This is a genomic window from Streptomyces sp. NBC_01216 (assembly GCF_035994945.1).
In the GTDB taxonomy this organism is placed as follows: domain Bacteria; phylum Actinomycetota; class Actinomycetes; order Streptomycetales; family Streptomycetaceae; genus Streptomyces.
The window spans coordinates 4,112,269-4,225,292 of sequence record NZ_CP108677.1; the positions used below are offsets into that span (position 1 = coordinate 4,112,269).

The 113,024-nt window shown below is 69.3% G+C and carries 109 protein-coding genes and 4 pseudogenes (1 of these 113 running past the window's edge); 50 read left to right on the forward strand and 63 right to left on the reverse strand.

The window, feature by feature from the left end; all coding sequences use genetic code 11:
* On the reverse strand, positions 1–464 hold the 5' end (the start) of the coding sequence (locus tag OG393_RS18175; protein WP_327375715.1) for a lipid-transfer protein. Its footprint begins 679 nt before the window's first position; 464 of the gene's 1,143 nt are visible here — the first part of the coding sequence; the start codon lies at positions 462–464; its stop codon lies beyond the left edge, outside the window.
* 96 nt (positions 465–560) lie between these two features.
* Here OG393_RS18175 and OG393_RS18180 point away from each other — a divergent pair, with 96 nt between their 5' ends.
* Complete coding sequence (locus OG393_RS18180) at positions 561–2,102, forward strand: FadD3 family acyl-CoA ligase (RefSeq protein WP_327378467.1); 1,542 nt, start codon at positions 561–563, stop codon at positions 2,100–2,102.
* 370 nt (positions 2,103–2,472) lie between these two features.
* A complete protein-coding gene (locus OG393_RS18185) occupies positions 2,473–2,976 on the forward strand; it encodes an RICIN domain-containing protein (protein WP_327375716.1) in 504 nt (167 codons plus the stop codon).
* A 360-nt stretch (positions 2,977–3,336) separates the two neighbouring features.
* Here OG393_RS18185 and OG393_RS18190 read toward each other — a convergent pair whose 3' ends face one another.
* Together OG393_RS18190 and OG393_RS18195 are read right to left on the reverse strand one after the other, a co-directional pair.
* A complete protein-coding gene (locus tag OG393_RS18190; protein WP_327375717.1) occupies positions 3,337–3,537 on the reverse strand; it encodes a hypothetical protein in 201 nt (66 codons plus the stop codon).
* A gap of 219 nt (positions 3,538–3,756) precedes the next feature.
* On the reverse strand, positions 3,757–6,735 hold the full coding sequence (locus OG393_RS18195; RefSeq protein WP_327375718.1) for an AfsR/SARP family transcriptional regulator: 2,979 nt from the start codon (positions 6,733–6,735) through the stop codon (positions 3,757–3,759).
* A 144-nt stretch (positions 6,736–6,879) separates the two neighbouring features.
* Between OG393_RS18195 and OG393_RS18200 the strand changes: the two genes are divergently transcribed.
* The 7 genes and pseudogenes from OG393_RS18200 to OG393_RS18225 all read left to right on the forward strand — a co-directional run bounded on the left by OG393_RS18200 (position 6,880) and on the right by OG393_RS18225 (position 14,360).
* Positions 6,880–8,097 (forward strand): amidohydrolase family protein, encoded by a 1,218-nt coding sequence (locus OG393_RS18200; protein WP_327375719.1) that lies wholly within the window; start codon positions 6,880–6,882, stop codon positions 8,095–8,097.
* A gap of 122 nt (positions 8,098–8,219) precedes the next feature.
* Positions 8,220–9,140, forward strand: a complete 921-nt coding sequence (locus OG393_RS18205; protein WP_327375720.1) for a TIGR03619 family F420-dependent LLM class oxidoreductase — start codon at positions 8,220–8,222, stop codon at positions 9,138–9,140.
* A gap of 14 nt (positions 9,141–9,154) precedes the next feature.
* A pseudogene (locus tag OG393_RS35495) lies at positions 9,155–9,358 on the forward strand (SDR family NAD(P)-dependent oxidoreductase); the annotation flags it as partial.
* A gap of 5 nt (positions 9,359–9,363) precedes the next feature.
* Positions 9,364–9,701: pseudogene (locus OG393_RS35500) on the forward strand (SDR family oxidoreductase); the annotation flags it as partial.
* Between the two features lie 175 nt (positions 9,702–9,876).
* Entirely contained in the window at positions 9,877–11,001 is a 1,125-nt protein-coding gene (locus OG393_RS18215; protein WP_327375721.1) for an LLM class flavin-dependent oxidoreductase, read from the forward strand.
* Between the two features lie 165 nt (positions 11,002–11,166).
* Positions 11,167–12,906, forward strand: coding sequence for an N-acyl-D-amino-acid deacylase family protein (locus OG393_RS18220; RefSeq protein ID WP_327375722.1), 1,740 nt, complete (start codon positions 11,167–11,169; stop codon positions 12,904–12,906).
* Positions 12,903–14,360 carry an aldehyde dehydrogenase family protein gene (locus OG393_RS18225; RefSeq protein ID WP_327375723.1) on the forward strand — a complete coding sequence of 486 codons (1,458 nt, stop codon included), beginning with the start codon at positions 12,903–12,905 and terminating at the stop codon, positions 14,358–14,360. The genes OG393_RS18220 and OG393_RS18225 overlap by 4 nt, the downstream gene beginning before the upstream one ends.
* 126 nt (positions 14,361–14,486) lie before the next feature.
* On the opposite strand, the gene OG393_RS18230 is transcribed toward OG393_RS18225, so the two are convergent.
* Together OG393_RS18230 and OG393_RS18235 are read right to left on the reverse strand one after the other, a co-directional pair.
* On the reverse strand, positions 14,487–14,693 hold the full coding sequence (locus OG393_RS18230) for a hypothetical protein (protein ID WP_327375724.1): 207 nt from the start codon (positions 14,691–14,693) through the stop codon (positions 14,487–14,489).
* Between the two features lie 103 nt (positions 14,694–14,796).
* Entirely contained in the window at positions 14,797–15,576 is a 780-nt protein-coding gene (locus OG393_RS18235) for a GNAT family N-acetyltransferase (RefSeq protein WP_442817322.1), read from the reverse strand.
* A 163-nt stretch (positions 15,577–15,739) separates the two neighbouring features.
* Here OG393_RS18235 and OG393_RS18240 point away from each other — a divergent pair, with 163 nt between their 5' ends.
* The 9 genes from OG393_RS18240 (at position 15,740) to OG393_RS18280 (ending at position 23,717) form a co-directional block, all read left to right on the forward strand.
* Positions 15,740–16,273: a GNAT family N-acetyltransferase gene (locus tag OG393_RS18240; RefSeq protein WP_327375726.1), complete on the forward strand. Its 534-nt coding sequence runs from the start codon at positions 15,740–15,742 to the stop codon at positions 16,271–16,273.
* Between the two features lie 205 nt (positions 16,274–16,478).
* Positions 16,479–18,236 carry a recombinase family protein gene (locus tag OG393_RS18245; protein WP_327375727.1) on the forward strand — a complete coding sequence of 586 codons (1,758 nt, stop codon included), beginning with the start codon at positions 16,479–16,481 and terminating at the stop codon, positions 18,234–18,236.
* A 948-nt stretch (positions 18,237–19,184) separates the two neighbouring features.
* Positions 19,185–19,520, forward strand: a complete 336-nt coding sequence (locus OG393_RS18250; protein WP_327375728.1) for an HNH endonuclease — start codon at positions 19,185–19,187, stop codon at positions 19,518–19,520.
* A 962-nt stretch (positions 19,521–20,482) separates the two neighbouring features.
* Positions 20,483–21,418 (forward strand): major capsid protein, encoded by a 936-nt coding sequence (locus OG393_RS18255; RefSeq protein ID WP_327375729.1) that lies wholly within the window; start codon positions 20,483–20,485, stop codon positions 21,416–21,418.
* Between the two features lie 164 nt (positions 21,419–21,582).
* Entirely contained in the window at positions 21,583–21,825 is a 243-nt protein-coding gene (locus OG393_RS18260; protein ID WP_327375730.1) for a hypothetical protein, read from the forward strand.
* A gap of 14 nt (positions 21,826–21,839) precedes the next feature.
* Positions 21,840–22,355 (forward strand): DUF6879 family protein, encoded by a 516-nt coding sequence (locus OG393_RS18265; protein WP_327375731.1) that lies wholly within the window; start codon positions 21,840–21,842, stop codon positions 22,353–22,355.
* Between the two features lie 3 nt (positions 22,356–22,358).
* Entirely contained in the window at positions 22,359–23,207 is an 849-nt protein-coding gene (locus OG393_RS18270; protein WP_327375732.1) for a helix-turn-helix domain-containing protein, read from the forward strand.
* Positions 23,208–23,295: 88 nt separating this feature from the next.
* A complete protein-coding gene (locus tag OG393_RS18275) occupies positions 23,296–23,490 on the forward strand; it encodes a hypothetical protein (protein ID WP_327375733.1) in 195 nt (64 codons plus the stop codon).
* On the forward strand, positions 23,490–23,717 hold the full coding sequence (locus OG393_RS18280; RefSeq protein ID WP_327375734.1) for a DUF7848 domain-containing protein: 228 nt from the start codon (positions 23,490–23,492) through the stop codon (positions 23,715–23,717). The genes OG393_RS18275 and OG393_RS18280 overlap by 1 nt, the downstream gene beginning before the upstream one ends.
* A 144-nt stretch (positions 23,718–23,861) precedes the next feature.
* Here the strand turns inward: OG393_RS18280 and OG393_RS18285 are convergent, their stop codons facing one another.
* On the reverse strand, positions 23,862–24,113 hold the full coding sequence (locus OG393_RS18285) for a GntR family transcriptional regulator (RefSeq protein ID WP_327375735.1): 252 nt from the start codon (positions 24,111–24,113) through the stop codon (positions 23,862–23,864).
* Positions 24,114–24,275: 162 nt separating this feature from the next.
* Between OG393_RS18285 and OG393_RS18290 the strand changes: the two genes are divergently transcribed.
* The 3 genes from OG393_RS18290 (at position 24,276) to OG393_RS18300 (ending at position 25,313) form a co-directional block, all read left to right on the forward strand.
* Positions 24,276–24,590 (forward strand): hypothetical protein, encoded by a 315-nt coding sequence (locus OG393_RS18290; protein ID WP_327375736.1) that lies wholly within the window; start codon positions 24,276–24,278, stop codon positions 24,588–24,590.
* Complete coding sequence (locus OG393_RS18295; RefSeq protein ID WP_327375737.1) at positions 24,587–24,790, forward strand: hypothetical protein; 204 nt, start codon at positions 24,587–24,589, stop codon at positions 24,788–24,790. Before OG393_RS18290 ends, OG393_RS18295 begins: the two co-directional genes overlap by 4 nt.
* Positions 24,791–24,938: 148 nt before the next feature.
* On the forward strand, positions 24,939–25,313 hold the full coding sequence (locus tag OG393_RS18300) for a DUF6941 family protein (RefSeq protein ID WP_442817424.1): 375 nt from the start codon (positions 24,939–24,941) through the stop codon (positions 25,311–25,313).
* Positions 25,314–25,362: 49 nt separating this feature from the next.
* Here OG393_RS18300 and OG393_RS18305 read toward each other — a convergent pair whose 3' ends face one another.
* Entirely contained in the window at positions 25,363–25,722 is a 360-nt protein-coding gene (locus OG393_RS18305) for a VOC family protein (RefSeq protein ID WP_327375739.1), read from the reverse strand.
* 208 nt (positions 25,723–25,930) lie between these two features.
* On the opposite strand from OG393_RS18305, the gene OG393_RS18310 reads away from it, so the two are divergent.
* The 3 genes from OG393_RS18310 (at position 25,931) to OG393_RS18320 (ending at position 31,093) form a co-directional block, all read left to right on the forward strand.
* Entirely contained in the window at positions 25,931–26,761 is an 831-nt protein-coding gene (locus tag OG393_RS18310) for an LLM class F420-dependent oxidoreductase (RefSeq protein ID WP_327375740.1), read from the forward strand.
* A gap of 139 nt (positions 26,762–26,900) precedes the next feature.
* Positions 26,901–29,492, forward strand: coding sequence for a bifunctional FO biosynthesis protein CofGH (locus OG393_RS18315; protein WP_327375741.1), 2,592 nt, complete (start codon positions 26,901–26,903; stop codon positions 29,490–29,492).
* A 482-nt stretch (positions 29,493–29,974) separates the two neighbouring features.
* The gene (locus OG393_RS18320) at positions 29,975–31,093 is read left to right on the forward strand and encodes an ADP-ribosylglycohydrolase family protein (protein ID WP_327375742.1); all 1,119 of its coding nucleotides are present in this window, start codon (positions 29,975–29,977) and stop codon (positions 31,091–31,093) included.
* Between the two features lie 52 nt (positions 31,094–31,145).
* Here OG393_RS18320 and OG393_RS18325 read toward each other — a convergent pair whose 3' ends face one another.
* On the reverse strand, positions 31,146–31,928 hold the full coding sequence (locus OG393_RS18325; protein ID WP_327375743.1) for an SDR family oxidoreductase: 783 nt from the start codon (positions 31,926–31,928) through the stop codon (positions 31,146–31,148).
* Here OG393_RS18325 and OG393_RS18330 point away from each other — a divergent pair.
* Positions 31,927–32,748, forward strand: coding sequence for a hypothetical protein (locus OG393_RS18330; protein WP_327378468.1), 822 nt, complete (start codon positions 31,927–31,929; stop codon positions 32,746–32,748). The genes OG393_RS18325 and OG393_RS18330 overlap by 2 nt on opposite strands.
* A gap of 97 nt (positions 32,749–32,845) precedes the next feature.
* On the opposite strand, the gene OG393_RS18335 is transcribed toward OG393_RS18330, so the two are convergent.
* From OG393_RS18335 to OG393_RS18345, 3 genes are all read right to left on the reverse strand, one after another.
* Positions 32,846–33,046 (reverse strand): DUF397 domain-containing protein, encoded by a 201-nt coding sequence (locus OG393_RS18335; RefSeq protein ID WP_327375744.1) that lies wholly within the window; start codon positions 33,044–33,046, stop codon positions 32,846–32,848.
* Positions 33,047–33,241: 195 nt separating this feature from the next.
* Entirely contained in the window at positions 33,242–34,111 is an 870-nt protein-coding gene (locus OG393_RS18340; RefSeq protein WP_327375745.1) for a helix-turn-helix domain-containing protein, read from the reverse strand.
* Positions 34,112–34,367: 256 nt separating this feature from the next.
* Positions 34,368–35,090 (reverse strand): GOLPH3/VPS74 family protein, encoded by a 723-nt coding sequence (locus tag OG393_RS18345; protein WP_327375746.1) that lies wholly within the window; start codon positions 35,088–35,090, stop codon positions 34,368–34,370.
* Positions 35,091–35,252: 162 nt separating this feature from the next.
* Here OG393_RS18345 and OG393_RS18350 point away from each other — a divergent pair, with 162 nt between their 5' ends.
* From OG393_RS18350 to OG393_RS18375, 6 genes are all read left to right on the forward strand, one after another.
* Positions 35,253–37,913, forward strand: coding sequence for a D-alanyl-D-alanine carboxypeptidase (locus OG393_RS18350; RefSeq protein WP_327375747.1), 2,661 nt, complete (start codon positions 35,253–35,255; stop codon positions 37,911–37,913).
* Between the two features lie 95 nt (positions 37,914–38,008).
* Positions 38,009–39,856 carry an MFS transporter gene (locus tag OG393_RS18355; protein ID WP_442817323.1) on the forward strand — a complete coding sequence of 616 codons (1,848 nt, stop codon included), beginning with the start codon at positions 38,009–38,011 and terminating at the stop codon, positions 39,854–39,856.
* A gap of 79 nt (positions 39,857–39,935) precedes the next feature.
* Complete coding sequence (locus tag OG393_RS18360) at positions 39,936–42,107, forward strand: hypothetical protein (RefSeq protein WP_327375748.1); 2,172 nt, start codon at positions 39,936–39,938, stop codon at positions 42,105–42,107.
* Positions 42,108–43,072: 965 nt separating this feature from the next.
* Entirely contained in the window at positions 43,073–44,491 is a 1,419-nt protein-coding gene (locus OG393_RS18365) for an ATP-binding protein (RefSeq protein WP_327375749.1), read from the forward strand.
* 713 nt (positions 44,492–45,204) lie between these two features.
* A complete protein-coding gene (locus tag OG393_RS18370; protein WP_327375750.1) occupies positions 45,205–45,345 on the forward strand; it encodes a hypothetical protein in 141 nt (46 codons plus the stop codon).
* Between the two features lie 46 nt (positions 45,346–45,391).
* Positions 45,392–45,616 (forward strand): hypothetical protein, encoded by a 225-nt coding sequence (locus OG393_RS18375; protein ID WP_327375751.1) that lies wholly within the window; start codon positions 45,392–45,394, stop codon positions 45,614–45,616.
* Positions 45,617–45,809: 193 nt separating this feature from the next.
* Here the strand turns inward: OG393_RS18375 and OG393_RS18380 are convergent, their stop codons facing one another.
* The 16 genes from OG393_RS18380 to OG393_RS18455 form a co-directional block, all read right to left on the reverse strand.
* Positions 45,810–46,154: a hypothetical protein gene (locus OG393_RS18380; RefSeq protein ID WP_327375752.1), complete on the reverse strand. Its 345-nt coding sequence runs from the start codon at positions 46,152–46,154 to the stop codon at positions 45,810–45,812.
* Positions 46,141–46,641, reverse strand: a complete 501-nt coding sequence (locus OG393_RS18385) for a hypothetical protein (protein ID WP_327375753.1) — start codon at positions 46,639–46,641, stop codon at positions 46,141–46,143. Before OG393_RS18385 ends, OG393_RS18380 begins: the two co-directional genes overlap by 14 nt.
* 72 nt (positions 46,642–46,713) lie before the next feature.
* Entirely contained in the window at positions 46,714–47,178 is a 465-nt protein-coding gene (locus tag OG393_RS18390) for a hypothetical protein (RefSeq protein WP_327375754.1), read from the reverse strand.
* A gap of 264 nt (positions 47,179–47,442) precedes the next feature.
* Positions 47,443–47,886, reverse strand: coding sequence for a hypothetical protein (locus tag OG393_RS18395; RefSeq protein WP_327375755.1), 444 nt, complete (start codon positions 47,884–47,886; stop codon positions 47,443–47,445).
* Between the two features lie 29 nt (positions 47,887–47,915).
* Positions 47,916–48,713, reverse strand: a complete 798-nt coding sequence (locus OG393_RS18400; protein ID WP_327375756.1) for a phosphoadenosine phosphosulfate reductase — start codon at positions 48,711–48,713, stop codon at positions 47,916–47,918.
* On the reverse strand, positions 48,710–49,711 hold the full coding sequence (locus OG393_RS18405; protein WP_327375757.1) for an N-6 DNA methylase: 1,002 nt from the start codon (positions 49,709–49,711) through the stop codon (positions 48,710–48,712). The genes OG393_RS18400 and OG393_RS18405 overlap by 4 nt, the downstream gene beginning before the upstream one ends.
* Complete coding sequence (locus OG393_RS18410) at positions 49,708–50,355, reverse strand: hypothetical protein (RefSeq protein ID WP_327375758.1); 648 nt, start codon at positions 50,353–50,355, stop codon at positions 49,708–49,710. The genes OG393_RS18405 and OG393_RS18410 overlap by 4 nt, the downstream gene beginning before the upstream one ends.
* 95 nt (positions 50,356–50,450) lie before the next feature.
* Positions 50,451–50,846, reverse strand: coding sequence for a hypothetical protein (locus OG393_RS18415; RefSeq protein ID WP_327375759.1), 396 nt, complete (start codon positions 50,844–50,846; stop codon positions 50,451–50,453).
* Complete coding sequence (locus OG393_RS18420; RefSeq protein ID WP_327375760.1) at positions 50,846–50,983, reverse strand: hypothetical protein; 138 nt, start codon at positions 50,981–50,983, stop codon at positions 50,846–50,848. Before OG393_RS18420 ends, OG393_RS18415 begins: the two co-directional genes overlap by 1 nt.
* Before the next feature lie 127 nt (positions 50,984–51,110).
* Complete coding sequence (locus tag OG393_RS18425; RefSeq protein ID WP_327375761.1) at positions 51,111–51,380, reverse strand: hypothetical protein; 270 nt, start codon at positions 51,378–51,380, stop codon at positions 51,111–51,113.
* An 82-nt stretch (positions 51,381–51,462) separates the two neighbouring features.
* Entirely contained in the window at positions 51,463–52,245 is a 783-nt protein-coding gene (locus tag OG393_RS18430; protein ID WP_327375762.1) for a helix-turn-helix domain-containing protein, read from the reverse strand.
* A complete protein-coding gene (locus OG393_RS18435; RefSeq protein WP_327375763.1) occupies positions 52,242–52,568 on the reverse strand; it encodes a helix-turn-helix domain-containing protein in 327 nt (108 codons plus the stop codon). The genes OG393_RS18430 and OG393_RS18435 overlap by 4 nt, the downstream gene beginning before the upstream one ends.
* Positions 52,569–52,570: 2 nt before the next feature.
* Positions 52,571–53,059: a hypothetical protein gene (locus tag OG393_RS18440; RefSeq protein ID WP_327375764.1), complete on the reverse strand. Its 489-nt coding sequence runs from the start codon at positions 53,057–53,059 to the stop codon at positions 52,571–52,573.
* 94 nt (positions 53,060–53,153) lie between these two features.
* Positions 53,154–54,248 carry a PD-(D/E)XK nuclease family protein gene (locus OG393_RS18445; protein WP_327375765.1) on the reverse strand — a complete coding sequence of 365 codons (1,095 nt, stop codon included), beginning with the start codon at positions 54,246–54,248 and terminating at the stop codon, positions 53,154–53,156.
* A 55-nt stretch (positions 54,249–54,303) separates the two neighbouring features.
* Positions 54,304–55,476 (reverse strand): recombinase RecT, encoded by a 1,173-nt coding sequence (locus OG393_RS18450; protein WP_327375766.1) that lies wholly within the window; start codon positions 55,474–55,476, stop codon positions 54,304–54,306.
* Positions 55,477–55,556: 80 nt separating this feature from the next.
* Positions 55,557–55,952 (reverse strand): hypothetical protein, encoded by a 396-nt coding sequence (locus OG393_RS18455; RefSeq protein ID WP_327375767.1) that lies wholly within the window; start codon positions 55,950–55,952, stop codon positions 55,557–55,559.
* Between the two features lie 248 nt (positions 55,953–56,200).
* Between OG393_RS18455 and OG393_RS18460 the strand changes: the two genes are divergently transcribed.
* Positions 56,201–57,025, forward strand: a complete 825-nt coding sequence (locus OG393_RS18460) for a M23 family metallopeptidase (RefSeq protein WP_327375768.1) — start codon at positions 56,201–56,203, stop codon at positions 57,023–57,025.
* Positions 57,026–57,195: 170 nt separating this feature from the next.
* Here the strand turns inward: OG393_RS18460 and OG393_RS18465 are convergent, their stop codons facing one another.
* Entirely contained in the window at positions 57,196–57,846 is a 651-nt protein-coding gene (locus tag OG393_RS18465) for a hypothetical protein (RefSeq protein ID WP_327375769.1), read from the reverse strand.
* Positions 57,847–58,144: 298 nt separating this feature from the next.
* Here OG393_RS18465 and OG393_RS18470 point away from each other — a divergent pair, with 298 nt between their 5' ends.
* A complete protein-coding gene (locus OG393_RS18470) occupies positions 58,145–58,663 on the forward strand; it encodes a hypothetical protein (RefSeq protein WP_327375770.1) in 519 nt (172 codons plus the stop codon).
* A gap of 243 nt (positions 58,664–58,906) precedes the next feature.
* Complete coding sequence (locus tag OG393_RS18475; protein ID WP_327375771.1) at positions 58,907–59,479, forward strand: DUF4240 domain-containing protein; 573 nt, start codon at positions 58,907–58,909, stop codon at positions 59,477–59,479.
* 29 nt (positions 59,480–59,508) lie between these two features.
* Here OG393_RS18475 and OG393_RS18480 read toward each other — a convergent pair whose 3' ends face one another.
* The 8 genes from OG393_RS18480 to OG393_RS18515 form a co-directional block, all read right to left on the reverse strand.
* Entirely contained in the window at positions 59,509–59,718 is a 210-nt protein-coding gene (locus OG393_RS18480) for a hypothetical protein (protein ID WP_327375772.1), read from the reverse strand.
* A 43-nt stretch (positions 59,719–59,761) separates the two neighbouring features.
* The gene (locus OG393_RS18485) at positions 59,762–60,007 is read right to left on the reverse strand and encodes a hypothetical protein (RefSeq protein WP_327375773.1); all 246 of its coding nucleotides are present in this window, start codon (positions 60,005–60,007) and stop codon (positions 59,762–59,764) included.
* 17 nt (positions 60,008–60,024) lie between these two features.
* A complete protein-coding gene (locus OG393_RS18490; protein WP_327375774.1) occupies positions 60,025–60,291 on the reverse strand; it encodes a hypothetical protein in 267 nt (88 codons plus the stop codon).
* Between the two features lie 28 nt (positions 60,292–60,319).
* Complete coding sequence (locus OG393_RS18495) at positions 60,320–61,195, reverse strand: peptidoglycan-binding protein (protein WP_327375775.1); 876 nt, start codon at positions 61,193–61,195, stop codon at positions 60,320–60,322.
* A gap of 224 nt (positions 61,196–61,419) precedes the next feature.
* Positions 61,420–61,884, reverse strand: a complete 465-nt coding sequence (locus tag OG393_RS18500) for a hypothetical protein (protein ID WP_327378470.1) — start codon at positions 61,882–61,884, stop codon at positions 61,420–61,422.
* 35 nt (positions 61,885–61,919) lie between these two features.
* Positions 61,920–64,862, reverse strand: a complete 2,943-nt coding sequence (locus OG393_RS18505) for a hypothetical protein (protein ID WP_327375776.1) — start codon at positions 64,860–64,862, stop codon at positions 61,920–61,922.
* A gap of 5 nt (positions 64,863–64,867) precedes the next feature.
* Positions 64,868–65,956, reverse strand: a complete 1,089-nt coding sequence (locus OG393_RS18510) for a hypothetical protein (protein ID WP_327375777.1) — start codon at positions 65,954–65,956, stop codon at positions 64,868–64,870.
* 6 nt (positions 65,957–65,962) lie between these two features.
* Positions 65,963–66,124: a hypothetical protein gene (locus tag OG393_RS18515; protein WP_327375778.1), complete on the reverse strand. Its 162-nt coding sequence runs from the start codon at positions 66,122–66,124 to the stop codon at positions 65,963–65,965.
* A 133-nt stretch (positions 66,125–66,257) separates the two neighbouring features.
* On the opposite strand from OG393_RS18515, the pseudogene OG393_RS18520 reads away from it, so the two are divergent.
* A pseudogene (locus OG393_RS18520) lies at positions 66,258–67,243 on the forward strand (IS5 family transposase).
* A gap of 8 nt (positions 67,244–67,251) precedes the next feature.
* On the opposite strand, the gene OG393_RS18525 reads toward OG393_RS18520, so the two are convergent.
* The 13 genes and pseudogenes from OG393_RS18525 to OG393_RS18590 form a co-directional block, all read right to left on the reverse strand.
* The gene (locus OG393_RS18525) at positions 67,252–67,977 is read right to left on the reverse strand and encodes a hypothetical protein (RefSeq protein ID WP_327375779.1); all 726 of its coding nucleotides are present in this window, start codon (positions 67,975–67,977) and stop codon (positions 67,252–67,254) included.
* 16 nt (positions 67,978–67,993) lie between these two features.
* On the reverse strand, positions 67,994–68,887 hold the full coding sequence (locus OG393_RS18530) for a phage distal tail protein (protein ID WP_327375780.1): 894 nt from the start codon (positions 68,885–68,887) through the stop codon (positions 67,994–67,996).
* Entirely contained in the window at positions 68,887–73,950 is a 5,064-nt protein-coding gene (locus tag OG393_RS18535; protein ID WP_327375781.1) for a phage tail tape measure protein, read from the reverse strand. The genes OG393_RS18530 and OG393_RS18535 overlap by 1 nt, the downstream gene beginning before the upstream one ends.
* Before the next feature lie 9 nt (positions 73,951–73,959).
* Complete coding sequence (locus OG393_RS18540) at positions 73,960–74,391, reverse strand: hypothetical protein (protein ID WP_327375782.1); 432 nt, start codon at positions 74,389–74,391, stop codon at positions 73,960–73,962.
* Entirely contained in the window at positions 74,322–74,858 is a 537-nt protein-coding gene (locus tag OG393_RS18545; protein WP_327375783.1) for a hypothetical protein, read from the reverse strand. Before OG393_RS18545 ends, OG393_RS18540 begins: the two co-directional genes overlap by 70 nt.
* A pseudogene (locus tag OG393_RS35505) lies at positions 74,858–75,336 on the reverse strand (phage tail tube protein). Before OG393_RS35505 ends, OG393_RS18545 begins: the two are co-directional and overlap by 1 nt.
* Before the next feature lie 91 nt (positions 75,337–75,427).
* On the reverse strand, positions 75,428–75,760 hold the full coding sequence (locus tag OG393_RS18560; RefSeq protein ID WP_327375786.1) for a hypothetical protein: 333 nt from the start codon (positions 75,758–75,760) through the stop codon (positions 75,428–75,430).
* A gap of 89 nt (positions 75,761–75,849) precedes the next feature.
* Positions 75,850–76,281: an HK97 gp10 family phage protein gene (locus tag OG393_RS18565; protein ID WP_327375787.1), complete on the reverse strand. Its 432-nt coding sequence runs from the start codon at positions 76,279–76,281 to the stop codon at positions 75,850–75,852.
* A gap of 29 nt (positions 76,282–76,310) precedes the next feature.
* The gene (locus tag OG393_RS18570; RefSeq protein ID WP_327375788.1) at positions 76,311–76,553 is read right to left on the reverse strand and encodes a hypothetical protein; all 243 of its coding nucleotides are present in this window, start codon (positions 76,551–76,553) and stop codon (positions 76,311–76,313) included.
* Between the two features lie 8 nt (positions 76,554–76,561).
* Positions 76,562–77,020, reverse strand: coding sequence for a hypothetical protein (locus OG393_RS18575; RefSeq protein ID WP_327375789.1), 459 nt, complete (start codon positions 77,018–77,020; stop codon positions 76,562–76,564).
* Positions 77,021–77,175: 155 nt separating this feature from the next.
* Positions 77,176–77,592 carry a DUF6093 family protein gene (locus tag OG393_RS18580; protein ID WP_327375790.1) on the reverse strand — a complete coding sequence of 139 codons (417 nt, stop codon included), beginning with the start codon at positions 77,590–77,592 and terminating at the stop codon, positions 77,176–77,178.
* The gene (locus OG393_RS18585) at positions 77,582–77,944 is read right to left on the reverse strand and encodes a hypothetical protein (RefSeq protein ID WP_327375791.1); all 363 of its coding nucleotides are present in this window, start codon (positions 77,942–77,944) and stop codon (positions 77,582–77,584) included. The genes OG393_RS18580 and OG393_RS18585 overlap by 11 nt, the downstream gene beginning before the upstream one ends.
* A gap of 384 nt (positions 77,945–78,328) precedes the next feature.
* Complete coding sequence (locus OG393_RS18590; RefSeq protein WP_327375792.1) at positions 78,329–79,468, reverse strand: DUF6183 family protein; 1,140 nt, start codon at positions 79,466–79,468, stop codon at positions 78,329–78,331.
* Positions 79,469–79,584: 116 nt separating this feature from the next.
* Between OG393_RS18590 and OG393_RS18595 the strand changes: the two genes are divergently transcribed.
* Positions 79,585–80,379 (forward strand): fumarylacetoacetate hydrolase family protein, encoded by a 795-nt coding sequence (locus OG393_RS18595; protein WP_327375793.1) that lies wholly within the window; start codon positions 79,585–79,587, stop codon positions 80,377–80,379.
* 48 nt (positions 80,380–80,427) lie between these two features.
* Here the strand turns inward: OG393_RS18595 and OG393_RS18600 are convergent, their stop codons facing one another.
* Complete coding sequence (locus OG393_RS18600) at positions 80,428–81,744, reverse strand: hypothetical protein (RefSeq protein WP_327375794.1); 1,317 nt, start codon at positions 81,742–81,744, stop codon at positions 80,428–80,430.
* 254 nt (positions 81,745–81,998) lie between these two features.
* Between OG393_RS18600 and OG393_RS18605 the strand changes: the two genes are divergently transcribed.
* From OG393_RS18605 to murG, 6 genes are read left to right on the forward strand one after another with little or no spacing between them, the layout of a single operon-like run.
* Positions 81,999–82,508 (forward strand): ATP-binding protein, encoded by a 510-nt coding sequence (locus OG393_RS18605; RefSeq protein WP_327375795.1) that lies wholly within the window; start codon positions 81,999–82,001, stop codon positions 82,506–82,508.
* Entirely contained in the window at positions 82,505–82,966 is a 462-nt protein-coding gene (locus OG393_RS18610) for a hypothetical protein (RefSeq protein WP_327375796.1), read from the forward strand. Before OG393_RS18605 ends, OG393_RS18610 begins: the two co-directional genes overlap by 4 nt.
* Positions 82,963–83,151 carry a hypothetical protein gene (locus OG393_RS18615; protein WP_327375797.1) on the forward strand — a complete coding sequence of 63 codons (189 nt, stop codon included), beginning with the start codon at positions 82,963–82,965 and terminating at the stop codon, positions 83,149–83,151. Before OG393_RS18610 ends, OG393_RS18615 begins: the two co-directional genes overlap by 4 nt.
* Before the next feature lie 45 nt (positions 83,152–83,196).
* Entirely contained in the window at positions 83,197–84,144 is a 948-nt protein-coding gene (locus tag OG393_RS18620; protein WP_327375798.1) for a TauD/TfdA family dioxygenase, read from the forward strand.
* Positions 84,141–86,309: a B12-binding domain-containing radical SAM protein gene (locus OG393_RS18625; protein ID WP_327375799.1), complete on the forward strand. Its 2,169-nt coding sequence runs from the start codon at positions 84,141–84,143 to the stop codon at positions 86,307–86,309. The genes OG393_RS18620 and OG393_RS18625 overlap by 4 nt, the downstream gene beginning before the upstream one ends.
* Positions 86,306–87,499, forward strand: coding sequence for an undecaprenyldiphospho-muramoylpentapeptide beta-N-acetylglucosaminyltransferase (gene murG, locus OG393_RS18630; protein WP_327375800.1), 1,194 nt, complete (start codon positions 86,306–86,308; stop codon positions 87,497–87,499). The genes OG393_RS18625 and murG overlap by 4 nt, the downstream gene beginning before the upstream one ends.
* 384 nt (positions 87,500–87,883) lie before the next feature.
* Here murG and haaN read toward each other — a convergent pair whose 3' ends face one another.
* The 4 genes from haaN to haaT form a co-directional block, all read right to left on the reverse strand.
* Positions 87,884–88,357: a cyclophane-containing RiPP N-acetyltransferase HaaN gene (haaN, locus tag OG393_RS18635; RefSeq protein WP_327375801.1), complete on the reverse strand. Its 474-nt coding sequence runs from the start codon at positions 88,355–88,357 to the stop codon at positions 87,884–87,886.
* Positions 88,358–88,450: 93 nt separating this feature from the next.
* Complete coding sequence (locus OG393_RS18640; RefSeq protein ID WP_327375802.1) at positions 88,451–89,617, reverse strand: FxsB family cyclophane-forming radical SAM/SPASM peptide maturase; 1,167 nt, start codon at positions 89,615–89,617, stop codon at positions 88,451–88,453.
* 13 nt (positions 89,618–89,630) lie between these two features.
* Positions 89,631–89,822, reverse strand: coding sequence for a HaaA family cyclophane-containing RiPP peptide (haaA, locus tag OG393_RS18645; protein ID WP_327375803.1), 192 nt, complete (start codon positions 89,820–89,822; stop codon positions 89,631–89,633).
* A 141-nt stretch (positions 89,823–89,963) separates the two neighbouring features.
* Positions 89,964–92,744, reverse strand: a complete 2,781-nt coding sequence (haaT, locus tag OG393_RS18650) for a cyclophane-containing RiPP biosynthesis TPR protein HaaT (RefSeq protein ID WP_327375804.1) — start codon at positions 92,742–92,744, stop codon at positions 89,964–89,966.
* A gap of 274 nt (positions 92,745–93,018) precedes the next feature.
* On the opposite strand from haaT, the gene OG393_RS18655 reads away from it, so the two are divergent.
* Positions 93,019–94,191, forward strand: a complete 1,173-nt coding sequence (locus OG393_RS18655) for an ISAs1 family transposase (RefSeq protein ID WP_327375805.1) — start codon at positions 93,019–93,021, stop codon at positions 94,189–94,191.
* Between the two features lie 292 nt (positions 94,192–94,483).
* Here the strand turns inward: OG393_RS18655 and OG393_RS18660 are convergent, their stop codons facing one another.
* The 3 genes from OG393_RS18660 to OG393_RS18670 form a co-directional block, all read right to left on the reverse strand.
* Entirely contained in the window at positions 94,484–94,903 is a 420-nt protein-coding gene (locus OG393_RS18660; protein WP_327375806.1) for a hypothetical protein, read from the reverse strand.
* Positions 94,900–97,017, reverse strand: coding sequence for an AAA family ATPase (locus OG393_RS18665; RefSeq protein WP_327375807.1), 2,118 nt, complete (start codon positions 97,015–97,017; stop codon positions 94,900–94,902). The genes OG393_RS18660 and OG393_RS18665 overlap by 4 nt, the downstream gene beginning before the upstream one ends.
* A gap of 251 nt (positions 97,018–97,268) precedes the next feature.
* Complete coding sequence (locus tag OG393_RS18670) at positions 97,269–99,428, reverse strand: DEAD/DEAH box helicase family protein (RefSeq protein WP_327375808.1); 2,160 nt, start codon at positions 99,426–99,428, stop codon at positions 97,269–97,271.
* Between the two features lie 314 nt (positions 99,429–99,742).
* On the opposite strand from OG393_RS18670, the gene OG393_RS18675 reads away from it, so the two are divergent.
* From OG393_RS18675 to OG393_RS18690, 4 genes are read left to right on the forward strand one after another with little or no spacing between them, the layout of a single operon-like run.
* Positions 99,743–100,918: a cysteine desulfurase family protein gene (locus OG393_RS18675; RefSeq protein ID WP_327375809.1), complete on the forward strand. Its 1,176-nt coding sequence runs from the start codon at positions 99,743–99,745 to the stop codon at positions 100,916–100,918.
* Positions 100,915–102,081 carry a DUF4007 family protein gene (locus OG393_RS18680; RefSeq protein WP_327375810.1) on the forward strand — a complete coding sequence of 389 codons (1,167 nt, stop codon included), beginning with the start codon at positions 100,915–100,917 and terminating at the stop codon, positions 102,079–102,081. Before OG393_RS18675 ends, OG393_RS18680 begins: the two co-directional genes overlap by 4 nt.
* Positions 102,078–105,716, forward strand: coding sequence for an ATP-binding protein (locus tag OG393_RS18685; RefSeq protein WP_327375811.1), 3,639 nt, complete (start codon positions 102,078–102,080; stop codon positions 105,714–105,716). Before OG393_RS18680 ends, OG393_RS18685 begins: the two co-directional genes overlap by 4 nt.
* Complete coding sequence (locus tag OG393_RS18690) at positions 105,713–106,549, forward strand: phosphoadenosine phosphosulfate reductase family protein (protein WP_327375812.1); 837 nt, start codon at positions 105,713–105,715, stop codon at positions 106,547–106,549. Before OG393_RS18685 ends, OG393_RS18690 begins: the two co-directional genes overlap by 4 nt.
* A gap of 248 nt (positions 106,550–106,797) precedes the next feature.
* Here OG393_RS18690 and OG393_RS18695 read toward each other — a convergent pair whose 3' ends face one another.
* A complete protein-coding gene (locus OG393_RS18695; protein WP_327375813.1) occupies positions 106,798–108,225 on the reverse strand; it encodes an IS1380 family transposase in 1,428 nt (475 codons plus the stop codon).
* A gap of 205 nt (positions 108,226–108,430) precedes the next feature.
* Between OG393_RS18695 and OG393_RS18700 the strand changes: the two genes are divergently transcribed.
* Positions 108,431–109,084 (forward strand): class I SAM-dependent methyltransferase, encoded by a 654-nt coding sequence (locus tag OG393_RS18700; protein WP_327375814.1) that lies wholly within the window; start codon positions 108,431–108,433, stop codon positions 109,082–109,084.
* A gap of 30 nt (positions 109,085–109,114) precedes the next feature.
* On the opposite strand, the gene OG393_RS18705 is transcribed toward OG393_RS18700, so the two are convergent.
* Positions 109,115–109,243 (reverse strand): hypothetical protein, encoded by a 129-nt coding sequence (locus OG393_RS18705; protein ID WP_327375815.1) that lies wholly within the window; start codon positions 109,241–109,243, stop codon positions 109,115–109,117.
* Positions 109,244–109,246: 3 nt separating this feature from the next.
* On the opposite strand from OG393_RS18705, the gene OG393_RS18710 reads away from it, so the two are divergent.
* A complete protein-coding gene (locus OG393_RS18710; protein ID WP_327375816.1) occupies positions 109,247–109,447 on the forward strand; it encodes a hypothetical protein in 201 nt (66 codons plus the stop codon).
* 85 nt (positions 109,448–109,532) lie between these two features.
* Positions 109,533–110,099, forward strand: coding sequence for a hypothetical protein (locus OG393_RS18715; protein WP_327373031.1), 567 nt, complete (start codon positions 109,533–109,535; stop codon positions 110,097–110,099).
* Here the strand turns inward: OG393_RS18715 and OG393_RS18720 are convergent.
* From OG393_RS18720 to OG393_RS18735, 4 genes are all read right to left on the reverse strand, one after another.
* The gene (locus OG393_RS18720; protein WP_327372459.1) at positions 110,017–110,847 is read right to left on the reverse strand and encodes an IS5 family transposase; all 831 of its coding nucleotides are present in this window, start codon (positions 110,845–110,847) and stop codon (positions 110,017–110,019) included. The two genes, OG393_RS18715 and OG393_RS18720, sit on opposite strands and share 83 nt — an antisense overlap.
* Before the next feature lie 336 nt (positions 110,848–111,183).
* On the reverse strand, positions 111,184–111,468 hold the full coding sequence (locus OG393_RS18725) for a hypothetical protein (RefSeq protein WP_327375817.1): 285 nt from the start codon (positions 111,466–111,468) through the stop codon (positions 111,184–111,186).
* 1 nt (position 111,469) lies between these two features.
* Positions 111,470–112,516: a major capsid protein gene (locus OG393_RS18730; RefSeq protein ID WP_327375818.1), complete on the reverse strand. Its 1,047-nt coding sequence runs from the start codon at positions 112,514–112,516 to the stop codon at positions 111,470–111,472.
* A gap of 32 nt (positions 112,517–112,548) precedes the next feature.
* The gene (locus OG393_RS18735) at positions 112,549–112,959 is read right to left on the reverse strand and encodes a head decoration protein (RefSeq protein ID WP_327375819.1); all 411 of its coding nucleotides are present in this window, start codon (positions 112,957–112,959) and stop codon (positions 112,549–112,551) included.
* Positions 112,960–113,024 lie beyond the last annotated feature (65 nt).

The window sequence follows — 113,024 nt, forward strand, 5'->3', positions numbered from 1 at the left end:
TACTCGTGCAGGTAACGGCGGGCGAGGAGTCCTATCTCGTCGGAGGGCCGCAGCAGTCCGAAGGGCCGGGTCCACTGTCCGGGGGTGGGGAGCTGGGTCCGGGTGTTCTTCCAGGGGCGTGGGCCCGAACCGCGCTTGCGTGAGCGCCAGGCGACGCCGACGCCGGCCTGTCCGGTGGCGACGGCGGCGGCGAGGTGGCCGACGGTGGCGCACGAACCCCCGCCGCCGAAACCGACCTTGGAGAAGAAGGTCACGTCCCCGGCGCCGATCGCCTTGGCGACCTCGACCTCGTCGGTCTCCTCCATGGTGTACGAGGCGAGGGCGTCGACCTCGGACGGGGCGATCCCGGCGTCGTCGAGGGCGGCGAGGATCGCCCGGCAGGCGAGGGTCTTCTCCGGCTCGGGGAGCCGTCTGGCGAAGGGCGTCTGCCCGATCCCGACGATGGCCGTGGCGTCCTTGAGCACGGTGTCCTCCCCGTTCGGCCATTACTGACAGCGCGTCAGGCTACCGCTAATCTGACGGATAGTCAGCAAGTGGGTTCCGGCGGGAAGTGGTGGGAGATGCGCGGCGACCTGGAATGGGGATCGATACCGAGGCTGGTGCGCGCGGCGGCCGAGCGCTACGGAGACGACGAGGCGGTCGTCGAGGGCCGCACCCGCGTCTCGTACGCCGGACTCGGCGAGCGTGTCGAACGCGCCGCGGCGGCCTGCATCGCCTCCGGGGTCCGGCCGGGCGACCGGGTGGCCGTCTGGGCGCCCAACAGCCTGGACTGGATCGTCGCGGCTCTGGGCGCGGTCACCGCGGGAGCCGTCCTGGTCCCGCTGAACACCCGCTTCAAGGGGACCGAGGCGGCCTCCGTACTGGAGCGCTCACGCGCCCGGCTGCTGTTCGTCACCGGCACCTTCCTGGGCACCTCGTACGTGGCCTCACTGCGTCGCGCCCGCGTCCGGCTGCCCCACCTGGAGAAGGTGGTCGTCCTGGCGGACAGCGCGCCGGACGACTATCTGACCTGGAAGGCGTTCCTGGCCGAAGGCGACCGGGTCCCCTCCTCGCGGGTCCGCGCGCGGGCCGACGCGGTGGGCCCCGACGACCCCTCGGACCTCGTCTACACCTCGGGGACCACGGGCCGCCCCAAGGGCGTGGTCATCACCCACGCACAGACCCTGCGCTGCTACGCGATCTGGTCCGACCTCGCCGGCCTGCGCCGTGGCGACCGCTACCTCATCGTGAACCCCTTCTTCCACACCTTCGGCTACAAGGCCGGGATCATCGCCTGCCTGATGCGCGGCGCGGTGATGATCCCGCAGCCCGTGTTCAACGTGGACACCGTCCTCGCGAACATCGCCGCCGAACGCGTCTCGGTGCTCCCCGGACCGCCCACCCTCCACCAGTCGTTGCTGGACCATCCCGCCCGCGCCTCCCACGACCTCTCACCGCTGCGGCTGGTCGTCACCGGTGCCGCGGTGGTGCCGCTCCGGCTGGTGGAGCGGCTGCGCGGCGAACTGGGCGTGGACACGGTCCTCACCGCGTACGGCCTGTCCGAGGCGAGCGGCATCGTGACCATGTGCCGCCGGGGAGACCCCTCCGACGTCGTGGCGACGACCTCCGGCCGCCCGATCCCCGGCACGGAGGTCCGGGTGTCGGAGACCGGTGAGATCCTGGTGCGCGGCCACCACGTCATGCGCGGCTACTTCGAGGACGAGGAGGAGACGGCCCGCACGGTCGACGCGGACGGCTGGCTGCACACGGGTGACGTGGGCGTCCTGGACGAGGCGGGCAACCTGCGGATCACCGACAGGGTCAAGGACATGTTCATCGTCGGCGGCTTCAACGCCTACCCGGCCGAGATCGAGCAACTCCTCGGCCTTCATCCGGACATCGCCGATGTCGCGGTCGTCGGCATCCCGGACGCGCGGCTCGGCGAGGTGGGCAAGGCGTTCGCGGTCCGGCGGTCCGGCGCACGGGTGACGGCCGACGACCTGATCGCCTGGGCGCGCCGGGAGATGGCGAACTTCAAGGTGCCGCGCGAGGTCGAGTTCGTGGCGGAACTGCCGCGCAACGCGAGCGGCAAGGTGGTGAAGGGGGAGCTGCGGGGGCGCTGACGGAGTCCGCCCTCAGGACCGGGCGCGGGCGTCGGCACCCCGGCCCCTCGTCCCGCGTCGGCGCCGGACGTCTCCGCGCGGGCCGGACGTCGGTGGCCGCCTCTGCATACATCACTCGCGCGCGAGTGCCTCGTGCCTCACGGGGCGTGTACGTTCCGCCGTCGTATATCGGACAGGGGAAAGGCATATGCTTGCCCCGCCCGCCCCCAATGGTGCTCCATCCCCTCCGGCGCCATGTGCGGCGAGAGGCGAGTGGTCGTGCCGTACGTGTCGGGTCCTCATGCGGGGAGAGGGTGAGGCGGCTTGGCCTCATTGGTTCCCGGCCCAGTGAACTTCCGGATTGGATATGATGAATCGTAGAATCGGTGCGTTGATATCGGCACTGCTCACGTTGTTCGTGCTCGGTGGAATCAACGCGGCCAGTGCCAGCGCCGCCAACCAGGTCACTCTCGGTGTCTCCCATGACGCCTTCAATCACAGCTGTGCCACCCCGGAGGGCAACAGGACCTCCAACGGAACCGTGGTCACGGTCTGGCCCTGTACCGGAAGCAGTCTTCAGACCTGGTATATGACCGCGGACGGATATGTCACCCACCCGGCGAGCGGCAAGTGCCTGACTCCCTCGGGCAACGCCAGTGGCACCAACGGAGCTGTTCTCACCCTTTGGACCTGTGACTACGGAAATCCGAATTCCCCCCAGCGCTTCACGGGTGATGGTGCGGGTTTCCGTACCGTAAACGGTGGAAAGTGCGTTACCAACAAGGGGAATTCATGGGCCAATGGGACCTGGTTGACGCTTTGGACCTGCCCTTCCAGCCCTCCTACCCCCTCCGTCCAGCGCTGGGAAATGATCTACAGCGGATGGATCGTCTGACCGTCTGATCGCCTCGGCCGATGCGGGATTCGCCCGCCCGGCTCGCCGGGCGCGGGCGTCGGCGCCCCGGCCCCTCGTCCCGCGTCGGCGCCGGACGTCTCCGCGCGGGCCGGACGTCGGTGGCCCCGGCCCCGCACAGGACGAGGGGCCGGGTGTTCACCCGGCCCCTCGTCCTGTGCCCGGTCGCGCGGCGCGCCGGTTCGGTCCGCCCGGTCCCCCCGGACCTCGCGGACGCCCCCCTGATCCCGACGCTCCGGTCTCCCGGGCGACCACGGCCCCGGCGGCTCCCCCGATGGCGCCGCCGCGACCGTCCCCCCGTTCGGAGCCGGCCCCGAATCCCCCGTGGGCCGGCTCGGCCCGTTACGTCAGGGGCTCGCCGGTGGCGTGCGAGTCGAGCGGCTTCATCGGCGTGCCGGTGGCGTGGGAGTCCAGCGTCGTGAACTCCTCGCCGGTGGCGTGCGAGTCGAGCGGCTTCATCGGCGTGCCGGTGGCGTGGGAGTCCAGCGTCGTGAACTCCTCGCCGGTGGCGTGCGAGTCCGTGGGCTTGAGGTTGTCGGCCATGGAGCAGCTCCTGAAGTCGTACAGCGTGATGGGGCTGGAACGTCCGACCGGCGTCCCCTGTGGATCACCGGGCGGACATCCAGGGCCGATCACCTTAGTGGTGAGGCCTCATGGCGATCCGTCTGCCCCCCGACGCGGCGGATCGACGAACACCACTGTGCCGTGCGCCGATAAACGATTGATGAACGCCCAGGCCGGGTCGGAACCGCCTGGTGGCTGTCAGGCGACCGCCGCCGGGTGGAGCAGGACGCGGACGGACCGCGCCTCCGGGGACCCGAGATCCTCGAAGACCGTGAGCGCCTCGGTCCAGCACACGCGGGCCCGGTCCGTCTGCCCCAGGGCGGCGAGCCCCTGGCCGAGAACGGTCAGGACGTTGGCACGGCGCCACTCCCCGCCGATGCCGTGCAGCACGGACAGGGCCTGCTCGGCGTTGGCCGCCGCCGCCGCGTGCCGGCGGTCGGCGAGGTGCACCTCCGCGAGCCGGAACAGCGTCATCCCGTGCCACAGCCGCTGGCGGCTCTCCTGGAAGACGCCGAGGGCCTCGGTCAGCACGGCACGGGCCTGGGCGGTCCGGCCCGAGGCGGTCAGCGCGAGTCCGAGGGCGTACTTGCCGTTGGCGAGCCGCAGGGCGAGCCCGGTCTCGGCCCGCTCGTAGATCGCGATGCCCTGCTCGGCGAGTTCGACGGCGCTGTCGACGCGGCCGGTGGCCAGGTGTACCCGGGACAGGTTGCACAGGGCGCTGGCCTCGCCCGGCCTGTTCGCGTCGGCGCGGAAGGCGGCCAGGGCCCGGGACAGGTGGGCCTCGGCGTCCGGGTGGCGGTTCTCGTACAGGGCGAGGATGCCGCGCTCGTTGGGCGCGTTGCCCTCCGTCCAGGGGTCGCCGGACGCGCGGCCGAGATCCATGGCGAGGTGGGCCTCGCCGTCGGCGTCCTCGAAGCGTCCGGCCGTGCTGTGGACCTGGGTGAGCGTGGTGCGGGCGCGGCCCTCGGAGCGGGCGTCGCCGGCCGTGCGGGCGGCGTCCCGTGCGGCCATGGCCGCCAGTTCGTAGTGGCGGGCGTTGACGCCTGATTCGGCCAGGTCCTTCGTCGCCATCAGGAGGTCGACGGCCCGGCGCAGAGAGCCGGGGGCGAGGGACTGCTGCACACAGGCCAGCACGCAGTCCGCCTCGGCGTGCAGCCAGTCGAGGGCGTCGGCGTGGTCGGTGAACTGGAGCCCCGCGTGCCGGGTGGCCTCCAGATGGGCGACCGTCCGGTCGCCCGGCCGCTCGATGGCGTACACCCTCGCCGCCGTCGACAGGTAGAAGTCCAGCAGTCGCGACAGTGCCAGTTCCCTCTCCACCGGAGGGTGTTCGTCGCGTTCCGCGCAGGCACGCGCGTAGAGCCGGACCAGGTCGTGGTAGCGGTACCTGCCGGGGGCCGCCGATTCGAGCAGGGAGGTGTCGACCAGGGCCTCCAGGAGATCCTCGGTGTCGTGCGGCGGGAGGTCCAGGACCGCCGCGGCGGCCGCCAGCGAGATGTCCGGGCCGTCCGCGAGGCCCAGCAGTCGGAAGGCACGCGCCTGGGCCGGTTCCAGCTGGCCGTATCCGAGCTCGAAGGTGGCCTTCACCGCGAGGTCGCCCGCCTGGAGCTCGTCCAGCCGGCGCCGCTCGTCGGCGAGCTTGGCCGCCAGGACCGAGACCGTCCAGGTGCGGCGGGCCGCCAGCCGGGAGGCGGCGATACGGATCGCGAGGGGGAGGAAGCCACAGGCCGCCACGACGTCGAGCGCCGCCTCCCGCTCCGCCCGCACCCGCTCCGCGCCGACGATGCGGGTGAAGAGCTGGAGCGCCTCCTCCGGGGACATGACGTCCAGGTCCACCAGGTGCGCGCCCGCCAGGTCCACCATCCTGATCCGGCTGGTCACCAGGGCGGCGCAGCCGGCCGTGCCCGGGAGCAGAGGCCGGATCTGCGCCGCGTCGCGGGCGTTGTCGAGCAGGACCAGGACCCGCCGGCCGTCGAGCGTGGAGCGGTACAGCGCGGCCCGCTCGTCCGGTGAGTCGGGGATGGCGGAGTCGGCGACGCCGAGGGCCCGCAGGAAGCCGCCCAGCACGGTCTCCGCCGTCGCCGCCCGGGAACCCGCGCCCTGGAGGTCGACGTAGAGCTGGCCGTCCGGGAAGTGCGGCCGGGCCTCGTGCGCCACGTGTACGGCGAGCGTGGTCTTGCCGACGCCGCCGATGCCCGCGAGGGCCGAGACGGCCATGACGGAGCCCTCCGCGGCGGCGAGCAGGTCGCCGAGCTCCCGGACGAAGGAGGCGCGGCCGGTGAAGTCGGGAACGGTCGCCGGAAGCTGTGCCGGGCGCGCGGACGGTGCCGCGGACGGGGCGGCTTCCTCGGCCGGGCGGTCCAGTTCGGCGTCGGCCCGGAGAATCCGCTGCTGGAGCCGGGACAGCTCGGCGCAGGGGTCGACGCCGAGTTCGTCGGCGAGCAGCCGGCGCGTGTCCGCGTAGACGGCGAGCGCCTCCGCCTGCCGGCCGCTGCGGTACAGGGCCAGCATCAGCAGTTCGCGCAGCCGCTCGCGCAGCGGATGAGCGGCCGTCAGCGCGGTCAGCTCGGACACGGCCTCCGCGTGCGCGCCGACCTCCAGGTCCATGTCGAGCCGGTTCTCCACCAGCTGGAGCCGCCACTCCTCCAGGCGCGTCCGCTGGGTCTCGGCGTACGGCCCGGGGACGGAGGCCAGCGCCTCGCCGTCCCACAGTCCGAGGGAGGTGTTGATCCGGGTCCGGGCCCCGCCGAGGTCGCCGGCCGACCGCAGTTTCTCGGCCTCGGCTGCGAGGTCCCGGGCGATGCCGAGGTCCAGGGCCTCGGCATGCGTCCTGATGGCGTAGCCCCCGGACTCGCTGACGAGCACACCGGGGTCGAGGATCTTGCGCAGCCGTGAGGCGTACGTCCGGACGGCGGCCAGGGCCTGCGAGGGCGGTTCGTCGCCCCAGATCGCGTCGATCAGCTCGGCGGCGGTCGCCGTGCGCCCGTCGCGCAGCAGCAGTGCGGCGAGCAGGGCCCGCTGCTGCGGCGAGCCCGAGGGAAGTGCCTCGTCGTTCCGCCAGGCCCGTACGGGCCCGAGCACGCCGAAGCGCAGTTCGTCGGCCGGCCGCCGGTCGGCGTCCCCGGAACCCGCTACCGGAGTCCGTGGCTCCGGCACTTGCGGCCCGTTCTCACGGTCCATCGCTCCCCCTGCCCGTACCGCTGGTTTCGCCCGGCACAGTCTGCCTTGTCCGCGGGGCGCGCGTCAGCATCGGGTGACCGTCTGCACAGGATCCGCCCCGCCCGATAGCTGACGGGTCGTCAGATCGGCGCTACCGTGGCCACCATGGAGACCTTCCCGAAGATCATCTCGGTGGACGACCACACCGTGGAACCTCCGCACGTCTGGCAGGACCGACTCCCCTCCCGGTACCGGGAGACCGGACCGCGCGTCGTCCGCGCCCCCTTGAGGGAAATGAGCTTCCTCGGCGGCAGGTTCGCCCCCGTCATGGGCTCCCCGGGGGACGACGGTCCGATCGGCGACTGGTGGGTGTACGAGGACCTGCACCGGCCGCTCACCCGTCTCGACACCGCCGTCGGCTACGACCGGGACGAGATCCGGCTGGAGGTGATCACGTACGAGCAGATGCGCCCCGGCTCCTACCGCGTCCCCGACCGGCTCGCCGACATGGACGTGAACCACGTCCAGTCCGCCCTCTGTTTCCCCACCTTCCCGCGGTTCTGCGGGCAGACCTTCACCGAGGCGGCCGACCGCGAGCTGGGGCTGCTCGGTGTCCGTGCCTACAACGACTGGATGGTGGAGGAGTGGTGCGGGTCCGAGGCGCGGGGCCGTCTCATCCCGCTCACCCTGATACCGCTCTGGGACGCGGAACTGGCCGCCGCCGAGGTCCGGCGCAACGCCGCCCGCGGGGTGCGGGCCGTCGCCTTCTCGGAGATCCCGCCCCACCTCGGGCTGCCCTCGGTGCACACCGACCACTGGGACCCCTTCCTGAGGGCCTGCGACGAGACCGGCACCGTCGTCGCCATGCACATCGGGTCCTCCAGCCGGATGCCGAGCACCTCGACGGACGCGCCGCCCGCCGTCGGGTCCACCATCACCTTCGCCAACTGCTGCTTCTCGATGGTCGACTGGCTGATGAGCGGCAAGTTCGAGCGCTTCCCGAACCTGCGCGTCATGTACGCGGAGGGTCAGATCGGATGGATCCCGTACATCCTGGAGCGCGCCGACGTGGTCTGGGAGGAGAACCGGGGCTGGGGCGGGGTCGCCGAAAAGGTGCTGCGCCCGCCGTCGGAACTCTTCGCCGAGCACGTGTACGGCTGCTTCTTCGACGACGCCTTCGGGCTGCGGAACCTGGACGCCGTCGGCGTCGGCAACGTCCTCTACGAGACCGACTACCCGCACTCCGACTCCACCTGGCCCGAGTCCCGCGAGGTCGGCGAGGCGCAGATGGGGCACCTGGCGCCCGACGTGGTCGAACGGATCGTGCGCGGCAACGCGATCGACCTGCTCGGGTTGACGCCTGACGGCCTCTGGCGGCCGTAGGCCCGTCCGCGCGGGGAGTGGACGATCCGCGGTCGGCTCACACCCCTTGCCTGATGGGGCGTCAGCGATGACGATGGGCCCCGTCATCGAAGCTGACGAGGCGTCAGACAAGGGGTGGGTCCATGGTGTCGTACGGGATGCAGCTCCCGGTCCAGTCGCAGAGCACCCTCTACGCCGAGCCCTGGGAGGCCGCGGCGGGGCCCGGCGATCTCGTCGAGATCGCCCGCGCCGCCGACCGCGGCGGTTTCGACTACCTCGCGAGCTGCGACCACGTCGCCATCCCCCGGCGTCTCGCCGGGCCGATGGGCACCGTCTGGTACGACCCGGTCGCCACGCTCTCCTTCCTCGCCGCCGTCACCGAGCGGGTCCGGCTGCTCTCGCACGTCGCGATCGTGGGGCTGCGGCACCCGCTGGTGTCGGCCAAGGCGTACGCGACCGTCGACCACCTGTCCGGCGGACGGCTCGTCCTCGGGGTCGGGGCCGGTCACGTGCCCGAGGAGTTCGACGCCGTCGGCGCGGACTTCGCGGGGCGCGGGCGCGTGCTCGACGAGACGATCGACGCGCTGCGGGCGGCCCTCGGGCCGGCGGAGTTCCCGGAGTTCGCCGGCGAGCGCTTCGCCTTCAAGGACCTCGGGCAGCGGCCCCGGCCGGCGCAGCGGCGGGTGCCGGTCTGGGTCGGCGGCTCCTCGCCCGCCGCCCTGCGCCGGGCGGCGCTGAAGGGGGACGGCTGGCTGCCGCAGGGCGACTCCCGCGAGGAGCTGCCGGGCCGGATCGCGCGGCTGCTGCGGCTCCGGGCCGAGGCGGGGATCGAGGCCCCGGTCACGGTGGGGGCCATCACCGAGCCGCTGTACGTCGGCGTCGCCGGCTGGGAGGTCGGACGGCGGACGCTGACCGGAGAGGCGGAGGCCGTCGCCGCGTCGCTCCGCGCGTACGGGGAGATGGGCGTGCAGCAGATCCAGGTCCGCTTCCGCTCCCGGAGCCGGACCGAACTGACCGACCAGATGGCGGCGTTCGCCGCGGAGGTCGCACCGCGTCTGAACTGAGGAGCGTGGCGGGCATGGGCAGGCTGGACGGACGCGTCGTGGTGATCACGGGGGCGGCGCGCGGGCAGGGTGAGCAGGAGGCGCGGCTCTTCGCCGCCGAGGGGGCGAGGGTCCTCCTGGGTGACGTCCTCGACGACTCCGGGGAGGCGCCGACCGAGGAGCTGGGGGAGGAGCGGGCCGCGTACGTCCGTCTCGACGTCACCCGGGAGGAGGACTGGTCCGCGGCACGATCGTGCACACCTCCTCGTTCACGGGTCTGACGGGTATGGCGGGCGTCGGCGCCTGCGCCGCCTCCAAGCACGCCGTGGTCGGGCCCACCCGGGTCGCGGCGCTGGAGCTGGCGGGGCGGGGTATCCGGGTCGACGCGATCTGTCCCGGGCGATCGACACCCCGATGGGCAGTCCGGAGGGAGCGGACCCGCAGGCCACCGCGGCGCTGTACCGCAAGCTCGTCCCGCTCGGCCGGATCGGACGGCCGGAGGAGGTCGCGGCCCTGGCGCTGTTCCTGAGCGGTGACGAATCGGCCTACATCACGGGGCAGCCGTTCGTGATCGACGGCGGCCGGCCGGGGCCGGCCTCCGCTGACCGCGGAGCCCCGGACGCGGCGTCCCGGCGGACCGTCCCGGACAGTATCCCTGACGCGTCGTCAGCTATTGACGGGCCCGTGCGGTGATGCGAAAGTCGGGCACATCAAGTATCTGACGGTACGTCAGAAGTAATGAGGACGGTGAACCCCCTTGGAATTCGGGATCTTCGTACAGGGATACGTCGGCAAGCGCGCCGAGACCGATCCCGAGGCCGAGCACAAGGCGCTGATGGAGGAGACCGAGTACGTCATCCAGGCGGACACGTCCGGGTTCAAGTACGCCTGGGCCTCCGAGCACCACTTCCTGGAGGAGTACTCCCACCTCTCGGCGAACGACGTCTACCTCGGATACCTCGCCCACGCCACGGACCGGATCCACCTCGGCTCGGGCATCTTCAACCCGCTCGCCCCCGTGAACCACCCGGTCAAGGTCGCCGAGAAGGTCGCCATGCTCGACCACCTGAGCGCCGGACGCTTCGAGTTCGGCTCCGGACGCGGAGCCGGCTCCCACGAGATCCTCGGGTTCATGCCGGGCATCACCGACATGAACCACACCAAGGAGATCTGGGAGGAGACGATCGCCGAGTTCCCCAAGATGTGGCTCCAGGAGGAGTACCCCGGATTCCAGGGCAAGCACTGGTCGCTGCCGCCGCGCAAGGTCCTGCCCAAGCCGTACGGGAAGTCCCATCCGGCCATGTGGTACGCCGCCGGATCACCCTCCTCGTACGCGATGGCCGCCAGCAAGGGCCTGGGCGTGCTGGGCTTCAGCGTGCAGAAGGTCTCCGACATGGAGTGGGTCGTCGACTCGTACAAGACGGCCGTCAAGGAGGCCAGGGCGGTCGGCGACTTCGTCAACGACAACGTCATGGTCACCTCCACCGCGATCTGTGCCGAGACCCACGACAAGGCCGTCGAGATCGCGGTGAGCGGCGGGCTCAACTACCTCCAGTCGCTGCTCTTCCGCTACCACGACACCTTCCCCCGCCCCGAGGGCGTCCCGGAGTGGCCCGAGCTCCTCCCCGAGTACAGCGCCGAGATCATCGAACTCCTCATCGCCGAGGAGCTGATGATCTGCGGCGACCCGGACGAGGTCCTGCGCCAGTGCAAACGCTGGGAGCAGGCCGGGGCGGACCAGCTGTCGTTCGGGCTGCCGATCGGTGTCCCGTACGAGGACACGATGAACACGATCAGGCTGATCGGCGCGCACGTGATCCCCGAGATCGACACGGATCCGATCCACCGCACCACCCGCTTCCGGCAGGCCGCGGGTTCCTGACGCGGCGGCGCGGGACCCTCCCGCCGTCCGCCCGCGAGCGCGGGGCGGTGTCTTCCCGGGCCACCGGCCCCGTACCTGCCCCGGCCGGGGGTGTCGTAGCCGCGGCCGGCTACCGCGTCCGCGGCCGGGGCGTGTCCACGCGGTCCACCTGAGGAAAGGGACGTCATGCTCGATCACCTGATCAGGGGGGCCACCGTCGTGGACGGCACCGGCGCCCCCGCCCGCGTCGCCGACGTCGGGATACGGGGCGGGCGGATCGCCGTCCTCGCCGAGCCGGGCACCACCACCGAGGAGACCGCCGGCCAGGAGGACGCCACGGGCCTCGTCCTCGCCCCCGGCTTCGTCGACCCGCACACCCACTACGACGCCCAGCTCTTCTGGGACCCCTTCGCCACCCCCTCCATGAACCACGGCGTCACCACCGTCGCCGGCGGCAACTGCGGCTTCACCCTGGCACCGCTCCACCCCGGCCGGCCCGAGGACGCCGACTACACCCGGCGCATGATGTCCAAGGTCGAGGGCATGTCCCTCAAGGCCCTCGAGGAAGGCGTCGACTGGACCTGGTCCTCCTTCGCCGAGTACCTCGACGCCCTCGAAGGCCGGATCGCCGTCAACGCCGGCTTCATGGTCGGGCACTGCGCCCTGCGCCGGTACGCGATGGGCACCGACGCCGTCGGCGGCCGGGCCACCGAGAGCGGGCTGCGGGAGATGGAGAGCCTCCTCCACGAGGCCCTGGACGCCGGCGCCTGGGGGCTGTCCACCACCCAGTCCGCTACCCACTCCGACGGGGACGGCGCCCCCGTCGCCTCCCGGCACGCCACCCCCGCGGAGCTCGTCACGCTCTCCCGGGTGGTCGGCGCGCACGAGGGCACCCAGCTGGAGGCCATCCTCGCCGGCTGTCTCGACCGGTTCTCCGACGCCGAGATCGACCTCTTCGTCGAGATGACGGCGGCGGCCGGCCGACCACTGAACTGGAACGTCCTCACCATCGACGCCGCCGTCCCCGAACGGGTCCCGCGCCAGCTTCTTGCCTCCGCACGCGCCCGCGAGGCCGGCGGCCGGATCGTCGCCCTCACCATGCCCATCCTGACCCCGATGAACATGTCCCTCGGCACCTTCTGCGCCCTCAACCTCATCCCCGGCTGGGGGGAGATCCTCTCCCTCCCCGTGCCCGAGCGGATCAGCCGGCTGCGCGACCCGCGGGTGCGGGCGGAGATGCTGCGCCGCGCCGGCTCACGCGAGGCCGGGGTCTTCCGGCGCCTCGCCCACTTCGGCCGGTACGTCATCGGCGACACCTACAGCCCCGCGAACCACGGCCTCACCGGACGGGTCGTCGGGGACATCGCCGCCGAACGCGGCCAGGACGCCTTCCAGTGCCTGGTCGAGATCTGCGCCCACGACGACCTGCGCACCGTGCTCTGGCCGATGCCCTCCGACAACGACCCGGCCTCCTGGGAGCTGCGCCGTGAGACATGGGAGCACGAGGACGTGATGCTGGGAGGCTCCGACGCCGGCGCCCACCTGGACCGGATGTGCGGGGCGCCGTACACCACCCGTTTCCTCGGCGACTGCCTGCGCGGCCGGAAGCTGCTGCCGCTGGAGCGCGCGGTGAGGATGCTCAGCGACGACCCCGCCCGGCTCTTCGGGCTGCGCGAGCGGGGCCGGATCGCGGAGGGCTACCACGCGGACCTGGTCCTCTTCGACCCCGAGCGGATCGACGCGGGCCCGGCCACCCTGGTGCACGACCTGCCCGCTGACAGTCCCCGGCTCGACTCCCGGGCCGTCGGCATCGTCTCCGTCCGCGTCAACGGTGCCGAGACCGTCCGCGACGACCGGGTGACCGGGGCGGTCCCCGGCCGGGTGCTGCGCTCCGGCCGGGACACGAGGACGGTGCCGACGCGATGACCCGTACCGAGCGGCTCCTCATCGGCGGCGCGTGGACCGAGCCCGACGCGGGCTACTACGAGGTGGTCGACCCGGCCACCGAGGAGGTCGTCGGGCTCGCCCCCGAGGCGTCCCGGGCCCAGGTGCACGAGGCCGCGGCGGCGGCCCGCGGCGCCTTCGACGCATGGTCCCGCAGCAAGCCGGAGGAGCGGGCCGCGATCCTCGACCGCGCCGCGGACGTGATGGCCCGCGACGCCGAGCGCCACACCGTCCTCGCCCAGGCCGAGACCGGGGCGACCACCGCGACCGCCCGCGGGATGCAGGTCGCCGTCGGCGTCTCCCGCTTCCGGCGGTACGCCCGCGGCGCCCTGGAGCCGGTCGAGCGGGCGCTGCCCCCGCAGATCAACGAGGCGGGTCCGATGGGACGGGCCGGGGTCTTCGGCGCGGTGGCGGCGCGCCGCGCGGTCGGTGTGGTCAGCTGCGTCACCTCGTACAACAACCCCTGGGCCAACCCGGCGGGCAAGATCGCCCCGGCGCTCGCCATGGGCAACACCGTCGTGGTGAAGCCCGCCCCGCAGGACCCGCTGTCCGTGTACGCGATGGCGCGGGCCCTGGAGGAGGCCGGCGTCCCGCCCGGTGTGGTCAACGTCGTCACCGGTTCCGCGGCGGCGGTGGGCGAGGCGGCGGTCGACTCCCCCGACGTCGACATGGTGTCCTTCACCGGCTCCACGGCCGTCGGGCAGCGCATCGGCGAGGTCTGCGGCCGGGAGCTGAAGCGACAGCTCATGGAGCTGGGCGGAAAGGGCGCGGCGATCGTCCTCGACGACGCCGACCTGGACTCCGCGGTGCGGGGCATCGGGACCACCTTCGCCTTCTACAGCGGACAGATATGCACGGCCCCGACGCGGGTGCTGGCCCAGCGCGGGATCTACGAACGGCTGGTCGAGCGGCTGGCCGGCGCCGTGTCGTTCATGAGGGTCGGCGACCCGCGCGCGCGAGGTACGGTCGTCGGTCCGGTGATCTCGGCGGCCCATCGCGACCGGGTGGAGTCGTACGTCGCACTCGGCCGTGAGGAGGGCGCCCGGGTGGTCGCCGGCGGTGAGCGTCCCGACCTCGCGCGCGGGTTCTACGTGGCGCCCACCCTGCTGGCCGACTGCACGAACCGGATGCGGGTGGTCCGGGAGGAGGTCTTCGGTCCGGTCGTGGTGGTCGTGCCCGTCGACGACGAGGAGGAGGCCGTCGCGCTGGCGAACGACAGCGACTACGGGCTGATCGACTACGTCTGGTCCGGCGACGTGGCCCGCGCGTTCCGCGTCGCGGCGCGGCTGCGGGCCGGCGGGGTCGGCGTGAACACCGTCGGCCGGAACATGGAGGCGCCGTTCGGAGGGTTCAAGAAGAGCGGTGTGGGCCGGGACGTGGGCTCGTACGCCCTGCACGCCTACAGCGAGCTCCAGGCGGTGGTCTGGCCCGGCTGACCACCGTCGGACGGCGGCCGGGAAAGCCCCCCGGGAAAATTCGGAGACGGGTGGATGCACGGCCCCAGGCCGGAGGCACGGCAGGGGGCGTCCCCGCCTCGGGCGCCGGCCGGGGGGCCGGCGGGCTCAGCGGCCGGGCAGGAGGCTCTGGACCATCGCGTTGGCGGGCGGCAGGTCGGCCGGGGCCGGCTGCTTCTTCCCGGGGTCGAGGACACCGCTCAGCGGGACGACCGTGGACAGGCCGAGGTCGCTCTCGGCGACTGCGGTCCCGGCGGAACCGAGGGTGCCGGCCAGGCTGAGACCGGCCAGGGCCAGGGGGAGGATCTTCTTCATGCCCGGACCAACGGCCTCGGGAGCCGACCGGTTACGGCCGTACCGGAAGACCGGCTTCCGTCCGGAGGGCGGCGCCGGTCCGCGACAGGCGGCTCCGCACCGGTCAGGCCACCGGCCCGTCCGGTGCGACGGGCTCCCCGATCAGGGCCGTGCCGACCGTGCGGAACCCGAGCCGGCCGTAGAGCCGGGCCACGTCCGCGTCCGAGGCCGTCAGGAAGACCGTCTCCACCCCGAGGGCGCGGGCGTCCGCGACCAGCGCGGCGGTGACCGCGAGCCCCAGACCCCGGCGGCGGGCGGACGGCAGGGTGCCGACGCCGACGATCTCCGAGACGGCCCCGACGGGCTGGTGCTGCCCCGCCGAGAGCGCGCCGCCCTCCGCGTCCAGGGCGGCGGCGAGCCGGGTCGCCCCCTCCGCCAGCCGTACCGCGACGCCGGCGACGGCCGAGGGCGAGGCCGCCGCGCCGAAGGCCGCGTACGGCGCGGCGACCGCGCTCGGCAAGGCCGGATCGCCGGCACCCACCATGCGCACGGTCACCCCCTCGGGCAGGGCGGACGCCCCGTCCTCGGGCGAGCCCGCCAGGACCATCAGCGGATGCTCGTGCACCGCCAGCCCACTCTCCTCGACGGCGGCCCGCAGCCCCGGCGTCGTCTCGGCCACCCACTCGAACGCCTCGGGCGCCCCCAGCTCCCGCTGTCGTGCCCGCACCCGGTCCACCTCGGCCGCCGTCACCTCCCCGGACCACCCGAGCGCGGGCCGGGCGTAGTAAGGCCAGCCGTCTCCCTCCCGGACGAACAGGGTCAGCGGCCCGAAGTCCTCGGCGCGGGCGGCGGACCGGGGGGCGGCGTCGTAGTAGGTCTCGAGTCGGTGCAGCATGGGGCTCATCCAAGCACCGGACCCGGCAGGCCCGTCGGGACGTGGCGCGATCCGGTGGGGATTCCCGGGCGCCCACCGCACCGGCCGCCCGGGACACCGCACCGGCCGCCCGGGACAGCGCACCGGCCGCCCGGGGAGCCGGCGGCCGTCCGGGTGCGGGACGATGGGGGACATGACCGAGATCCGCACCCCCCGCCTCCTCCTCCGACGCTGGACCGACGACGACCTCGTCCCCATGGCCGAGATCAACGCCGACCCCGAGGTCATGCGCTGGATCGGCGACGGCTCCGTCCGCGATCTGGAGCAGACCGCCGAGGACATCGAGCGGTGGGAGGAGGAGTGGGACGACGAGGGCTTCGGTCTCTTCGCCGTCGAACTGCTCGGGTCCGGCGAGCTCATCGGTTTCACCGGACTGTCCGTCCCCGACTTCCTGCCCGAGGTACTGCCCGCCGTGGAGATCGGCTGGCGTCTCGGCCGGCCCTTCTGGGGGCAGGGATACGCCTCCGAAGCGGCGCACGCCGCGCTCGAGTTCGCTCTCCAGGACCGCGGACTGGACCACGTGATCAGCATCGCGCACATCAGCGACACGGCCTCCGAGAACGTCATGCGCAAGCTCGGCATGACCTCCGTGCGCGAGACCGAGCACCCCGTGTTCGGCGTGCCGCTGCGGGTACACACCATCGACCTCACCGAGTACGCGGGCTGACTCCCCGGGGCACCGCGCGGGTGTGTCCTGGCGGGACCGCCGGGACACACCCGGTCACAGCGGCCGCAGCCGGGTGCGCAGGAGGCAGAACTCGTTGCCCTCCGGGTCTCCCAACACTCCGTTCTAGCGGTTCTGGAGTGTCGGCATGGTGGCATCGGTCCTGGTCAAGCCCGGTAGCGGGAACCCGTCCGTCCCTACACAGGGGATGACGACCAGCACCCCAAGGAACCCGCTCGGGGGCACGGTCTACACCGAGACCCTTCGGGGTGTGCGGTGCGTCCGGCTCTCCGTACTCACTGACGAGACCACCAGTCCCGAGCGGCAGCGCGAGGCAGACGACATAGCCGCGGCAGCGCTCAACATCGACTTTGGCGAGGGTGACGGGCTCCGCGAAGCCGTGGACCTTGACGTGTCCGCGAGCAAGGTTTCCCCGTTCGACCGTCCCGCCCTCGGGTCGTGGCTCGCCCGTCCGGACGAGTTCGACGTGTTGGTGTGGTGGCGCTTTGACCGTGCCATCCGGTCCATGGGCGACATGCACGACCTAGCCAAGTGGGCAAAGGCTCATCGAAAGATGCTCGTCTTTGCCGAGGGCATCGGCGGGGGTCGTCTTACGTTCGACTTCCGCAACCCCATGGACCCCACGTCTGAACTCATGATGATGATGCTTGCCTTTGCCGCGCAGGTGGAGGCACAGAGCATCAAGGACCGGGTAACCGGTGCCATGGCGGCAATCCGCAAGATGCCGCTTCGATGGCGCGGTGGTGGTCGTCCCCCGTACGGCTACATGCCCGCCCCCATGCCCAAGGAACACGGCGGTATCGGCTGGACGCTGGTGCCCGACCCGGACGCCATGACGATCATTGAGCGCATCGTTCGTGAGCTGTTGGACGGCCAGACCGTTTCGGCTATCGCCGTTGGGCTCAATGCCGATGGCAAGCCGAGCCCGCGCGATCACTGGGCAGTGAAGAACGGGCGCGAGACCGGCGGCAAGACTGGCGGAGTCAAGGGCAACACCAAAGACGCGTTTCTTTGGAACCCGACCGTTCTTACGCGGATGCTCCGCAACGAAACGTTGCTCGGCTGGAAGATGCACCGGGGCAAGCCCGTCCGGGATGCCGAGGGCAGCCCCCTCATGCAGACGGAACAGCCGATCATGACCCGCGAGGAGTTCGACCGGATCGGCAAGGTTCTCGACTCGCGGAGCATTGATAACCGGGACCGTAAGGACACGGACGCACTGCTGTTGCGCGTGATCCACTGCGCGCACTGCGGGGGCCGTATGTACCTGAACAAGCAAGAGAACAAGCAACGCCCGGTGTACAAGTGCAACCCGTACGCACGCGGGTTCAAGTGCGACCGCTCCGCGAACATCCGGGGCGATTGGGCGGACGAGTACGTGAGCGCCGAGTTCCTGCGGCTGGTCGGCTCCGTCCAGACGACACACGTAGTCGAGATCCCCGGCTATGACCCCGAGCCCGAGCTACGCGCCACCCTCGCCGAGTTCAACGAGCACCAGGCGCAAGGGGGGCGGCAGAAGTCGAACCACGCGCGCCAAGCCTGGCAGGACCGCGCGGATGCCCTGGACGCACGCATTGCCGACCTTGAGACCCGAGAGAAGCGCGAGGCACAGCGCATCGTGACCCCCACGGGCCGCACGTTCGCCGACGAGTGGGCGGAGAAGGACACTGCGGGCCGGCGAGCCATGCTCATTGAAGCCGGGGTTCGGCTGGACGTACGGCGCGGCACCCGTGGCGGGTGGCGGAAGCTGGACACGTCCCGCGTGGACTTCCACATGCACGGAGAGCTGGACCCCGCCGCGGAAGCCGCTACCGATACAGCCGGGGACCAGGACGCCGAAGCCCGCAACGATGCACCCCCGGCACCGGGCAGCACCGCCCGGCTCGTCCCCGAGACCGCCCCGGTTGCCGATTCCGTCCCCGAGCTGGTGCCGCTCGCTGCATAGCCCTCGGTAGGCTCGGACTGCCCCCGGCCAGAATGGAGCGTCGGGGGTAGGGGCGGTGCCTTACAGGGGTAACCCTGGGATGCAGTACGACCGCCCCGACCAAGCCCCGGTAGTCCATGGACCGCCGGGGCTTTCCCATGCCCGCAGACGGCCGTATGGGGCTCGCCGAGCGGCAGCCGGACCGGCGGGCGGAGCCATGGCGATATGACGGTTAGAGGGGTTCTTTTGATTACGTCTAAAAAATAGAGAGAAAACCAAACAGCACGTCCAACCGTCATCCCGCCATGGTCGGCCCCCCTCGGGAATCTGCTGGACCCCACACCACAGTGAGGGACCGAGCGACCGAGCCGAGCCACCGTGCAGCACGGGGCCGGGAATTCGCTGGACCCCACACCACAGTGAGGGACCGAACGGACTCCCCGAGCACTCCGCACGGCGGGGGCCGGGAATCCACTGGTCCCCACAACACAGTGAGAGCGGGATTACCGCGCACCCCACCAGCCCGGAAACGGCGGTCTGAGTGCCCGACTCTCACGAACAGCTCTGCCCGTGCAGCACGCACCCCGAGGGGTGGCCGCAGTGGTCGTGAGGCAGAGCGCGGGGAGATCACACCGCCCACTAGTAACCGCCCCTTGATCGGGGGTGCCGAACGGGGTTGCAAGCACGTGTGATCTCCCCACAGTGTCCGGACCGGCCGAGCCGGCGAGGACGACCACCAGCCCACATGACCCAATGGAAGAGGTGCGCGGTACCGGCCCCCTTGGGGAGACCCGTACACAATCCGCAGAGTTCCCGGTTCGACTCCGGGTGTGGGCACTGTGCCATTGACCAGCACGTATGCCGTTCGCACCGAGGGTGACGACGAGCACCAGGACGACGAGCACAACGAGCACCAGGACGACGAGCACAACGAGCACCAGGACGACGAGCTAGAGGGGGTGCGGAACCGTGCGCTGTATCGACTGCACCGAGCCGGCGACGCACCGCGGACGCTGCGAGCAACACCACCAGGACTACGGCAAGCGGGCTTCGGTCCGTGCTCGGCGTGCTCGCCGCGCGGTACTGGTCCGGGTGTTCTCGGGGGCCGCTCGTCTCCGTGCCCTGGTCGGTGTCCGTGGCGGTGCCCGCTGTGCCCGGTGCGGTTCGCTCGTCCTCGCGGACGGGGTGGACGTGGACCATGTGCAGCCGCTCGCCCTCGGTGGCGAGGACACGGACGGGAACGTTCAGCCGTTGTGCCGTGACTGCCACCGAGGGAAGACGGGCGAGGACTTCACCGGGCCGTGAGCCACGCGGCGAGACCGCTTCCCGCGACTGTGGCGAGAGCTGCCACCAGCCATCCGGGGACGCGCTGAATCGTTAAGTGCAGCCCGCCGCAGCGGAGTTCGAACGCAGGGTGTTGTTCACGGTCGCTCGGCATGACTACCTCTCGTCGGTTGGCTGCCAGGGGAGCACGGGGATAGGCGAGAAGGTTCACCGCTGTGAACCCTTGCGCGCGGAGCCCCCAGGACTCTCCAGTTTACCTGCGGTGATTACAGAGAGTCACATCAATCAACCTTGATAGATGTGCGTTCTCGCTGATGGGGCTCTCTGGAGTCCCGAGTCATCCCATCGCGGCGTACAGGCACGGCGGCAGGGGGCACGGCCGTGAAACCTGTGAAACCTGCGGCCGGAACGTGAGAGCCCGTGAAACCACAACAGTCACGTTGACACCCCCCCACTCGGAGGTGACCCCCTATGCCGCGCAGACCCCGCCCCCCGTGTTCGGTACCCGGCTGCCCCGAACTGACTGCCCGTGGGGGCCGCTGTGCCGCTCACGAGCGTGAGGCGACCGCACTACGGGAGACACCGGGGACGAGCGCGTACGGGCGACGGTGGCCGAACATCCGCCGCCGCTACCTGTACGCCCATCCGTGGTGCGTGCTGTGCAGCAAGCCGGCGACGGTGGCTGACCACTTCCCCGAGTCGCGCCGTTCGCTGGTCGCTCGGGGCGTGTCCGATCCGGACGCATGGTCTCGTCTACGTCCGCTGTGCACGTCGTGTCACAACCGCGAGACCGCGAAGCACCAGCCGGGCGGTTGGGCTGCCGAGCGGGTCCGTCCTCGCTTGCCCGAGCCCCCGACCAGGGGGTGACCCCCTCCCCGAGCCCTGGAAGCACGGCAGGGAGGGAAGAAACTCGCATGGCTCATTAGAGCGTTTCTGTGGAGAGCTGTGCGCTGACCACTTAGCCAACTACGGATGGAATATTCTTGTCTCTCACTCTTTCTGAATCCGCCAAGCTCACCCATGACCAGCTACAGCGCGGCGTAATCGAGACGTTCGTTCAGGAGTCGCCGATTCTCGACCGGCTTCCCCTTGTGCAGGTGGAAGGGAGTGCGTTCAAGTACAACGAGGAGTCCAGTCTTCCTGGCGTGGCATTCCGTGCGGTCAACGAGGCGTACCCGGAGAGTACCGGCGCGCTGAATCAGCGTGTCGAAACCCTGGCGATCCTGGGAAGTGACGCCGACGTCGACAAGTTCATTGTCCAGACGCGGGGTAACCTCAACGATCAGCGCGCGATTCAGACTCACATGAAGGTCAAGGCTGCTTCGATTCACTTCGCTGACCAGTTCTTCAACGGTGATGTCGAAGTGAACCCGAAGGGGTTCGACGGTCTTCGCAAGCGGCTGGTCGGGCGCCAGGTCGTGGACGCCGGGGGGAAGGGCGCCGTTGCTCACGGGCACGACTTCTTCGATCTGCTCGACACCCTGACCAACCAGGTGCGTGGCATCGACGGAAGGAACGGCGCGCTCTACATGAACGCCGCGCTGCGCGCCAAGATCGCATCCGGTTTCCGACGGCTCGGAGGCAGTGAGCTGCTGAGCGCGGACATAGCCGGGAAGCCCACGGTCATGTGGAACGGTCTCCCTCTGCTGGACGCCGGCCAGCGTCTCGACGGCACGGACGTGCTGCCGCTGACGACCGGGACCAGCGGTGCGGAGACCGGTGACATCTACGCCGTCCGCTTCGGGGCGACCGAGGCGGACGGCGGTGTCTCCGGACTCACCAACGGTGGTGTTCAGGTCACTGACCTGGGCGAGTCGCACGACAAGCCCGTCTACCGCACTCGTATCGACTTCTACTGCGGCATCGCGCTCTTCGGAGGCAAGGCAGCCGCGCGCCTCACCGGCGTACTGAACGGCTGACCCGATCAGAGCCCCGCGCTCGCCACCCACACCAGGGCGGCGGGCGCGGGGCTTGTTGCGTTTGCGCCAACGAGCGCCCGTACAGCTATGGCCTCTTGACCGTGTGAGCTGGGTGAGTAACGCTCAAGCAATCCGATGCAATCGGATCGACACAGGGAGAGGTCATGCGCTTGCGTTTCCTGGGCATCATCCCGAACACTCCAGACACCGACTCTCCGACCATCTGGCTTGACGAGGAGTCAGGGGATCTGCTGATCCAGTCCTACAAAGCCTCGGAGGAAGAGGTGAAGGCTTGCCAGGAGATTGGGTCGATTCCCGGCCACTCCACGGACGTGCCGGATCACGAGACGATCATTCGTCTTCCGAAGGTCATGCGGCAGTACCTGCCGCCCCACGACAGCGAGTAGGACCGAGCAGGACGATGACGAACCCCGTGCTTGAGGGACTGGCGAAGGCTCGCCGCTCCGCTGTGCATCTGGAGATGCGCGATGCCTACCAGCCCAGTGACCCTGAGTTCATCGCGTGGCAGAACGGCAAGCGTCTCGATCCCGCCGACCGGTCGTCGTGGTGGCGTCCGTTCCTCGACGTGGTCGTTGAAGCGACGGGGCGCGGAGTCGAGATGCGGCGGGCGCGGATCGTTTCGGAGCCTGTGACGGACTACATCCGATACGAGTACGACGTGACGTTCCCGAACGTGGCGGCGGGCGAGCTTGTTCGCTGGTTGCCCCGGCGTCGGGCCGCTGACATCGCGCTACCGGGCACTGACCTGTGGATGTTCGACGGCGAGGCGGTGCTGTTCACGTACTTCTCTGGCATTGGGGAAGTTGTTGATCGTGAGTGGCGGACGGAACCGGAAGTCGTGCAACTGGTCTCGTCCGCCTTTGAGTTGGTGTGGGAACGGGCCACGCCTCACGAGGAGTACAAGCCGGTCCAGTGAGTCATGGCCCAGTCAGCATCATCTAGCGTCCAGCAAGCCCGGCAGCTCCTTGCCGACCGCCTACGCGAGTTGTTCAAGGACGCCGGACTAGAGGGCAAAGACCTTGCCGCGCGGTGCGGCTGGCATCCGTCCAAGGTGTCTCGGATCTCGACAGCGAAGACGCAGCCGAGCGAGGACGACATTCGTGCGTGGTGCGCGGCCTGCGGCGCGGAAGAACAGGCAGAGGACCTGATCGCCTCTCTGCGGGCCGTTGAGGGCATGTGGGTGTCCTGGCGTCGGATGGAGCGCGCGGGGCTGCGACAGGCACAGAAGGCCCGACTGCCGCTGTATGAGCGCACCCGCTGGTTCCGGGCCTACTCACCGGGCCTGTTCCCCGGGCTGCTTCAGACGTTCGGCTACACCGAGGACGTGTTGCGTGCTGTTCAGCAAAGGCGGGTAGCTGTCGACGACGTGGCGGACGCTGTGGCCGCCCGCATGGAGCGTCAGCAAGTGCTCTATGAAGGGCAACGGCGCTTCGCGTTCCTCGTGGAGGAAGGCGTGTTGGGCAACGGGTTGGGTGACGCCGACACCCAAGCGGAACAGCTTGACCACCTGCTGACGGTCGGCGCGCTGCTCAATGTCAGCGTCGGTGTGATCCCGGTTCGCCTCGGGCGGACGCGTATGCCAGTCGAAGGGTTCTGGATCTTCGACAAGGCGCAAGTGAACGTTGAGCTTGTGTCCGGCTACCTCACGATCGCGCAGCCCAGCGAGGTAAAGGCGTACGCCGACACATTCGCCGCACTGGCCGACATGGCGGTCTACGGAGACAAGGCCCGCGCACTGATCACAAAGGCGCGTGACGCGCTTCTGTAATCCGTGCGCAATCGCGTGCAATCGGTTGGGAGATGATCCCCACCCGTTCTTAGCGTGGTCGTCATCCAGACGACGCGAAGGGGTCGGCATGAGCAAGCCGAGAACGTATCCCAGTGCCCCAGTGACTTTGCCGCTGAGGCTGGACCCGGACCCCACGCCCGTACCGGGCTGCGCGGGTTGCACCGAGCTGGCCAATGTGCGCGACCGTGCCCGTGCGGGCGGTGACATGACCACCGTGTCTGACTGCAACGTCTACTTGCGTCGGCACCCGGAGGGGCACTGATGCCCCGCACAGTCATGCGCTACGTGAACCACACCATCAGCCACCTGCCGGACGGCGGGATCACCGCCCAGCTCTTCTGTATGACTGCGGAATGCGGGGAGGACTCCGGGCCCCAGGGCGTTCCGGACGACGCCCAGGATTGGGCCCTACGGCACACCGGCCGGACCGGACACGATCTGTTCCGCCGCGAGTACACCGACCACGCCCGCGTGGTCCGCCACGAGTAGACCCCAGCCCACTACATACCCCCCTTGTTCCGTCCGTGACCGTGGCGGCGCGGCGCAGCAGGAACGGGGACACTCGCCGGCTCAACTCTGGCGGGCTCTACAGGCCCCGTCCGTGTGCTCCCCCTGTGGTGCGCGGGCGGGGCTCTACCCGTCCTCGCGCTCGGTGCCGCTGCGGCCCCTGACGAATGAGCCCATGCCAGGCGTGGTGACGATCAACCCTTCTTCGCGTAGCGCGGCAGTCGCTTTGCGGACCGTGGTCCGTGTCACGCCGAACTCACTCTCAAGCTGCACTTCCGACACCAGGTGTCTCGCGGGGTACTCGCCGCTGTCGATACGGCGACGAACCACGTCAGCAATCTGCTGCCACTTCGGGCGGGTGGGGTCGAACTCAATCACGGGCGGACCCTATACATGGCCATCCATAGAGTCATAGACATACATAGGTGTGGACAGGGGTATACAGGTCTCGCTACCGTCGACTGTGAAGACGCCCCGACAAACCGCGTAGGACCGGCCTGTCGGGGCTAGCCGAAACAGCTTGTAGGGAGCTGCACGACCATGCGCGATGCTATCGCCCGCGCCCTTTCCTGGGTGCTCTCCGTCCTCGCCCCTCGCCGGCCCGGACGCCACAGCGCGGAATTCCTCGCCGCACAGACCCCCGAGCCCGCCCCCGTGTCGCCCTGGTCCCGACCGTGGACCGCCCCGAGCGCGCGGGAAGTGCGAGCCATCTTCCGCAACGACCACACGCGAGAGCTGCCCGACCTACAACGCGAACGGCTCTGGGCTGCCGAGTTCGCTGCGCTCGGCGTGGACTACGACTATCCGACGTTGCCGCTCGGCAGTCTCGTAAAGCGAGAGCGGGTGGCAGCATGACCGCCGAGGAACTGTTCCCGACCGTCCTCGCCGGACACGTGGCGCTGTGCGTCAAGTGCCACACCCTCACGAACGCCCCCGTGGCAGTCCGCTGGATTCAAAGCAACAGCGGCCCCGGAACAACCCTCTACGCGTGCCCGGACCACGCCGCGGAACTTGCCCCCGGTCCCCTCCCCGGAGAGCTGGAGCGGGGCATGTAGCCCCTCGCAGACAGCAAAACGCCCCGTTCGGCCAAGTGCCGGGCGGGGCGTCGTGCTGCCCGCCGACTTCCTTAAGGTGCGGCTACCGCCGGGCCATCAGACGATGGCGTTACTACCCTCCGGGAGGTGGTGTCACGTGCGAGTGGCCATGATGCTGTGCGACTCCGCGGAGACGGACCAGGCAGGCAAGCTCAACATTCGTGGGGCAGGGTGGAGCGTGGTTTCGTCTCCGACGCTCCCGAGCGCCGTCGCCATGAAGATTGAAGTTCCGTGGAGCCTTCGGGGCAAACCCATGCACCTGGATCTGGAACTGGTCGACGCAGACGGGCGCAAGGTGGGCAGTGCGACCGCTGAACACGACGGTGTGACGTCGTCGCTTGCCCAGCCGGGCGTGCCCTTGGACTCAACGCTTGTCGTCCCTGTCCCCGCTCTTAACCTGAGGCCGGGGCGCTATGTGTGGCAGCTCAGGATCAATGAGGAAGATCCCGAAGGGGGGCACCTGGGGTTCACGGTCCGTCAGTAGTCGCAACGGGTTCTAGCGAACTGGGGTGTTGGGCTGACTGTCCACTACCTTAGAACTGGTAGTTAGACGTGTTGGGGTCGGCCAGGACGTGCCAGCTCTCCTTGCCGGTCTGGCCGATGTCGACAGGTCTGGCGCCGATGGCGAGCAGCCGCTCCAGTTCGGCGTCCTGGTCGCGGTCGGTGGCGCTGACGTCGATGTGCAGACGGAGCTTCCCCGGGCTCGGGTCGCTGTGGGGGCTGAGGATGAGGGTGGGCTGCGGGCCTCCGAAGCCGGCTTCGGGCGGACCGATCTCGATGCCTCCCTCGTCGTCCCGGCCGAGTTCGACGTAGCCGAGGACCTCACTCCAGAAGACGGCGAGCCCTTCGGGATCGGTGCAGTCGATGACGAGTTCACTGATGCGGCAGGCCATGCCCGTCATCGTAGGGAAGGGGGGACGGACTTCGGGAGTGCCTCTCCGGCCCTGTGTGCCGCGGGCGTGTCCCGCCCGTCCACAGCCCCCGCCCGGCGCCCGCCCCGCCCGGCCCCTCCGCCGCGGCCGGCCCCGGACTCCCGGGCGCCGACGACGCCCGGGAGTCGCACCTCTCGGAATTCCGGGCCCCTCGCCCTACCGTGCCCTTATGCGGATCTCGACCACGATCTTCCTGACCGACGAGACCATCACGCCCGTGCGGATCGCACGCGAACTGGAACAGCGCGGCTTCGGCGGGCTCTACCTGCCCGAGCACACGCACATCCCCGCCGAACGGATCACCCCGTACCCGGCGGGCGGCGCGCTTCCCCCCGAGTACGCCCGCACCCTCGACCCGTTCGTCGCCCTGGGCCAGGCCGCGGCCGTGACCGAACGGCTCGCGCTCGGCACCGGCGTGACGCTGGTCGCCCAGCACGACCCCATCGGGCTGGCCAAGCAGATCGCGACGCTCGACCACCTCTCGGGCGGACGCTTCACCCTCGGCGTCGGCTTCGGCTGGAACAAGGAGGAGGCCGCCGACCACGGCGTGACATGGGCGACCCGTCGCGAACTCGGCCGCGAGCGCATGTCCCTGATGCGAGCCTTGTGGGCTCCCGAACCCACCGCCTACCAAGGCGAGTTCGGGGTGTCGGTCCGCGCCTCGCACGTCCACCCCAAGCCGGCCGGCGGGGCGCCGCGCATCCTGCTGGGCGGGGCGGCGGGGCCGAGGCTCTTCGCGCAGATCGCCGAGTACGCCGACGGCTGGCTGCCCATCGGCGGCCGTGGCCTGACCGAAGCCGTGCCCGTGCTGCGTGAGGCGTTCGAGAAGGCCGGCCGGGACCCGGCCACCCTCCAGGTGGTCCCCTACGCCGTCCTGCCGAACCCGGGCAAGCTCGCCCACTACGCGGAACTCGGCTGCGAGGAGGTCGTGCTGCAACTGCCACCGTCGGGCGACGACGAGGTCCTTGCGGTGCTCGACGCCTACGCGCGGTACCTCTGACCGCCACGCCGGCCGGAGGGGAGCGCGCCCCCGCGCCCCATGCCCCGGGGGCGCGCGAGGCGGCAGCCCCGGCCCGGTGGCCCCCGCCCACCTCGGTACACGCCGTCCCCCCGTCGGCCCCGGCTCGTATGCTCGGTGCATGACCGATCAGCAGCCCGGACGGCCCACCGAGAACTCCATGCGCCGAGCCCTCAAGCGGGCCAGGGACGGGGTGGCGCTCGACGCCGGTGAGGCCGCCGTGCTGCTCCAGGCGCGCGGGGACGATCTGGCCGATCTCACGGCGTCCGCCGCCCGCGTAAGGGACGCGGGGCTCGCGGCGGCCGGACGGCCCGGCGTCATCACGTACTCGAAGAGCGTGTTCATCCCGCTCACCCGGCTGTGCCGGGACACGTGCCACTACTGCACCTTCGTGACCGTGCCGGGCAAACTGCGCCGGGCCGGGCACGGCATGTTCATGTCTCCGGACGAGGTCCTCGACATCGCGCGCCGCGGCGCCGAACTGGGCTGCAAGGAAGCGCTGATCACACTCGGTGACAAGCCGGAGGACCGCTGGCCCGAGGCGCGTGAGTGGCTCGACGCGCACGGCTACGACGACACCCTCGCGTACGTCCGGGCCATGGCGGTCCGCGTCCTGGAGGAGACGGGCCTGCTGCCCCACCTCAACCCGGGTGTGCTCTCCTGGACGGACTTCCAGCGGCTCAAGCCGGTCGCCCCCTCCATGGGGATGATGCTGGAGACGACGGCGACCCGGCTGTGGTCCGAACCCGGCGGCCCCCACTACGGTTCCCCGGACAAGGAACCGGCCGTACGGCTTCGCGTCCTGGAGGACGCCGGCCGCTCCTCGGTGCCCTTCACCAGTGGACTGCTCATCGGCATCGGCGAGACGTACCAGGAGCGCGCCGAGTCGCTGTTCGCGCTCCGCAGGGTCTCCCGCGCCTACCACTCCATCCAGGAGCTGATCATCCAGAACTTCCGCGCCAAGCCGGACACGGCCATGCGCGGGATGCCCGACGCCGAACTGGACGACCTGGTCGCGACCATCGCGGTCGCCCGCCACATCATGGGCCCCTCGGCCTGTCTGCAGGCCCCGCCGAACCTCGTCGACGAGGAGTACGGGCGGCTCGTCGACGCCGGCATCGACGACTGGGGCGGCGTCTCGCCGCTCACCATCGACCATGTGAACCCCGAGCGGCCCTGGCCGCACATCGACACCCTCGCGGAGAAGTCCCGCGCGGCCGGTTTCGAGCTGCGTGAACGTCTCTGCGTCTACCCCGAGTTCGTCGGCCGCGGCGAACCCTGGCTCGACCCCCGGCTGCTGCCGCACGTGCGGGCCCTGGCCGACCCCGAGACCGGCCTCGCCGACCCGGACGCCCCGGTACGCGGACGGCCCTGGCAGGAGCCTGACGAAGCCTTCACCGCCACCGGGCGCACCGACCTGCACCGCACCATCGACACCACCGGCCGCACGCACGACCGCCGGGACGACTTCGACGAGGTGTACGGCGACTGGGAGTCGCTGCGCGAGGCCGCGGCGCCGGGCATGGTCCCGCAGCGCATCGACACCGACGTGCGCGCCGCGCTGGCGACCGCGGCGGACGACCCGACCCGGCTCAGCGACGATGAGGCGCTGGCCCTGCTGCACGCCGACGGGCCCGCCCTCGACGCGCTGACCCGGATCGCCGACGACGTCCGCCGGGCGGCCGTCGGTGACGACGTCACCTACGTCGTCACCCGGAACATCAACTTCACGAACGTCTGCTACACCGGCTGCCGTTTCTGCGCCTTCGCCCAGCGCCGCACCGACGCCGACGCCTACACCCTCTCCCTCGACCAGGTCGCCGACCGCGCCCAGCAGGCGTGGGAGGTCGGCGCCGTCGAGGTCTGCATGCAGGGCGGCATCCACCCCGACCTGCCGGGCACCGCCTACTTCGACATCGCGCGCGCCGTCAAGGAACGCGTCCCGGGCATGCACGTGCACGCCTTCTCCCCGATGGAGGTCGTCAACGGCGCCACCCGGACCGGCCTCTCCATACGGGAGTGGCTGACGGCCGCCAAGGAGGCGGGCCTCGACTCGATCCCCGGCACGGCGGCCGAGATCCTGGACGACGAGGTCCGCTGGGTCCTCACCAAGGGCAAGCTGCCCACCGCCACCTGGATCGAGGTCGTCACCACCGCGCACGAACTGGGCATCCGTTCCTCGTCCACGATGATGTACGGGCACGTGGACCAGCCCCGCCACTGGCTCGGCCACTTCCGTACCCTCGCCCGCATCCAGCAGGAGACCGGCGGCTTCACCGAGTTCGTGACGCTGCCCTTCATCCACACCAACGCCCCGGTCTACCTCGCGGGCATCGCCCGCCCCGGACCGACAGTCCGCGACAACCGGGCGGTCACCGCCATGGCCCGGCTGCTGCTCCACCCGCACATCCCGCACATCCAGACCAGCTGGGTGAAGCTGGGAGCGGACGGCGCCGCCGAGATGCTTCGCTCGGGCGCCGACGACCTGGGCGGCACCCTCATGGAGGAGACCATCTCCCGCATGGCCGGCTCCGGTTACGGCTCGTACCGGTCGATCCAGGACCTGGAGTCCATCGCGGAGGCGGCGGGGAGGCCCTCCCGGCCGCGGACGACGCTGTACGGCGAGGTGCCCGAGGAACGGACGCGCACGGCGCGCGCCTCGGACGGGCACCTGCCCGAGCTGCTGCCGGTGCTGGGCGACGGGCCGGCCTGAGAGCCTGTCGGGTGGCCTCTGACCGGTCCAAGGCCACCCGACAGGCTCCGAGCCGCGGCGCCCCGCGTCGCGGTATCCCCTGTCGCGGCCTCCCTGTCACCGAGCCCGTGGCGCGGGCCCACCGTCACCGGGCCGTGGTGCCGACCGGGGGCGAGGACGGCCGCCCCGGCCCGTGCCGCCCGTCAGCCGACGAGGAGTGCGCGCCGGAGGCCGTTCGGCTCCCGCGCGTCGACGCCGAGCCTCGCGCCGGGAGGAGCGGAACGAGCGGTGACGCCCGGGACGAGCCCGGCGGCGACGGTCCCGTAGGCGATGCTCGTGGAGTGCCACGCCGCGGGTGGGCCACACCGCGGCGAAACCTCGGGTGAACCGCGGTCGAATCCGGCCCGAAGGGCGTCGGATCTCCTCACCTTCCGGCTCGCGAACGTCCCTACCGCGTCGATTACAGTGCTGCGGCAGACCTGCGTCACCGGGGAGGGCACGTTGTGACCACGACCGTCGCGGCCGTGTGGGGCCGTGCCGAGCAGCAGGACTTCCGGGCCCGCGTGCGGGGCTGCCTCCTCGGTGGGGCGGTCGGGGACGCCTTCGGCGCGGGTGTCGCCGGGCTGTCCCTGGCGGAGATCCGGGCCGCCCACGGGGACGAGGGCCTGACCGAGCCCGTACCCGCCTACGGGCGGCGGGGCGCCGTCAGCGCCGCCACGCAGATGACGCTCTTCACCGTCGACGGACTCGTGCGCGCCCAGGTGCGCCGCGACACCGGCGTCTGGCATCCGCCCACCGACGTGCACCGGGCCCATCTGCGCTGGGCGGCCACCCAGCGCTCATGGGGCCCCGACGAGCGTCGCAAGGACAACGGCTGGCTCGCCCGTGAGGAATGGCTCTACACCCGGCGGGACCCCGCCCGCGCCTGTCTGACCGGCCTGGGCGACGAGGTCCTGGGCACCCTCGACCGGCCCAAGAACCCGGACGCCACCGACAGCGGCGCGCTGGTCCGCTCCGCGCCCTTCGGGCTGCTCGTCGGCTGGGAACCGCAGCTGGTCTGCCAACTCGCGGTGGAGTGCGCCGCCCAGACGCACGGAGCCCCCGCCGCGTACCTCTCGGCCGGTGCTCTCGCCGTCGTCGTGCACGGGCTCGCGCGCGGCGAGAGCGTGGACGCCTCCGTCCAGCGGGCCCTCGGGCAGCTCGCCCCGCGCCCCGGCCACGAGCCCGTCACCGAGGCCCTCCGGCGGGCCCTGGGGGCCGTACGGCAGGGGATGCCCGACGCCGCCCGGGTCGTCGCGCTCGGTGCCGAGATCGACCGGGCCGAGAACCAGCTCGCCGCCGCCGTCTACTGCGCGTTGGTCGGCGAGGACATCCGGCACGGGCTGCGGCTCGCGGTCAACCACGACGGGCCCTCGGCGGCGACCGGGTCCCTCACGGGTTCCCTGCTGGGGGCCCTGCACGGAGAGACGGCGCTCCCGCCGGCCTGGCTGGCGGAACTGGAGGGCCGCGGCACGGTCCTGGAGATAGCCGACGACTTCGCGATGGAGATGACACAGGGGGCCGCCCTGCACGGCCCCACCACGTCCTCGCCGGGCTGGCTGGCCCGCTACCCGCGAGGCTGAGAACCTGTCGGGCGCCCGTCGGCCGACGGTGTCCGGCGGGGCGGTCCCGGTCCTACCGCATCACCTCGCCCGCGTTGACCAGCAGCGACTGACCGGTGATGGCCCGCGCCCGCTCCGAGGCGAGGAAGACAGCCGCCTGGGCCACGTCACCGTCGGTCGCCAGCTCGGGAAGCGCCATCCGCTCGGCGAGGCGCGCCAGCACCGCGTCCTCCGAGACGCCCTCGGCGTCCGCGGTGAACCGCACGTACGCCCGCACCGGCGGGCCCCACATCCAGCCGGGCAGCACGGTGTTGACCCGGATCCGGTACGGGCCGAGCTCGCGGGCCATCGAGTACATCGCCGAGGTCAGCGCCCCCTTCGACGCGGCGTACGCCGCCTGCCGGACCTGGGAGGGCGCCGCCACCGCCGACTGGGTGCCGATGAGGACGACCGACCCGCCGCCCGCCTTGAGCGCCGGCAGGCACGCCCGGGTCATCCGCAGCGTGCCCAGCAGGTTCACGTCCAGGACTCCCCGCCAGGTGGCGAAGTCGGCGTCCTCCAGGCCACCGAAGCAGGAGTCCCAGGCCGCGACGTGGACGACCGCGTCCACGGCGCCGAAACGTTCGACCGCGAGCGCGGCGAGGGCCTCGCACCGTGCCTCGTCGGTGATGTCGGTGGGGAGGAACGCGGTCCGCCGCCCCTCCGGGTCGATCTCGGCCGCCGATTTCGCGAGGCGGGCCGCGGTACGGGCGCCGAGCACCGCGTTCCCCCCGTCCGCGACGACGGCGGCGGCGATCCGGTGGCCCAGTCCGGCGCCGACACCCGACACGACCACGGTCTTTCCCTGGAGCAGCATCCGGGCGCCTCCCGACTCGCGTGCCGCGCCGGCGGGGCCGGCAAGGGCCCGCCCCGGACACGCCCTGATCACCCTGGTCGAACCGCACCCGGGCCACGAGTACGCCTACAACCGCTGGTACGAGGACGACCACTTCTACGCGGGCGCGATGGCGATGCCCTGGATCTTCGCGGGCCGCCGCTGGGTCGCCACCCGGGACCTCCAGGAGCTCCGCAGGCCCGAGAAGTCAGCGGTCGCCCAGCCCGTCACCGCGGGCTGCTACCTCTCCACGTACTGGATCACCGAGGGCCGCTACGACGAGCACATGAAATGGACCGTCGCGATCAACACGCGCCTCAACCGAGACAGCCGCGTCTACCGCGACCGTACGCACGTCCTCACCGCCTTCCAGGACCACGCGGCCACGGTGTACCGGGACGGGGCGGCCGGCCCGCGGGACCGGCACGCCCTGGACCACCCCTACGCGGGCCTGGTGCTCCAGGTGATCGACACCGACGGACCGGGGGAGCGGGCGGAACTCCTGGAGCGGCTGCGCTCACGGGAACTGCCGAAGCGGCTCGCCGGCTCACCGGCGGCGATGGTCACGGTCTTCCGGCCGACGCCGCTGCCCGGGGACCGGATGACGTATGTGCGGCAGGTCGAGGGGGTCTCCACCCGGCTGACGCTGCTGTGGTTCCTGGAGCGGGACCCACGCGACTGCTGGCAGGAGCACTTCGCCGGACTGGAGCGGCTCGCGGGGGAGTCCGGGCGGGTCGAGCTGGTGGCGCCGTTCGTCCCGACCGTGCCGGGAACCGACCGCTACGTGGACGCACTCAGGTGAGTCCCGCAAGCGAAGCCGAGCCCCCTCGGCCAGGACGGCGGACCAGTCGAGAGGGCTCTTCTCGCAACGTCGTGCGCACCAGGGCGGTCACCCCGGCTCAGAGCGTCCCGGTGCTCACCTCGCCGACGAAGGCGTTCCACGAATCCGGTCCGAAGGCGAGGGACGGGCCCTCGGGAGCCTTCGAGTCCCGCACCGCGATCGCGGCCACGACCGGGGACTTGACTTCGACACAGGCCCCGTTCCCTCCGGAATACGAGGACTTCGTCCAGATATCCGTAGCGCCCTGGGTAATCGCCATGTTCTTGACTCCGGTTCTGCCAGTAGGTGTCGCGCCAACGTTCTTGCTGGCGTGATCGACGCTACTGGTCACCCCTGCCATGTGGGGCGTACGTTCACTCGACCGGATGGCATATTCCAAACGAGCTTCCTTGGAGGCCCCACAAGGGTGTAGCGTGCCCGCTTTCCGTGCGAGGACGGGCACGAGGGGCGGTATTCACCCCGGGTTTCCCGCCGCGTACGCCTTGGCGATGTCCGAGATGAACTCCCGGGTCTGCTCGGCGTTCAGCGCCTGTGCCCGCAGATGCTCGTACATCACGCTGTACTTCGCGACGTCCTGCGCCTTCTCCAGATACAGGTCGCTGGTCACGCCTTCGATGTAGACGACGCTGGAATCGGAGGTGTCCGGGAACTCCAGGATCGCGTAGTGACCGCTGATACCCGGATGCGCACCCATGTCGAACGGCAGCACCTGCACGGTGACGTGCGGCAGCAGCGACTGCTCGACCAGGTGCTCCAGCTGCTCGATCATCAGCCGCTTGTTGCCCACGATCCGGCGCAGCGCGCCCTCGTCGATGACCGCCCACAGCCGCAGATGACGCTCGTCGTCCCGGATCCGCTCCTGGCGTCGGGTACGGACCGTGACGCGCTTGTCGATGTCGGCCGGAGCGGACTCGGGCAGCGCGCCCCTGATCACCGCCTCCGCGTATCCGTGGGTCTGCAGCAGGCCGGGGATGATCTGCGGTTCGTACACCCGCAGGCTCTCCGCGTCCGTCTCCAGCCCGATGTAGACGCTGTAGGGGATGTCGCCGAAGGCGTGCCACCAGCCCTGCTGGCGCGAGTCCTTCGCCATCTGCATCAGGGACTCGACGACCCGCTCGTCCTCGACCTCGTACACCCCGCAGAGATCACGGACATCGCGCTGGCTGATCGAGCGACGGCCGTTCTCGAGGCGGCTGATCTTCGACTGGGAGACCAGAAGGCGCTCGGCGACCTGTTCGGCCGTCATGTTCTTCTGCTCCCGGAGTCGGCGGAGCTCCTGTCCCAAACGGCGTCGCCTGACAGTGGGGTTGACGTTGGACGCCACGGAAACTGCACCTCCGGCGGTCGGCTGCGTAGCTGTGAGTATCTACTGCTTGGCAGACTGCCACCAAAGGTGTGGTGTGCGCTGGGAAATGACGACAACGCGGTTGCCGTGCCCATGGCGAAGGGCAGGGCCCGCGGCGGGTGCGCGCTCGGGCATGGCTCGGGCCGCGAGGTCTTCGCGTGGCGGGTGCGGGGGTGGTCGTGGCGAGACGGCCACTCCCCGCACGCCTGCGGCTCCCGGAGCGGTTGCGTGGTGCTCAGTGCACGGCGGCGCGGGCCATGCTGCCGCGGTGGGGCTGCTCCGGGACGCCCGTGGGACGTCCGCCACCCGCGGCGGAACCACGGCGCGGCTGCGCGGCCACACCGTTCTGGACGTCCATCACGGCATGCGCCACGAGTCCGCCCATGGGGTCGTGCCGGATCAGGTCGCGCAGCCGGGACCGCGACGACCGTCCTTCGTTCCCCGGGTACAGGTGCTTGCCGAGGCCGACCGCGTGGGCCAGCGCGGCGAGCGCCGCGGTCCGCGGGTCCGGCGGTACGCCGGTGCGGATCGCACTGTCCAGCCGGGCCCTGATGTCCCGGCTGATCGCCGTGTCCGTCGCCTGGTAGCGAGTCGTCGGCAACACCCCGCACATCTGGCCTTCGACGGCATGCACCATGCCGCACCGCTCCAGATGAGCGAGGTACATCTGGCGCAGCCCCAGTCGGGGCCCGCCGATCCAGTGGACGGCCCGTACCGGACTGCCACGCCTGCGCAGCAGTTCCAGTGCGGAGTCCAGTGTCGGATCTCCGGTCGGCCGTGGCATCACCACGGCGATACGATCCCCGTCAGGGGCTATCCGTCCTGCCAGAGCCAGCTCCACTAGCTGAGCTCCGGCGAGGCCGAGGTCGAGCGACTGCGGCTGCGCTGTGGTACCCGTGGCCGGGTCCAGAGCGAGCAGCAGAAGCTCCTCCGGAATTGTTCTGCGGCTCCTGCCCATCCATGCCTCCCCGCGTGGATGAGTCACAGGGTGACCCCTCTCACATTCATCTGTCGAGAGCGCCTGGGTGGTTCGTATGGGAACCAGTAGGTATGTCGTTCTCGTCTAGCACGGGAGCCAAGGGGTCCACACGGGACACTGGTGCACGGTTCGGACGTACGCATGACGCACGGAGGAGGCATGGTGGCGGGCGAGTCCCCCGACAAGGCGGAGCAGCAGGAGTCCCCGAGGGGGGCGGCTCCGGGTGGCGGCGCCCGGGATCCGAGGCTTTCCGTCCTCCGTGAGACCGAGGGCGCGTCGGCGGCTCCGGAGACCGCCCCGGCGGTCCGGGTGGACCAGCCGACCGCCGTCTTCGCGAACCTGGCGCCGCGTACGCCCGAGGACGACGTCCGCTCCGTGCCGGAGCAGGAGACCGCGATCGACGGCGCCGCCGCGGAGGCTGCCGGTGACGCGCAGGCCGGGACCGGTGACCGGCTGCGGGCGGCGGTGGCGGCCTGGGTCGCCTCCGGCGACGAGGAGCGGGCCAGGGGCCCGGAGAAGACGACGGAGGAGTCGGCGGAGGAGTCGGCGGAGCGGCCCGCGGGGAAGCCCGACGGGGGGCGGACCGCCGGCGACGGGTCGGTGGCCGCGGCCGGAGACACCGCCGACACCGAGGCCGATGCCGAGGCCGACACGGAGGCCGATGCCGAGGCCGACGACGCCGTGGAGGACGTGGATCGCGCGGACCACGGGGACGAGCCGGCCGTCGAGGACGGTCCGGCCGAGGGAGGCCCGGCCGCCGTCGCCAGGACCTCGGGCGACGACCGGGACGCGGGCGACGCGTCCGAGGAGTCCGCGTCCGAGGAGTCCGCGTCCGAGCCGTCCGCGTCCGAGGAGTCCGCGTCCGAGCCGTCCGCGTCCGAGGAGTCCGCGTCCGAGCCGTCCGCGTCCGAGCCGTCCGCGTCCGCCGGGGCCGGTTCCGAGGAGCCCGCTCCCGCCGCGTCCGCGTCCGAGGAGCCCGTGAGGGCGGTGGTCGCACCGGTCGCCTCGGCGGATTCCTGGTTCTCCGCGCGCAAGCCCGCCGCAGCCGCCGAGCCCGCAGCCGCCGAGCCCACCGCCGCTACCGCCCCGGAGCACGCAGAGCCCGCCGTGGCGTCGTCCGCCGACGACCCCGCGGACGGCGCGCCCGCCGTCGACCAGCCCACGGCCGTCTTCAAGGCCGTCCGCCCGGCCGCCGTGGACCAGCCGACGACCGCGCTGAAGCTCCCCCCGACACCGCCCCCGAGCCGGGAACCGGACGCGGGCGGGAAGGCCGGTCCGAGCCGGGATTCGGCCCCGGCCCCGGCCCCGCCGTCTGACGGGCCGACGCCGTCCGCCGAGCGCCCGAGCACGTTCGTACCCCTGCGCAAGGACGTGCGCCACACGCCGGCCGCCACCCCCGCGCCGGAGACGGACACCGGTACGCCCGTCGCCCCGCGAATCCAGGTCCCGGCGCCCGCTCCGGACGCCCCGGCGTCCCTCACCGAGCCCGAGCGGACCAAGCAGCAGCCCATGCCGCCGCTGCCCCCTCTCGATCTCCTGGCCGAGCTGACGAACACCCCGCCCCCGGCGCCGACCCCGCTGCGCACCACTGTCCGGCGCGTACGGATCTGGACGCCGCTGGTCATCCTGCTCCTGATCGTCTTTGCGATCGTGCAGTTCGTCCGGCCGCTTCCCGAGCCCGTCCTCGGCCTCACCGCGGACCCCGCCTACACCTTCGAAGGCGGTGACCTGAACATGCCGTGGCCCAGTGAGGGCCAGGGCGCGGCCGAGGTGGAGGGCGTCGGCTCGCTGGGTACGTACGGCGCGCAGCGGCCCGCCCCGATCGCCAGCGTCGCCAAGACGATGACGGCCTACGTGATCCTTCGCGACCACCCCATCAAGGGGAAGGAGTCCGGCCCGGAGATCGAGGTCGACCAGAAGGCCGGCGAGCAGGCCAAGGCGAAGGACGAGTCGACCGCGCCGATCAAGAAGGGCCAGTTCTACTCCGAGAAGGAACTGCTCCAGCTCCTCATGATCCCGTCGGGGAACAACGTGGCCCGGCTGCTCGCCCGCTGGGACGCCGGTTCCGAGGCCGCCTTCGTCGAGAAGATGAACGCCGCCGCCAAGGACCTCGGCATGACCGACTCGGTGTACACCGACCCCTCGGGTCTCGAGTCGACCACCGTCTCGACCCCGCTGGACCAGCTGAAACTGGCGAAGGCGGTCATGCAGAACGATGTGTTCCGCGAGATCGTGAACATGCCGAACCTCACCGTCGACGGCATTCCGGGCCGGATCGAGAACAACAACAACATCCTGCTCAAGCCGGGAGTCGGCGGCATCAAGACCGGCTCCTCCACCCCCGCCGGCGGCAACCTGCTCTGGTCCGCGAACACCGTCGTCGACGGCAAGAACCGCCGCATTCTCGGCGTTGTGATGGGCGCGAAGAACGCCGACCAGCTCTACAAGAAGCTCCAGCTGGCGATCGACTACAGCCTCGAACTCATCCGGAAGGCACAGGCGGACGTGACCTCCGCCACCGTCGTCCGCAAGGGCCAGGTCGTCGGCCGGATCGACGACGGCCTCGGCGGCTCGACCCCGGTCGTCGCCACCGAGGAACTCAAGGCCATCGGCTGGCCGGGCCTCGAGGTCCGGCTGCGGCTGACCGACGGCGGCACGACCGTGCCGCACTCCGGCAAGGCGGGCGACGTCGTCGGCGAGATCTCCATCGGCACCGGGGCCGGCCGGGTCACCGCGCCCGTCGCGCTGCAGAAGGACCTCGTCGAGCCCGGCTTCGACAGGAAGCTGACCCGCCTGGGCTGACCGGCGGCCGACAGGCCGGGCGCCCCGGACTCCCGGGGCGCCGCGGTCGGCACCTGTTAGCGTTCCGGGGACGAGGAACACGGGAGAGGGCCGCAGTGACCACCGCCGAGCCGACGAGCGCCGACGAGGCCGCCGCGCAGCCGGGTGCAGGCGTGCCCCGGCGAATAGAGCTCCCTTCCCCCCGGACCCCCGCGGAGAAGCCCCCGGCCGCGCCGCCGGCACGCCCCGCCCGGCGACGGCGCCGCTACCCCGTGATGATCGCTACGGGCGTCGCCGCGCTCACCCACGTCCTCTGGTTCTTCCTGTTCGCGAACAGCGGCGGCGACCTCGCCGCCCAGGACGCGTGGGCCGAGTTCGTCGGCCGGCACCCCGACTCCGCCTACAACCTCGCCTGGTACGGCGGGATGCACCCGGTCTCGTACAGCGTCGTCTCGCCGTACCTGATGTCCCTGCTCGGGGTACGGACCACGATGATGATCGCCGGGACCGTCTCGGCCGGTCTGACCGCGCTGATCCTCGTCAGGCTGCGGGCCGTCCGCAATCCGCTCGCCTGCGCGCTCGCCGGGGTCTTCGCCTTCCTGTGCAACGCCCTGTCGGGACGGGTGACCTTCGGGCTCGGCCTGATGTTCGCGCTCGGCGCGGTCGCCGCCGTCTTCTGCTGGCCGCACCGCTGGCGCCACAGACGCTGGGCGAAGGCGGCGGTCGCGGCCCCGCTCGCCGGGATCGCCACCGCGTGCAGCCCGGTGGCCGGCCTCTTCCTCGGCGTCGCCGCGGCGGCGCTCTTCCTCAACAAGCGGCGCCCGGGAGCGTACGCGCTCGGACTCGCCCCGGTGCTGGTCGTCGCCGTCTCCGCCTGGCTGTTCCCGTTCTCCGGTACACAGCCGATGTCACTGGGCTCGACCTCGCTGCCGTTCCTCTTCGGGGTGCTGGTCCTCCTGCTCGTGCCCCGGGCATGGCGGACGGTCCGCACCGGCGCGGCCGTCTACTCGGTGGGCACGCTGCTGACCTGGCTGATCGACTCGCAGATCGGCTCGAACGTCTCACGACTCGTCATGCTCTTCGCCGGTGTGGTGCTGCTGGCCGCCCTGCCCTACACGGTGCCGCGCTCGCGCAGGTGGTACGCGGTCCTGCTGGCCTTCGCGGGACTGAACGCCTGGATCGGCTTCAAGGGCGTCGACGACGTCGTGCGGACCGCGCCCGACGCCTCCTGGACACGTGAGGTCGCTCCGCTGATCAACCAGCTCCAGGTACGGGGGGCGGAGAAGGCACGCGTCGAGGTCGTGCCGGCCTCCAGCCACCGCGAGTCCTCCGCGCTCACCCCGTACATCAACCTCGCCCGCGGCTGGAACCGCCAGGCCGACATGGAGCGCAACCCGCTCTTCTACGACGACACGCTCAACTCCGACAACTACCAGGACTGGCTCGACCGCTGGGCCGTGCACTACGTCGTGCTGCCCACCGGGGTACCCGACTCGGGCGCCGAGCGGGAGGCCGAACTGGTCGCGCGGGGGCTGCCCTACCTGCGGCAGGTCTGGTCCGACGCCAACTGGCGGCTCTACGAGGTCGCCGACCCCACACCGCTCGCCGACCCGCCCGCCCGGGTGGAGCGGGCCGCCGCGGACGAGGTACTGATCCGCCTCGACGCGCCGGGCCGGGTGCTGATCCGCGTGCCGTTCTCGCCGTGGCTGGCGCTGCTCGACGAGGACGGCGGCAAGATCGAGCCGCCGCAGGAGACGGAGGCGTCCCAGGCGGCCCGGGAGGCGTCGGAGACCGAACTGCCGAAGGTCTTCCGCAACGAGGAAGGGTGCCTGGTCAAGGGCGAGCCCGACCGGGAGGGCGACGAATGGACGGAGCTGGTGGCGCCGAAGGCGGGTGTCTACCGGCTCGGGGCGCCGTACAAGATCTTCCCGCGCGGGACGGCGTGCCCGGAGGAACTCCGCTGACCCCCGGCCCCCACGGTCGGGGGCGGACGGGGACGAAACTCCCGTGCTTCGGTTCGCACACCTCTGCGATCATCCCCGCATGGCGCACCGTCTCGAATCGCTGGTCATCCGTCACACCCACCGCATCTCCTCGCCCCAGGGCTCCGCCGGCGAAGGAGCCACCGTCGCGCGGCAGTTCGACGCGGCGCTGGCCTCCGTGGGCTTCAAGCTCTCGGCCGAGTTGCTGGAGCGGCTGTCGGGACTGTCCGAGGACGCCGTCGCGTACACCGCCCAGCGGACCCTGCGCGTCGTGAGCGAGATGCTGGGTGACCACGTCCGCCACAACACGTACTTCATCGACTTCCCGGCCAACGTGCCGGACACCGAAGAGTTCTGGATGCGGTGCGTGACACAGGCGCTCGGCGACGCCGCGTCGCGCGAGAACGTGCTGACGCAACTGAAGCACGGGGTGCTGGACCTCCTCAGCCTCCCCACGTACGGGAGCTACCAGCACACCTACGAGGAGATGCTCGCGGCGCAAGGCGAGCTGATCGCCTCGGCGGGCGACCGGGTGACCGTCCTGCACCTCGGACGGGACCTGGACGACGAACTCACCGACCTGTACCTGGCCTTGGCGGGCAGCACGACGCCACTGGGCGAGGACCACCTGCGCGACCTCAAGACCCTCGCCGCGCACCGCGCGCTCGGCCCCCAGCCCGAGACGATCCCCGTCCGGGAGAACCGGGCCCTCGTCAACGAGGCCCGCCTCGGCGTCGGCGCCGGACTCCTGCTGGACACCGTCACCGATGTGCTGCGGCTGGCCTGCGCGCTGTCGGGCGGTGACGTGACGCTCCAGGAGCCGACCCGGTTCCGCGCGCTGTCCCGTCCGGTGCGCCGGGGACTGCTCGCGGGCCTCGACGCGGTGGTCGCGGCGAATCCGGCGAAGCTCGCCGACGTGCACGCGCACCGGGAGGCATTCAAGCGGCTCGGCGAGCGTCTTCACCCGCACGAGTACCCGCGCTGGCCCCACGCCGCCGACGTGTTCGCCGTCGCGCGGGGCGAGAAGGAGGCACGGTCCTTCGACAGCCGCGTCGGAAAACTGCTCGACGCGTCCGACGTCATCGGCGCGGTCACGCTGCTGAAGTCCGCTCCCGGCAAACTGTTCCGCACCCTGGACCTCCTGCTGCGCACCGCCGCGGACCAGGAGGAGCGGGACGCGGTGACGGCCGCCGCGGTCGAGGTCGCTCCCGAGGTCTCCGGCCGGGTCGTCCTCTCGGTCCGCGAGCACTTCCACAACCGGGAGCGGGAGAGCGACGAACTCCGCATCTTCGTCAACCGTCGCGGACGCGCCTGGGTGACCCCCGACACCCGCTCCCCGGTACCGGCCGCGGACCGCGACCGTCTCATAGCCGCCCTCGACGCCGAGACGCGCCGCCGGCTCCCGGCGCCGGGCCGCCTCCTGCTCGACCCCGAGGTCCTCGAGGTAGCGCTCCCGCTCAGCGGCCGGGCGACGGCGTCCGGGTTCGGCGTGCTTCCGCGGGGTTCGGTCTCGGAGGTCGACGGCGAACTGCTGCGCTTCTTCGTGTACTGGAAGGAGACCGCGACCCGGACCGATTACGACCTGTCGGCCCTGCTCCTCAACAGCGACTACAGCACCGACTCATGGCTCTCCTACACGGTCCTCGAGGCCGCCGGAGGCGAGCACTCGGGCGATGTCACCGAGGCGCCCGACGGGGCCTCGGAGTTCATCAACCTGTCCCTGGACCAGCTGCGCGCCACCTTCGTCGTTCCGCAGGTCAACATCTTCACCGGCGAGGGCTTCGAGGAGACCGAGGAGTCGTTCTTCGGGTTCATGCTGCGCGACGCCGAGCAGAAGGGCCGCCCGTTCGAGCCGCGCACGGTGCGGATGAAGTCGGAGCTGCGCGGGGTGGGCCGGGTGGCGCTGCCCCTGGTCTTCCAGCGCGGAGAGGACGGCCGCTGGCGTGCGAAGTGGCTGCACCTGTACCTGAAGGGCATCTCGGAGGCCAACCGGGTCGAGGAGAACCAGGTCTCGGTGTCCAAGGCGGTGCGTGCCCTCGTGGAGCGCCGGCAACTGACCGTGGGATACCTGATCGACCTGATGTCCCGCGACACCACGGTCACGGACCTGTGGGACGGCGAACGGGTCCCCGGCGAGCCCGTGACGTACATCGGTCTCGAGCGCCCCGAGGGGCTGCACCCGGACTCCCGGGTCATCACCCTCGAAAATCTCAGCGACTTGATTCCGGCCTGAGTGTTAGTGTCGGTCACGGCAAGGCCATGAAGGGGCTTCCTTCTCAAACACTCCAAATGAAATCGAGCTTCTTCGCTCTCCTTGCCCTCGACTTCACCGGGAGGCGCCCCCGCGGCGCCTCCCGGTTCTCGTGTGGGCCGGCCCCGGCCACCGCGAAATCGGCGCGACGCGGCCCCGAACCGCCTGGTACTTCGCCCGTGGCGAGGCCATGAAAGGGCTTCCTTCTCCTCCGCCGCGCGAGCGGCCTACATGCGATGAGTCTGTCGCTTTCCTCGCCCTTCGACGCCACTCCGGGCGGTCCCGCGCCCACCGCGCGAGCACCGCCCGGAGCGGCGTCGAGTGCTGCCGCCGGACGTTGCGGCGTGACGTCGGCTGCCCGGATCAGACGGTCACCGCTTGCGATGAGGGCCCACTCGTAGGTTCCCGGCGCCGTCTCGACGACCGCGCGAGGCCGGGTCTGCCGCACCTGTTCCCGGGTCCCCGTGGCCGTCCGCCGCGGCGGAGCGACTTCGCGCCTTCTGGCAGGTGGGTGGCACGGCCTCGATCACGAGAAAGGGCCGGCTCCGGGGAGATGCCCCTGTGAGCCGGCCCTTCTCCTTGTGCCCCCGGCAGGATTCGAACCTGCGACACCCGCTTCAGGAGCTTTAGGAGTGGTATCGAATCTCTGGCGGGTGGTGCTCGGCTCTGCCCCGTGGTGCTCTTCTGCCTGATCAGCGCCGCGCGGCATGACCGGCCATCCGGCTCAGGGCGGCTTCTGCCACGCCGTCCGCTCGCGCGTCGCTCACGCATTCGGCGGGCCGTGGGGCGTCCAGTGGCAGACCAGGCTGTGGCGCCGAAGGCTGATTTTCCCTGTGGGCGTACCCGGATGAGGAGCGGCATCCTTCTAGCCATGCATGTCACTGACATTAATGTTACTAACCATGATGTTAGTATCTTTGTTGCTGGGTGCTCTGAGAGGTGGCGACATGGCGGATTTCGTGGGCAGGCGGCACGAGCTCGAGACGTTGGATCGCGAGCTGGGCAAGGTGACGGCCGGGGTCGGTGGGGAGCGGCCCGGGCGGTGCGTGATGCTCCGAGGGCGCCGCCGGGTCGGTAAGTCGCGATTGGTGGAGCGGTTCGCCGAGAGGTCCGGTGCGCCGTTCCTCTTCTATGCCGCCACAGGGGCGTCGCCGGGGGCGGACCTGGAGCGGCTCAGCCAGGATGCGCGGTCATCCAGCCTTCCGCTGGCGAATCTGCTGTCCGCGGCCCGCCCGGCGAGTTGGGATGCCGCCTTCGATGTACTGGCGGCAGCACTGCCGCACGACCGGGCGAGCGTGGTGGTCATGGACGAGGTGCCCTATTTGATGGATGCGGGGGGCGCCTTCGAGGGCATGCTTCAGCGGGCCTGGGACCGAGTGCTGGAGACGAAGCCGGTTCTGCTGGTTCTGATCGGCTCCGACCTGTCGATGATGGAGGCGCTGAACAGTTATGGACGCCCGTTCCACCAGCGCGGACGGGAGATGGTGCTGGGCCCGCTCAACCCGGCGGAGGTGGGCGAGATGCTCGGCCTCGATCCCGCCTCGGCCCTCGATGCGGCCTTGATCACCGGTGGACTGCCTCTGATCTGTGCGGAGTGGACGCACGGCGCCGGGATGTGGGAGTTCCTGCAGGCGGCACTCAGCGATCCGGTCTCGGCCTTGCTGGTGTCGGCGGAGCGGTCGCTGGCCGCAGAGTTCCCCCAGCGGGTGCAGGCCCGTACCGTCCTCTCGGCGATCGGTAGTGGTGAGCGGACGTTCTCCAATATCGCCCGCGCCGCCGGCGGGATCGGGGCGACCCCGCTACAGCGGTCGCTGGGGATCCTCGCGGACAAGCGGGTGATCGCAGCGGAGCTTCCCGTGTCCACGCGTCCTTCGAAAGATCGTCGCTACCGGGTCGCGGATCCCTACCTCCGCTTCTGGCTGAAGCTGCTGGGCCCCGCGATGGAGGAGATCGAGCGGGGCCGGGGCGACCTGACGCTGCGGCGCATCCGCGAGAACTGGACCAGCTGGCGCGGCAGGGCCGTTGAGCCTCTGGTTCGCGAGGCGCTGGCACGGCTGCTGCCCGACGCGAACCTCCCCGCCGCCCCCGCCATCGGCGGTTACTGGACCCGTACCAACGATGTGGAGATCGACATCGTGGGAGCGGACCGCGCGCCGATCGCCAAGGAGCTGTTGTTCGTCGGCTCGGTGAAGTGGCTGGAGAACTCCCCCTTCGACCGGCACGATCTCGCGGCGCTGCACCGGCACCGCGCCGCGCTCACGCCTGCTCCCGTGCCGGTGATCGCTGTCTCGCGCAGCGGGACCGACTGCGTGGGGCTCGACGCCGCGTACGGCCCGGCGGAACTCCTCGCGGCGTGGTCCTCCTGAGCGCCCCGGATGCATGTTGGTGCCAGGGTGTACGGCCTGCCGACCCCGGGCCGAGCCGCCCTCGATCAGGTCCACCGCGACCTCGGCACCGTGCCGACACCCTCGACGAGGACGTCCTTCCGCTCACGCAAACGGCCCCGGACGGGTCGTCCGAGGCCGAGTAGGACTCTTCCCTGGGGGATAAAACCCAGGTCAGAGCGGTAATGCAAAGTGCCCCCGGCAGGATTCGAACCTGCGACACCCGCTTTAGGAGAGGCCCAAGATCACTTCTGGGCGGCTCCGGTGGTGAGTGGCGCTGACCAGGAAAGAAGCCGAGAGCGCGGCCAGTGGCCCGTACTCACGCTACCTGAACTGCGGGGATCCCGCTCCTGTCGCGTCCTGGACAGTCCCGATCGCTCCCGCGCCGTCCCACGCACTACGTCCCCGCTGTGTCCCCGACGGTCCCGCATGTCCCCGCTCTGTCCCCGTGGCGTCCCCGCCGAAGCCGTTCGGGGACGGACGCTGACCTTCGCGACTTTGATGCCCTGCTCGGGCGCCTGCTTCGGTTCCGTGAGCACCGCTTGCCCTTCGCGGCACGGGTTCACTTCCTCAGTCGCCTCGAAGAGCGGTGATCCTCAGCGCGATGAGGAGGGTTGCGCGGCTAACCCCGCGGTCCTCGAAGGTCGACCTCGGCCCCGCTGACGGGAGCCGTGTCGATGTGATGGAGGAAGTACATGAAGGCCGAACGCACCGCGATCACCGCACTGGGCGCTGTGGTTGCCGGAATCATCGCCGTGTCGCATCCCGCGCTCATTCCGGCGATGACGCTGGCCGTCGCCGTGTGGGTGGCGCTCGCTCTGTACCTCAAGGTTTGAACCGGCCCTGCCAGATGTACTGCCACGACAGTTGGAGGAGAGAGAAGTGAACCCTGACCGCCCCGCCTCGCCTGGCCAGGCAGAGACGCCCACGACGACGTGGGAAGACGTCGACGTGCCTTCGGCCCTCGGTGACCCGCTGCCGATCTGGGAGGACGTTGACGTGCCTTCTGCCCTCAACGACCCTCCAGCCCCCGTCGGCTGGCGGGACTGCGACGACGTGCCGCGCGCGCTCGAGATTCTGGATGCCGACGAGGCAGAGGGTTCGTGAGCGACGGCCGAAGGGCGGCCCGGACTTGAGTCCGGGCCGCCCTCGCGGTCACGTGTCTTCTTGGATGAGGCGCGCCACCAGCTGCCTGATGTGCCCAGTTTGGGGTGACTTCACGGTCGTTCGAATCCGGCCATTCTTGTCTGCGCCTTCATGGTCCCGCGCGGACGGTGAGAACCGGGCGCCGTGGCGGACATCAGGTGTCCGCTCGGTTCCTGCGGCGAAGCCGGTCGCCCCAGACGCGGCGCCGGGGAGTCGGTGTACGGGCGAGCTGATCGCGGAGCTCGGTCACCTCGTCCAGGAGGAGGTCGACGACGGCGCGGGCTTCGGCGACGAAGTGCGCGTCCGCCTCGGCGCCGGCCAGAGCTTCGGGGTCTCCCTCGTGCGCGACGTCGACGGAGGCGACGCGGTCGTCGTTGCTGTCGGCGATGAGGAAGCTGGTCACGCCTTCCTCGATGTCGATCCTGATGACGCCCCAGGGGCTCGGGACGGTCTTGTCTCGCAGGGCGGCGATGGCGGCGAGCTGTTCAGGGGTGAGCACTGCCGGCCTCCTCGCGGGTCTCGGCGGGGACGGGTGCGAGGTAGCCCTGGCAGCCGCAGTACTCGTAGCAGCTGGAGTCCTCGGGCGCGGTGCGCGGAACGTTCTGGTGGACGCCGCGTGCGTGGCCGCAGCCAGGGCGGGCGCAGTGGGGGTAGTGCTGGTTGTCGTGCCGGTAGGCGGAGAGGCCGACGTCGTGAGTCGTCTTGCCGGTGCCGCGGGTGGGTTCGGTGTCGGCGTAGCAGCCGGCCCACCCGCAGTCGTGGTTGAAGGCGAACGTGCCGGCGAAGGCCAGGGCGCCGCAGCGTCCGCAGCGGTACTGCGGGCAGCCGCGCTCGTCGAGCGGGATGGGCTTGCCCGTACAGCAGTCGATCTTCAGGGATTCGCGATAGGCGGCGTGGCGGGCAGCTCGGGCGTCGCGTTCAGCCTCGCGCGCGGACCTGCGGTCCGTAGCGGCCTGCTTCTCTCCGAAGAGGTCGAGTTGTGTCATGACAGTTCTCGGATTCTCCAATGTGATGCGGGTGCGGGGCGGCCACTGGACCGCCCCGCACCCGGGGGCTGATCAGTTACTGGTGGCGGCTTCGGTCGGCTTTGACTTCTGCGCCTTGGTGTCCTGCGCCTTCGTCGTCTTCGCCGTCGTCGTGGCGCGGCGTGACCGGGGCGCTGGTGTCCGCTTCTTCGGCTCGGTGGCCTTCGCGGGCGTCTGCGTCTTCTTGGCCGTGCCGCGTGGGGTCTTCGCCGGGGCCTTGGTTGCGGTCGCTTGCTCTGACTTGGGGTTGTCGCCGCTCGTCGGCGTGTTCGCGGCCGCCGGGTTCTTCTCGGCGTCTGGAGCACGGCGGGGAGGCTTCTTGGGGAAGGCGCGCAGCGGTGGGCGCTCGCCATCGAATGCCGGCAGCAGTCGGGTGCGGATGTTCCGTGCCGCGGTCGCGGCGGGCGGGTTGTTGGTGAAGTGAACGCCGACGTTGTAACGGATGCCAGGGGGAGAGGTGCTTGAGGCTGTCGGCGTACGACTCGGCGTCGCGGTCACCCTCCTCGAACTCGCGGGGCGGTACGTTGAGCGCCCAGGTCTGGACGGCCTCGCCTCGCCAGAGGTGCTTGATTCCGATGCGGCGGCCGTTGGGGTGGGCGAGGTACGCGGACGGCCCGGGGTGGGGCTTGTCGTCGGCGTCGACGGCCCAGCCGTCGCCGAGTGCCGCAGCGGTCGCGGCGACGAACTCGGCGAAGTCCGCGGGGAACACGCGCTGCCTTTTCGGGGCGTCGGAGTCTTTCGGCGTTGCCGGCTTCGTCGGGCTCACGAGTCGTTCTCCTCGGACGTGCGGTGGAGTGTGGTGAAGGTGGTTGCTCTGCCTTCCGGGCACCGGGCCGTTGCGGGCAGCTCTCCCTGCGGCCTGGCGCAGATCTGCCGAGCCTCGATCAGGGCCGAGTCGGGCAGGGAGACGAGGCGGTCGGAGGAGGTAACCCCCGCGAAGACCACCGGCCCGCGGAGGTCTTCTACGGGTCCGCCCAACGCGTGGGCGAGCGCACTGGCGCCGACGTTCAGCTGGTGCTGCTCGCGGTTCCTGCCTCCGATGACCACGATGGAGCCGTCTGGGTGGTCGATCCTGCGGATGACCGTGGGCGCGTCGAGGAGGGCTCGGCTGACGCTGGGGGCTTGGTCACGAGGGGTGTCACCAAGCGGGATCTCTCGAAGTGCTTCCGTGGTGTCGATGCGGATTGCATGTGGTTGATGAGTCACGGTGTCCTGTCCGTTCGGTAGCGGGAGGTTCAGGTCATGCACCAGCCGGAGTCGCACTCCGCGTCATCGGAGTCGACCAGGGGCAGCGGTGCGGCTTCGGGGATGGCTTCGGGAAGAGGCTTGCCTCGTCGCGTCAGGTAGGCCGGGTCTCTCCCCAGCGCGATGCGCTGAGCGATCAGAGTGGCTTCGAGGGCGGTCGCTTTCTCGAAGAGTTCCGGCTCGCTGCGGCGCATCTCTTGCCACTGCTGAAGCGTCTTGAACGGGCAGAAGAAGCAGGCGCTCTTCGACGGGATGGCCAGCCCCGCCCGTTCGATGATGTCGAGGCAGTCGGTGCGACGGAGCCCGAGGTCGAGAAGCGGGTAGACGATCTCCTCGTGAGGTTCGGAGCGGCGCCGGTTGGCGCGGTGGATCTCGTCGACCGAGATACCGATGGCTACCTGGGCTGGCACCGCCTTCGTTGCGCCATGCTCACGAAGCCAGCGACCCACGACCTTGATCTTGAAGTCTGCCGTGCAGGAGCGTCGCCCTGGAGCCCCATTGCTCATACGCACCGGAATGGGGACCGAGCGAGAGCCAGGGCGTACGAGCCGTTCCCAGAGAGTCTCGGTGGTTCCGTCACGCCTGCGACGATCGAGGACGTGGAGGGCAACTCCGTGCTCTTCCGCGTAGGGCGCAGCAACTTCCCGTACGTACTGGAGAGTCGCTGGGTGCTCGCTGTCGTCGCCGACATTGGCGAAGAGGAAGGTGCCGAAGTCGATGCGGCGCTGCGCGGCGAGGACAAGGAGCGCCGTGGACTGAACTCCTCCGCCGTAGGAGACGACGTTCACGCTGCGGCTCCTTCGAAGAGCTGGTCGAGGGCGCCGAGCAGCCGTCGGGCCTTCCGTTCGAACAGGGCCTGTTCCACGACGGCGTTGCGGTGCTTGATGACCGCGGTGCGCTCGGCCAGGGCCTCGGTGAGGCCGGCGTCCTCCGAGGCGAGGGTGTTGGCGCACCAGATGGCGGTCTTGGGGCCGAGGTCCCAGGTGATCGCGTTGACGGCGGCGCAGGCGGTGGCGAGGCGGTCGATGTCGTTGCCGAGCCACGTGTAGTCGTGCGGGTTGAGGCCGTGATGGCGCAGGGTCTGGACGACGGAGCGGAACATGCCGCCGCTGCCGAGGGCCGGTTCGCGGATGGTGCGGCCGTGGTCTGTGCCGTTGACGAGGATCTCGGCCATCAGGTCGGAGACCGACGGTGGCGTGTGGTACTCGCCGCGCCACTTCTTGTCGCTCTTGTGGCGCAGCCCCGTCAGCAGGGGGCTGAGGACGTCGGCCTCCGACCGCTCGTAAGGGTCCTCGCTGGCGGTGAGGTCGAACAGCCCGTTGTAGATCGCGGTGTGGATGACGGCCTGGACGGCACGCAGCTGGTACTCGTCGGGGTCCTCCTCGACCCAGTCGTGCAGGGGGCGCGCGACCTCGATGAGGTCGGGGCGGGCCATCCACTGGACGCCCCAGATCTCCCGCAGCAGCGGCGGGAGCTGGGCCGGTTCGAGGGTGAGGAGCCAGTCGCTGACGAGCGGCTCCCGGAAGAAGGACAGCGCGGCGATGGTGCCGAGGGGAACGTCCATGCGGTTGCCGCCGTAGTGGCTGAACCAGGCGGCGATGACGTTCTCGGCGACCTCCATGGCGTGCCGGTGCGGGTCGCCCGGGAAGGCGCGGTGCTTACGGCGCGAGGCGGGGGCGGAGCGTGGCTTGGGCGGCTTGGCGGCTTCCTCCTCGCGCTGCTTGGCGCGCGCTTCGAGCTTCTGCTCCACCTCGCCGAACAGGTCGAACTGGGCCACTGTGCTCACCGCCCCGCTGAGTCGGTCGTCGTGTCCGGCGACGTGAACGGGTGCGGTGGGGCGCCCGCGGCGACAGGCACGGGGCCCGCTTGCAGGATCGCCGTGGCCCGGTCGGCGCGCTGGATGTAGTAGGCGCGGTCCTCGCGGAGGCGTCGCATACGTTCCTCGTGTTGCGCGATGAGTCCGCCGTAACGGTGAAGGGATCGGGGCGCGCAGTGGTGTTCGTGTGCGCGGCGCAGTTCCGGGGCCCAGGGCTGGGCCAGCCAGTGTCGAGCCAGAGCGGACACGATGGCGGTGGCCCGGCGCGCTGTGCCATGGGGGACGCGTACGGGGGCGCTGATGATGAGGCGGTACGGGCGCAGCCGCAGATCGCCCGAGGCGAGGGCGGCGCGGGTGAAGGACTCGGAGCTGGCCAGGGTGAGGCCGAACAGCACCGGTGCCTCGTCCATCTGGAAGCCGGCCGGTCCGGTGCCGTACGCGACCTGGAGGATCTCCTCCTTCGGGTCCTGGTCGGCTTCGGGGTGGTGGTCGGGGTCCCAGCCGAGGGTGAAGGCGCCGATGCCGGTGACGCGGTAGACGGCCTGACCGGTGTCGAAGTCGGTGTACTCGGCGACCTCGAGGGCCGGGCCGCTGCCGACGGTGAAGGTGAGCACGAGGGTGCCCTTTCTCGTGATTCAGGCATGAGTGGGGTAGGGGGCCGGCCGTTGCCGCGGGCTCGGCCCCCTGGTGTGGTGCGGGTGGGCTGGGGCTATCCGTGCTCGGCGCGCCATCCGCCGACGTACGCCCCGACCTCCTCGGCGAGGGGCTCCAGGGACATGTCGCCGGGCGGCTCGTCCTCGTCGGTCGTGGTGTCGTAGATGACCCTGGCCGTGCCGAAGGTGTTGTCGATGTGCACGGCCTTCCAGCCGCCGATCTCGCTGCGGTCGTCGTGCCAGGGGAGCGAGTAGCGGCCGGCGATCGCGATGTACTGCTCGCCGTCTGTGGTGAGCTGGACGGTGATGTTCAGCTCGTTGCCGCACCAGTCCACGCCGACGTCCGTGCAGCGCTGTTCGAGGGCCTCGATGACGTCGGCGTAGAGGGCCCGGGCCTTCTCCTCGTCGGCGCGGCGCAGGAGTTGAACGGCGCTGAGGTAGTGGAGCGCCATCACTCGGCCTCCCGGTCCGGGGCGGGGGCGTGGTCCGCGCAGACGAACGAGAGGGGTTCGCCGTCGTGGGGGAGGTCGAGTTCGACCTCCTGGCTCTTGCGACACAGCAGGCAGGTCAGGGAGACGCGGCGGACCATGCGGAGGGCCCAGGGGGATGCTGCTCATCGGGTTCCTCGCACTCTGGTCAGGACGGCCAACCTGGATGGATTGGCGTCAGTTGTCTGTCACAACACATGTCATGGGTGCACGAAGAGGCGCATCCGGTCAGGCGTCCCGGTACAGGTCCGGGCGACCGGTGATCTCACGCAGGGCGCAGACGAGGAGCCGGCCAGCGCCCTCGACTCCGAGGGCCTCGGCGACGAACTCCACCGGGGTCACGCGGCGCCCGATCGCCTCGCCGTAGGCGTGGGCCAGGGCCTTGCTCATCGCGCGTGCCAGCTCCTGGGCCTGCGTGAACTGCTGAGGCGCGACACCGCGGGCGGCGAGCTTGTCGGTGAGTGCTCGCCGTTCGTCGGCGGTGAGTTGGCGAAACACTGGCTGACTCCTTTGAGGGTGGGGCTGATTGGTGACATTGATAACATTTTATCAATTTTGATCGCCTTGCGTCAAGTGTGATTTATCGACGCTTGGTTCCTCTGGGGCGATCGCGCCTGATGGCCTCACGTGCGGCCTGACGCGGCCTGTCCACGGTGCCTTGAGCTTCGAGTTCCGCGGCGCGGGTGCGACGCTCCCGCTGCTCCTCGAACCAACGGCGGTCCCGGTCGCGGGCGCGCTGGTCCTTCTCGCGCTTCTCCCGAGTGGCGGCAGCGGCGCGCCGGGCGCGCGGGCTGGTGCCGCAGGAGCGGCAGTTGGCGGCAGGGGAGTCCGGGTGTGCCGCGCAGCCGCCTGCCCCATGGCGGTCGTCACCGTCCGCCGGGGGTAGGGGGTTGTTTCTCTGGTGGTTCTCTGACGGTTCCCCGGCCATTCTGGCCGGTTCCCCCGTCGAATCTGGCCGCTGGTCAGTTTGGCCGGTGGCCGTTTTGGCCGCCTGCTTCGTCCGCTTTCCGCCGCCCTGCTTCCCGCCCCTCGCCGCCTTCGGCGCCGGGGAGCCGGAACCGGGCGTCGGTGAGGATGACGGCGGTGGAATCTGGGCACGAGGAGCGTGGATCGTGTAGCGGTTGCTGGTACGGCGCCCGTCCGAGAATCGGGCGTGCGAGACGATGAACCCCTCCTCCTCCAGCCACTCCAGATGCCGGCGAACCGTGCGCTCCCCCTGACTGGTCTTGGCCGCCAGGGTGGCCTGCCCGGGGAAGCAGGACCATGCCTCGTCGGCGAAGTCGCACAGCGCGAGCAGCACCAGCTTCGCGCCCGGCTTGGGGATGTCCTGCCGGAAGGCCCAGGCCATGGCCTCGATGCTCAACTGCCTTCCCCTTCCCTCTTCCAGGCCGCACGCCAGCGGCTGACGGTGCGAGGTTTCACCTGGAGGCGCTCGGCGATCTCGTCCGCCGTCAGCTCCGCACGGGTCATGAGCCGCGCCGCGAGTTCCTGCTCGGCCTCGTTGAGACTGGGGAGCGGAAGGTCTCCGTTGACGACCCGCTCGACCGCCAGGAAGTCGACGCCGGGTACGCCCGTGGCTGTGGTGCTGACGTAGACGCGCCGGGTGGGCTCGCGAGCGGGGTCGGTGCCGCTGATGACGTACGTGGACGCCACGGCGCGTGGCCGGGGTACGTAGGTGGTGGGCACGCTCACTCCTCGTCCGGGTCGTGGTGAGCGCCCCCGTGGCCGGCAGGCCGGGCGCGCGGTGTGTCGTCGATGAAGGACGAGACACCGCACGGGCCGAGGGGTCGGCCGTCGCTCTCCAGAACGGCGAGGGCCTGTCCCGGCAGGCCGGCACGCAGGAGGCGGGCGGCCTCTGCAGTGATCTGCTCCAGGGCGACCGCGGCCGCACGTGCGCGGTCGCGGTCGGCGAGGGCCTGGGCGGCCTCGGACTGCCAGCCGGACGCCTCGTCCCCCAGCTGGGCGGTGAGCGGCAGGACGACGTCCATGACGGAGTCGGTGACATCCGCGACATGGTCCGCGTACGCCATGCGCGGCCAGGCGGCGGTGAGCGAGTCGGTCAGGCGCCGCCGAATGAGGTCCGCGTTCAGCGGGTGGGGCGGTTCGGCCGGGGCGGCGGTCGGCACCGGGCCGTCCGGGATGCCCGCGAGGCGCTCGCGGGGCATGGGTGTGGACATGGTTCCCCCTCCAAGGGTGTGTCCGATGAGCAGGTGAGACCGGGGCCACCACGGCCGGTACTCAAGTGCGGGTGGCCCCGGGGTACGCGGTGCGTCAGCCGGCCTCAGGGAGGCGGGAGACGCCGATGGTGCGCGAGGTCCGCCCGCCAGGGCGCAGCGGGATGTCGATGCCGAGGCCCTCGAGGACGCGGATCATCGCCTCGGGATCGGGCGCGGGCGGTCGCGGGCTGCCGCCGGACCAGGACAACTTGAAGCCGCCGTACTCCCCGGGGTCGGCGGCGTCCAGCATCTTGCGGGCCTTGGCCTTGCGTTTCTTCGCGGCGCTCTCCACCTCGGCGGCGTCGGCGTAGGCGCGCAGGGCCTCGGTGATGGCCGCGGTGTCCTCGGCGAGAATCGTCTGCGGGGCGCGGTCGTCGGCGAGCTGGTCGAGGTTCCAGCACGCCGTCTTGAACGGGCAGTTGTCGCAGATGATCGACAGACCGGGCCCGTCCAGGTCGCGCGGCATGGCCTCCGGCTCGGTGCTCGCCAGGACGTCCTCGGCCCATGCCAGGGCCTGCTTCGTGACGTCCTCGTCGTACGGGCGTTGGTGGACGACGACCTGTCCGTACTCGCGGCCGACGTACCGCAGCCGTACGACGTCGACCGGCAGCGGTTCGCTGGTTGGGAGGTTGGGATGGTCCTTGAGGCCGCCGCTGCGCAGCAGATGCGCGTACAGGTGGACCTGGAACCACTCGGCCTGACTGGGCCCTTGGCGGACGACGACGTCGAGCGCCCGGGTGCTCTTGGTCTTCACGTCCTCCACGACGCCCACGTCGCCGGGGGCCGTGGGGGTGTCGTGCCGCTCGGCCCGGCGGTACACGTGCCCCGGCGCCCAGTAGGCGTCGGCGTGGCCAAGGATCACGCCGTCGGTCAGCTCCAGCTCGGTCCAGGCACCGTACTGCTCCCGCAGGACGCGGAGGATGCCCTCGTGCAGCCAGGTGCCCAGGATCGCGGCGTGCATGTTGTCGGCGAGGTCCGTCGGCCAGGTGCCGTGGACCTCGTAGGCGGCCCGGCGTCTGCACAGGCCGATCGAGGAAGGGCCGAGGAGGCGCTGCCGCGACCGGGGCCGGGCGCGGTCGTCGCGATGCGCGCCCTTCCACAGGTCGGGTACCGGGACGCCGACGCTTTTGGTGGCGCTGTCGGTGGTCATGATGATCTCGCACTCTGTTGGGTGGTCTGATCGCCCGCCATGGCGGGCAGGAGGGCTACTGAGCCGAGTCGGCGGCGGCCTTGCTCCGGGAGGACCTGCCGGCCGTGGTCTTCTTGGCGGTGCTCTTCCGCGCTGTCGCCTTCTTCGCGGCGACCTTTCTCGGCGCCGCCTTCTTGGCCGGGGCGCGGCGGCGCGTGGCAGGGGCCTCGGCCTCCGGACCGTCCTGAGAGGAGGCGTTGCTGTCGGAGCCACCCTCCGGCCGCAGCACGTCGAGGAGGGCACGCAGCTGCTCGGCGTTGACGTCCTGGTAGGAGACGCCGAAGTCGTCGAAGCCCCGCTCGTTGACGGCGTCGAAGCCCATGCCGAGTCGGCTGGCCAGCTGCTGAACTTCGCCGCGCGCCTTGTCCAGGTCGGCACGCGGATCGACTGGTCGCGACGTCTCGCGCACCGGTGTCGACGCGGTGTCCGATGCCGCTTCGCCGTTGTCGTCGTCGATGACGACCTCACCCTCGACCACATCGCTGGGCGAAGACTCCTTGCCTGCCCGCTGAGACTGCTCCGGTTGTTCAGTGCTTCCGTTCCTCAACCGTGTGGCGGCGGCCTGGACCCGCTCGCGGGACTCCGCCGCGTCCGCCGCGTGCATCTCCTCGTCCACATGGAGGCCGGACAGGTCCGCGGGGCAGGCCCGGCGCAGGGCGAGCGCCTCCGCGACTTTGCCGAGCTGGCTGGCCGGCATCTGCGGCCACAGCCCGCCAAGCTTGTACTCCTGGGCCTCGTAGTCCCACACCTTCGGCGCGTACTCCCGCCAGTGCGCTACGGCGGGGAAGCGGGCGTCGCCTCGCCAGATGACGGCCTTGCACGCGGCCGGGGGCTCGTCGCGCAACCACACCGTGTGCTCGCCGCCGTCGGCGTCGTACCAGACGAAGTCCTCGTACGCGATGGGGTGCCCGGCGCGGTCGGCGGCCCGGCGTGCGATCAGCCGGTAGCCGTCGATACCGGTCTGGATGGTCCAGCGGATCTCGCCGCGTGACTTGCGCTTGATCATGTAGATCTGCCGGCCGAACGGGTCGAGCCCGGACGCCCTGCAGTAGTGGAAGAAGATCCCCAGCTGCGCCGGACTGGCCTCCACCAGATCCGGGAACGCCGCGCGCAGCGCGCGCAACTGCTGGTCCTCGAACGCCTTCTGGTCTTCGCGAATCGCAAGCCAGGTGACCGGAGTGTCGGCCACATCCCCTCCAAGCACATCGTCCCCTTAGAAGACTTCAACTGTCGCAACACATGTTGCGGTCAGTTGAAGTTAATCAAAATCTATTTCACTTGATCCCGATCGTCAAGTGTGAGATATCGGCTGTCGTCGCTCGTGCGCAGGCTGCGCAGCTGGAACACGCTGGCCCATTCCGGGTGTCGCGCACACAGGAGGCGCGCGTAGCGCGATGTGAAGTTGTTGTTCAGCCGGAACGGCTCGCCGCTCGCGATGTGCGGCGACGACCAGCGAAGCTGCTCGAACAGGGCCTTGACGCCGATGCGTCCGCCGTCGGCGTCGACCCACTGGGTCGTGAGCTCCTCCAGCGCCTCGAGGATCCATGGATGTGAGGCGTGGAAGTCGTCGAACCGCTCGTCGAGTGTCGGGCGGCCTTGTGGCTGGATCTTCGGCTGCCGCTCGCGCTCGGTTATGTCTAGCGGTAGCTCTGGCTGTCGGTACACACGTCTCACCCCCATGTATGTCTGTGCACCGTCTGGACACATGTTGTCCAACCCTAGAGGTGGTGACTGTGGAATGCGCGCTCGGGGGTGTCTCTATCTCTCTCGTCGACCCCGTCGTGTCGGGTTTGGAGTTGGTTCCGCCCGGCCGTGCGGACGTGTGCGCGGCCCGCTACGTGTGGCCTCTTCCCCGCCGGGAAAGAACTTCTCTATACGGACGCCGCCGACGTCCCGCCGCAGAGGGGGCCGCCTTGACGGTCAACGCCACAGTCCACGACCCGCTGCTGCTCGCTCCGCCGCTCCAGCGCTTCCTGATCCGCCGCCTGCCCACTGGCCGCTTCGGCGCCCCGCGCACTGACGGCTCGCGCACCGGCACTGTCGCAGGGATCTCGACCACCTACAGTCCTCGCCGCGCCCACGAAGGTGTTGACCTGAATGTCAACCAGGGCGACCCCGTTTTCGCCGTCACCGACGGCACGATCGTCGTCTCCGGCTCCAGTCCCACCGACAGCCGGGGCCCGGCCTGGGTGATCCTCGACCATCACCCCTCCGTCACTCCTCCGCCTACCGCTCCTCCCCCTCCCACCGCACTCGGCCACCTCAGTGTGTACTACCACCTCAGCGTCGGCCTGCCGGTGGGCACCACCGTCCGCGAAGGCCAGTTGATCGGCTTCGTCGGCTCCCACCCCTCCGGCCCGCACCTGCACTTCGAGCTGCGCCACGTCACCAACCCCGCCGGCAACCCGGCCGCCGACACAACCTCGGTCCCCCTCAACCCCGGACCCTCGCTGGAGCCCTGGGCGTTCACCGACACCGGTGCGGTGGAGACGGACGAGGTCCATATCCGGGAGCTGCGCCTGCTCCAGCACAAGAATCTGGCAGTGCCGTATCTGCGGGTACGCCTGGACCACGACGACAACAACTACTTCCTGCCCATGGAGCACCCCACGCCCGACCAGCTCCAGGCGGCCGAACTGCTGCGGTCCTCCGGCAGCCACGGCGTGCGGCTGCGCTACGCGGTCTCGTCCTGGCACGCGGGCCGGAAGATCATCCGGGGCGTGCAGTCGGCATTCTGACCGGCGACCCTACGCCGCAAGCCCCTCCGGGGCACGGGTTCGGTCTACGGATGGGGCGGCTGGTGGTGTGGTGGGGCGAACCCGCCGTCGGATCTTCCGCTTCTGGACCGAGGTGCAGCCTGTTGCGCTGGGCTCACAGTCGCATCAGGGGTGGAACGGCCAGTGGCGGCCTACCGCTTGGGTCGCACGGTCATGGAGAAGCCGGTCTTCAGGAGCTCGGCCGCGAACGCGGCCACGTCGTCCGCTGTGTGCTCACCTGGTGTGAAGGTGCGCGCCGCCGGCAGCGGCGGAGGCGCCGCCTTCGGCTCCGCCGAGGGCTTCCGACCGCGGGGCTTGATCTGCTCGCGTTCCCCCGCCCGAATCCGGTCGATCCCCTCCTGGACCGTGGCGCGCCCGCGCTGCTGGGCGTCCGCGAGGACGGTGTCCAGCAGCCACAGCGGCGATCCGGAGATCATGGCGTCCTCGTGGACGAAGCTCTTGCGCACGCGCCACTGGTAGACGTCCATGTACTTCTTGCCGAAGATCCAGGGGATCTCCTTGAGGCCGACGATCTCCGGAAGGTCGGCGGGGTCGTCGACCTGGTACCCGCCGGCGATGCCCGCCTTGTACTCCTTCAGCCGCTGAGCGTCGACCTCCCGGCTGCCGTCCACGGACAGTCCGAGGACTGTGGGCAGCAGCCAGTACGGGTTGCCGGAGACGACGGTGTCCGGCTCTCCCAGCACGCCGCGCGTCTTCCAGAGCTGCGAGGTCTGCCGCTCCACTCCGTAGAGGAACGCGATCTCCGCGTGCCCCAGGAGATACGGGAACCGCTTCTTCGCCACGACGCCTCCGTGCCTACGCAGATATAACGAACTTGATCCGTCAAGCATAGTTGCTCAGCCGGACAAGCTTGATCGGGGCGGCAAGGGCTACGACAGGACCGGCTGACCGCCGACGAGCATCTCCAGGGCCTGGGCCGACTGCGGAGCGAGACGATAGATGCCGTGCACGCTGACGGCGCGCAGCAGCTCTCCGTCGACAACATGCTTGATCCACCGCTCACCCCGTTGCGACGTACGCCTTGCCCTGACGTACGTTCGGGCCTATGACGCACGCCCTGAAATCCCGGCCGGTGGCCCAGTGAGCGGCTGGTGGGCCTATCTGGAGGAACGGACCCGCCGAGAGGTCGATGCTGACGTGCTGCGTGATCGTCGCCTGTCGGCGGTCAGGTCCGTCTGGGAGGCACTGCGTCCGCTGGAGGTGGGCCTGCACGAGGCCGAGCGGGTGGTCCACGCACGATATGAGGCCCTCGGCGACCGAGTGCAGCGCACACCGCCAGATCCGCTCGACCTCCCCTCACTTGCAGCTCGCGCCGCGGCTCTCCCTGGACGTGTGGCGGCGGTGGAGGCGCTGTGGGACGGCGATACCGTGCACGACTGGTTCGTGCTCCTGGTCGCGGTCTTGGACGCCCCAGACGGGGAGGGCCACCTGGCGACCGTCTACCACGGCCCGGACGGTGGTCCCCCTAGCGGTGCCGCCGCCAAGGCCGGCCGGGCGCTGGCCAGCCACCTTGGTGTGCCGTTCCACTTCGCTTCCCCGGACATTCCTGATGACGACGCCCCGCGCTGGCGGGCCGTCCAGCGGCCGGCGGAAGCGTGACCGGGGACCATAGGTGGATCGTGGCGACCTCAAGAAGGCCGGACCATCCAGTTCTCCGGTTTTCGTGTACAGAGCCAGTGCTGGCGCAGGCGTTGTTGTCGGGATGCGGCGCCACACTCTAGGCTTGCGTCCTCTTTCCTTTGTGGAACAGCGCCCCGGGATCTGACTCGCACTCTGCCCGGGGCGCTGTCGCGTTCACCAACGCGCGGATGGCTGTCAGACCTGGCTGACACAGTGCGGTCCATGGACGTTGACGAGTTCTGGCAGACGATCGCTGCCGCCCAGGGAGACGCCAGGAGTGGAAGGCCGTTTCACGGAGCACTGGTGGACCGACTCGCGGTTCGCTCCCGAGAAGAGATCGTGAGATACGCCCTTCGGTTCGAGCAGTTGCACGACGATCTTGAGCGCTGGGACGTATGGGCCGCCGCCTACCTCATCGGCGGTGGCTGCTCCGACGACGGCTTCACCGACTTCCGTGCTGGCGTCATCGGGCTCGGTAGGGAGTGGTACGAACGCGTTGTGGCTCATCCCGATGATCTCGCGGAACATCCCGACGTGAAGGCGGATGCCGTCGGCTCCGCTGATGTCGACCTGTTCTACGAGGAGATCAACTACGTAGCGGATCGGGCGTTTGCCCGGACTGCTGGTGATGACGAGGACTTCTACAGCGCCTTGGAGAGCCACCAGATCTCGCAGGACGAGGGCGAGACGGGTTCCGTGGACATGGGGGAGGACTTCGACTTCGACGACGACGAGGAGATGCGGCAGCGCCTGCCGCGCCTGGCAGCGCTGTACCTTCGCAATGACTCGAAGTGAGCTCTGCGCCCTGGTCGGACGGGCGGCGGTCAGCCCAAGGCGATGTGGACGAGGAACCAGACAGCGAAGCCGGTCCAAGTGATCGCGAAGATCGCGCGGCCCGGGCGGGTGTGGACGCGGAACCACGCGCGGACGCGCTCGGAGAGGGTGTTGCCGTCCTTGGTGTCGGCCAGGGCGAGCAGTTCGTAGGCGGTGCCGAGTGCGAGCAGGGCGGCCCAGATCAGGTCGGGTGTGGTCAATCGGTTCTCCTTCTTCTCCGCGCTGCTCTGTGACCCGGAGTCGTCAGCGGCCTGCCGCCGACCAGAGGGCGACGCCCAGAGCGGCGAGGCCCGTGAGGGTGCTGATGGCGGGGAGCGGCCAGCGGGTTCGTTCGAGGGCGGTGACGCGGGCGTCGAGCTCCTCGACGTCCTTGTCGATCTGGTCGGAGCGCTGGACCAGGAGGGCGAGTTGGCCGTCGATGCGCGCCAGCCCGACTTCGAGGGCGCGGCGGAGTTCGGCGAGCTCCAGGGCGATCTCTCCGTCGGGCATGGTGGCTGCTCCTGTGATCAGTTGATGGTGGGGGAGGCGGGGTCGGTCTTGGCGGGGAGCCACGAGGCCGTGCCGGGGCGGCCGAGGAGGGAGCCGACGGCGCCCTTGAGTACGGCGAGGCCCGCGGGGATCGCGGCGATGGCCGCTGACTCGAGCGCCGACAGGGTGACGACGTTGGTCGTGCCGGACGCGAGGAGGAGGCCGAGGAACGCCTCGATGTACGTGAGGACGGCGCGCTCGCCGATGTCGGCGAGGAGCTTGGGGGCGCGGCTGGAAGTGGTCATGGGGTGGAAGAACCTCTCGACGTGGGGATCAGGGCTTGGGGACGCGGAGCTTGGCCCAGCTGGTCGGGCCCGGGATGCCGTCGGCGTCGTCGCCGGAGAAGCCGAGCTTGCGCTGCCACGCGGCGTACGAACGGCGGTCGGCGTCGGTCCAGCGCGGGCTGGGGCCCTTGGCGTACCTGCTGCACCCCTCGGCCACGAGCCGCTTGCCCATCGCCGTGATCAGGGCGGAGCGCCGGCCGGTGCGGAAGTAGGTGGGGCCGGGGAACGGGGCGTACGTCGGCTTGTCGTCCGCGGGCTTCGGGCTCGTCGGCTTGCCGTCGAGGAGGTCGGCGACGGCGTCGCGGAACTCGTCCATCGCGATGCCGGCGGGGTCCGGCTTGCCGGGCTGCCACTCCTTGTGGGCGATGACCGAGGGCGCGGTCCAGCCGTGCGCCCTGCATAGGGCGGCGCTGACCTTGTGCATGGCGTCGAGCTGGGCCGGCGGCCACGCCTGGCCGCCGCCGGTGTTGGTGCACTCGAAGCCGTAGAAGCGCGCGTTGCCGTCCGTGTTGGTCTCATTGTTCGGCGGCAGGGGCTTCTCGGCGATGACGGCCCTCAGGACGTCGTCGTCGCCGGCCCCGGCGTGGTTGGTGCGGCCGTAGCCGATGAGATGGACGGTGCCAGAGCGGTCGATCACCCCGTGGCACAGCGGACCGGGGAGCGAGGAGTACCCGGTGCGGCAGAGCTCCACCATGCCGGCCTCGGTGGAGTACGGGCCGGTGTGGTGAATCATGACGCCGTGGACCGGGCCCCAGGCGCCCTTGTGGTTGCGGTTGTGGGTGCGCCAGCTGCCGTGCTCGACGACGCGGACGCCGGACTTCTTCAGGACGGCGAGGAACTGGTCTGCGGACAGTGGCTGGGCCACGTCGGTGCGCTTTCTCCCCCGCGCCTCCGCGGTACGTGCCGACCAGGAGCCACCTGGCGGTCCCTCGGGGTGTGATCACGTCGCGGACGTGCGGGCGGAGGGTCGTCCGCAGCCGCCGGAGTCTACAGCTACGCAATCATTCGAGGCAGGCGAGTGGATTCGCTGTCTGCGGGCGTTCGCGGCACACGAGGCGGCACGAAGCCGAGCGTTCTCATCCTCGCGACTCAGAGTGCAATCGGTCGGTAGTTCAGGGCTGCGTTGACGATCTTCTCGGCAGACGCGTGCTGGATGCCGCCCGAGGGGTGGAAGACGAGGTCGCTGACCCCGGGATGCGGCACATTCGCTTCGAGGAGCCGCAGGTAGTAGTCGCCCTCGGGGTCTGCCGCAAGGAGTCTGCGGACGATCTCGACGAGCTCGTCCCTCGTGATGTCCGCGACCCGAGGGCGAGCTGGCCGGGCCGCCTCCCTGGCAAACTCGTCCAAGCTCCTGCTTCCGTAGTACTCAGCGAAGTCGTAGGCCACGTAAGCGTGGCCGGTCCTCGCATTGAAGCGCCGGATCGCCTCGTCGGCTTCCTCAGAATGGTCGGCCAGCAGGTCAGCGATTCGGTCGATCTCGCGGCTCAACTCGTCCAGCCGTTGCTGGCTCACAGGAGGGGGCAGCAGCTCCGGTCTCAGGTTCACAGTTCGCATTATGTCCACCGGCGCCGACATTCCGATCCGATCCGCTACTTCGTGTAGGTGACTCGGAGCTTGGGCGGGTAGGTCTGCCCGACGCCCTGGGCGCGGCCGTAGTAGGTCTTGTCCGAGTTGTTCGGGTCCAGGGCGATGCCGCGCCAGCTCGTCGAGTCGAAGACCGTGGTGATGTCGACCCACTTGCCGACGTTCTTGCCCCAGCTGATCGTCTTCGCCTCGCTGTCGGAGCTGAACGTCGAGGGGCGGGAGGTGTGCTTGTGGGCCTTGATGACCGCCTTGCCGCCGCTGTTGTAGTACCAGTGGTCGAAGTAGAGGTAGACCTCGGCCTTCTGGATCGTCGCGCCGGACAGGTCCGTGGCGAGTGCGGAGGGGAAGCCGATCAGGCTCGCCTGCATGCCGTTGGTCGAGCTGTAGTAGCCCTGCAGGCACTTGTTGCCGTAGTACGAGTTGTACGAGCCGCGGTTGGCGTAGGAGCCGGACCAGCTCGCGCTGTAGGTCTTGGTGTATGTCTTCTTCGGTGGGGTCGTCGTGCCGCCGCCCGTGTTGTACTGGCCGGTCTCCGGGATGTACGGACCCAGGTCCTCGACGTACATGACGCCCGGGTGGTTGGAGCCGCCGAAGAGGCGCACGGTCTGGCCGCTGGGGCCGTTCTGGCAGCGGAAGGTGACCAGCAGGCGATGAAGACCGGCGCCGAAGGCCGCGCCGGAGCGGATGGTCTCCAGGTGGATGCGCCGGTAGCCGGCCGTGGGCAGGGGGTAGATCGCGGACTGGATCTGGGGCGACGAGATCGACGGGGTGTTCGATCCGCCGTCCTTCAGGGCGAGGATGAGCTCGCCGCCGGACGCGGAGGGGTCGGCGTAGCAGTCCAGGACGACGCGGTACATGCGGCTGGTGTCGGCGTCGAAGGACAGCTCGACGAAGCCGTAGTCCGTGGTGCCCGCGGTGATGGAGGTCGCCTGGTAGTCGATGGCGACCAGGCCGCGGGCGAAGCCGGACAGGTAGGTCTCGATCGGGTCGCCGGCGATGATGAGCCGGCCCGCGACGGAGAGGTCGCCGACGCCGGTGTTGCCGTCCTGGTCGATGGTGGCGACGGCAGTGCCGTTGTTCGTCAGGGTGAGGTAGTTCGGGGTGCCGGTGGTCAGGGAGACGGCCTCGTCGCCCGACGCGTCGTACAGGCGCAGCCCCTGCGGGGACAGCTCTGCGCGGGCTCCGCCGCCGGGGGTTGAGAGCACGGCGCGGCATTCGAGGTTGTCGAAGTAGGCGCTGCCGGTGGTGGTCTCGTTGCCGTTGCCGTCGACCCCGATGCGTACGTTGCCCTGGGTGGCGTTGGCCGGGATGGTGATGATCTTGGAGAGGCGCTGCCAGGTGCCGTCGGTGACGGGGGCGGACACGCTGATGCCGTCCGAGCCGAGACGTGTTCCGGTCGCGTCGTAGAAGCCGAGGAAGAACTTCACGCTGGCACCGGTGAAGTCGGTGGTGGTCTTGTAGTCGGCGGCGATCCAGTAGCGGTCTCCGGGCAGCATCGGGGAGGTGGCGTGCTGCAGCCACCGGTACGTGCCGGCGGCCGGGGTGATGCGCAGGCACTTCGCGGAGTTGTTGCCGCCGTCCTCGACCGCGTACTCCTCCTTGCCCTCGATGGCGGCTGCGATGACGCCGGTCTCGTACGAAGGGTCCCCGACCAGGTTGCCGGTGGTGCCGATCGCCAGTCGGGACGCGGACAGCGAGCCTGCGGCGATGTGGCGCGCGGTGAGGGTGTTGGTGGCGATCTCGTCGCCGGTCAGGGACAGCGCCTTGACCTCCCGGGCCGTGATGGTGTCAGCCACGATCTTCTCGCCGGTCACGGACTCCGCGGCCAGCTCCAGGGTGCCGATGGACTCGGCCAGCACCATGCCCGCGCCGATGACGGTGCGGACCTGGGCGTTGTCGAAGTCCGCCGTGCCGACGGTGGCCTGGAAGTTCTGCAGCCATACGGTGGCGGCCACGGTCCCGGCCGGGGCCTGGACCTGCTGGCTTGTACGGGCCCAGTCGGCGCCCGGGATGGGGGTGGCGATCGCCGTGCCGTAGCCGAGCACCGTGCCGGCCGCGTCCTGCCAGCGCAGGTAGAGGCGGAGGGAGTCCCCGGCCCAGTCGGCTGAGGCGCGGTAGTCGAAGGCGAGGAAGAACCGGTCTCCCGGGGAGACTGCCAGCTCGGTGATCAGCAGGCTCCGGGATGTCGGCTCACTGCTGGTGCCGTCGACCCGCAGGCCGCGGGGGGAGCCGTTGCCCTCGGTCAGCCGCCATTCGGCGGAGGCGGCGACGAGCTGTTCGGTGAAGGCGCCTTCGAAGGAGGGGTCGGGCATGAGGTTGCCGGTGCCGATGGCGAGCTGGTTGTGGCCTACCGCGCCGATCCGCAGCTTGGCCTGGGAGACGGCGTTATCGGCGAGCGCGGTTTCGTCGACGATGCCGTCGAGGACCTCCTGGGCGACGACCGGTGCCGGGCTGACCGGCCCGCTCTGGGCGGACGGGGCGGAGGCGGTGCCGGAGGTGTTGCGGGCCAGCAGGCGGACGTACAGCGGCTGGTCTGTGGGGATGGTCAGGGTGCTGCCGAGCGGGGACTCGAACGTGCCGCGCAGGGTGGTCGGCGTGGGGATGAAGTTGTCGAGCGTCGCGGCGTGGACCTCGATACGGGCGAAGTCCAGTGGTGGTGCGGGTGCGTCAGTGAAGACGCCTTCCCACGTCGCTGACACGCCTCCAAGGACGGGAGTGACGGTGGGCTGGCTCGGGGTGGGCGGCGGTGGGGCGTTGACGATATTGACCGCGGTGGTGCCGTCCGGCTGCTGGCCGATGACGGCGCGCAGGGAGCCGTCCTCGTCGTACACGTCGAGCGCGCCGTTCTCGATCGAGGAGTAGGCGAGCTGGGAGGTTCGGGTCTGCTGGGCGAAGCGGCGCTCGAGGTCGGCGATGCGGGCCGCGAGGCGGGTGAGGTCGTTGGCCACGTGGGTCAGCTCCCGTAGGAGAAGCGGTCGGCGCGGGCGAGGGCGAGAGTGATGCGCTCGGGGTCGTCTCCCTGCGGCGGGCGCAGGGTCCAGCCGGTGACGCGGCACCAGCCGTCGTAGTCGGTCCATTGGTCGTGGAGGGTGACGCGGACGTCGTCGCCGATCTGCCAGGAGCCGACCGGGGCCGCGGGGTGGTCGATCACCTCGATCTCCGTGATCTCGCCGAGGATCTGGCGGGCGGTGCGTTCGGTGCGGGCGCGGGCGGCGAGCCGGTCGTTGCCCTTTTCCGCGGGGACCTCCAGGACGTGTTCCAGCCGGAGGCGTCCGTTGCGGATGGCGTCGATGGCGCGGCGTCGGCCGCGGCCTTCTCCGGCGCCGAGGGCGATGACGACCTGGGCGTAGGAGTCGGCGTCGTAGGTCACCGGGACGGTGGCGGCCACGTTGACGCCGCTGGCGAAGCTGATGTCGGTGCGGCGGGCGCCCAGGCGGGGCCAGCCGAGCCGGATCCGTCCGATGGGTCGGCCGGTGGACCAGTCGGTGGCCTCGGTCCATTCCGGGCCGCCCTCGATCTGTGTCATGTCGTCGATGACGGAGCCGAGGACCGGCGCCTCCCACCAGTCTGTGCTGTACGGCTCAGCTGGGGTGCCGGCCTTCGCCCGGCTGGCGACCGGGTCCACGGTGACGCCGAGGTTTCCGTCGGGCTGGGACTGGGCGTATGCCCAGGTGTCCCGGATGACCCGGCACGGGTCGGCGTTGACGTACGGGCCGCGCCCGTTCAGGTTGCCGTGCACGTCGTGGCGGCGGTGCGGGTAGCTGCCCCAGCCCGCGGCCTCGATCGGGTACGCGGGGCCTTGGGGTTCCGCGCGCCAGACGAGCCCGCCCCACAGCAGCGCGTCGTCCCGCTCGACGGTGAGCAGCGTGTTGCCGGGATCCAGCTGCGTCGGCAGCAGATGGGCAAGACGGGGAGAGAGCTGGCCGGAGAAGTCACCCGCCGCGTTGAGGGACAGGCCGAACTCGACCTCGGAGAGCGGTAGATCGGCGGCCAGCGGCTTGCCGGTCAGGGCGTGCCAGGTGCGGTACCGGTACGTGGGCACGTCGGCTCACACCACACCCTCGGTGAACTCCACGTCCGCGATCAGGCTTGTGCCGCCGTCGACGTGGATGTCGCCCGTCTCGCCGCTGTACATGTACGTCTGCAGGTACAGCGGCTGGTTGGTGCCGCGCATCGCCGGTGAGACGCTGATGTTGTCCGCGACGATCACATTGGTGCGCCGGATCCCTTTGCCCTGGTTGTCGTCGACGACGGTGCCCTGGCCTAGGTCCTGTCTGAAGTCCAGATCACGAATGTGTGGGATCGCCTGCGCGCGACGGGGTGTCCTTGGTAGTCAAGTGGCCATGGCGCGAGGCGATCTCACCGACGAGCAGTGGTCCCTGATTGAGCCCCATCTCCCGATCGCCGCGGTCGGGCCTATCCCCGACCTGCGGAAATACTTCAACGCGGCGATGTGGCGCTTTCGGACCGGCAGCCCGTGGCGCGACCTGCCGGAGGAGTTCGGCCCCTGGCAGAGTTCCTACGACCGCTTCCAGGTCTGGGCGAAGCAGGGCATCTTCCAGAATCTGATGGAGATGGTGATCGCGGAAGCTGCCGCCCGCGACCAGGTCGACCTGGGGCTGGTCAGCGTGGACTCGGCGACAGCACGGGCACACCACCATGCCGCCGGGATGATCCTGGATCCGGAGCAGCTGGCAGCCCTGGAGGCGGCTGTCGAGGCCGAAAAGGGGGTTTGGTGGAAGGACAACAGCCGCAAGACCGGCAGGAAGAGGACCCCGCCCGCGAGGAGCGACGCCGGGTTCGCCGACGGTACCGGATCCGCTTGACCGCCGCTGACCTGGGGCGTTCGAGGGGTGGGCTGACCAGCAAGATTCATCTGGCGGCTGACCGGCGCTGCCGTCCGCTGGCGTTCGTGCTCACGCCCGGGCAGTGCGGTGACAGTCCGCAGTTCGTCCCGGTGCTGGAGAAGGTGAAGGTCCGCGGGCCGGTCGGGCGCCCGAGGACCCGGCCGGACGCCATAGCCGGCGACAAGGCGTACTCGTCCCGCAGCAACCGTGCTCACCTGCGCAAACGCAACATCAAGGCCGTCATCCCGGAGAAGAAGGACCAGGCCGCCAACCGGAAGAAGAAAGGCCGCAAGGGAGGCCGCCCCGTCAGCCACGACTCCGCGCTCTACAAGGAGAGAAACACCGTCGAGCGGTGCATCAACCGTCTCCGAAACTGGCGGGGCATCGCCACCCGCTACGACAAGACCCCAACCAGCTACGAAGCCGGACTGCACCTGTGCGGTGCGATGCTCTGGCTCCGCAGCATCACACCGCCCTCATGATCCGAACTTCAGACAGGACCTAGGTCGACGCCGAGGACACCTCGCATCTGGGCGAAGACGTTGGAGGCGCTCTCCCGCAGCCCGGCCACCGTCACGACGACCTTGGCGTTGGTGGCCCACGACGGTACGCGGACGCTCCAGCGGGCCGCGCTCGGCCAGGTGTGCCACTTGTTGTCGGAGTACCCGAGTGTGCTCAGCGCGGTGGGGAAGGAGGTGTACAGCGTCCGCTCCCGGCGCGGGTTCGCGATCCGGCGCACGTCCTTGATCATCGAGTCTGTGATGACCGTGGTGTTGGCGGGGATGTCCAGGCGGGCGAGCGGGATCGCGGTCATTCCGGACGGCACGCCCGTGGTGGTGGCCGACACGTTGCTGACGACGTGGAAGTAGCCGATCTCGTCGGTCTCCGGGTCCCGGGTCCCCTCGTACTCAGGGTCCTCCACGCGCAGGCAGACCAGGTCGGACCGCGGGCTGGCCGCGGTCGGCGCGACGGGTACGACGGCGTAGCCGACGTTGTACTGCGTGTAGGAGCCCTGGCCCCAGGCGGCGCCGCGGATGACGGCGGAGCCGTCCGCGACGCGCACGCCGGCCGCCGGCGTGGACAGCTGCCGGACCTTGAGGTCGTCGCCCTCGGTGATGCCCTGAGAGCCGCGGGCGAGGTCGCGGACCATCATGCGGAAGGCTCTGGCCTCGTGGGTGCCGCCGTGGGTGAGCAGGGGCGGGTTGATCAGCGTCATGGGGATTCCTCTGGTTTCACAGGGCGGCGTAGGCGGCACGCCAGGTCACGGTCAGGCGGGTGGCGCCGGTGTAGTCGCGGGCGGTCCACCACAGCTCACTGCTGCCGGGCGGGATGGTGAACGTGTCGAGGCGGGATGCCGCCGACAGGGCGGGGGCGAGGTTGCCGGTGCCGTTCTTCAGCGCCCAGCGGGTGCCGGGGCGGGTCTCGATGTCGATGTGCTCGCCGGTCTTGAGTGAAACGGCCAGCTCCAGCACCCGGCCGGACTGCACGTGCCGGATACGGGGGTTGCTGCACGGGCCGGTGATCCGCAGGGACGGCCAGGCCGACAGGTCGCCGTCGTTGTGGACCCGGCCGCGCCGCTCGTCGGGGATCGCCACGCCGGTCGTCAGCGGGGCGACCAGTGGCGCGCGGAGCCCGCCCAGCCCGTCGGCGGACAGGGCCAGCGTCAGCGCGGCGGGGTCGTCGGCGTGGAAGCGCGGGTCGAGCGCGGCGAACTCGATGTCCAGGGGGATCCAGCCGTGCAGCGTGCTCCCCGTGCTGGCGGCCTCGACGCGGCGCAGCCGCCCGTACAGGCGGCGCGTCGTACGGCCCGGCCAGCGCAGCCGCATTACCGTCTGCGCTCCGGGGCCCGTACGCACCGCCGGGTCGTCGGCCGCCCGGTGGAGGCGGGCGAGGAGGTCGAGAGCGCGCGCCGGATCGCCCGGCGTACGGATGCTCGCCTCGATGCGGACCGTTCGCGCCCCGTACAGGTCGACGCCGGGGAAGGCGCCATCCCCGGCAGGGTTGTCCACATCCTGTGTACGAAGTTCGGGGACACCCAGCCCCTCGACATCTCCGACCGGGATCTCGGTTCCAGGACCGAGGACGACACCGGCGACCTCGATCTGCCACTCGGCGAGTTCGGGCATCAAAGTCGGCCTCCTCTTTGGGCGTTGCGGAGGCGGCGCATGACCTCGGCGCCGATCTGCTGCGGGGTGGCCTGCGCCGAGGTGACGGAGACGGGCATTGTGCCGATCAGGGGCTGCCGCTCGCGTACGACGACGACCTGGACGGTTCCTGCCGGGCGGGCGTCCACCGTGCGTACGGGCGCGGGGGCTGCTTCGGCCGGGGCGAGTTGGAGTCCGAAGCGCTGGGCCACGTCGGTGAGGACGGTCGTGGCCGCCGCGCGCTTGGCCGGTGCGAGCGGGATGAACGCCTCGCCGCCCGTGCTCGCTTCCGCGAACTTGATCAGGGCAGTGGGCGAGGAGTAGATGCCGGGTTCCCAGACGCCTCCGTTCGCGTACGCCAGGCCCTTGTTGGCCTTCGCGAGGTCGGAGAGAAACCTGGTCGCGCGGGCACCGAGCGCGGACTTGATGCGTGACTGGCCGAGGTTGCCGACCTCGATGATCCGGTCCTCCTCCAGGCCGGTGGTGTCGGCCACCTTGTGGATGCCGGTGGTGCTCGTCCTGATCGCGCTGATGATGGTCAGCAGATCCGTGAGCTCCTCGGCCGCGAGCGTCCTTGCGGCCGCTCTCGCCACGTCGTTGGCCTGCCGCGCCCTCTTCGGGTTCTTCACGGCCTCGGCGGCCAGCTTCTCCGCTGCCTCGTCGCCCTGTTCGGCGAGCCGCGCCGCGAGGTCGCCGTAGCCGAGGGCGGCGAGCTTGGCCAGGTTCTGCTCGAAGGCACTCTGGTCCTTCACGGCCTGCCGGAGCTGGGCGGTGAAGTCGCCGAGGGTCGCCTTCGCGACCAGGCCCAGCCGCTGAAGGTCGGAGGCCATCTCCTTGAGGTACTTCGAGGAGCCGGTGGCCATCTTGTGGGTCAGCTCGATGCCGTCCTCACCCATGGCTTCGAGCGCGTCGGCCACGTCCTGACCCGCGCGCCGGGCGACGGTCCGAAGGTCCTTGCGCCACCGCTCGGTCCGCCGCACCGCCTTGTCGAGGTTCTTCTCGAACCTCGCCAGGTCGAAGACCTCGACCTCCTTGCCCTTCCGCTTCACGGTGCGCATGGAGTCCGACCGGATCGACGACACCGACACGAGCTCGCTTCCGCCGCCGGAGGGGGCGTAGGACCAGCCGGACAGGCCGCCGGCCGCGTACCAGGTGACGTCGCCGCCGAAGCGCCGGACGACCTCCTCGACGATCGCCTTGCTGCGGGGGCGCTTGCTCGCGGCGAGCGGTACGTACGCCTCGCCCTGCGTCTCCGGCTCGGCCCACACGCGCCAGGAGCCGGCCGGGGCGATCTGCGCGACGTGGTTCTCCCGTCGTACGCCCCGGAGGCCGCCGTCGGCGAAGTAGTCGACGACGGCACCGTCTGCGCGGGCCTGGATGGAGTCGGGGATGCCGTTGGCGTCCTGGTCCCACGAGGTGGCCTTGAGGAAGACGCCGACGCCGACGTTCCGTCCGTAGATGCTGTTGATCGCACCCTGAATCGTGCCGACCGAGGTGAGGGGCGGCTGCGTCGGCACCGTGACCTCGGCCTTGCCGTCCGGCAGGGTGCGGATCTTGAAGCCGAGGTCCTCCAGCTCCTGGCGGGCGGCGGCGGTGGGCGCGCTGATCGTGACCGTCTTCGCGTTGGGCGTGGTGCGCAGCTTGTCCTGCATCGCCTGCAGGGAGGCGAGCGCCTCCTGCGTGGCGGCGCTGACCTTGACGTTCTTGCTGCCGGGGACCGTAGCGAGCTGGTCGATGAGCGCCTTCAGGGTGCCGCGGGCGCCCTTCGTGGGAGCCGTGATCTTGATTTCCCGGGTGCCGGGGACGGTCTTCACGGTGAAGCCGAGGTCCTTCAGCTTCTTCTGCGCGTCCTCGCTGAGCGAGTCCACGCGGATCGTGGTCGCCTTCGGCAGCCGGTCGAACTCGGCCTGCACGGCGAGGAGATCCGCGAGCGTGGAGTCCATGCCCTCGGTCTCCAGCAGCAGCGACACCTTCGACGGCAGCAGGCCGAGGCTGTCCGCGACCGCCTCCGCCTGCTCGGGCAGCAGCCCGTAGCCCTGGGCGGCCTTGACCGCGGCCGTGCGCGCCTTGTCCATCTGCTCGCGGGCGGCGGCCAGGGACTCGGGCAGCGACTTGCCGTTCTGCTGGGCGAGGGCGTACGCCGAGACCGCGGCGTCGGCGGCGGCGTCGCTCAGGGACGTGAGGGACTGGTAGAGCTGCTGGCCGTTGCGGGTCGTGGTGTTCAGCGTGCCGTTGTTGTTCAGCAGGGCCTTGCCGAATCCGTCGGCCTTGTCGATCCCGTCGTCCAGGGCCTCGTTCACGTTGAGGATGGCGCTGTTGACGCGCGCCTCGGCTGCCTGGAGGGAGATGCTGCCGCCGGAGAGCAGATCGAGGGCGTCCTTGAGCGCGCGGGTGCGCTGGTCGGCGTCGGCCGTCCGGTCGGCCAGGGCGCCGACGGCGGCCTTGAGCTTGCCGTAGGCGGTGACGCCCTGACCGGTGCCCCGCTGAGCTGCGGCGAGGTCCTTGGCGCGCTGGACGGACTCGTGCATCTCGCCCTTGACGCCGTCCAGGGCGTCGGCGGCGTCCTGCGCTCTGCGGCCCAGGACGTCGTAGCCCTGCCAGGTGTCGCCGAACTCGTTGGTCTGCCACACGTCGTCGTGCGCGTCGGCGACCGCCTGCAGCCGACCCTGGAGGCCATCCAGGGTCTGGCCCTGCCCGAGGTAGGCGTCGGTGAGCTCGGACAGCGAGACGCCCGCGTTCTTCATGACGTCGACCAGGCGCTGGCCTCCGTCGGCCGTCTTCGTGTCCATCAGGAACTTCGCGGCCTGGGCCCGGACGTTGGCGTCGATGGCACCGTTGGAGGCGAGCAGTGCCTCGGTCAGGTCGCTGATCCGCTGTTCGTGCGCGGCCGCCCTCTCGGCGGCCTTCTGCTGCCGGTCGGCGAGAAGGCCGAGCCCGACGGTGACACCGGTCAGCGCCAGTCCCCACGGTCCGCCCATGACTCCGACCAGACCGCGCATCGCGCTGGTCAGACCGGTGCCGGCGGCCCGGGTGATGCCGCTGAGGGTGCCCCGGAAGCCGGATCCGGCCGTGGAGGCGGACCGGAACGAGGCCGTCATCGCGCCGATCACCGGAACCCGGGTCTGCAGGACCGCGAAGGCCGCCCCGTAACGGGTCACCGACTGTCCCGAGGCCGTGGCCAGAGCACGCTGTACGACCATCTGCTGGTTGAGGGACTGGAACGCCCCGCCCACCCGGCCACGGACGGTCGTGGCCAGGTTGGACATCACCGGACTGACGCGGCGGGCCAGCAGCATGGCGAGGATCGCCGTCTGGACGGGGCCGGGCAGGGAGCCGAACCCGGAGACCAGACTGCCGACGATCGTCCCGATCGGCACCAGGGCGCCGGAGAGGTACGCGACCGCGGAAGCCGCGGCGTCCAGCACCATCACGACGATGTCGAGGGAGTTGGCGGCACCGTCCGACTCGTCACTTACGTCGGTAAGGGCTCTGGCGATGGGGCTCAACCCGTCCGCCAGGTTGTCCAGCACGGTCATCAGGGCCTTACCAGCGTTGATGAGGACGTGCAGCCCGTCGGCGAGGGCTTCTTCGCCCAGGTCCTCCAGCGGGCCGAGGAGCTGCTCCGCCTCGTCGATCAGACCGCCCAGACCCTCCCGGGCCCGCTGCTTGAGCTCCGGCCCGTAGAGGGCCGCCAGATCGCGCCCGTACTCGATCGCCGCGACGAGGTACGGCGTTGCGCCGGACAGGCCGCTCGTCATGAGCCGGGTCACGTACTCCAGTCCCGGCGCCATCGCGTCGTACAGCGCGAGGCCGGTCTGCCGCGTCTGCTTCTTGAGCAGCGTCATCGCGCCGGCCAGTCCCTGGCCGCGGGCGGCGGTGATCTGCGCGGCCGCGCCCGTCTGGCGTACGGCGAGGTTGAGCGCGTCGAACGACTCGGTCCCCTGGTGGGCGAGCGCGATGGCGCCGGACATGGCGGGCTTGCCCATCGCACTCTTCACCGCGGCGGTGAAGTCCTGCTGCGACATCTCGTGCTGGGCGCGGCTCAGCTCCTCGATGACGTACCGCAGGCCCTTGAACCGGCCCTGCGTGTCCCACGCCTCGATACCGAGGGCCTTCAGCCCGTTGCGCATGTCCTTGGTGGGCGCGGCGAGGTTGGCCATCATGCCGCGCAGCGCGGTGCCGGCGGTCTGGCCGAGGATGCCGGCCTTGCCGAGCATGCCGACCGCGCTGGCCGCGTCCTCCATGCTCACGCCCAGGCCGGCGGCGACCGGCCCGGCGTACCGCATCGCGTAGTAGATGTCGATGATGCCGCCGGAGGCGTTGTTCGCGGTGGCGGCGAGGATGTCGGAGGCGCGGGCGGCCTGGTCGGCGCCGAGGCCGAACTGGTCCATGATGTCGCCGAGATAGCGGGCCGAGTCGGCCGCGTTGACCCCGGCGGCGGAGGCGAGCTGGAGCGAGGCCCGAGTGGCGCTGATGGCCTGGTCGGTACGGAAGCCCGCCTTCGCCAGCTCCACCATCGCCTCGGCGGCGTCGGCCGCGGTGGTGGTCGGCAGGGTGAGGTCGTTGCCGAGTTGGTTGGCCATCCAGGCGGCGCGCTGCATCTGCCCGGCGGTGGCGCTGGTCACCGCCTGGAAGACGTTCATCTGCCGCTGGTAGCGGTTGCCCTCCTCGATGAGCTGGCCGGTGCCCAGGACGAGGGCGCCTCCGGCGAGGAGGCGCGTGAGGGCGCTGGCCTGCCGACCGGCGCCCTTGAGGGAGCGCTCCAGTACGCCAGCGTCGCTGCCCGCACGGCGCAGGCGGTCGCCGGTCTGACCGCCACGGGTGCCGAGGGCGCCGAGGCGGGCGGCGGTGGCCTGGGCGCGTGCGCCGAGAAGGTCGATCTGCCGGGCGGTACGTCGGCTGGAGGCGTCGAGAGCGGTGAGGCGGCGGTCGAGCTCGCGGGTGCGGCGGCCCAGGTCGCGGGCGGCGTCGGCGGCCGAACGCAGCCCGGAGATCAGGCTGTTGGCCTGCGCCGTCAGCTGGACGGTGAGGTTGTACGTCGCCATCCGGCCGGCTCACCCCGCCTCGGCGTCGTCGCGGTGCAGTGCCTCGTACGCCAGCCTGGGCAGCAGCGTGACCTTGATGCCGTAGCCGGCCCGCCCCTCGGGCACCTGGTCGCGCTCCTGGGCGATCAACTCGCAGCCCGCGCAGCGCACGGTGTCCGTGACGTACGCGTGCCGGTGACCACCCTTGGCCGGGTCCCACTCCTCCGCCCGCGTACGGCAGTCCGGGCACAGCGTGCGCTGCCACCGCTGCCAGGCCAGGGCCTTGGCCCGGTCCAGATCGCTCCAGCGGCCGTCCCCGCCGAGGAACTGCGAGTGCGGGATGCCGTACCGCTCGCACAGCTCCAGCTCGGCCCGCAGCCGCGGGTCGGCCGTCAGTCTTTTCCCAGGTCGGCGGCCTTGTCGGCCCGGCCCTCCTGCTGCACCTCCCAGGCCGCCTCCCACAGGGCGTTCGCGTCCGGCGCCGACCAGGAGTCGAGGAGCTCGCGGGCCTCGGCCTCGCTCATGCCGTCCGTGCTGGAGGCGGCGATCAGCGCGACCGGGAAGGTGTCGGGGTTGAACGCGGCTCCGTCGGCGGCCTGCTCGTCGGTCGGCGGATGCGCGTGCAGGAGCTCCTCAAGGACGGGGCGCGGCAGCGCGCGGAAGGTGAGGTAGACCGACGTCCTGTCGAGCGCCTCGCGCGCCGATTCGCAGCGCTCGGCGGCGAGCCGGGCCCGCTCGGCGAAGACCCCGTTGTCCGTGTCGCTCTCGGCCAGCAGCCGGGCCCGGTCGGCGGCCCGTCTGGCCTCGTCATACTCTGTGCGCCGCGCTGCGTCGTCGCAGATCCGAAGAACGCGCTCTGGAAGCGAGCGGCGGCGCAGCCGCTCCATCTTTTGCTCCCACGACACCGCGTCCTTGCCCTTGGCGGCCATCAGGCGGTACCCGTCGAGGCGGCCGGGACGGCGGCGTCCAGTGCCGGCGGAGACGTGATCGAGAAGATCGCCTGGAACTTCGCGGCCTCGTTGCCCGCGTTGTACTGCGCGGCGCGCGAGGCCACCTGGACCGGGAAGGTGTCCATCGACTTCGAGCCGGGGACGTCGCCCTGCGCAGGAAGACGACGAAGCCGCCCGCACCCTTGGGCAGCAGGGTCTCGATGGTGTCGCTGAGCTGGTCCTCGTAGAAGGTGATCGAGGAGTTGTCGGCCTTGTCGTTTCCCGGGATTGAGGACGAGAAGGTGGACGCCATGTCCGGCGTCTCGATCGCCTCGTTCGTCAGCGACCAGCCGTCGACATCGCTGATCGCCTCGGTCAGATCGCTCGAGTTCGGCGCGGACAGCTCCGGACGGGTGGGGATCATGGTCTCGGCGGCGACATCCTTCAACCAGAGGATCTTGGTGATGCCGCGCCGCATGAAGCGCTGCTGAGCCACGGGGCACTCCCAGAAGGGTGCTGCGCCGGGCTCGTCGGCCAGGCGTCCGCGTGGCTCCGCGGTGAGGAGAGGATCAGGAAGCGGGGGTCACGGTGATCGTGAACCGCTGCACGTAGGTAACGATACTGCCCTGCGAGCCGTCAACCGGTTCTCCGTCGGCGTCGTAGGTCAACTCCCCGTCGATCACGCGCATCCCGGGGACGTCGAGGTTCCTCAGCCGGTCAGCGACCACCACCCGCACCCGGTCACCGAGCCACTGCGCTTGATCGGCCCGTTCGCCCACGCTCGTTGCCTGGTACGTCCATGCCGCGTCGGCCTGCCAGTCGCCGAACGACGGACCGGAGAACTCACCGGGCAGGCTGTCGAGGATCAGATACGGGAAGGCCGCGGCCTGGCCGTCCGCCATCCGCGGCAGCACACCAAGCCCACACGGCCGACCGGTGCCGACGGTGAGGACGTCAACGAGCGCCCTCGTCAGCGGCAGCCGAGGCGGGCTCACCGCGGCAGCACCCCCTTGCGCAGGGCGTCCAGAAACCCGGGCTCGGTCTGCCGGAACGCGGGCTCGATGTGCGGATAGGGCGGCTGCCGATACCGGCGCCCCAGCCGGTCGACGCCGACGAACCCGTACTCCAGCCTCCGCGACTGCGGCGCGTCCGTGAACACCACCGCGCTCACGCCCCCTCCGCCCGCGGTCACCTTCACGTCCCAGGAGGCCCGGTACTGGGCGGTGATCACGTTCGGCCCCGGCCGCCCGGAGGCGTTCTTCTGGATCCGGACCCGCAGCAGCATCGCGTGGTGCCGGGTGATGGCCCTCGTACGGGACCGGACAGCCGGCCCGAGGCGCGTGAGGGCGGCAGCCAGCTCGATCGGGTCGCGGAACGCCGCAGCGTCCGGGTGGGCGTTGGGGTGTTGGTTCGAGGAGCGCACGGTGGAGCCTACGGGCTCCACCGCCGAAGTCACATACGCTCGGCCTTTTTCGCCGACCTGGTCATCCAGGACTGGCAGGCCCATCGGGCCAGCCCGCCCACGACGAGGGACACGAGAATGGCGCCCCAGTCGATGACATGCGGTAGCCCCGGAAAGAAGCCGAAGAAGGCGAGGGTCGCGACCAGCCCTACGAGGAACGCGGCGATCCCGGCCCGCCGACGTCGTGTTTCCCCGGCTTGGTCCGGCCCCGGCTCTTGCTGCTGCTCGGTCATGAGCGAACTCACTTCGTGATGTGGTGGCACTGGCTCACGCGCCGCACCCCGTTGACGTGGAGGTGGGCGCACGCCTTGCCATAACGAGGCAGCGTCTGCGGATGGTTGTTCCGCATCGGGTCGATCTTGCACTCGCTGTGCGTCTTGCCGCGCGACGTGCGGTAGGTCTTGTTGTTCGTGTCGGCGTACGTGAAGTCGATGCGCCAGTTGCAGAAGCCGCTCCCGAGCGCGGCGACGAAACCGCAGTCGACGCCGGCGTTCTGGTACGTGATCTTTCTGCCGTCTCCCCGGACGATGTGCGTGAACATGCAGCCGGTCGGGACCTTCATCGTCGCACCGCCCACGCTGTACTCGAAGGTCTGGACCGGAGTCGAGCCGACAGCACTGGCGTGGGCGGCTGTGGGGGAGGTTAAGAGGAGGGCTCCTACCGCGGCGAAGGCGGCGGTGAGGCGTGTGACGTGTCGCATGGCCAAGGCGGCTCCCCTTCGGGTGAACTCCTGATGATCACCAGGGACAACTGCGCCTTCAGCAGGCTGGTTGCAGGCGGCCAGCCGATCTCATCAGCATGAGCGATCGAGGTGCTCAGGGGGCTGACCAGCAGAAACGTTCACGGTCGCCAGGATCACGTGACGGCCTTCAACTGGACGACTCGGACCACGGCGTAGGTCCCGACACCGATGTCGGCGACGCGAAACCTGCGGCCGGTCAACTGCCCGTCCCGCACCGAGCGCGATACCCGTACCACGTCATCGACCTGCACCGCTGGCAGGGACAGAGGAAGGAGCGCCTGGTACGCGGTCGGGGCAGGAAGGGCCGCGACCGCTCCGCCGAAGGGCGGCACGCCTACGAGTTGCCCTGGCCGCACGATCGCGCCCAGGCCCTCCCAGACCAGGACGGGAGCCGCTCCGTCCGGCCGCAGCTCGCCCGTCGTCTCGTCGAGGTCGTCGCCGGCGGCCCCGTCCGCGTCCCGCCACAGCTGGAGCTCATCGTCGAGCAGCCCCTCCACGACGCGCCGCACCCCCGACAGGTCAAGCGCCATGGGCCCACTCCACCAACTGCCGCATCACCGCCGCCGTACCGCCGCCCGGCACGTTCTCCAGGTCCATCCGCGCCAGGGCCGCGCGCTCCACCTCCAACGGGTCCAGTGCCTCCAGGAACGCGGCGGCGGCCGGGCCGGGGTCCGGGGGTGTGCCGATCTCAACTCGAGCGAGGAGATCCAGTTCGGCGGGCCATGTCCCGGTCGGGCGCAGATGCAGCACGACGCGTGGCAGATCGTGAGCATCAGCGTGCAGGTCCACGGCAGCGACGTGCTTGCTCACGTCCCTGCCGTCCACAGCGAGGGCGTACGAACGTCCGTCGAAGGTCATCTGGAAGCGATTCGGCGTCGTCACCGGCGGAGCCTAAACCCTTGGGCCGACACCGCGTTCGCCCGATAGCGTCCGGCAGACGAGGAGGGGGAACGTGGCTCTGCCGAAGAAGCGCTCACGCACCATGGGACGGGATGCCGTACCGCTGGTACGTACGTGGTCGACCCACGTACTGCCAGGGGATGGCGTGGTTGCCCATGACATATGCCGTCGAGCACGTAGAGCGTCCGGGAGCGGTCCTCATGGTCGAGACGAACCGTGCTTACACTCGCAACTGGATGGGGGCCGAAACGGCCCCCATCCTGCCCGCCGAGGTCGCTGAGAGCATCCGGTGCGCGCGTCTTCTGGGCTGGGAGCCGACGAGCCCCGGGAAGCCCTTCAGGCTCACGCCGAAGACGGGCGGCGGCATCAGTCGGTGTCCGTAGCGGCCAGCAACGTGATCCGGGTCCGGTCCCGGTTCAGGGCGGCCAGCCCGATGTCCCAGGCGACGTGGTGGTACCAGGGGGTCGCAGCGCCGAAGCGGTACCAGCCGCACACGGCAGCGCGCTCCTGGACCTCCGGGGCCGTCGCGTCCCTCCCCGCCCCGGCGAGCCCGCCAAGGGAGCTCCAGGCGGCGAGACGTCCGTAGGCGCCGTACAGGCCATGGTTGTACGCCCCGCCCGATGAGGCCGCCGCGAAGAGGACGCTCCACACGGCTCCAGCGGTGGACCGGGCCACCGAGAAGTCCGTACGGTGGCTGTGGCCGGCGAGGCAGTCGAGGCCGAGGCCGAGTAGGGCCCGCGGTACGTCCGGCTCGTCCAGGGGATGTTCCAGGCCGAATGCGCGGGCCTCGATCCGGCCGTTGGACTCGTCCGCCCAGTTGGCCACAGCGGCGGGTACCGAACTCAGGTCGGCCTCTGCCGACTCGTGCGCGGCGAACTGCCCAGAGCGCAATGGAAGGGGCTGGACGACCTCGTTGACGGGACCGAAAGGGAGCGAGGACGTGCTTCCCTGAACTGAGTAGCTGGGCAGATCAGCACCAGACTCCAGCTCCGAGCGTCGCAATGGCAGCCAGGCAAGCGGATGCCGGCCGATCCCCGGACCGGAAGCCCAGTTCAGCGCCTCCGGCATATCGGCGAGTTCGACTCCCCTCACCACCAGCTCGTGAACCGTGCAGGCCCGTAGTTCGTTGGAGGCTCCCGCACCCGAGCGCGCACCACGGAACAGCGGACGAAGACCGTTGGCGTCCTGCGCCGACGCGATCAGGGACGCCACATAGCGCGCCCGCTTCCGCGCCGACCGGTCCTCACCAGCGACCACGCGCAGGAGCTGCACGACCCCACTGCCTCCCGGAGCCAGGGCGAACAGCCGAATCGCGCGGTCCAGGACGCTCTCGTACTGCCACACCCGAGCGGAAGCGGAGAGCGACCGCCGGACCAGCTCCACCCCCAGGTCTCCGAGGAACGAGACATCTCCGTCAGCCATGCGGCGGTCCAGCTCCGCCCACACGCTGTTGACGTCCCGGGTCTCAGGCAGCTTGCTCACGATCTTCTCTACGCGGTGATCCACGCTGCTGACCCTACGCATGGCTGGAGCTGACCAGGCGGCGAGGGAGGTGTGCCGTGATCGCGTCCATTGCGTGACAAGGAACCCAGAGCCGTCCGGCGCGAAGGTACGGTTCAGTCATGAGGCTGACGGGTGAATCGCAGCGGCTGGCAAGGTTCGAGTGGCAGGGTGACGTCCTTCACGGGCGCCTCATAACCACCGACGGCGACGACCTCCTAGAGGTGCTGACTGGCGATCCGCTGAGGGGCTCGGCGGAGCCCACCGGCCGCCGCCTCCCGCTCGAGGACGTACGTCTACTCGCCCCCGTCACGCCCGGGAAGATCGTCGCGGTCGGCAGGAACTACGCCGACCACATCGCCGAGTTGAGCCTCGACACGCCAGCCGCGCCCCGGCTCTTCTTCAAGCCGCCGTCCGCCGTGATCGGCCCCGGAGAGCCGATTCGCTACCCGGCCCAGTCACGGGAGGTGCACTACGAGGCCGAGCTCGCCGTGGTCATCGGCCGTACGGCCCGCGACGTCACCGCCGACGAGGCGCTGGACCACGTCTTCGGCTACGCCTGCGCCAACGACGTGACCGCCCGGGACATCCAACGGGAGGACGGGCAGCCGTCCTGGGCGAAGGCGTTCGACACGTTCTGCCCGCTCGGCCCGTGGATCGTCACCAACCTCGACCCGACGAAGCTCGACGTGCGCTGTGAGGTCAATGGCACCCAGCGGCAGTCGGCCGGGACGGACACGATGCTGCATCCGGTCGCCTCCCTGCTGGCGTACATCACGGCGGCGGTCACCCTGGAGCCGGGCGATGTGCTGCTGACCGGCACGCCCGCGGGGGTGGGGCCGGTCGTTCCGGGCGATGAGGTGGCGGTACACATCTCCGGCATCGGTTCCCTGGTCAATCCCGTGGTCGGTCGGTAGCTCCACTCAGGCCCGCAGCAGCTCGGCGAACTCCCGGCCAGCGGGGAGCTAGGCGTGTCCGGCGGTACGGCTGAAGTCGGTGGCGTACTTCATGACCATGCCGGTGCGATGTTCGTCCGGCAGCGACGTCAGGGCCTGTGCGGCGGTGCGGTACGCCTCCTCCGGTTCGCCGTCGCGCGCGAGGCACATCGCGCGGTCCAGGCGGGTCAGGGTCGGGTCGAGGTACTCGGTGGGCGGATACAGGTCGAGTGCTCGCCGCTGGACCTGCCAGGCGTCCTCGGTACGTCCCAGGTGCGTCCACGCGTTACCAAGGTGCCAGAGGAACTGCCGCTCGGTGTGGCCGAAGGAAGGGTCCTCGCGGTCCTCGGCGGTGAGCCGGCCGAACGCGTCCTCGGCCTGGCGTAGCAGCGCCAGGGCCTCGTCTCCCCGCCCGAGGCGTGCGAGTGCGCGGGCCTCGACGAGCAGGCCCCTGGTGGTGGCCGGGCCGACGGTGTCGCCCAGGATGTGGCGTGCCCTGGCAGCCTGCTCGTGGGCGGAGGCCGGAGTCCCGTAGTAGAGGGAGACGATGGCCGAGCGTACGGTGAGCGCTCCTTCGAGCTGGTTGTCGCCGGCCTCCGAGGCGGCGAGTCGACCGGTGTGGAACCATCCGCGGGCCTCGCGGTGAGCACCGAGAGCGGAGGCGAAGATCCCAGCCAGCGCGGCGAGTTGGGCGGCAACCCGGCAGAGGCGTCGGCGGTAGCGGATGGGCTGCCGCTGCTCCAGCAACCGCTGCACCTCGGTGAAGTCGGCGAGGACGTCGGCGAGGAGCCGGTGTGGCGGCACGGTCTGGTAAGCATGTGCGTACTCGAAGGCCGTGGTCTCCCAGCGCTCCAGGGTCGCCAGCCCGATGGCCGACGATTCCAGTGCCAGGTCCATGCGTTGCCGGGCGGCGGCCATGACCTCCAGGGCGGCCTCGGTGATGCCAAGACTCGTTCCGACGACAAGCCCCCTGATCAGGGTTCGCCGTTTCATCTCGTCCTCCTCCAAGAGCACGTCCACCGCCGCTTCAGGCGCGTGCTCCTGTTCTTGCTCGGTGCGTGCCGGTGTGACGTCGTCGGTCACAGGAAGCGGTGAGGACTCCGCCAAGGCAAGCAGCTTCTCGGCCGTCCAGCCCGGGAACATGCGCTCGAGGACCTCGCACGCCTCAGCGCGTGGCACGCCCTTGATCTGCCCCAGGCGCCATCGGTCGAACTGCTTACGCTGCGGAGTCACGTCGTCCAGGCGCAGGTCGGCGCAGACCTTCCGGAACTCGCGGCTGAACCGCGCGTAACCCCAGCCTCTTTCCCGTACCAACATGCCGAACACCGTCAGCTGTCTGTCGCCCACCGTGCCCCCTTCGCATGGACACCGCCGGGCCCTGCGCCCGTATGCGGCGATTGTCGATCACCTACCCACCTCGTGGCCCCGCAGGACGCACTCAAGTCCCAGAAGACCACGGCAAGGTTCATCGGGGTCCAGAACGACCAGTTCGGGGCCGTAGGAAAGTCCGTCGGCCCACCGTCATCGTTCGGTGACCGCGAACGCGTGGCCTCACAGCCCGCCTTGTGGTCCCAAGTCCCGACGTCCGGAAGGGCTGGACGATGGTGTCCTCGGTTCCCGCCTCGTTCCTCACCACGAGCCTCTCGGGCTCCCGTGCCGTTTCCGCGGATGGGGCACACAGAGCGCCGTCGTCCGTCGACGTCGCCTTCGTACGTGAAGCCTCGCGGGTCGCTCAGGCCCGGCGGATCGGGGCGGCGTGGCTGCGCAACGTGTGCCGTGTGCCCCAGGGCCGTGTCGACTCCGCCGAGGTGGTGATCTCGGAGCTGGTCAGCAACGCGGTCGTCCACGGGCGAGGCAGCACCGTGGGCTTACGGATGAGGCGCACGGCCGGTCAGGTCCGTCTGGAGGTCGACGACCGCTCCCCGTCCGCGGTACCCGGTCCCCGGCAGGTCGGGGGCGGCGCGGAGCGGGGGCGCGGCCTGTGGCTGGTGAAAGCGCTCGTCGACGAGCTCGACGGGAGCTGGGGCTTCACCGCTGACGGCACGGTCGCCTGGTGCGTCCTTCCCATCGGGCCCGGGTCCTCGCGTGAGAACGGGAGGCGGACGGCGTGAGCGATGTGGTTGAAGTCCCACCGCAGCGTGTCCCGCCCGGCACTCGGGTCGTCGTGTACGCGTGCCTCTCACCCGAGGCCGTTCCGACGGCAGCGCCGGAGCGGGAACTGCGCGGCGTGCTCCGGTACGTGAACGAGCGCGGCTGGATCCCCGTGGCGACGTTCGTCGACCGGGCGTCGGTGCTCTCCAGTCGGGCCGACCGCACCGAGTGGCCGAAGGCGCTTGCCGCAGTCGAGGAGGGGCGGGCCGATGGGATCGTGGCGCCTTCGATGGTGATGATCTGGTTCCACCAGGAAGATCGGGACTCGTTCGCGAACTGGCTGGACGCGAGCAGGGCGTTCGTCTCGACTCCCGGAACGCACACGGATCCACGGCGGCGCCGCGCGGTCGGCTCCCTTCGCGCGCAGACGGTAGCCGCCCCTCCGCTCGCGACCGGATCGAAGCGCAGGCGCCGATGACCTCGACGCCCACAGACACGATCCTCCGCCGGCGACGGCTCGCCCGATTGCGCTGGGTGCTCCGCCACCCGTTCCAGCTGCTCCAGCGCTACGGCTTCGGCTGGTTCCAGTTCGCGGTCCTGGTCGTACCCGTCGTGCTGACCGTCTGGGCCGCCATCGACCCGACCAACCTGCTGCGCTCGTAGCCCCACTCCTGATTCCAACCCTCCCTACAGCACGAGGAGTGCTTCATGACGCCCCTTTCCGTGCCCGAGTACCGCGTGGCCCTGCCCAAGGAGCTCGTCGCCGAGCTCGCCCAGCGGGCCGCCGACCTGCCCGAGTGGCGGCTCGGCGACGACGGGCTGCTCTCGCCCGGGACCGCAGCGCGGTACCACGTGGTGCTGGCCGGGATCCCCCACATCGGCGAGTTCACCGCGACCTGCCACCGGCTGCTCGACGCCCCGGAGGGCGAGGGCTTCGCGGTCCTGGAGCTGGCCGAGCTGTTCGACGCGGCCGACTCCGAGGAGGCCGGCCTGCGGGCGGTAACCGCGCTGGTCTCCCTGATCGCGACGCCGCTGCGGGCCTTCGACCGCTGGCCGCTGTGGAAGCCGCTGGGCACCAACCTCACCATCGACCCGATGCGGGCCACGGGCTCCGGCTACAACCCGATGCACATCGACGTCGTGAACTCCACCTTCCCGCCGGACTACAGCGCCCTGTTGTGCGTCCGCCCCGACCCGAGAGGACGGGGCCACAGCCTGGTCTCGCAGGTCCGCCGCGCCGTGGACCGGCTCAGCTACGCCGACGCGGAGCTGTTGACCCACCCGAAGTACGTCGATGGGGCGTTCTTCGAGCTCACAGGCGTCGGGGAGGAGTGGAAGCCGTTCCCCATCCTCGATGGCCTGCCGCAGTCGGAGGGCTTCGTCCGGTTCACGGCCAAGATGCTCGCCGACGCCGACCCCGCCGACCCGTACATCAAGGCGGCCCGGGCCCTGGAGCGGGAACTGGTCGTCGGACAGCGGAGGTTCCTGCTCGGCCGGGGCGACATGCTCATCGTCAACCAGCACCTGAGCTGCCACGGCCGCGAGGCCCTCGGAACCGGCCAGGAGGACGTGCCGGAGGACGAGCGCCGGCTCCTGCTGCAGATCTTCCTGCGCGGTCAGGAGCGGCACACGGCGGAGCGGGAGGTCGTGGCATGACGGCGGCGTCCGTTCTGGTACCGCTCCCCATCGTGGCACAGGACGCGCGGCCGCGGGTCACGCTCACGGTGTGGCTGGCGGACCTCACGTACACCCAGCAGGCGATCTCGGCGGAGACGATGCCGCAGGCGGTGGCCGGGATCGCCACCTACGCGGCGACGCGGGTGGCACTGGACCATCCGGTACGGATCTTCAAATACCCCGAGGTCCTGGCGGCCGCCCTGGAGCAGGACGGGCCGCCGGACGTGATCGGGTTCTCGCACTACATCTGGAACAGCCAGCTGTCGCTCGCCTTCGCCGATCTGATCAAGGAGCGGTTCCCTCTTACGACAGTCGTCTTCGGCGGCCCTCACTATCCGCTCCGCCTCCCGGAGCAGACGGTGTTCTGGCGCGAGCGGCTGGCCGGCCGGGTGGACTTCTACGTCGATGGGGAGGGGGAGGCCGCCCTCGCCGACCTTCTCATCGCCCTCAGCCGCACGAGCCGCGATGACGTGCGCGGCAGCCTCCCGGGCGTGCACCACCTGGACAGCGACGGAACCTTGTACGCCCCGCCACCGCGTCCCCGGATCCACGACCTGTCCGACGTGCCCTCCCCGTACACGCTCGGCCTGATGGACGAGTTCTTCGACGGCAAGCTCGTCCCCACCGTGCAGACCAACCGGGGCTGTCCGTTCAAGTGCACGTTCTGCCAGGAAGGCACGGCCTACTTCCAGAAGGTCGCCAAGAAGAACACCGAGCACATCCGCAGCGAGCTGCACTACATCGGCCGCCGCATCAAGCCGCTCGTGGAGGCCGGGACCGCGCGCAACGAACTGCTCATCACCGACAGCAACTTCGGCATGTACCCGGAGGACCATGAGACCTGCCGGGTGATCGCCGAGTGCCAGCAGCTCTACGGCTGGCCCCGCGTCGTCAACGTCACCACCGGCAAGAACCAGCGCGACCGAGTCCTGTCCGCCGTCGCCCAGGTCCCAGGCGCGATCAGCCTGTCCGGCGCCGTCCAGTCCCTCGACCCAGGCGTGCTGCGCGACATCGCCCGTACGAACATCGACGCCGCCAAGCTCATGGAGATCGCCCTCGCGGCGGCCGACGCCGGCACGGGCACGTACAGCGAGGTCATCCTCGCCCTGCCCGGCGACTCCAAAACCAGGCACCTCGGCACTCTGCGGCAGCTCGTGGACGCCGGTTTCAACCGGCTCAACATGTTCCAGCTCACCCTGCTGCCAGGCAGTGAGATGTGCACCGACGCCTACCGCCGCGAGCACGGCCTGGTCACCAAGTGGCGCGTCATGCCGCGCTGCTACGGCTCGTACACCGTGCTCGGCGAGGAACTGCGCGCCGCTGAGGTGGACGAGGTGTGCGTGACCGTGCCCGACATGGCGTACGAGGACTACCGCGAGTGCCGGGTGATGAACCTGCTCCTGGCCTCCCTCTACAACGACGGGCTGTTCGCCGTCCTCCTGGCCGTCCTGCGCGCCCACCAGATCTCGCCCATGACCTGGCTGGAGCGGGCCCGGACCATGGCCCACGGCCCGGCCCTGGCCGCTGTCCTGAAGGAGTTCTCGGCGGAGACCGACGAGCAGCTGTGGGAAGAGCGAGCCGACCTCCTGTCGTACGCCACCGGCAACATCGACCAGTACATTGAGGGCCACCTGGGCAACAACCTGCTCTACACCTACCGGACCCGCATCCTCTCCGAGGCGCTGGACGACACCGCCGACCTCGCCGCCCGCGCTTGCCTCGCCGTACTCCGCGAAGCTGGCGTAGGAGTGGGCGGCGGCAGTCTGATCGAGGCGCTCGTACGCGAGGCCGCCGAGTACCACCGACTCACCCTCGCTGACGTCTTTCGCACTGAACCGCCCGAGGTACTCCGGCAGCCGGCGCGGTTCGACCTCGACGCGCTCCTGGCCGCCGGGCGGCACCGGGACGGAATCCGCGATCCCCGCCACTTCCGCCTTACGGAGGGAAAGGTTCGGGAGTTCGTCCTCACCGCGGAACAGCGGCGCACCCTCAGCACGTACGTGGGTCAGTTCGGTACGACCCCGTGGGGCGTCGGACGTCTCCTCACCAAGGTGCGGCTGGCTGATATCGTCCGGCACGTCCGAATGACCCCCGGCCCGGGCACCGCCCCGGCGCCCGCCGGAACGGAAGCGCCCAGCACGTGACCAGCGCAGACCTCGACCGTCGTCTCGCCGCCCTGGGCCGGCCCTTCCGGCTGGTCGTCACGGGCGGCGGGACCGGCGGCCACACCTACCCCGCGCTCACCGCCATCCGCACCACTGCCGCCCGGCTCGAACGGCTCGGCATCGACCTGGACGTGCTGTGGGTCGGCACCGCGACCGGCCTGGAGGCGCGCGTCACTGAACGCGAAGGCATCCCCTTCAAGACGGTGGCCACGGGCAAGATCCGCCGCTCCAGTAATTCGCTCAAGCTGGCCTCCCCAGCGAACATCAAGGATATGGGCCGCGTCCCGCTCGGCGCCGCCCAGGCCCGCTCCATCGTCTCCAAGTTCAAGCCGGACGTGGTGCTGTCCACCGGCGGCTACGTCGCTGTCCCCGTCGGGCTCGCCGCCAAGTTCTGCCGCCGCCCGCTCGTCATCCACGAGCAGACGGTGCGCCTGGGCCTGGCCAACCGCGCCCTGGCCCGGGCCGCGACCCGCGTCGCTGTGTCCTCCGAGTCGACCCTGCCCCTGCTGCCCGACTCGGTACGCGCCTCCGCGGTGGTCACCGGCAACCCCGTACGCCCCGAGGTCCTGACCGGCGAACCTGACAAGGCCATCGCCGCCCTGGGCCTCACGGGCTTCGACCGCGCCCGGCCCACCGTCTACATCACCGGCGGCGCCCAGGGCTCGGTCCAGATCAACACCACGGTCCGGGCCGTCCTGCCCTGGCTGCTCACGCAGGCGAACGTCATCCACCAGTGCGGTGCCACGTCGATCGAGGAGTCCCGCCAGTACGCCACCCAGCTTCCGGACGACCTCCAGCGTCGTTACCTGGTCACCGACTTCGTCGGCCCGGAGCTTCCCGACGTCCTGGCCCTCGCCGACGTCGTCATCTCGCGCAGCGGCGCCGGCACGATCGCCGAACTCACCGCCTTGGGCAAGCCGTCCGTGCTCATCCCGCTCGCCACCTCGGCCGGCAACGAGCAGGAGCACAACGCCCTCCACCTTCAGCAGGCGGGCGCCGCCGTGGCCCTGCTGAAGGACGTGGTCACTCCCGAGGGCCTCCGGAACGCCGTCGCCCCGATCCTGGCCGCACCGGAGCGCCGCGAGCAGATGGCAGTGCAGGCCCGCGCCCTGGGCCGCCCCGACGCAGCGGACCGTCTGACCGACGTGCTGCTGAGCGTCGCCGTATGAGACACCGGGCTCAGCCGGTCACGAAAGCGTCGCGTGGCACTCCTCACACCGCCGAACCGCCGTCCGCGCGGTGTTGCCCGCTGTCGCGGCCGCCGGGGAGCTGCTGCTGAGCCGGTCCCAGAGCCCAGGTGCCGGATCGGGGATCCAGCCCCACCGAGGAGCCATGACGTACTCCTCCTCCACGTGCGTGCAGGCGCCCGGCAGGTGTGCGTACCGCGTGGGCGAGATCAGGATGGTGTCCGCGGGGAAGCGTCGCCACTCCGCCCTTGCCGGGGACGAGGCACGCGACCGCGGCACCGCTCCGTCACGCGGACAGGAACACCCCAACCCGACGATGCAGTCGCATCGCTCGCACCGTTCCTCTTTCACAGCCCGTGTGTCCCCTCACGTCGTCCCAGTGTCGATGCGGTAGACGACTTTGCCATTGAACTCGGCGAATCCGAGGGCCTTGTAGAAGGCCCGGGCTCCCGGATTATCGCGCTCTGTCATCCACTCCAGGCGACTGCATCCAGGTCGCGCGGTGGCCAGGCTACGGAGTTCCTCCATGAGCCTGGCCCCGACGCCTTGCCGGCGCAGAGCGTCGCGGACGTAGAGCTCCTTGAGGAAGAGGGAGTGCGAGGAGCCCGCGGCCGGCCAGAGGAAGGAGTAGGCGGCGAGCCCGACGATGTCGCCAGCTTCGTCCTCCACCAGGAGCGCGGATGCCAGCGGTGGCGAGCCGAACAGAGCCTCTTCCACCTGCGTCCGGCGTTCCTCAAGCGGCTGGAATTCAGTCGCGCCGTAGTGCCGCTCGATCTCCTCGATCAGTTCGGCCACCGCCAGGACGTCGCGCTTCTCTGCGGGGCGGATGGTCACGGTCATCGGTGTCTGTCTCCCGTCGTTCCTCGGTCGCTTCGGTCGCTCGGCTCTCTCACTCCAACGTGTGAACCCCCTACGGCGGTACGGCACGTGCTCCTATGCGGGCGAGGGCGGAGTAGCCGACGCGTACGCGGTCCAGCCGTTCTGCCGCAGAGAGTCCTGAACATGCCGGATGAGGTACTCCAGGTCCGCGCAGTAGACGGAGGGGTTTCGGTAGCCGCGGGCGGCGCTGAAGCGGTGCGGTAGATAGCCGCCGCCGCAGACCTCCACCAGCGGGCAGCTCTGGCACTTCTCGGCGAGGGCGGCCCTGCCGTACTGCCGGTGCAAGAGCTTCGGATGGCGCAGCGCCTCGTCGAAGGTGTGGGCGAAGACGTCGAGCCCGAGCCGGGAGGCGCCCTCCTCGACGGACCGCAGTGTGTCCACGCCCTCGATCGTTCCGTCGGACTCGATGACGACGCTCGTCGGCGGGGTCAGACCGAGCGTCTCCACCGCGCCGCGCACGGCGGAGCTGAGCGCCACGATGTCCTCCAGCATCCGGACACTGTGCCGGTACTCGGGCCGGGCGAGCCAGGCGTCGTACACGCGGGTCATCCAGAGCCCATACTCCGGCACGTCGGGGTCGTCACGGTGCGGTGGGTCCTCGTGGGTGGCGTGTGGCAGGCCGAAGTCGATGACCGGCGGCTCGAAGGACGCCAGGTAGTCGTGGACCTCCACGGGGTCGTTGGCCAGATCCACGACGGCGAGCAGGCCAGCGAACAGGTGCGGCCGGGACCGCAGCAGTTCCATGCCGCGGACGGCGGAGGCAGCGCTGGACCGCCCAGCCTGTGTCAGCCGGTGCAGGTCGTTCGCGACCGGCGGCCCGTCGAGGCTCACGCCCACGGCGACCCCGTACCGTTCGAAGAGGTCGAGCCACACCTTCGTGAGAAGTGTCCCGTTGGTCTGCAGCTCGAAGCGGACGTCCGTACCCGGCGGGACGGCCCTGCGGACGGTCCCGAGCAGGTCGTCCATGTGCCGGGGACCGGCGAGCAGCGGCTCACCGCCGTGCAGCACGACGTGTACGGACGGCAGCCCGTGTGCCGCTGCGTGCTCGCCGATGCGTCGGCCGGCCGCCCGGGCCACGTCCACGCTCATGCGGACCGGCAGGTGCCGCCACGCCTGGTCCTTGGAATTGAAGACGTAGCAGTAGTCGCAATCGATGTTGCAGCGGTTCGCGACCTTGAGGATGAATGTCCGGAAGGGTGCGCTGTCTTCGAGTGGCGTCATCAAGCAGGAGCGCTCAGAACCACCACGGCAGGACGAGCGACGCCGCGTGAGGCCCCTCTGCGTGGTGTCCCTCTCTGGACGTCTCGGCTGCGAGCCGTTGCTGAACGCGTGCCGCGACTCGTTCCAGGACAGCGTTCTCCTGCGCGTTCGCGGGGCGGACCATGCCCGTTGCGGGCGGCGCGAGCACGGGCGTACGTGACGACATTCAACGCTCCTCGTGATGGGAGGCGCCGGCGTCGGACCGGCACCGTGCGACGGCGGGTTGAAGCGACAGACGGCTCGAAAACGTAGCAGCCCGCCGCCCGCGCCGGGATACGGAAACCGGCCAGTTGCAGGATCACCAGAACTACCGGGACCGTGAGGCCAGCAGCTGTTCGAGGTCGTCGGCTGCCGAGGTCACCCCCAGCCGCCGGTACACCGTGACCGCGTCACGAAGCGAGGACCTGGCCTGGGCGTCCGGCCTGGGCGTGATCCAGTCGCAGCATCCGATCCCTTCCAGGGCCCGCGCCTCCTCCAGCGGGCAGCGAATGTCCCGTGCCAGCACCAGGGCCCGTTCGAAGTGCTCCCGCGCCGCGTCCGGGTCACCGGAGGTGCGCAGCAGCGTGCCCCAGTGGTTCAGCACCTCCGCCTCGCCGCACCGGTCACCCAGCTCACGCAGGATCTCCAGGCTCCTCCGGAACGCCTCGATGGCGCCCTCCCTCTCCCCGACCATCCCACGCGCCGCGCCCAGCTCGCCCAGCGAGGCGGCTTCGCCACTGCGGCTGCCGAGATCGCGGTACGCACTCAGAGCCTCCTCCAGCAGCCGGACCGCCTCCGCGGAGTTCCCGGACGCGCGCTCCAGCGTACCCAGGTAGCGGACGCAGTTGGCGCGGCCGAACCGCTCGCCGAGCTCGGTGAAGTACTCCAGCGCCTGGACGTGTGCCTCTCGCGCCCCGACGAGGTCACCTGTCAGCCTGCGCACCACACCCAGCTCGTTGAGGGCGTACGCCTGGTGCGCCCGGTCATCGAGCTCCGCGTAGATGTCGAACGCCTCACGGTGGCGTCGCGCCGCGGCCTCGTACTCGCCCATGAGGCAGTGCACGACGCCCAGGTCCCGTAGGGAGTTCGCCTCTCCGTACCGGTCACCGAGCTCCCGGTAGATGGACAGCGCCTCGCTCTGCGCCTCCACGGCGGCGTCGAACCGGCTGGTCTGCCGACGCACCATGCCGAGATCAGCGAGCGCGTTAGCCTGCCCCAGCCGATCACCCACCTCCCGATAGAGGGTGAGGGCTTCCGTCTGGGCCCGGGCGGAGGCGTCATTATCGGCGGTGAGGTACCAGACGATGCCCGCCTGGTTGAGCGCGTCGGCCTTGCCACGCCGCTCGCCAACAGCGTCGTACTGCGCGACTGCCTCGTTCAGCGCCTCGATCGCCTCGGGGTAGGCCGCCATGAAGCGCCGTACGACTCCGAGCTCGGCGAGCGCGTCCGCCAGCGCCCGCCGGTCGCCGGTGTGCCGGGCCGCCTCGGCGGCGGTCCGGTGGAGGCCGACGGCCTGGTCCCAGGGCCCGGCCTGCCGCAGGAACGGGGCCATGGCGGCGGCGAGTCGGATCACCGGTTCGTACAGGGCGAGGCTGTTCGCCCGCCGAATACAGGCAAGGACATTGGCCCGCTCGTTCTCCAGCCAGCCCAGAGCGTCGGTACGGGACTCCACCGGCGGCGTTTCCACGGCCGAGGCACTGTCCGGCGTCGCCGGCACGACTGCACCACGGCGGAGGATGTGTCTGTTCGCGACGGCGAGCGCGGCCAGGTAGTAGGCGCACACACGTTGAACGGCCTGGGCGTGTTCCATATGGCTGCCTCCCTCGTCGGCGAGCCCGTGGGCGTAGTCGCGTAAGAGATCGTGAAGCCGGTAACGGCTTCCCGGGTGTTCGTCGATCATGTGGGCGTCGTAGAGCGCGTCGAGCTGACGGCGGGCCTCGGCCACGGAAACCGAGGCGAGCGCGGCACCGACGTACGCATCGAGGTCAGTCCCAGGGTAGAAGCCAAGCCCCCGGAAGAAACGCTGCCGCTCCGGTTCGAGATCCAGGTAGGAGAGCTCGAACGTGGCAGCGACGGCGCGTTCTCCGGCGCGCAGCTCTCCCAACCGGTCACGGGCCGCCACCAACCGGTCCCGCAGATCTTCCGCACTCCACGACGGGTGGTGCCGCAGCCGGGCCGCGAGCAGCGACACCCCCAACGGCAGGTGCCCGCACAGCCCGACGATCTCCTCGACCACCTCCTGGCCGAGCGCCTCCGCCGGCCGTCCGCTGAGCCGTACGAACAGGTCGACAGCGTGATCCCGCGGCAGCGCGTCCACGGGAAGCAGCACCTCCTCGTGCGCCGCCAGCCGCTTCCGGCTGGTCACCAGCACCAGACAGCCGGACCCTCCCGGGAGCAGGGGCTCCAACTGCCGGTAGCTGGCCGCGTTGTCGAGGATGAGCAGCGCCTTCTTCCCCGCGAGCCGTGTCCGCCACAAGGCGGCCCGCGCCTCCGTGACCGCGCCGACGTCGTCCCCCACGGGTATCTGCCCCGTGGGCACCCCTGTGGCGGCCAGCAACGAGGCCAACGCCTCACCGGCCTGTACGGGACTGCGTCCCGCCGTATGCCCATTGAGATTGACGAAGAGCTGCCCGTCGGGAAACTGGTCCGCCATCACGTGCCCGGCGCGCACCGCGAAGGCCGTCTTGCCGACCCCCGGCATCCCGTCGATCACGTGTACGGGCAGAGTCTCACCACTCTCCTGAGCCACGCGCACCGACCGCACGAGCGAAGCCAGCTCCGCGGCCCGATTCGTGAACGCCGCGGTGTCCCGCGGCAGCGCCCTCAACACGAGCGCGGCCCCTGGCGGCTCGGCCTCGTTCTGAGGCGTCGACTCGGGCGGTCGCGGGGGCCTCCGCGTCTCCGACAGCGCGGAGAGCAGCACCGTCATCACGACCAACACCCCACCGAGCAGAATGAAGGAGAGCCAGGCGTTCTGCTGCACCCACCCCAGCACGCCAGGCCACCGCGACTCCTCGGACACGGCATTCGTGACGAGCCCCACGAGCATCGTCGTCACGGCGCCCGCGGCCGCCACAACAGCGATCGCGATCCCGCGGCGGAGTCTCATGCGAGAGCGGCCTGTCCATCAAGGGTGTGCGTCTGACCCTCTGGCTTGATGTCACCACAAGACGGTGCCTCAGTAACAACGCTGGTCACGCAACCAGGGTCATTGCGTGAAGGCGGTCGGTCCGGTTCGCCGGTCTCGGGTGTGACGTGACGTCATGTCCCGGCTTGGGACGAGAAGGGCCCGGGAAGCAGAGCAGGCACGGCGCCGGTGATCATGTGGTTGTCGAGACCCATGAGAACCGAGCGAGACCGTGCCTGCCCGAACATCATCGCCCATGCCCGCGGGGCTGGGACAACTGGCCCTTCCGAATGCCCGGACCACCGAGGAGGACGCCGCTGGCCTGCGGCGCTTCCTGGATTTGGTGCCCGATCCCCGCGGACGGAAGGGGCGGCGGTATCCGGCGCACGCGCTGCTCTGTGCGGCCGCGGCGGCGGTCCTGACCGGTGCCCGCTCGCTCATCGCGATCAGTGAATGGATCACAGATGCGCCGCAGCACGTCCTGGGACTCCTCGGCTTTCCGGCCGACCCGCTCACCGGCCTCCGGACGGTGCCACACGCCGCCACCGTCCGCCGCCTGCTCCAGCATGTCGACGGCGACGCGCTGGACGCGGCCATCGGCGCATACCTGCAGGCCAGAACCCCACCACCGGCACCACCCGAACGGCCGGCCCTGCGGGCCATCGCCGTCGACGGCAAAACCGTACGGGGCTCGCGCACCCAAACCACGACCGCGATCCAGCTGCTGGCCGCGATGGACCACCACGGCATAGTCCTGGCCCAGCGGCAGATCGCCTCCAAGAGCAACGAAATACCCGCCTTCCAGCCCCTGTTGGACACCATCAAGCTGGCCAGCGCGGTGCTGACCGGCGACGCCCTGCACACCCAGCACGGCCACGGCGCCTACCTCATCGAGCGCGGAGCCCACTACCTGGCCATCGTCAAGAAGAACCACCCCGGCCTGTATGCGCAGGTCAACAAGCTGCCCTGGGCCGAGATCCCACTGGACCACCACACCCGCGACCGGGCTCACCACCGCGATGAGATCCGCCGGCTCAAGGTCGCCGCGTTCCGCCACATCGACTACCCCGGCGCCCGCCAGGCGATCCAAGTTGTGCGATGGCGCCGCGACCTCGCCACCGGGAAGCTGACGATCGAGCGCGTCTACCTGATCACCAGCCTGGATGTCTTCGACGCCACCCCGGCCGAGCTCGCCGCCTGGATCAGGGGCCACTGGGGCATCGAGAACCTCCTGCACCACGTACGTGACCGGACCTTCCGCGAGGACGACTCCAAGGTCCGCACCGGGAGCCTGCCCCGCACCATGGCCAGCCTGCGCAACCTCGCCATCAGCCTCTTCCGCCAGAACGGCGAGACCAACATCGCCGCCGCCCTCCGCCACACCAGCCGCGACTACCGCCGACCGCTGTCGGCTCTCGGCCTCACGTGATCAACCAGGACAGATCCCGATCATGCAACGACCCTGGTCACGCAACCCCCCGAGTCCGATGCTCAACTGCCAAGAGCACCAGCGGTGATCGCCGTGGTCAAGGGCGCCAATGCGCCACACAGCGTCTGGACTCAGTGCGTGAAGTAACCGCCCCGCCATGTCGGCGTCCTACTGCGACGGCTGCACGGCGAGGGTGATCTCGACGCCAAGGCCATGCAGCGCGTCTTCGGCCAGATCCGCAACCTCGCCCGTCCTACTGTCCGGCCTCAAGTCGATATCGGGGTCTCCAACGTCAGCCCGCGCTGAGCGCGCTCAGGTCGAGGCGATTAAGAACGGACAACGTCGGCTCAGTCTTGAGCAGGCACTCATTTCCCAGCCACTCGAGGCCAAAGTTTGCATATTCTGTGGCGATCCCAACGACCTTACGTGGATCCGCCAAGACATCGGCACCTTCTTTTGAAAGAGCAAGCAACTCCAGGTGAGTTACCCGCCACGGGTCACTGTTGAAGATTGACCCGTCCATGAACTTGACGCGCTGAGAGTTCGATGGAAACGGTAGGCGTTCACCTTTCCTGACGCCGATGCACAGACCAAGCCACCATCCATCGATCTGGCGGCTGAAGATCTTCCCTTGCCCGGTGTAGTTGCGAATGATGCGATGAGTATCTTCCGGCATGTAGAGGTCAATGCCGGCGTACCTTGCTACTGTCACTGCGAAACCCCCTGTTCGCGGTACTGAAGGTACTCGCCGTCACTGTGTCGGGCACACACCTCGCACATCTCTCGATGCGTGCATGCGCAGGTCCGTGATACCGGAGAGTCAGTAAGCCAATTATTCGCCAAATCTTGCGGGTAGTGATGGCTGCATGAGAGCGTCGCGAATCGCCCGGCGCGCTTGTCGAGAATGTCCTCAACGCCGGCGATTTCTGACCTTGTGAGCAAGAGGACAACCTGGAAAGGTGTCTCCGACGGGCCTGGCGGTCGGGTGATTGCCTCGACCATGCGACGTTTCGTGTCGCCAGACACCATTCCAAGAGGGGTATCGATAAATCTTGGAGCGACGACGCCCGCAACCTCCATGAGAGACCACACGAATGAGAGAGTCAATGCACGCTGTGAGGCCCCGTTGACCTCAAAGTCGGGGTCGAGGCTGGTGTTCCCTTGGCTCATCACCTTAATGTCAAATGACTTGGTGATCGTTACACCTGTGTAGACACCCTGCGTAGCAGAGTTGTCAGTGCCGATGATCTCATGGAACATTGCCTCCAGCCTGGCGGAGACCCGGTCGACGTATTCACCTTCCAGGCGATGGCGCACGGCAGTTACAAGAGTCTTCAGATCGCTAGCAACATCTCGTTTCGTGGCAATATCTGCACTGATCTGAGCATCACGTTGCGCCTTCTCCAATGCATTTTGCTTGACGGTCAGATCCTGCTGCATCGTATGGAGCTGATTGCTGAGATTGCCATGCTCATAGATGGCTTCTTTGATCTTTTCTTCCAGGTCGGTGAGGTCCCCTTGAAGTCTGCGGACCTTTTCGTCATCAATCCGACCCCGACGCTCCTTTGCTGCGTTAAGCAAACTACCTTTACGCTCGATCTCTTGAGTGATCGTTGCGTATTCTCGCAGGAGTTCATCTCGTCTTTCGGGAAACCTGTCAGGCTGGTCTCCCATGTCGCGAAGGGCGCGTGCACGATACCTCGTGTCGGAGAGGTATTCGCTTACTTCACTCCTCTCCTGCTGTTCGTCGAGGAGACTCTGCACGTGGTTACGATGAGGGGACCCAGGATCTAGCGCCTCTCCGCAGATGCACTGGCCACTCCCGAGGCAGTCGTGAAGCACTTGGATCGAATGGCTAGGGATGATTCGCCTATCGGCAAGTTCGTCGAGGAGCCCGAGCCCGGCAGCGAGAGATTCACTCATCAGAGACCAGGAGGTAACCTCACTGCGCAACAGCAGCGACATTTCATGCAGGCATTCATTCTTGCGAGATTCCAGTGCTGCGCAATCGTGCTCAAGATCGCCAATCTGGAGATTTAGAGCGTCGAGGTCGCCGATTCCCTTGATCGCCTCAAGCTCGCGCCGCGCTTGGGCTTGGGTGCCTTCCATGTTCTTCTGGCGCGACGAGATCTTCTCAATCTTCGCGCTGAGATCATCGGTTTTCTTCTTCAGTACATCTCGCTGGTTTGCTAGCGCCTCGACCTTGGAGCCCGCGTCTTTCGCGGCGCGCTTCTCGTAGATTTGGTATACGGCGTCGCTGTCGTTCACGGCTTGCCGGAGCATGCCGATACCAAGAAGACTCTCGATGGCCAGGTGCACTTTCTCCTGGCGCTCGTGCGCATGCTGCCGGCCGCTAATGAACCTCTGAACGTCGTCCCCATTCGTGAAGAAGACATCAGCAAGGCGTTCGGGTAGTCGTTGCGCGATCCATCGATCGGGCAACGCCTCCGGCTCTCCTCCAGCCTCAGTAAGCCTGCTCAGGCGAACGGTTTCATTGCCACGCTCGACTTCGTCTCCCTCAGCCGGAGTTTCGTTCACCGTCCTCTGAAGTCGGTAGCGTGCTGGTCCACCATCGTCCTCGACTTCGAACTCAAGGCTTACCTCGACGGTGACGGGGATTCCTACTGGGCTGGCCGTAGAGGTAAGGCGGATCTTCTGCGCACCTGTGACTGTTCGAAGTCCGCTAACGCCATAGAGTCCCCACAGGATTGCATAAAGCAGGGATGTCTTACCTGAGCCATTCTCGGCTCTGATGGCGGTCAGAGGGCGCTGAGGGTCCACCGAGAGGTCAATTCTGACATCCTGCAGCAACTTGAAGTTGTGCACGTGGATACGGTGCAGCCTCATCAGGCATCGTTCCTTCCGAGGTTGATTGCCTTCGCCCCTAGGTTCTCAATGACCCTCTGGAGATGCTCCTGGCGTTGCCGAGGGCTCGTGTGTGCCTGTTGACGAACGAGGCCGTTGAGAGCCGAAACAAGGTCATCGTGATATCCGGTGTACCGTTCACTGAACGCGACGACTTCCTCGTGTGCAACCTGACCTATCCGCGGCGATGTAGTCATCTTTCCCCTCCCCGTTCAGAGCGTTCGCTCGTGCCTGTCGATGATGGCCCGAGGTCCATCCGAGTCGTATTCGTTATCGGCTGCACTCGCGAACTCGCGCGCCCGCGTCAGTTCACCGACCAAGAGTGCTCGTCCCTCTTTAGTCCCCAGGGTCGGCGGAACTACCAAGAAGTCATGGAGATTGGCAATCTCCTTGCCTTCCGCCCGTCGAAGAATTCTGCCTCGCCGCTGTACCCATTCGCGGCGCACGGTGCTAGATGCCAGCAGGTAGGCAGTATCTGTCTGCGGAATATCAATGCCTTCATCCAGGACCTCCATGGCTGTGAGAACCTGGTACTCTCCCCTCCCGAAGGCTTCGAGATACTTCCCTGCTCCGCGCTTAGCGGTCTCCGCATGAGTGAACTGGTGAAAACTGATGCGCAACTCGTTAAGCATCCGATTCGTGGCATCAATCTGACGCTCGCGGGTAAGTACAGGCGGCTTCGCAGAGGTATAGATGAGTGTCTTACTCACATCACGCACTCCATGCAGAGTCAGGAGCTGACGGAGAGCCGGGATCTTAGCTTCGGCATGTTCAAGAAGAGCCCGCCGTCGACGGAGGAGATGCTCAATCTGTGCCTGCAGATCGGAGTCTTTGCCATCGTCCGCCTGTTGGAACCCTTTTCGCTGTAGCTGCCGAGTCAAGTTCTCGTACTCTGCCATCTCGTCTTCAGAGAGGGTGATTTCATGGAGATGGTAGTTATACGGGCTTAGGCAGCGGGCCCGGATGGCATCTTTCAGCGTGAACTCGAATAGTTCCGGACCAAAGTAGCCAAAGAGCTCTGCGGTGCCTTCTGCGTCATACTGCCGGCTCGGGGTGGCTGAGAGGCCCAAGCGCACGTTGAAGCGTTCGGGCTTCTGCGCCAAGAAGCTCTTTGAGCCGAGATTGTGGACTTCGTCGCCGATGATCATTGCGAGAACCGACGGAGGGAGGGTGTCGATGAAGTCCTGGAAAGACGTATCCGTTGTGAAGAGCTTCTGCGTGCACACGATGACCGACGTGTACGATCCTTGTGTGGTAAGTCCAGCCCTGATTTCTTCCAGCCGAGCCTCTCGTTTAGGCCCAGAGCTGCCGCTGGGCAGGAACGGCTCGACTCCAAAGCGTCTGACAGTGTCGGCCCATTGCCGCACTAGCGGGGCACTCGGGACGATCACGACGACGATCATTGGCCCCTTGTGTCGATCTTGCTCCTGCACTGCGGCAATTAGAGACGTCTGTGTCTTACCTCCTCCAGTGGCGATAGCGAGAATTCCCCGAGATCCGTTGACCGAAAAGGTTTCGACTGCTGCTGCTTGGTGTGCGTAGCGACCACTGCGCCACTCAACGTCGGCGGGGATCGACAGAAGTCTTGGCTGAGCAATGCTCACGCCGGGAGGCAGCGGCGGTTCCAGACCTCGTGCGTGATCTGCATGCCAAGCCCGCCAGAAGTCATCGATCGTCGGCGCTTGCGCAGTCCCGCGCTGGCGTCCTGCCAGTCGGAGTCCGTCGTTGAGGTCTACCGCTAGCACGTGTGGACTCTCGTTGTGCCATTGCCTCTCCCAACCTGCCAGGAGCTTGCTCACTCGGGCGGAGGCGACGTTTCCATCGCTCCAGGGCTGGTCAACCGTCATCTGCTCGCCGTTTACGAGCAGTCCGCGTGCCGTGGCATTGCCCGAACCATGCACAGCGGCCCAATCCGCGCCGGCCCTGAATAGCCACTGCTTCTTGTGGTACATACCGGACTTCATAAGGGCGAAGCGGATCTTTAGGCGCCCGGCGGCAACAAGGTAGGAGAGGCAGTCGAGGGTGTGATGGACAAGAGCATGTTCAGAGAGGGCTGCTTCATCAAGCAGGCGATCAAGAGCGGCTTCGATGACCTGCTCAGGGCTTCGGACCCCTCGCTCCATTGCCGCTAGGTCGGTTGGGTCGACCGCAGGGCTGATCAGGAGCTGAAGGGTGCCGTCGTCCCGGCGCAGATAATCCGCTAGGCCCGGTGCAATCTGCGCGAGGCACTGCGAGCTGAAGAAGCCGGCAGCGATCCGAACGTCATCCGAAACCTTGATCGCTGGAATGAGGACTTCTCCGACAAGGTCGTCCTCTGGGATCTCGTAGATCGGAAGAGCTCCACGAAGCGCCGTGGCCAGTCTTTCGCTCATCGTGCCTCGCCCTCCGTTCGCGGCCACGCTACCTGCTGTGTTGGCCGCTACTGAAGACGGATGCCGACGGTTCAGGACCGGCGGGCGCGCGCGTTCGCGACACCGGGTCAAGGGTAGCCCTGAGCGGTGACAGTCGGGGGTGCTCCTGTAGATCTGCGGCCGGAGTGGCTGAAAGTCGTGGTTCCGGCAAGCCTGCCTCAAGGGGTGGGCGCGTCCGTTAGGATCTCAGGGCACTCCTGGTGGAGCATGGGGAACCTGCGAGAGCAGTCACCAGGAGCACCGTAAGGGACAATCTCGGCAGGCGGGGGCACTCCATGAACTCAGGCTCCTACGCCGCGCAGGCGGTGTATCTGGACTACAACGCAACCACTCCCATGCGCCCGGAGGCGCTGCAGGCCACGTACGACGCGCTCCAGACTGTAGGCAACGCCTCCAGCATCCACGACCATGGGCGAGAGGCCGCGGCCAGGGTGGATCATGCGCGGCAACAGGTTGCCGACATGCTGAACTGTTCTCGAGGCGAGCTCATCTTCACATCGGGTGCGACTGAGGCCAGCAACCTTGCCCTGCAGGCGGCTTACACGCAGCGTGACTTGATCATCACCTCGGCTGTCGAGCACCCCGCAGTCCTGGAAACGGCCCGAGCACTCGTACGCGATACTCCAGGCGCCCTTTTTGTCCTGCCTGTCGACAATAAGGGGCGGACCGATCCTGGCACGCTCAAGGCAACCGTTGAGCAGCGTGGCGTTGCTCTCGTATCCATCATGCTGGCGAACAATGAGACCGGGGTGATCACCGATCTCACGCCAATGATCGAGGCCGCACACGAAGCCGGTGCACTGGTTCACACGGACGCGACGCAATACGTTGGCCGGCTACCTCTCGACCTGGGTGCTCTCGACGTGGACCTCCTGTCGCTGTCAGCCCATAAGCTCGGTGGCCCGCAGGGCGTTGGTGCGTTGTTCATCCGACGCGGCACTCCGCTCCCTCAGCGCCCGCTGGTCTTTGGCGGCGGACACGAGCGCGGCTGGCGCGCGGGCACGCTCAACGTCCCAGGGATCGCCGGATTGGGCGCCGCGGCCGAGGCGGCCCATCGACAGCTTGGTGAAGAGGCCCCGCGCATCACCAAGCTGCGCGATCTCCTGGAGGGCGAGCTCCTCACGCAGATTCCCGGCAGCTACATCAATGGCGCGGCCGCCTCGCGGCTTCCAGGCGTCACGAGTATCACCTTCCCGGGAGCACCGGCCGACGCGGTCCTCGCCTCGATGCCCGATGTAGCCGCGTCCGACGGCAGCGCTTGCTCCGCAGGAGCGCCGAGTCCTAGCCATGTTCTGCTCGCCATGGGGCTCAGCCGGGAGGACGCCGACTCCACCGTTCGCTTTTCGCTGGGCTACGCCACGACGGAGCAGGAAATTCGCCGAGCCGCCGATGCCACCGTGCGAGCTGTTACCCACGTCCGGGCTGTCATGGGATCCACTGACAGTCCTTGACCGGCACCTCTAAGACTTCGCATTCATATTTTGAACTGAAGGGTACGACCGCAATGCCAGAAGGCCGCCTCTCCACCGATGTCGTCGGACTGAAATTCAACAGGCACGAGAGCTTTCCCCCGCGCTTCGGTTGGCTGCACAAGGCATACCTGCAGGTCAAGAAGGACGAGATGCTCTTCCATGCCCCGGATGCACTTGTACGCCTGGGCGTGGGTAAGAACATGGTCTACTCCATGCGCTATTGGTCGCAGGCGTTCAAGCTCACTCATGAGTATCAGCCCACACCGCAGGCACGGTCTCTTGCAGCCGCTCCGACGTGGCGTGCCCGGTGGCTGCTGGACGAGGAGGGAGCCGACCCTTACCTCGAGGACACGGGCAGCCTGTGGCTGCTGCATTGGTGGCTCGTCTCCGGAGATGAGGAAGCCAAGTGCCTCGTCCCGAGTTGGTACGTAATGTTCCACCTAGCACCGCTGGCGCGTGTCACGATCGAGGAGATGACCACCTTCATCACGCGTGAAGTGCACAACAGCTTCAAGCGTGAGAAGTGGCCGGCACCCGAGTCGATCAGCCGAGACGTCGAGTGCTTCATCAAGATGTACGCGCCGGACCCCGATGCGAACCCCCTCTCCCCAGGCAGCTTCGAAGACTCCCTTCTCTGCCCCTTCCGTGAGCTCGGGCTTCTGGAGTTCCAGGGCGGCCGTGGAAAGGAGCGTACATACCGATTCACCAGCGGCATCCGCCCTAGCCTGCCGCCGAGTGTCCTCGTTCACACCTGCCTCGACTACGCGGCCCGTTTCAGCCGCAAGCCAGACTCCATCTCCCTAGCTCGCCTCGCCAGCGAGCCCGGTGCCCCCGGTCGCGCATTCCGTATGCGTGAGCCGGAGCTCGCCAGGTCGATTGAAGCCTTCGTCGAGAACCATCCACAGCTTGAGATCGTGGAGTCACTTGGGCAGCGAAGCCTCCGTTTTGCTGACAACCCGGAGAGCATCGCCTGGGACATCCTCGATGAGCAGTACGGCCGTGTTCGTGAGCGCGACGGTTTCCCGACTCCCGCAGAGTGGGCACGGCAGAATCCCGGCCTGCAGAAGACAACAGACGACGACGCTGAGGCCGCGCAGGGACGGATCCCCCAGCAGCCCGAGATGATCGAGGAGCTCGCGTGACCACGGCCACCAAGCCATCTTCCCGCACCAAGGGGAAGGGTACGGATGTCCAGATCCCCTCCGGGATCAGCTTCGTCGGTACGGAGTTTCGTTCCACCAACCTGGAACGCGACGTCCGAGCCCAAGACCTCCACTCCCCGTACGTCGGTGTACGTGCTCTCGACGTTCTCGACCGTGTTGGTAACGCCCTGGGCGATCTCAAGCGCACTCGCGCCTGGTCCTTCACGGGCCCTTACGGGTCCGGCAAGTCGACCCTCTCCAACCTGATCGACGCCCTCCTTGGCCACGACAGCGAGCGCGGAACCCGCGCTTACGAGGCGGTTGCTGCGACAAACGCCGCTCTGGCCCAGGAGATCGCCGAGAACCGTCAGGCGCTCGCGACAGAGGGTTTCCTGGGAGCTGTCACCACTGCACGTAGAGAGCCCCTGTCAGTCACCATCCACCGCGCCCTGCAGACCGCCGTGGAGCGTAAGTGGAAGAAGCGCGTCCCGAAGGACGTCTCCACGGCCATGGCGGCCTGCGCGGAGACAGCCGCCCCGACGACTGACGCCCTGCTGAACGCGGTCTCCATGCTGTGCGGCAAGGCGCCGCTCCTGCTGATCATCGACGAGTTCGGCAAGACGCTGGAGTATCTGGTCTCCAGCGGGGAGGGCAGTCACGCCGAGAGCGACGTCTTCCTGCTGCAACTGCTCGCGGAAAAGGGCGCCGGCGCCAAGGGGCTGCCGCTCTTCATGTTCACTCTGCAGCACCTGGCTTTCACGGACTACGCCTCGCGATCCAGTTCCGTCCAGACGCAGGAGTGGGCCAAGATCCAAGGGCGCTTCGAGGACGTCACCTTTGCTCCCAACCTTGGCGACGCGGTGTACCTCCTTCAGCGGAAGCTGGCGCACTCCGCCGTGCCGGAACAGGGGCGCAAGCTGGTCGAGGCTCAGGCTCAGGCGGCCTTCGGTATCTGGCGCGAGCAGTCGCTGCACTCGGTCGTCGACATCTCGGCCGAGTCGTTTGCCAACCTGTACCCGCTGCACCCCCTCACCGCCGTGGCGGCTCCCCTCATGGCAGCGCAGATCGGCCAGAACGACCGGAGCCTCAGCGGCTTCCTCGTCAACGACGAGCCGTTCACCGTGCGGCGCACTCTCGACACCTGTGCGGACGAGGCACCGAAGCGTGCTTCGACGATCCGGATCCCGCAGCTGTACGACTTCTTCTTTTCTGCAGGGCTTACCACGATCCTCGCCTCCTCCAAGTCGAGTCGGTGGCTGGAGATCAATGCCCGCCTTGAAGAAGCCCACGGGCTCCCCGAAGCCGATCAGGAGCTGCTCAAAGCGATCGGTGTACTCAACCTCATCGATGCCGACGGTCTGCTGCGCGCTACTCCGGCCATGATCCAGTTCGCTCTGAACGATCCGACCGACGCCACCGACGCCAAGCGGTTCGACCAGCTAAAGAAGCGGCTGGCCAAGCTGGTGGAGGATGGGCTCGTCGTACACCGGTCGTACAGCGACGAGTACCGGATCTGGCAGGGCACCGATGTCGATATCGACGCCCGGGTGCGTGAGATCGCCACTCAGCTGCAGCCCGATGACGTTGTGCGCTTCTTCAATAAGCACCTCGGGACGAATGTCCTCCCGAACGCGGTGGCGGCGGGCGCACACAGCCAGCTCACCGGCATGCAGCGGCACTTCGTGACTGCCGTCAGCCACCAGACCGAGAAGCTGAGGGGTCCCAAGGTCGTGCAGGACGCGGCCGACGGGATGCTCGTCTTCCACTTCGGCGACCTGAAGAGCACGCCCCGGGTCGACTCACCACTTCCGGTCGTCGTCGGTGTGACGAAGAACCCCCAAGCCGTGCTGGATGTCGGCAACACTCTTGTGGCGCTCCAGGACCTCATGAGTGATGAGGAGCTGGACCACGTCGCCCGGCGGGAGATCAGCGAGCGGGCAGGTGAGTTCTCCCAGCGAATCACCGCCATGCTCGCCGAGGCGTTCCGCCCAGGAAGCGATGAGTCGAGCTGGTACCTGTGGAAGAGCGGCGAGGACACCGACGGCGCTCCCGCCCAGCAGCTCAAGGCCCGCAGCTACGCGGGGCTCGTGTCCGAAGCGTGCAATGTGGTCTACCGCCAGACCCCGCAGGTCCGAAACGAGATGGTCGGACGGCACCAGCTGACCAGCAATGCCGCTCGGACACGCCGCAAAGTCCTCACGTCAATGATCGAGAAGACCGGGCTGCCGCTGCTTGGCTGGCCCCAGGACACGTTCCCAGCAGAACGCGCTCTGTACGACGGAGTCGTTGAGCACCTCGGACTGCACCGGGCCGCTGGCGAGGTCACCGGCGGCCAGAACTCTGAAGGCAGTATCCACACGCACGGGATGTCCCGCCCGGACGCTGCCACGAACGCGAGCGTCATGCCTGTGTGGGAGGCGCTTGAGGAGGCGTTGAGTGAAGCTACGGACTCGACCAACCTCGTAGAGATCTACGAGCGCCTCATGGCGCCTCCGTACGGCGTCAAGGCCGGCGTCGTCCCCATCCTGGTGGTCGCAGCGCTCGTCATGCGGGGCAACGATGTCGCCCTCTTTGAGGAAGGTAACTACTGCCCGCGCCTCACCGCCCCCATCATTGAGCGCCTGAACGTCAATCCAGAGCGTTTCACTGTGAAGGCGACTCCAGCTGATCGAGGCCAGCGCAGTCTTGTTCTCGACAAGCTGGTGAAGTCACTCGGCGTCGATATCCCTCGGAGTAGAGCAAACCGGAATCCGGCACTGCTCGCGGTCACTCGCGGATTGCTGGAACCGATGTGGGAGCTGGACGAGTATTCGAAGAAGACTCGTCGGCTCAGCGATTACGCCGCCGGGGTCCGGAAGGTGCTGTCCGAAGCGACCGACCCTGATCAGCTGGTCTTCGAAGAGCTTCCCGAGGCGCTCGGCTTCGAGAAGATCAACCCGGGCGCGCGGAAGGACGCTGAGGTAGCAGAGGCATACGTCGCACGACTCACTACCGGGCTCAACGAACTCGCAGACGCCAGCGCGAACTTGTGTCAGCACGTGGTGGAGACGCTGGCTCAGGAGTTTCGACTCTCCGCGTCGAGTATCGGTGAGCTGCGGGCCGGTCTGGCTGAGCGTATGCGAGGCTTCGCCGACGCGTCGCTCGAAGTCAGTCTCCATGGATTCGTCACCCGGGTACTCAATGAAATGCTTCCCGATGACGACTGGCTTGGGACAGTCGTCGTCCAACTCGTCAACCAGGCCCTCGGTGACTGGACCGACCGCGACGTGGAAGTCTTCCCCCGCGTCGTTCGGGACAGGGCGCGCGCGCTGGATCGCGTGAGTCACCTGTACAACGCCGTGGAGGAGGAGCCGGTTCACGAGGTCGCAAAGGAAGGTGGCAAGCGCAGTCGGCCGAAGCAGCGACAGATCGACACTCATCTGCTGACCCTCACTACTTCCCGGGGATCGGAGGAGCGCACGCTTATCCACGTCCCGAAGAAGTCGCGGAATGCCGCGGACAAGCTCGTTGTCAGTGTCATCAGGCAAGCTGAAGAAGCACTGGGCCCCGACGGCGCGCGCATCCTGCTTGCCGCCCTGGCCGAGCACCTGTCCGGGCAGGACAGCGACGCATCTGAGAAGGAGGAGCAGCTGTGACAGACGCCGACGGATCCAGCAGCAAGAAGCGCCACGTACTCGGGATCTCGGGAGGAAAGGACTCCTCGTCTCTGGCGATCTACATGCGAGATCGTGTACCAGAGATGGAGTACTTCTTCTGTGACACCGGCGCCGAGCTGCCGGAGACGTACGAGTACCTCAACCGCCTCGAAGGCGCTCTAGGCAAGCCGATTGAGCGACTCAATTCCTCTCGGGACTTCGATCACTGGCTTGAGGTCTACCAGGGGACGCTGCCTAGTCCTCAAATGCGCTGGTGCACGAAGAACTTGAAGATCAAGCCGCTTGAGGAATGGATCGGCGACGACGAGGCGATCTCGTACGTGGCAATCCGGGCGGACGAGAACCGGCTGGGCTACGTCAGCACCAAGCCGAACATCACCGCGGTATTCCCTTTCCGCGAGGACGGCATTGATCGCGCGGGAGTGGACCGCATCCTCGAAGAGGCCGGCATCGGCCTCCCGGATTACTACGAGTGGCGCACCCGATCCGGTTGCTACTTCTGCTTCTTCCAGCGTAAGCACGAGTGGGTTGGGCTTAAGGACCGGCATCCGGAGCTTTTCGAGAAGGCCATAGCCTACGAGAACAAGGTCAAGCACCAAGACACCGCCATGCAGGGCCGCAAGTACACCTGGTCGCAGGGGGAATCTCTCGACGAGTTGATAGAGCGGCGCGAAGAGATCGAAGCCAAGCATCAGACGGCGCTTGAGCGTGCGGCTAAGAGGCAAAAGCCGAACCGTCCGTTGCTGGAGATTCTGTCTAACGCTCTGGACGATGACGATGACGATGCTGCCTGCGCGGTTTGCCACCTCTGAGCGACACCGCCGATGCCGCGCAATCCACTTTGCTCGTAGAACCGGATTGGCACGGTGTGACTGATCTCGGCCTCGACCTCGATTCTTCAGCGGTGCTCGTGGGTTGACGGGTCCGGCTGGCTGCCCGGTTTGTCCTCTGCCGTTCGAGGGCGGGCCGTCGCGTGACGCTGCGGGGGCGCCGGCCTTCCACGGGCCGGTGTCCTGCCGGTCTGCTCCTTCCTGGTCCTCGTCGGGATAGGCGCCGGTCGTCAGGTGACGGCCGGGAGGTCGGTGAGTCTGCGCCAGGCCAAGGTGAACGCGTGGGCCCAGGGCCAGCTGCGTTCGATCCGCAGCCACTGGTGGCGGGCGTGGTGCGCGAGGCGGGCGGGCAGGTGGTAGATCCGGAACCGCATCGTGCCGGGCTCGGCGCGCACCAGGTCGTCCTGGTCGTGCAGCGCGAGGAGACGAACCCAGCAGTCCAGGTCGTGGCCGAGGGCGGCGGCGAGCATCCAGCCCTGGTTGACCTGCCACTTCTTCGACGGCAGATTCCGCAGGCCCATCGCCTTGTCTCCGCGCACGCGGTCCTCGACCGTGGCGTGGGAACGGCTGAGCGCGTCGAGCCACTGCGGCTGGTGGGAGCCCGCGATGCCCCACATGTGGCGGATGTTCGTGGCGACGATGCTGTACTTCCAGCCGGTCCGGGTCTCGAACGCGGTGAGCTTCTTGGTCTGGCGTCCGGACGGTTTGACCCGGCGGACCAGCAGCCGCATCCCGTCGGGCCAGCCCGGCCGCTGGTTCAGCCCGGTCAACTCCGCCACCTTGTAGCTTTCGTGGACTGTGCCGTCCTGTTCGAGCAGTGCATCCCACGCCTGCTCGGGCAGCTTTGCGATGGCCTGCTCGTCGTCGGCGGTGATGGTCCAGCCGGTCAGGTAGCGCACCGTGCGGCGGGCGGTGTTCAGCTTCTCCAGGTGCTCCAGCAGCTCATGGGTGGCGCCCGCGCCGTCGACCCGGACCAGGATCTTCGCTCGGGAGCTGTCGGGGATCTGCCCGAGCGCGTCCGCGAGCACCACAAGATGGTCGGCGACCGTGTTCGACCCCGCGTTGCCCTCACGCAGCAGCATGGCCAGCGACTCCTGGGTGTTGGCACACCAGGCCGCCAGCGGGTGGAACCCGAAGCTCTTCTTGAAGGTGGCCGCGGCGCCCTCCTTCTTCGAGGACGCGGTGATGATCGTGGCGTCGATGTCGATCACGATCCAGCCGGTCAGCACCTTGCCGGCCACCGTCAGCCAGGGGAAGCCGCCGGGACGCAGCGCGAGCAGGGCCCACACCCGGCGGCGCACCCGGGATCTGGCCTTGGCAATCCGGCGGCGTGCCTTCTCGTCGAGGCCGGCCAGCAGCCGGTGCACGGTGGAGTCCGAGGCGGCCGGCCCGAAGATCGCCTGGTGGTGGGCCTGGAGCTGCTCGGCCTCCGACAGGTTCACCGCCCCGAGCACGATCGCCGAGGCCAGCCCGAGCAGCACGTGCGCGCGGTCCCGCCAGTTCGCGCTCCCGCCCGCCGGCCACAGCCGCCCCAGCGCGGCGGTCAGCCCGACCCGGTCCGCGACCTGGTGCAGCAGCACCGCCCCGGCATGTCCTATCAGGCCCTTCCCGTCGGCGACCACGGACAGCCGCCGGTCCCACCCGGTACGCTCACTCACCAGAAAGGTGCACCTGACTCTTGCACGGATACGACCTCGACAATCGCATCCTCGCAGGCCATGGGGCACCTTTCGCTAACTCTCAGTCAGACTAGCCCGCCCAGCTGAATACCCGAGGTCGAGTACGGGCCGCAGCCCGATGGCTGCGGCCCGTACCTTTTGCCAGGTGTTGGGGCAGGTAGAGGGCGGTCGATAGCCTTCGGCTGTGAGTAAATGTCCGACTCCCGCTGCGGGTGGCCACGGCCCGGCCAGGGGAACTGCTGGGTATGCCGAGACGGCGGATGCGCTGGCGGTTCAGTATGAGGAAGTCACCTTCGAAGAGGTCCACTGTGATGTGCTGCAGTTCGTTCCTGCCGAGCCCGGCCGCGTCCTGGATGTGGGGGCAGGGACCGGGCGCGATGCCGCCGCGCTGGCAGCCCGTGGACACAGCGTTGTGGCTGTCGAGCCGACCGCCGAGCTTCGGGCACATGGACGGCGTCTTCATGCAGGCAGCGGGATCGATTGGGTTGATGACGCTCTTCCAGACCTGATGCTTAGCCAGCACCCGGGCCGGTTCGAGGCGATCTTCGCAACCGCAGTGTGGATGCATCTGGATAGCGACGAGCGTCACCGTGCGATGGCCAGGATCGCGACGTTGCTGATGCCGGGCGGCCGGTTCTTTGTGGATCTGCGTCACGGCCCTGTTCCCGATGGTCGCTGCATGTTCCACGTAACCGCCTCTGAGACAGTTGAGTTGGGCGATACGTATGGGCTGCGCACGGTCCACCGCAGCGAGCGCCCCGACCTTCACGGCCGTGACGGTGTCCGGTGGAGCTGTCTAGTCCTGCAGACGAACAGCTTCGACAACGCGCCGGACTGAGCAAGAACCCCTGGCGCTGGTGTTCTGTGCTCATCGGGTCCGTCGCCGCTGCAGCAATACCGGGTTGGTCAACTCGGCGGCCGCGACATCGGGAGTCCCCAGCTTGGCAATCTGACGCTCCAGAGCCCGGACATTCTCCGCGTTGTTGACGGTGGCCACCCCTTGCACGGTGACAGCCAGAGGATCGGCGACGAGAGATGCTCGCCGCTCACGGAGTACCTCCAGGGCAACGTCTCGAATGTCATGAAGCCGCGCATATCGCGCATCGAGATCCTGTCGGGTTACCTCTCCGAGTTCGGAGCGAAGATAGGCGAAGTCGTCATCACTAAGTGCGTTGTGGCAAAGGGAGTCTCTGTTCGATGAGCAGGGGTTTCTTCGTGTGCGGGGCATGTTCGCGGAGGGGTAGGGGCAGGCAGCGGACGGCTTGTTGTGGATCGAGGAGGGCGCGATGCCGTCGGTGCTGGGGTTGATGGAACGGCGTGAGGCTCGGGCGAGGCAGGAGCTGGAGTCCTGGACGGAGGTCCTGGAGCAGGCTCAGGCGGAGGTGGATGCTGCGCGAGAGCGAGTCGAGCGGGCCCGTGTGGGGCGTGAGGAGCTCGTGTCGGTGCTGGCCGAGGAGAGTGCGGTGAATACGCCGGCTTCCGTGGCGTCTGGTGGTGAGGCGGCTGCCGTGATGGGTTCGAGCGGCTCCGACGCGGTGCATGGCGAGCGGCCGCCGGTGTGGCGGTCGGGCATGGGCGAGGAGGTGCTCAGCGGCCTGTATCGGGAGGTGTTCGCCGCGGTGGTGGCCGCTTCGGGGCCGGTGAGCGGGGTGGAGTTGACGCGCGTGGTGGGCCGTGAGGCGGAGATCAAGAACGAGGTGGAGAAGATCCGTCACCGTGCCTACGCGCTGGAGAAGCGGGGCTGGCTGGTGCGGGAGAAGAATGGACGGTTCATGCCTGTGCCCGGGGCCGTCGGCCGGGACGCTTCTCCGGCCAGCGCGGGGCATCGCCGGCCACCTGGCGCGACAGCCTGATCGTGGCTGCCCACCACACCATCTGCTGGTGGTGATCGGGGCGGCGTTCGTGGTCGCGGTTGAGGCGGCGTGAGCGGGAGAGCCAGCTCAGCGTTCGTTCCACGACCCATCTGCGGGCCAGTACGACAAATCCGCGGTGTCCGTCGGATCGGCGCACGACCTCGATCCGGACTCCGTGACGGGCGAACGCCTTGGCCAGGGCCGAGCCCTGGTAGGCGCTGTCGACCCACACCAGTTTCAGCAGCCGACCCGGGTGGTCCATGAACGTCTCCAGCAGGGCGGGGGCGGCCTTGGAGTCGTGGACATCGGCCGTGGTCACGGTCACCTCCAGGAGCAGACCCTCGGTATCGGTCAGGATGTGACGCTTGCGCCCATCACGTGACTTGCCGCCGTCGTATCCGCGACTGTCCTCGCCGACGGTCTCGGAGGCGTCCACCGACTGACTGTCGATGACTCCCGCGCTGGGCTCGGCGTTGCGGCCTGAACGTTCCCTCGCCGAACGTCGCAGGCGTTCGTACAGCTCACGCGCGTAGTCGTAGGCCCGCCAGCGGCGGAAGAAGTCGTAGACCGCCCGCCAGTACGGGAAATCGACCGGCAGAGCCGTCCACTTCACGCCGTTGTCGACGAGGTAGCGCACCGCGTCAAGCATCTCGCGGTGGCAAAACGCCTCCGGACGCCCGCCCAGCTTGAGGAGCCACGCCGGCACCGGCATCGCGGCGCGGACCTCGGCCCACTCCGCATCCGTCATGTCACTGGGGTAGCAGCCTGCCCGCCGTCCCGGAGCGATCGAACCGAACCGGTGCACGTAGCAGTCACACCCAAGGGTGACCGCGGTGGACGCATGCACAGAGATACTGCTCAACTGATCAGGCAACGGGCTTCCTTGGTCGTGCTGGTGTCGTAACCGCGTCACTACCAAGGGGCCCGTTCTCTCATGCCCGCGACCGCACCCGAACCTCCGTCCAGATGATCACCCGCTGCCACTCGAACAAGATCCGGTTTGCCACAACGCACTAAGGTGCAAGCTGCTGCCGCCTTCACGGAGCGGTGGGCGAGCGGCGAGGGAGGCGCTTGCCCACAGGGGTCACCTACCTGATCGGGAACGCCGTGTTGTACGGGGACGTGGGGTCTCCGCATCGGTGGGTTCTGCTGCCCTGCTCTTCTCCGCCTCAGCAAGTTCGGGGACTACGGCCTGGTCCACCTCGTCATCGCTCCACGCGGACGGATGGGTGATCTGATCTGCAAGAGCAGAGTCCGAGACCATGGTTCCGGCTTTGAGAACCACCGTGCCGTGCGTCGTCGGATCAGCGACGAAGACCGTCTCTGCCAGACGGCGGCCGGCAGGAAGCCTTGATGCGGCTTCGCTCATGTCACAGCACCTTCGCCGTGACGTGGATGTCGGGGACATACAGCACGGGCATGGCGACCGCGGAGCCCTTCGTCCAGACCTGGACCGGGTCGTCCTGGTGGCCGGCGGTGATGACGATGCCGGGGGCGTCCTCGCGGGTGATGGCCGGGTTGGTACCGGAGGTGAGTACCAGGGACTCGGCGGTGATGCCGTACTGGGTCTCCGCCCAGGACTCCGGGTTCGGCGGCAGCAGGATCCAGCGGTCTTCCGGGATCACGCGCTGGTAGGTGTCGTCGACGGAGATCTGCACGTCGTAGACGGTGATCGGCGGGAGGTTGTAGCGGGCGCGGACGACCTCGACCTCGTTGGGGGCGAGGACCGCGGTCGGGGTGGTGGAGCCGTTGACGCTGCCGTAGTACGCCGCGCGGTACGCGTCGTTCGCAGCCAGGGTCGCGCGGGCCTTGTACGAGGTGATGACGCGGGCCGGGAGCGGGGCGCCGATGGAACGGAGGTACTCGATCCAGCGTAGTTCGTCGGCGATGGGGTCGCTGGTCGGATCGGACCAGGGCTTGGCGGCCGTCGGCATGTTGGCGGCCGGCACGGCGAAGTCGGCCTCCAGGGTGAGGCCGTTCTCGCCGTTGAGGCTGAACTTGCCGTCGATGAGGAGGTCGCCGGCGGCGAGCTCCATGCGGTTGTGGATGGACTCGACGTGGCGCTCGATGTCGTCGTAGAGCAGCTCGATGAACTCGGAGGCGTCGGCGCCGCGGGAGGTGTCGAGGAGGATCTGCTCCAGTTCGCCGACGATCAGCTTCTGACCGAGGGGCGGCAGCATGCCCTCGGTGATGATCTTCTCGGCCTGGCGGCGGGCGACAGCGGTCTCGGCGTCGTACGCGCGGAACTTCGCCGCGTTCACGCGACGTTTACTGCTCTTGATGCGGAACTTGACGGAGTTCAGGCGCCGTTCGGGCATGACCGTGCGAGTCAGCTCGAAGTCGGCCGGGGTGGTCATGGTGCGGGCGAAGGCGTTGAGGTCAGCCGCGTCGATGTCGCGCAGCAGGGTGTCGAGCATGGTGGGCGGGGCTCCTCAGCAGGTCGCGGGCGTCAGACGAAGTGGATCTGTGCCGTCGAAGCGGCGATGGCGGCCGGGTCGAGTCCGCCGGGTACGTGGGCGGCGGCGATCACGCCGTGCCAGAGCAGGGCCGCGCCGGCACGTCCGCTACCCGGGGCGAAGGCGACGTCCGTGAGGAGGACGCCGGTGAAGGCGGCGCGGCCGTCGGTGGCCGCTGCGTCCCACGGCCCGTACAGGCCGGTCGCGGTCAGCCGGCCCAGCGGGATGCCGGCCCTCATGACGTTGCGGGGCTGTCCGGGGGCGGGTGGGGTGTAGTGGGTGTCCTGGGTGAAGAGAGTGGTGTCCAGGGTGATGGTGAGCGGGGTGTCGAGTCCGTGCCGGGACGCCAACCAGGGGCGGTCGGCGGTAGCGGACTCGGAGTAGGTGGTCAGCTGAAGATCCACGCCAGGTTCCTCCGGGCAGGCCATGTGGCGGCGAGTCTGTACGGACACCGGGCGGTGCCGTCGTC

What these genes read in the sequence shown, in the direction of transcription:
- OG393_RS18180 (WP_327378467.1), top strand. Translation starts at nt 561, where the DNA reads ATGCGCGGCGACCTGGAATGGGGATCGATACCGAGGCTGGTGCGCGCG.
- OG393_RS18190 (WP_327375717.1), bottom strand. Translation starts at nt 3,537, where the DNA reads ATGGCCGACAACCTCAAGCCCACGGACTCGCACGCCACCGGCGAGGAG.
- OG393_RS18195 (WP_327375718.1), bottom strand. Translation starts at nt 6,735, where the DNA reads ATGGACCGTGAGAACGGGCCGCAAGTGCCGGAGCCACGGACTCCGGTA.
- OG393_RS18200 (WP_327375719.1), top strand. Translation starts at nt 6,880, where the DNA reads ATGGAGACCTTCCCGAAGATCATCTCGGTGGACGACCACACCGTGGAA.
- OG393_RS18205 (WP_327375720.1), top strand. Translation starts at nt 8,220, where the DNA reads ATGGTGTCGTACGGGATGCAGCTCCCGGTCCAGTCGCAGAGCACCCTC.
- OG393_RS18220 (WP_327375722.1), top strand. Translation starts at nt 11,167, where the DNA reads ATGCTCGATCACCTGATCAGGGGGGCCACCGTCGTGGACGGCACCGGC.
- OG393_RS18225 (WP_327375723.1), top strand. Translation starts at nt 12,903, where the DNA reads ATGACCCGTACCGAGCGGCTCCTCATCGGCGGCGCGTGGACCGAGCCC.
- OG393_RS18230 (WP_327375724.1), bottom strand. Translation starts at nt 14,693, where the DNA reads ATGAAGAAGATCCTCCCCCTGGCCCTGGCCGGTCTCAGCCTGGCCGGC.
- OG393_RS18235 (WP_442817322.1), bottom strand. Translation starts at nt 15,576, where the DNA reads ATGAGCCCCATGCTGCACCGACTCGAGACCTACTACGACGCCGCCCCC.
- OG393_RS18240 (WP_327375726.1), top strand. Translation starts at nt 15,740, where the DNA reads ATGACCGAGATCCGCACCCCCCGCCTCCTCCTCCGACGCTGGACCGAC.
- OG393_RS18245 (WP_327375727.1), top strand. Translation starts at nt 16,479, where the DNA reads ATGACGACCAGCACCCCAAGGAACCCGCTCGGGGGCACGGTCTACACC.
- OG393_RS18260 (WP_327375730.1), top strand. Translation starts at nt 21,583, where the DNA reads ATGCGCTTGCGTTTCCTGGGCATCATCCCGAACACTCCAGACACCGAC.
- OG393_RS18265 (WP_327375731.1), top strand. Translation starts at nt 21,840, where the DNA reads ATGACGAACCCCGTGCTTGAGGGACTGGCGAAGGCTCGCCGCTCCGCT.
- OG393_RS18270 (WP_327375732.1), top strand. Translation starts at nt 22,359, where the DNA reads ATGGCCCAGTCAGCATCATCTAGCGTCCAGCAAGCCCGGCAGCTCCTT.
- OG393_RS18275 (WP_327375733.1), top strand. Translation starts at nt 23,296, where the DNA reads ATGAGCAAGCCGAGAACGTATCCCAGTGCCCCAGTGACTTTGCCGCTG.
- OG393_RS18280 (WP_327375734.1), top strand. Translation starts at nt 23,490, where the DNA reads ATGCCCCGCACAGTCATGCGCTACGTGAACCACACCATCAGCCACCTG.
- OG393_RS18290 (WP_327375736.1), top strand. Translation starts at nt 24,276, where the DNA reads ATGCGCGATGCTATCGCCCGCGCCCTTTCCTGGGTGCTCTCCGTCCTC.
- OG393_RS18295 (WP_327375737.1), top strand. Translation starts at nt 24,587, where the DNA reads ATGACCGCCGAGGAACTGTTCCCGACCGTCCTCGCCGGACACGTGGCG.
- OG393_RS18300 (WP_442817424.1), top strand. Translation starts at nt 24,939, where the DNA reads ATGATGCTGTGCGACTCCGCGGAGACGGACCAGGCAGGCAAGCTCAAC.
- OG393_RS18305 (WP_327375739.1), bottom strand. Translation starts at nt 25,722, where the DNA reads ATGGCCTGCCGCATCAGTGAACTCGTCATCGACTGCACCGATCCCGAA.
- OG393_RS18310 (WP_327375740.1), top strand. Translation starts at nt 25,931, where the DNA reads ATGCGGATCTCGACCACGATCTTCCTGACCGACGAGACCATCACGCCC.
- OG393_RS18315 (WP_327375741.1), top strand. Translation starts at nt 26,901, where the DNA reads ATGACCGATCAGCAGCCCGGACGGCCCACCGAGAACTCCATGCGCCGA.
- OG393_RS18325 (WP_327375743.1), bottom strand. Translation starts at nt 31,928, where the DNA reads ATGCTGCTCCAGGGAAAGACCGTGGTCGTGTCGGGTGTCGGCGCCGGA.
- OG393_RS18335 (WP_327375744.1), bottom strand. Translation starts at nt 33,046, where the DNA reads ATGGCGATTACCCAGGGCGCTACGGATATCTGGACGAAGTCCTCGTAT.
- OG393_RS18345 (WP_327375746.1), bottom strand. Translation starts at nt 35,090, where the DNA reads ATGGGCAGGAGCCGCAGAACAATTCCGGAGGAGCTTCTGCTGCTCGCT.
- OG393_RS18350 (WP_327375747.1), top strand. Translation starts at nt 35,253, where the DNA reads ATGACGCACGGAGGAGGCATGGTGGCGGGCGAGTCCCCCGACAAGGCG.
- OG393_RS18360 (WP_327375748.1), top strand. Translation starts at nt 39,936, where the DNA reads ATGGCGCACCGTCTCGAATCGCTGGTCATCCGTCACACCCACCGCATC.
- OG393_RS18365 (WP_327375749.1), top strand. Translation starts at nt 43,073, where the DNA reads ATGGCGGATTTCGTGGGCAGGCGGCACGAGCTCGAGACGTTGGATCGC.
- OG393_RS18370 (WP_327375750.1), top strand. Translation starts at nt 45,205, where the DNA reads ATGAAGGCCGAACGCACCGCGATCACCGCACTGGGCGCTGTGGTTGCC.
- OG393_RS18385 (WP_327375753.1), bottom strand. Translation starts at nt 46,641, where the DNA reads ATGACACAACTCGACCTCTTCGGAGAGAAGCAGGCCGCTACGGACCGC.
- OG393_RS18415 (WP_327375759.1), bottom strand. Translation starts at nt 50,846, where the DNA reads ATGGCGCTCCACTACCTCAGCGCCGTTCAACTCCTGCGCCGCGCCGAC.
- OG393_RS18420 (WP_327375760.1), bottom strand. Translation starts at nt 50,983, where the DNA reads ATGGTCCGCCGCGTCTCCCTGACCTGCCTGCTGTGTCGCAAGAGCCAG.
- OG393_RS18440 (WP_327375764.1), bottom strand. Translation starts at nt 53,059, where the DNA reads ATGTCCACACCCATGCCCCGCGAGCGCCTCGCGGGCATCCCGGACGGC.
- OG393_RS18445 (WP_327375765.1), bottom strand. Translation starts at nt 54,248, where the DNA reads ATGACCACCGACAGCGCCACCAAAAGCGTCGGCGTCCCGGTACCCGAC.
- OG393_RS18475 (WP_327375771.1), top strand. Translation starts at nt 58,907, where the DNA reads ATGGACGTTGACGAGTTCTGGCAGACGATCGCTGCCGCCCAGGGAGAC.
- OG393_RS18485 (WP_327375773.1), bottom strand. Translation starts at nt 60,007, where the DNA reads ATGCCCGACGGAGAGATCGCCCTGGAGCTCGCCGAACTCCGCCGCGCC.
- OG393_RS18490 (WP_327375774.1), bottom strand. Translation starts at nt 60,291, where the DNA reads ATGACCACTTCCAGCCGCGCCCCCAAGCTCCTCGCCGACATCGGCGAG.
- OG393_RS18500 (WP_327378470.1), bottom strand. Translation starts at nt 61,884, where the DNA reads ATGCGAACTGTGAACCTGAGACCGGAGCTGCTGCCCCCTCCTGTGAGC.
- OG393_RS18525 (WP_327375779.1), bottom strand. Translation starts at nt 67,977, where the DNA reads ATGACGCTGATCAACCCGCCCCTGCTCACCCACGGCGGCACCCACGAG.
- OG393_RS18530 (WP_327375780.1), bottom strand. Translation starts at nt 68,887, where the DNA reads ATGCCCGAACTCGCCGAGTGGCAGATCGAGGTCGCCGGTGTCGTCCTC.
- OG393_RS18535 (WP_327375781.1), bottom strand. Translation starts at nt 73,950, where the DNA reads ATGGCGACGTACAACCTCACCGTCCAGCTGACGGCGCAGGCCAACAGC.
- OG393_RS18545 (WP_327375783.1), bottom strand. Translation starts at nt 74,858, where the DNA reads ATGGCCGCCAAGGGCAAGGACGCGGTGTCGTGGGAGCAAAAGATGGAG.
- OG393_RS18560 (WP_327375786.1), bottom strand. Translation starts at nt 75,760, where the DNA reads ATGGCGGACGGCCAGGCCGCGGCCTTCCCGTATCTGATCCTCGACAGC.
- OG393_RS18570 (WP_327375788.1), bottom strand. Translation starts at nt 76,553, where the DNA reads ATGACCGAGCAGCAGCAAGAGCCGGGGCCGGACCAAGCCGGGGAAACA.
- OG393_RS18575 (WP_327375789.1), bottom strand. Translation starts at nt 77,020, where the DNA reads ATGCGACACGTCACACGCCTCACCGCCGCCTTCGCCGCGGTAGGAGCC.
- OG393_RS18580 (WP_327375790.1), bottom strand. Translation starts at nt 77,592, where the DNA reads ATGGCGCTTGACCTGTCGGGGGTGCGGCGCGTCGTGGAGGGGCTGCTC.
- OG393_RS18595 (WP_327375793.1), top strand. Translation starts at nt 79,585, where the DNA reads ATGAGGCTGACGGGTGAATCGCAGCGGCTGGCAAGGTTCGAGTGGCAG.
- OG393_RS18605 (WP_327375795.1), top strand. Translation starts at nt 81,999, where the DNA reads ATGGTGTCCTCGGTTCCCGCCTCGTTCCTCACCACGAGCCTCTCGGGC.
- OG393_RS18615 (WP_327375797.1), top strand. Translation starts at nt 82,963, where the DNA reads ATGACCTCGACGCCCACAGACACGATCCTCCGCCGGCGACGGCTCGCC.
- OG393_RS18620 (WP_327375798.1), top strand. Translation starts at nt 83,197, where the DNA reads ATGACGCCCCTTTCCGTGCCCGAGTACCGCGTGGCCCTGCCCAAGGAG.
- OG393_RS18625 (WP_327375799.1), top strand. Translation starts at nt 84,141, where the DNA reads ATGACGGCGGCGTCCGTTCTGGTACCGCTCCCCATCGTGGCACAGGAC.
- haaN (WP_327375801.1), bottom strand. Translation starts at nt 88,357, where the DNA reads ATGACCGTGACCATCCGCCCCGCAGAGAAGCGCGACGTCCTGGCGGTG.
- OG393_RS18640 (WP_327375802.1), bottom strand. Translation starts at nt 89,617, where the DNA reads ATGACGCCACTCGAAGACAGCGCACCCTTCCGGACATTCATCCTCAAG.
- haaA (WP_327375803.1), bottom strand. Translation starts at nt 89,822, where the DNA reads ATGTCGTCACGTACGCCCGTGCTCGCGCCGCCCGCAACGGGCATGGTC.
- haaT (WP_327375804.1), bottom strand. Translation starts at nt 92,744, where the DNA reads ATGAGACTCCGCCGCGGGATCGCGATCGCTGTTGTGGCGGCCGCGGGC.
- OG393_RS18655 (WP_327375805.1), top strand. Translation starts at nt 93,019, where the DNA reads ATGCCCGCGGGGCTGGGACAACTGGCCCTTCCGAATGCCCGGACCACC.
- OG393_RS18670 (WP_327375808.1), bottom strand. Translation starts at nt 99,428, where the DNA reads ATGAGCGAAAGACTGGCCACGGCGCTTCGTGGAGCTCTTCCGATCTAC.
- OG393_RS18675 (WP_327375809.1), top strand. Translation starts at nt 99,743, where the DNA reads ATGAACTCAGGCTCCTACGCCGCGCAGGCGGTGTATCTGGACTACAAC.
- OG393_RS18715 (WP_327373031.1), top strand. Translation starts at nt 109,533, where the DNA reads ATGCCGTCGGTGCTGGGGTTGATGGAACGGCGTGAGGCTCGGGCGAGG.
- OG393_RS18720 (WP_327372459.1), bottom strand. Translation starts at nt 110,847, where the DNA reads ATGACGGATGCGGAGTGGGCCGAGGTCCGCGCCGCGATGCCGGTGCCG.
- OG393_RS18725 (WP_327375817.1), bottom strand. Translation starts at nt 111,468, where the DNA reads ATGAGCGAAGCCGCATCAAGGCTTCCTGCCGGCCGCCGTCTGGCAGAG.
- OG393_RS18730 (WP_327375818.1), bottom strand. Translation starts at nt 112,516, where the DNA reads ATGCTCGACACCCTGCTGCGCGACATCGACGCGGCTGACCTCAACGCC.